120 protein-coding genes and 1 riboswitch (2 of these 121 cut by a window edge) are annotated in these 111,645 nt (G+C 64.7%); of the genes, 62 read left to right on the top strand and 58 right to left on the bottom strand.

Annotation, left to right across the window (positions count from 1 at the left end; genetic code table 11):
* Positions 1-507 carry the beginning of an acetaldehyde dehydrogenase ExaC gene (gene exaC, locus AU252_RS12650; protein ID WP_058931030.1) on the bottom strand. 1,017 nt of this gene lie to the left of the window's left edge, so 507 of the gene's 1,524 nt are visible here — the first part of the coding sequence; it begins with the start codon at positions 505-507; its stop codon lies beyond the left edge, outside the window.
* Positions 508-681: 174 nt separating this feature from the next.
* Positions 682-1,065: a MarR family winged helix-turn-helix transcriptional regulator gene (locus AU252_RS12645; protein WP_058931029.1), complete on the bottom strand. Its 384-nt coding sequence runs from the start codon at positions 1,063-1,065 to the stop codon at positions 682-684.
* Positions 1,066-1,149: 84 nt separating this feature from the next.
* Here AU252_RS12645 and AU252_RS12640 point away from each other — a divergent pair, with 84 nt between their 5' ends.
* Positions 1,150-2,649 (top strand): MFS transporter, encoded by a 1,500-nt coding sequence (locus AU252_RS12640; protein WP_058931028.1) that lies wholly within the window; start codon positions 1,150-1,152, stop codon positions 2,647-2,649.
* Positions 2,650-3,058: 409 nt separating this feature from the next.
* Positions 3,059-3,871 (top strand): IclR family transcriptional regulator, encoded by an 813-nt coding sequence (locus AU252_RS12635; protein WP_058931027.1) that lies wholly within the window; start codon positions 3,059-3,061, stop codon positions 3,869-3,871.
* A gap of 75 nt (positions 3,872-3,946) precedes the next feature.
* Here AU252_RS12635 and AU252_RS12630 read toward each other — a convergent pair whose 3' ends face one another.
* Both AU252_RS12630 and AU252_RS12625 read right to left on the bottom strand, forming a co-directional pair.
* Positions 3,947-4,150 (bottom strand): ferredoxin, encoded by a 204-nt coding sequence (locus AU252_RS12630; RefSeq protein ID WP_058931026.1) that lies wholly within the window; start codon positions 4,148-4,150, stop codon positions 3,947-3,949.
* Positions 4,144-5,313: a cytochrome P450 gene (locus AU252_RS12625; RefSeq protein WP_058931025.1), complete on the bottom strand. Its 1,170-nt coding sequence runs from the start codon at positions 5,311-5,313 to the stop codon at positions 4,144-4,146. Before AU252_RS12625 ends, AU252_RS12630 begins: the two co-directional genes overlap by 7 nt.
* A gap of 168 nt (positions 5,314-5,481) precedes the next feature.
* Between AU252_RS12625 and fdxA (AU252_RS12620) the strand changes: the two genes are divergently transcribed.
* Complete coding sequence (gene fdxA, locus AU252_RS12620) at positions 5,482-5,799, top strand: ferredoxin (RefSeq protein WP_058931024.1); 318 nt, start codon at positions 5,482-5,484, stop codon at positions 5,797-5,799.
* Between the two features lie 575 nt (positions 5,800-6,374).
* Here the strand turns inward: fdxA (AU252_RS12620) and AU252_RS12615 are convergent.
* From AU252_RS12615 to AU252_RS12565, 11 genes are all read right to left on the bottom strand, one after another.
* Positions 6,375-9,026, bottom strand: coding sequence for a trehalase-like domain-containing protein (locus tag AU252_RS12615; protein ID WP_058931023.1), 2,652 nt, complete (start codon positions 9,024-9,026; stop codon positions 6,375-6,377).
* 224 nt (positions 9,027-9,250) lie between these two features.
* Complete coding sequence (locus AU252_RS12610; protein WP_058931022.1) at positions 9,251-9,808, bottom strand: cysteine hydrolase family protein; 558 nt, start codon at positions 9,806-9,808, stop codon at positions 9,251-9,253.
* Between the two features lie 49 nt (positions 9,809-9,857).
* Complete coding sequence (locus tag AU252_RS12605) at positions 9,858-10,703, bottom strand: aldo/keto reductase (protein ID WP_058931021.1); 846 nt, start codon at positions 10,701-10,703, stop codon at positions 9,858-9,860.
* 2 nt (positions 10,704-10,705) lie between these two features.
* Positions 10,706-12,130, bottom strand: coding sequence for a Re/Si-specific NAD(P)(+) transhydrogenase subunit beta (gene pntB / locus AU252_RS12600; protein ID WP_058931020.1), 1,425 nt, complete (start codon positions 12,128-12,130; stop codon positions 10,706-10,708).
* A 5-nt stretch (positions 12,131-12,135) separates the two neighbouring features.
* Positions 12,136-13,674 (bottom strand): Re/Si-specific NAD(P)(+) transhydrogenase subunit alpha, encoded by a 1,539-nt coding sequence (locus AU252_RS12595; RefSeq protein WP_205630571.1) that lies wholly within the window; start codon positions 13,672-13,674, stop codon positions 12,136-12,138.
* A gap of 48 nt (positions 13,675-13,722) precedes the next feature.
* Positions 13,723-14,709, bottom strand: coding sequence for a cyclase family protein (locus AU252_RS12590; RefSeq protein WP_058931018.1), 987 nt, complete (start codon positions 14,707-14,709; stop codon positions 13,723-13,725).
* Between the two features lie 48 nt (positions 14,710-14,757).
* Positions 14,758-15,738, bottom strand: a complete 981-nt coding sequence (locus tag AU252_RS12585; RefSeq protein ID WP_058931017.1) for an ABC transporter ATP-binding protein — start codon at positions 15,736-15,738, stop codon at positions 14,758-14,760.
* Positions 15,728-16,726, bottom strand: a complete 999-nt coding sequence (locus AU252_RS12580) for an ABC transporter ATP-binding protein (RefSeq protein ID WP_058931016.1) — start codon at positions 16,724-16,726, stop codon at positions 15,728-15,730. Before AU252_RS12580 ends, AU252_RS12585 begins: the two co-directional genes overlap by 11 nt.
* A gap of 76 nt (positions 16,727-16,802) precedes the next feature.
* On the bottom strand, positions 16,803-18,341 hold the full coding sequence (locus AU252_RS12575; RefSeq protein ID WP_058931015.1) for an ABC transporter substrate-binding protein: 1,539 nt from the start codon (positions 18,339-18,341) through the stop codon (positions 16,803-16,805).
* A gap of 101 nt (positions 18,342-18,442) precedes the next feature.
* Complete coding sequence (locus AU252_RS12570; protein WP_058931014.1) at positions 18,443-19,345, bottom strand: ABC transporter permease; 903 nt, start codon at positions 19,343-19,345, stop codon at positions 18,443-18,445.
* The gene (locus AU252_RS12565) at positions 19,342-20,334 is read right to left on the bottom strand and encodes an ABC transporter permease (protein ID WP_083510366.1); all 993 of its coding nucleotides are present in this window, start codon (positions 20,332-20,334) and stop codon (positions 19,342-19,344) included. The genes AU252_RS12570 and AU252_RS12565 overlap by 4 nt, the downstream gene beginning before the upstream one ends.
* Before the next feature lie 456 nt (positions 20,335-20,790).
* On the opposite strand from AU252_RS12565, the gene AU252_RS12560 reads away from it, so the two are divergent.
* From AU252_RS12560 to AU252_RS12530, 7 genes are all read left to right on the top strand, one after another.
* Complete coding sequence (locus AU252_RS12560) at positions 20,791-21,666, top strand: SDR family oxidoreductase (protein ID WP_058931013.1); 876 nt, start codon at positions 20,791-20,793, stop codon at positions 21,664-21,666.
* Between the two features lie 80 nt (positions 21,667-21,746).
* Positions 21,747-23,240, top strand: coding sequence for an aldehyde dehydrogenase (locus tag AU252_RS12555; protein WP_058931012.1), 1,494 nt, complete (start codon positions 21,747-21,749; stop codon positions 23,238-23,240).
* 36 nt (positions 23,241-23,276) lie between these two features.
* Positions 23,277-24,569 (top strand): cytochrome P450, encoded by a 1,293-nt coding sequence (locus tag AU252_RS12550; protein ID WP_058931011.1) that lies wholly within the window; start codon positions 23,277-23,279, stop codon positions 24,567-24,569.
* Positions 24,569-24,778, top strand: a complete 210-nt coding sequence (locus AU252_RS12545) for a ferredoxin (protein WP_058931010.1) — start codon at positions 24,569-24,571, stop codon at positions 24,776-24,778. The genes AU252_RS12550 and AU252_RS12545 overlap by 1 nt, the downstream gene beginning before the upstream one ends.
* Complete coding sequence (locus tag AU252_RS12540; protein ID WP_058931009.1) at positions 24,775-25,188, top strand: Zn-ribbon domain-containing OB-fold protein; 414 nt, start codon at positions 24,775-24,777, stop codon at positions 25,186-25,188. The genes AU252_RS12545 and AU252_RS12540 overlap by 4 nt, the downstream gene beginning before the upstream one ends.
* On the top strand, positions 25,181-26,329 hold the full coding sequence (locus tag AU252_RS12535) for a thiolase family protein (protein ID WP_058931008.1): 1,149 nt from the start codon (positions 25,181-25,183) through the stop codon (positions 26,327-26,329). The genes AU252_RS12540 and AU252_RS12535 overlap by 8 nt, the downstream gene beginning before the upstream one ends.
* A gap of 5 nt (positions 26,330-26,334) precedes the next feature.
* The gene (locus AU252_RS12530; protein ID WP_205630570.1) at positions 26,335-27,558 is read left to right on the top strand and encodes a CaiB/BaiF CoA transferase family protein; all 1,224 of its coding nucleotides are present in this window, start codon (positions 26,335-26,337) and stop codon (positions 27,556-27,558) included.
* Positions 27,559-27,584: 26 nt separating this feature from the next.
* On the opposite strand, the gene AU252_RS12525 is transcribed toward AU252_RS12530, so the two are convergent.
* The 6 genes from AU252_RS12525 to AU252_RS12500 form a co-directional block, all read right to left on the bottom strand.
* A complete protein-coding gene (locus tag AU252_RS12525) occupies positions 27,585-28,058 on the bottom strand; it encodes a MarR family winged helix-turn-helix transcriptional regulator (protein WP_058931006.1) in 474 nt (157 codons plus the stop codon).
* A gap of 141 nt (positions 28,059-28,199) precedes the next feature.
* Positions 28,200-29,375 carry a P-loop NTPase gene (locus tag AU252_RS12520; RefSeq protein ID WP_058931005.1) on the bottom strand — a complete coding sequence of 392 codons (1,176 nt, stop codon included), beginning with the start codon at positions 29,373-29,375 and terminating at the stop codon, positions 28,200-28,202.
* Entirely contained in the window at positions 29,372-30,718 is a 1,347-nt protein-coding gene (locus tag AU252_RS12515; protein WP_058932909.1) for an FAD-dependent oxidoreductase, read from the bottom strand. The genes AU252_RS12520 and AU252_RS12515 overlap by 4 nt, the downstream gene beginning before the upstream one ends.
* A 2-nt stretch (positions 30,719-30,720) precedes the next feature.
* Positions 30,721-31,044: a ferredoxin gene (gene fdxA, locus AU252_RS12510; protein ID WP_058931004.1), complete on the bottom strand. Its 324-nt coding sequence runs from the start codon at positions 31,042-31,044 to the stop codon at positions 30,721-30,723.
* Positions 31,045-31,082: 38 nt separating this feature from the next.
* Positions 31,083-32,309: an NAD(P)/FAD-dependent oxidoreductase gene (locus tag AU252_RS12505; RefSeq protein ID WP_058931003.1), complete on the bottom strand. Its 1,227-nt coding sequence runs from the start codon at positions 32,307-32,309 to the stop codon at positions 31,083-31,085.
* A gap of 172 nt (positions 32,310-32,481) precedes the next feature.
* On the bottom strand, positions 32,482-33,315 hold the full coding sequence (locus AU252_RS12500; protein ID WP_058931002.1) for an IclR family transcriptional regulator: 834 nt from the start codon (positions 33,313-33,315) through the stop codon (positions 32,482-32,484).
* A 227-nt stretch (positions 33,316-33,542) separates the two neighbouring features.
* Between AU252_RS12500 and AU252_RS12495 the strand changes: the two genes are divergently transcribed.
* Genes AU252_RS12495 through AU252_RS12480 form a run of 4 tightly spaced genes read left to right on the top strand, consistent with a single transcriptional unit; the run spans position 33,543 to position 36,099 of the window.
* Complete coding sequence (locus AU252_RS12495; RefSeq protein ID WP_058931001.1) at positions 33,543-34,298, top strand: SDR family oxidoreductase; 756 nt, start codon at positions 33,543-33,545, stop codon at positions 34,296-34,298.
* Complete coding sequence (locus AU252_RS12490) at positions 34,295-34,903, top strand: carboxymuconolactone decarboxylase family protein (RefSeq protein ID WP_058931000.1); 609 nt, start codon at positions 34,295-34,297, stop codon at positions 34,901-34,903. Before AU252_RS12495 ends, AU252_RS12490 begins: the two co-directional genes overlap by 4 nt.
* A gap of 3 nt (positions 34,904-34,906) precedes the next feature.
* A complete protein-coding gene (locus AU252_RS12485) occupies positions 34,907-35,389 on the top strand; it encodes an HtaA domain-containing protein (RefSeq protein ID WP_058930999.1) in 483 nt (160 codons plus the stop codon).
* A 2-nt stretch (positions 35,390-35,391) separates the two neighbouring features.
* Positions 35,392-36,099 (top strand): TetR/AcrR family transcriptional regulator, encoded by a 708-nt coding sequence (locus AU252_RS12480; RefSeq protein WP_058930998.1) that lies wholly within the window; start codon positions 35,392-35,394, stop codon positions 36,097-36,099.
* 15 nt (positions 36,100-36,114) lie between these two features.
* On the opposite strand, the gene AU252_RS12475 is transcribed toward AU252_RS12480, so the two are convergent.
* Entirely contained in the window at positions 36,115-37,062 is a 948-nt protein-coding gene (locus AU252_RS12475; protein ID WP_205630569.1) for an SDR family NAD(P)-dependent oxidoreductase, read from the bottom strand.
* A gap of 178 nt (positions 37,063-37,240) precedes the next feature.
* Here AU252_RS12475 and AU252_RS12470 point away from each other — a divergent pair, with 178 nt between their 5' ends.
* Genes AU252_RS12470 through AU252_RS12460 form a run of 3 tightly spaced genes read left to right on the top strand, consistent with a single transcriptional unit; the run spans position 37,241 to position 41,668 of the window.
* Positions 37,241-38,872: a flavin-containing monooxygenase gene (locus AU252_RS12470; protein WP_205630568.1), complete on the top strand. Its 1,632-nt coding sequence runs from the start codon at positions 37,241-37,243 to the stop codon at positions 38,870-38,872.
* Positions 38,873-38,918: 46 nt separating this feature from the next.
* Complete coding sequence (locus AU252_RS12465) at positions 38,919-39,845, top strand: VOC family protein (protein WP_058930996.1); 927 nt, start codon at positions 38,919-38,921, stop codon at positions 39,843-39,845.
* Complete coding sequence (locus AU252_RS12460; protein WP_083510364.1) at positions 39,842-41,668, top strand: MFS transporter; 1,827 nt, start codon at positions 39,842-39,844, stop codon at positions 41,666-41,668. Before AU252_RS12465 ends, AU252_RS12460 begins: the two co-directional genes overlap by 4 nt.
* A gap of 417 nt (positions 41,669-42,085) precedes the next feature.
* On the opposite strand, the gene AU252_RS12450 is transcribed toward AU252_RS12460, so the two are convergent.
* The 6 genes from AU252_RS12450 to AU252_RS12425 all read right to left on the bottom strand — a co-directional run bounded on the left by AU252_RS12450 (position 42,086) and on the right by AU252_RS12425 (position 50,159).
* Positions 42,086-43,840: a thiamine pyrophosphate-dependent enzyme gene (locus AU252_RS12450; RefSeq protein ID WP_058930994.1), complete on the bottom strand. Its 1,755-nt coding sequence runs from the start codon at positions 43,838-43,840 to the stop codon at positions 42,086-42,088.
* 50 nt (positions 43,841-43,890) lie between these two features.
* Positions 43,891-45,411, bottom strand: coding sequence for an amino acid permease (locus AU252_RS12445; RefSeq protein ID WP_058930993.1), 1,521 nt, complete (start codon positions 45,409-45,411; stop codon positions 43,891-43,893).
* Positions 45,412-45,483: 72 nt separating this feature from the next.
* The gene (locus AU252_RS12440; RefSeq protein WP_058930992.1) at positions 45,484-46,416 is read right to left on the bottom strand and encodes a glutaminase; all 933 of its coding nucleotides are present in this window, start codon (positions 46,414-46,416) and stop codon (positions 45,484-45,486) included.
* Complete coding sequence (locus AU252_RS12435; protein WP_058930991.1) at positions 46,413-48,011, bottom strand: PucR family transcriptional regulator; 1,599 nt, start codon at positions 48,009-48,011, stop codon at positions 46,413-46,415. Before AU252_RS12435 ends, AU252_RS12440 begins: the two co-directional genes overlap by 4 nt.
* Before the next feature lie 422 nt (positions 48,012-48,433).
* Positions 48,434-49,177, bottom strand: coding sequence for a hypothetical protein (locus tag AU252_RS12430; RefSeq protein WP_058930990.1), 744 nt, complete (start codon positions 49,175-49,177; stop codon positions 48,434-48,436).
* A 130-nt stretch (positions 49,178-49,307) separates the two neighbouring features.
* Positions 49,308-50,159, bottom strand: a complete 852-nt coding sequence (locus AU252_RS12425) for a LysR family transcriptional regulator (protein ID WP_058930989.1) — start codon at positions 50,157-50,159, stop codon at positions 49,308-49,310.
* A gap of 85 nt (positions 50,160-50,244) precedes the next feature.
* Here AU252_RS12425 and AU252_RS12420 point away from each other — a divergent pair, with 85 nt between their 5' ends.
* Positions 50,245-51,198 (top strand): EamA family transporter, encoded by a 954-nt coding sequence (locus tag AU252_RS12420; protein WP_083510363.1) that lies wholly within the window; start codon positions 50,245-50,247, stop codon positions 51,196-51,198.
* On the opposite strand, the gene AU252_RS12415 is transcribed toward AU252_RS12420, so the two are convergent.
* Both AU252_RS12415 and AU252_RS12410 read right to left on the bottom strand, forming a co-directional pair.
* Positions 51,107-52,453, bottom strand: a complete 1,347-nt coding sequence (locus tag AU252_RS12415; RefSeq protein WP_058930988.1) for a formimidoylglutamate deiminase — start codon at positions 52,451-52,453, stop codon at positions 51,107-51,109. The two genes, AU252_RS12420 and AU252_RS12415, sit on opposite strands and share 92 nt — an antisense overlap.
* Positions 52,450-53,649, bottom strand: coding sequence for an allantoate amidohydrolase (locus AU252_RS12410; protein WP_058930987.1), 1,200 nt, complete (start codon positions 53,647-53,649; stop codon positions 52,450-52,452). Before AU252_RS12410 ends, AU252_RS12415 begins: the two co-directional genes overlap by 4 nt.
* A gap of 257 nt (positions 53,650-53,906) precedes the next feature.
* Between AU252_RS12410 and AU252_RS12405 the strand changes: the two genes are divergently transcribed.
* The 8 genes from AU252_RS12405 (at position 53,907) to AU252_RS12370 (ending at position 61,931) form a co-directional block, all read left to right on the top strand.
* The gene (locus AU252_RS12405; RefSeq protein WP_346425548.1) at positions 53,907-54,593 is read left to right on the top strand and encodes an IclR family transcriptional regulator; all 687 of its coding nucleotides are present in this window, start codon (positions 53,907-53,909) and stop codon (positions 54,591-54,593) included.
* Positions 54,590-55,696, top strand: coding sequence for an ABC transporter ATP-binding protein (locus AU252_RS12400; RefSeq protein ID WP_058930985.1), 1,107 nt, complete (start codon positions 54,590-54,592; stop codon positions 55,694-55,696). Before AU252_RS12405 ends, AU252_RS12400 begins: the two co-directional genes overlap by 4 nt.
* Positions 55,693-56,343: an ABC transporter permease gene (locus tag AU252_RS12395; RefSeq protein WP_058930984.1), complete on the top strand. Its 651-nt coding sequence runs from the start codon at positions 55,693-55,695 to the stop codon at positions 56,341-56,343. Before AU252_RS12400 ends, AU252_RS12395 begins: the two co-directional genes overlap by 4 nt.
* On the top strand, positions 56,340-57,056 hold the full coding sequence (locus AU252_RS12390; protein ID WP_205630567.1) for an ABC transporter permease: 717 nt from the start codon (positions 56,340-56,342) through the stop codon (positions 57,054-57,056). Before AU252_RS12395 ends, AU252_RS12390 begins: the two co-directional genes overlap by 4 nt.
* A 93-nt stretch (positions 57,057-57,149) precedes the next feature.
* Positions 57,150-58,055, top strand: coding sequence for an ABC transporter substrate-binding protein (locus AU252_RS12385; RefSeq protein ID WP_058930983.1), 906 nt, complete (start codon positions 57,150-57,152; stop codon positions 58,053-58,055).
* 29 nt (positions 58,056-58,084) lie between these two features.
* A complete protein-coding gene (locus tag AU252_RS12380; RefSeq protein WP_058930982.1) occupies positions 58,085-59,779 on the top strand; it encodes a urocanate hydratase in 1,695 nt (564 codons plus the stop codon).
* Positions 59,780-59,864: 85 nt separating this feature from the next.
* Complete coding sequence (locus tag AU252_RS12375) at positions 59,865-61,334, top strand: aromatic amino acid lyase (protein ID WP_058930981.1); 1,470 nt, start codon at positions 59,865-59,867, stop codon at positions 61,332-61,334.
* Between the two features lie 123 nt (positions 61,335-61,457).
* Positions 61,458-61,931 carry a sensor histidine kinase gene (locus AU252_RS12370; protein ID WP_058930980.1) on the top strand — a complete coding sequence of 158 codons (474 nt, stop codon included), beginning with the start codon at positions 61,458-61,460 and terminating at the stop codon, positions 61,929-61,931.
* A gap of 24 nt (positions 61,932-61,955) precedes the next feature.
* Here the strand turns inward: AU252_RS12370 and AU252_RS12365 are convergent, their stop codons facing one another.
* Entirely contained in the window at positions 61,956-62,567 is a 612-nt protein-coding gene (locus tag AU252_RS12365; protein WP_058930979.1) for an NADPH-dependent FMN reductase, read from the bottom strand.
* Positions 62,568-62,762: 195 nt separating this feature from the next.
* On the opposite strand from AU252_RS12365, the gene AU252_RS24795 reads away from it, so the two are divergent.
* Positions 62,763-62,897, top strand: a complete 135-nt coding sequence (locus AU252_RS24795; RefSeq protein ID WP_256468737.1) for a hypothetical protein — start codon at positions 62,763-62,765, stop codon at positions 62,895-62,897.
* Positions 62,898-63,043: 146 nt separating this feature from the next.
* On the top strand, positions 63,044-63,682 hold the full coding sequence (locus AU252_RS12360; protein WP_058930978.1) for an SRPBCC family protein: 639 nt from the start codon (positions 63,044-63,046) through the stop codon (positions 63,680-63,682).
* 153 nt (positions 63,683-63,835) lie between these two features.
* On the opposite strand, the gene AU252_RS12355 is transcribed toward AU252_RS12360, so the two are convergent.
* A complete protein-coding gene (locus tag AU252_RS12355; protein ID WP_058930977.1) occupies positions 63,836-64,780 on the bottom strand; it encodes an SMP-30/gluconolactonase/LRE family protein in 945 nt (314 codons plus the stop codon).
* A gap of 211 nt (positions 64,781-64,991) precedes the next feature.
* Between AU252_RS12355 and AU252_RS12350 the strand changes: the two genes are divergently transcribed.
* Together AU252_RS12350 and AU252_RS12345 are read left to right on the top strand one after the other, a co-directional pair.
* Positions 64,992-65,330: a hypothetical protein gene (locus tag AU252_RS12350; protein ID WP_058930976.1), complete on the top strand. Its 339-nt coding sequence runs from the start codon at positions 64,992-64,994 to the stop codon at positions 65,328-65,330.
* A 65-nt stretch (positions 65,331-65,395) separates the two neighbouring features.
* Positions 65,396-66,043, top strand: a complete 648-nt coding sequence (locus tag AU252_RS12345) for a LysE family translocator (protein WP_058930975.1) — start codon at positions 65,396-65,398, stop codon at positions 66,041-66,043.
* Between the two features lie 2 nt (positions 66,044-66,045).
* Here the strand turns inward: AU252_RS12345 and AU252_RS12340 are convergent, their stop codons facing one another.
* Complete coding sequence (locus tag AU252_RS12340) at positions 66,046-66,432, bottom strand: hypothetical protein (protein WP_058930974.1); 387 nt, start codon at positions 66,430-66,432, stop codon at positions 66,046-66,048.
* Between the two features lie 202 nt (positions 66,433-66,634).
* Here AU252_RS12340 and AU252_RS12335 point away from each other — a divergent pair, with 202 nt between their 5' ends.
* Positions 66,635-67,231 (top strand): dTMP kinase, encoded by a 597-nt coding sequence (locus AU252_RS12335; RefSeq protein ID WP_058930973.1) that lies wholly within the window; start codon positions 66,635-66,637, stop codon positions 67,229-67,231.
* A gap of 35 nt (positions 67,232-67,266) precedes the next feature.
* Here the strand turns inward: AU252_RS12335 and AU252_RS12330 are convergent, their stop codons facing one another.
* Positions 67,267-67,665 (bottom strand): cupin domain-containing protein, encoded by a 399-nt coding sequence (locus AU252_RS12330; RefSeq protein WP_058930972.1) that lies wholly within the window; start codon positions 67,663-67,665, stop codon positions 67,267-67,269.
* 316 nt (positions 67,666-67,981) lie between these two features.
* Between AU252_RS12330 and bcp the strand changes: the two genes are divergently transcribed.
* Both bcp and AU252_RS12320 read left to right on the top strand, forming a co-directional pair.
* On the top strand, positions 67,982-68,461 hold the full coding sequence (gene bcp / locus AU252_RS12325; protein ID WP_058930971.1) for a thioredoxin-dependent thiol peroxidase: 480 nt from the start codon (positions 67,982-67,984) through the stop codon (positions 68,459-68,461).
* Positions 68,462-68,501: 40 nt separating this feature from the next.
* A complete protein-coding gene (locus AU252_RS12320; RefSeq protein WP_058930970.1) occupies positions 68,502-69,074 on the top strand; it encodes a GNAT family N-acetyltransferase in 573 nt (190 codons plus the stop codon).
* A 243-nt stretch (positions 69,075-69,317) separates the two neighbouring features.
* Here the strand turns inward: AU252_RS12320 and AU252_RS12315 are convergent, their stop codons facing one another.
* Positions 69,318-69,611 carry a hypothetical protein gene (locus AU252_RS12315; RefSeq protein WP_058930969.1) on the bottom strand — a complete coding sequence of 98 codons (294 nt, stop codon included), beginning with the start codon at positions 69,609-69,611 and terminating at the stop codon, positions 69,318-69,320.
* 234 nt (positions 69,612-69,845) lie between these two features.
* On the opposite strand from AU252_RS12315, the gene AU252_RS12310 reads away from it, so the two are divergent.
* The 7 genes from AU252_RS12310 (at position 69,846) to purM (ending at position 77,006) form a co-directional block, all read left to right on the top strand.
* Positions 69,846-70,958, top strand: a complete 1,113-nt coding sequence (locus tag AU252_RS12310) for a PP2C family protein-serine/threonine phosphatase (RefSeq protein ID WP_058930968.1) — start codon at positions 69,846-69,848, stop codon at positions 70,956-70,958.
* Positions 70,955-72,925, top strand: coding sequence for a glycosyltransferase family 2 protein (locus tag AU252_RS12305; protein ID WP_058930967.1), 1,971 nt, complete (start codon positions 70,955-70,957; stop codon positions 72,923-72,925). Before AU252_RS12310 ends, AU252_RS12305 begins: the two co-directional genes overlap by 4 nt.
* Positions 72,915-73,247, top strand: coding sequence for an STAS domain-containing protein (locus AU252_RS12300; RefSeq protein WP_058930966.1), 333 nt, complete (start codon positions 72,915-72,917; stop codon positions 73,245-73,247). Before AU252_RS12305 ends, AU252_RS12300 begins: the two co-directional genes overlap by 11 nt.
* Positions 73,240-73,665 carry an ATP-binding protein gene (locus AU252_RS12295; protein ID WP_058930965.1) on the top strand — a complete coding sequence of 142 codons (426 nt, stop codon included), beginning with the start codon at positions 73,240-73,242 and terminating at the stop codon, positions 73,663-73,665. The genes AU252_RS12300 and AU252_RS12295 overlap by 8 nt, the downstream gene beginning before the upstream one ends.
* A 102-nt stretch (positions 73,666-73,767) precedes the next feature.
* The gene (locus AU252_RS12290) at positions 73,768-74,082 is read left to right on the top strand and encodes a hypothetical protein (RefSeq protein WP_058930964.1); all 315 of its coding nucleotides are present in this window, start codon (positions 73,768-73,770) and stop codon (positions 74,080-74,082) included.
* Between the two features lie 87 nt (positions 74,083-74,169).
* A complete protein-coding gene (purF, locus tag AU252_RS12285; protein WP_058930963.1) occupies positions 74,170-75,849 on the top strand; it encodes an amidophosphoribosyltransferase in 1,680 nt (559 codons plus the stop codon).
* Complete coding sequence (gene purM, locus AU252_RS12280; RefSeq protein ID WP_058930962.1) at positions 75,846-77,006, top strand: phosphoribosylformylglycinamidine cyclo-ligase; 1,161 nt, start codon at positions 75,846-75,848, stop codon at positions 77,004-77,006. Before purF ends, purM begins: the two co-directional genes overlap by 4 nt.
* A 55-nt stretch (positions 77,007-77,061) precedes the next feature.
* On the opposite strand, the gene AU252_RS12275 is transcribed toward purM, so the two are convergent.
* Positions 77,062-77,841, bottom strand: coding sequence for a VOC family protein (locus tag AU252_RS12275; protein WP_058930961.1), 780 nt, complete (start codon positions 77,839-77,841; stop codon positions 77,062-77,064).
* 230 nt (positions 77,842-78,071) lie between these two features.
* The gene (locus AU252_RS23190; protein WP_056341155.1) at positions 78,072-78,305 is read right to left on the bottom strand and encodes a DUF3073 domain-containing protein; all 234 of its coding nucleotides are present in this window, start codon (positions 78,303-78,305) and stop codon (positions 78,072-78,074) included.
* 275 nt (positions 78,306-78,580) lie between these two features.
* Here AU252_RS23190 and AU252_RS12270 point away from each other — a divergent pair, with 275 nt between their 5' ends.
* The gene (locus tag AU252_RS12270) at positions 78,581-79,222 is read left to right on the top strand and encodes a septum formation family protein (RefSeq protein ID WP_058930960.1); all 642 of its coding nucleotides are present in this window, start codon (positions 78,581-78,583) and stop codon (positions 79,220-79,222) included.
* A gap of 10 nt (positions 79,223-79,232) precedes the next feature.
* On the opposite strand, the gene catC is transcribed toward AU252_RS12270, so the two are convergent.
* Positions 79,233-79,511, bottom strand: coding sequence for a muconolactone Delta-isomerase (gene catC, locus AU252_RS12265; RefSeq protein ID WP_058930959.1), 279 nt, complete (start codon positions 79,509-79,511; stop codon positions 79,233-79,235).
* A 27-nt stretch (positions 79,512-79,538) separates the two neighbouring features.
* The gene (locus AU252_RS12260) at positions 79,539-80,927 is read right to left on the bottom strand and encodes a short-chain fatty acid transporter (RefSeq protein ID WP_205630566.1); all 1,389 of its coding nucleotides are present in this window, start codon (positions 80,925-80,927) and stop codon (positions 79,539-79,541) included.
* 220 nt (positions 80,928-81,147) lie between these two features.
* Between AU252_RS12260 and AU252_RS12255 the strand changes: the two genes are divergently transcribed.
* Positions 81,148-82,077, top strand: coding sequence for a LysR family transcriptional regulator (locus AU252_RS12255; protein ID WP_205630565.1), 930 nt, complete (start codon positions 81,148-81,150; stop codon positions 82,075-82,077).
* Between the two features lie 39 nt (positions 82,078-82,116).
* Here AU252_RS12255 and AU252_RS12250 read toward each other — a convergent pair whose 3' ends face one another.
* Positions 82,117-82,932, bottom strand: a complete 816-nt coding sequence (locus AU252_RS12250) for a hypothetical protein (protein WP_058932905.1) — start codon at positions 82,930-82,932, stop codon at positions 82,117-82,119.
* A gap of 4 nt (positions 82,933-82,936) precedes the next feature.
* Here AU252_RS12250 and AU252_RS23605 point away from each other — a divergent pair, with 4 nt between their 5' ends.
* The 4 genes from AU252_RS23605 (at position 82,937) to AU252_RS12230 (ending at position 86,333) form a co-directional block, all read left to right on the top strand.
* Positions 82,937-83,179, top strand: coding sequence for a winged helix-turn-helix transcriptional regulator (locus AU252_RS23605; protein WP_058930957.1), 243 nt, complete (start codon positions 82,937-82,939; stop codon positions 83,177-83,179).
* Between the two features lie 149 nt (positions 83,180-83,328).
* Positions 83,329-84,951, top strand: coding sequence for a phosphodiester glycosidase family protein (locus AU252_RS12240; RefSeq protein ID WP_058930956.1), 1,623 nt, complete (start codon positions 83,329-83,331; stop codon positions 84,949-84,951).
* Between the two features lie 226 nt (positions 84,952-85,177).
* The gene (locus AU252_RS12235; protein ID WP_058930955.1) at positions 85,178-85,864 is read left to right on the top strand and encodes an SDR family NAD(P)-dependent oxidoreductase; all 687 of its coding nucleotides are present in this window, start codon (positions 85,178-85,180) and stop codon (positions 85,862-85,864) included.
* Between the two features lie 13 nt (positions 85,865-85,877).
* Positions 85,878-86,333 carry a GNAT family N-acetyltransferase gene (locus tag AU252_RS12230; RefSeq protein ID WP_058930954.1) on the top strand — a complete coding sequence of 152 codons (456 nt, stop codon included), beginning with the start codon at positions 85,878-85,880 and terminating at the stop codon, positions 86,331-86,333.
* A 64-nt stretch (positions 86,334-86,397) separates the two neighbouring features.
* Here the strand turns inward: AU252_RS12230 and AU252_RS12225 are convergent, their stop codons facing one another.
* The 3 genes from AU252_RS12225 to AU252_RS24160 all read right to left on the bottom strand — a co-directional run bounded on the left by AU252_RS12225 (position 86,398) and on the right by AU252_RS24160 (position 87,598).
* Complete coding sequence (locus AU252_RS12225; protein WP_240484163.1) at positions 86,398-86,862, bottom strand: AAA family ATPase; 465 nt, start codon at positions 86,860-86,862, stop codon at positions 86,398-86,400.
* A gap of 122 nt (positions 86,863-86,984) precedes the next feature.
* Positions 86,985-87,458, bottom strand: coding sequence for a DUF1990 family protein (locus tag AU252_RS12220; RefSeq protein ID WP_058930953.1), 474 nt, complete (start codon positions 87,456-87,458; stop codon positions 86,985-86,987).
* Positions 87,455-87,598: a hypothetical protein gene (locus AU252_RS24160; protein ID WP_167349829.1), complete on the bottom strand. Its 144-nt coding sequence runs from the start codon at positions 87,596-87,598 to the stop codon at positions 87,455-87,457. Before AU252_RS24160 ends, AU252_RS12220 begins: the two co-directional genes overlap by 4 nt.
* 114 nt (positions 87,599-87,712) lie before the next feature.
* Between AU252_RS24160 and AU252_RS12215 the strand changes: the two genes are divergently transcribed.
* From AU252_RS12215 to AU252_RS12205, 3 genes are all read left to right on the top strand, one after another.
* On the top strand, positions 87,713-88,291 hold the full coding sequence (locus AU252_RS12215; RefSeq protein WP_058930952.1) for a DinB family protein: 579 nt from the start codon (positions 87,713-87,715) through the stop codon (positions 88,289-88,291).
* A gap of 44 nt (positions 88,292-88,335) precedes the next feature.
* Positions 88,336-88,725: a hypothetical protein gene (locus AU252_RS12210; protein ID WP_099093388.1), complete on the top strand. Its 390-nt coding sequence runs from the start codon at positions 88,336-88,338 to the stop codon at positions 88,723-88,725.
* An 829-nt stretch (positions 88,726-89,554) separates the two neighbouring features.
* Positions 89,555-90,238 (top strand): DUF4166 domain-containing protein, encoded by a 684-nt coding sequence (locus tag AU252_RS12205; RefSeq protein WP_058930950.1) that lies wholly within the window; start codon positions 89,555-89,557, stop codon positions 90,236-90,238.
* Positions 90,239-90,391: 153 nt separating this feature from the next.
* On the opposite strand, the gene AU252_RS12200 is transcribed toward AU252_RS12205, so the two are convergent.
* Positions 90,392-90,913: a GNAT family N-acetyltransferase gene (locus tag AU252_RS12200; RefSeq protein ID WP_058930949.1), complete on the bottom strand. Its 522-nt coding sequence runs from the start codon at positions 90,911-90,913 to the stop codon at positions 90,392-90,394.
* Between the two features lie 72 nt (positions 90,914-90,985).
* Between AU252_RS12200 and AU252_RS12195 the strand changes: the two genes are divergently transcribed.
* Both AU252_RS12195 and AU252_RS12190 read left to right on the top strand, forming a co-directional pair.
* Positions 90,986-91,135 (top strand): CopG family transcriptional regulator, encoded by a 150-nt coding sequence (locus AU252_RS12195; RefSeq protein WP_058930948.1) that lies wholly within the window; start codon positions 90,986-90,988, stop codon positions 91,133-91,135.
* Complete coding sequence (locus AU252_RS12190; RefSeq protein ID WP_058930947.1) at positions 91,132-91,527, top strand: VOC family protein; 396 nt, start codon at positions 91,132-91,134, stop codon at positions 91,525-91,527. Before AU252_RS12195 ends, AU252_RS12190 begins: the two co-directional genes overlap by 4 nt.
* 25 nt (positions 91,528-91,552) lie before the next feature.
* On the opposite strand, the gene clpB is transcribed toward AU252_RS12190, so the two are convergent.
* Positions 91,553-94,210: an ATP-dependent chaperone ClpB gene (gene clpB / locus AU252_RS12185; protein ID WP_058930946.1), complete on the bottom strand. Its 2,658-nt coding sequence runs from the start codon at positions 94,208-94,210 to the stop codon at positions 91,553-91,555.
* 261 nt (positions 94,211-94,471) lie between these two features.
* Here clpB and AU252_RS12180 point away from each other — a divergent pair, with 261 nt between their 5' ends.
* On the top strand, positions 94,472-94,867 hold the full coding sequence (locus AU252_RS12180; RefSeq protein ID WP_157768977.1) for a hypothetical protein: 396 nt from the start codon (positions 94,472-94,474) through the stop codon (positions 94,865-94,867).
* A 289-nt stretch (positions 94,868-95,156) separates the two neighbouring features.
* The gene (locus tag AU252_RS12175; protein WP_058930944.1) at positions 95,157-95,495 is read left to right on the top strand and encodes a YciI family protein; all 339 of its coding nucleotides are present in this window, start codon (positions 95,157-95,159) and stop codon (positions 95,493-95,495) included.
* A 19-nt stretch (positions 95,496-95,514) separates the two neighbouring features.
* Here AU252_RS12175 and AU252_RS12170 read toward each other — a convergent pair whose 3' ends face one another.
* From AU252_RS12170 to AU252_RS12150, 5 genes are all read right to left on the bottom strand, one after another.
* Positions 95,515-96,189, bottom strand: a complete 675-nt coding sequence (locus AU252_RS12170; RefSeq protein WP_058930943.1) for a hypothetical protein — start codon at positions 96,187-96,189, stop codon at positions 95,515-95,517.
* 68 nt (positions 96,190-96,257) lie between these two features.
* Complete coding sequence (locus AU252_RS12165) at positions 96,258-97,319, bottom strand: sulfate/molybdate ABC transporter ATP-binding protein (protein ID WP_058930942.1); 1,062 nt, start codon at positions 97,317-97,319, stop codon at positions 96,258-96,260.
* Positions 97,316-98,179 (bottom strand): ABC transporter permease, encoded by an 864-nt coding sequence (locus tag AU252_RS12160; protein ID WP_058930941.1) that lies wholly within the window; start codon positions 98,177-98,179, stop codon positions 97,316-97,318. The genes AU252_RS12165 and AU252_RS12160 overlap by 4 nt, the downstream gene beginning before the upstream one ends.
* A 22-nt stretch (positions 98,180-98,201) precedes the next feature.
* A complete protein-coding gene (modA, locus tag AU252_RS12155; protein WP_083510582.1) occupies positions 98,202-98,966 on the bottom strand; it encodes a molybdate ABC transporter substrate-binding protein in 765 nt (254 codons plus the stop codon).
* Positions 98,967-99,010: 44 nt separating this feature from the next.
* The gene (locus AU252_RS12150; protein ID WP_056341185.1) at positions 99,011-99,421 is read right to left on the bottom strand and encodes a TOBE domain-containing protein; all 411 of its coding nucleotides are present in this window, start codon (positions 99,419-99,421) and stop codon (positions 99,011-99,013) included.
* A gap of 181 nt (positions 99,422-99,602) precedes the next feature.
* Between AU252_RS12150 and AU252_RS12145 the strand changes: the two genes are divergently transcribed.
* From AU252_RS12145 to AU252_RS12135, 3 genes are read left to right on the top strand one after another with little or no spacing between them, the layout of a single operon-like run.
* Entirely contained in the window at positions 99,603-100,937 is a 1,335-nt protein-coding gene (locus tag AU252_RS12145) for an FAD-binding oxidoreductase (protein WP_058930939.1), read from the top strand.
* Positions 100,938-100,974: 37 nt separating this feature from the next.
* Positions 100,975-101,844 (top strand): DUF4031 domain-containing protein, encoded by an 870-nt coding sequence (locus AU252_RS12140; protein ID WP_058930938.1) that lies wholly within the window; start codon positions 100,975-100,977, stop codon positions 101,842-101,844.
* A gap of 59 nt (positions 101,845-101,903) precedes the next feature.
* Positions 101,904-102,338, top strand: a complete 435-nt coding sequence (locus AU252_RS12135) for a VOC family protein (RefSeq protein ID WP_058930937.1) — start codon at positions 101,904-101,906, stop codon at positions 102,336-102,338.
* Here the strand turns inward: AU252_RS12135 and AU252_RS12130 are convergent.
* The 3 genes from AU252_RS12130 to AU252_RS12120 all read right to left on the bottom strand — a co-directional run bounded on the left by AU252_RS12130 (position 102,335) and on the right by AU252_RS12120 (position 104,396).
* Positions 102,335-102,736 (bottom strand): YccF domain-containing protein, encoded by a 402-nt coding sequence (locus AU252_RS12130; protein WP_058930936.1) that lies wholly within the window; start codon positions 102,734-102,736, stop codon positions 102,335-102,337. The two genes, AU252_RS12135 and AU252_RS12130, sit on opposite strands and share 4 nt — an antisense overlap.
* 131 nt (positions 102,737-102,867) lie before the next feature.
* Positions 102,868-103,467, bottom strand: coding sequence for a phosphoribosylanthranilate isomerase (locus tag AU252_RS12125; protein ID WP_058930935.1), 600 nt, complete (start codon positions 103,465-103,467; stop codon positions 102,868-102,870).
* An 89-nt stretch (positions 103,468-103,556) separates the two neighbouring features.
* Positions 103,557-104,396 carry an aminoglycoside phosphotransferase family protein gene (locus AU252_RS12120; RefSeq protein WP_058930934.1) on the bottom strand — a complete coding sequence of 280 codons (840 nt, stop codon included), beginning with the start codon at positions 104,394-104,396 and terminating at the stop codon, positions 103,557-103,559.
* Positions 104,397-104,469: 73 nt separating this feature from the next.
* Between AU252_RS12120 and AU252_RS12115 the strand changes: the two genes are divergently transcribed.
* From AU252_RS12115 to AU252_RS12100, 4 genes are all read left to right on the top strand, one after another.
* Positions 104,470-105,135, top strand: coding sequence for a HutD/Ves family protein (locus AU252_RS12115; protein ID WP_058930933.1), 666 nt, complete (start codon positions 104,470-104,472; stop codon positions 105,133-105,135).
* Positions 105,136-105,219: 84 nt separating this feature from the next.
* Complete coding sequence (locus AU252_RS12110) at positions 105,220-105,750, top strand: ferritin (protein WP_058930932.1); 531 nt, start codon at positions 105,220-105,222, stop codon at positions 105,748-105,750.
* Positions 105,751-105,822: 72 nt separating this feature from the next.
* Positions 105,823-105,888, top strand: a riboswitch (guanidine-III (ykkC-III) riboswitch).
* A gap of 9 nt (positions 105,889-105,897) precedes the next feature.
* Positions 105,898-106,221: a DMT family transporter gene (locus AU252_RS12105; protein ID WP_058930931.1), complete on the top strand. Its 324-nt coding sequence runs from the start codon at positions 105,898-105,900 to the stop codon at positions 106,219-106,221.
* Positions 106,221-106,589 (top strand): DMT family transporter, encoded by a 369-nt coding sequence (locus AU252_RS12100; protein ID WP_058930930.1) that lies wholly within the window; start codon positions 106,221-106,223, stop codon positions 106,587-106,589. The genes AU252_RS12105 and AU252_RS12100 overlap by 1 nt, the downstream gene beginning before the upstream one ends.
* Here the strand turns inward: AU252_RS12100 and AU252_RS12095 are convergent.
* The 5 genes from AU252_RS12095 to AU252_RS12075 all read right to left on the bottom strand — a co-directional run bounded on the left by AU252_RS12095 (position 106,567) and on the right by AU252_RS12075 (position 109,839).
* Positions 106,567-107,349, bottom strand: coding sequence for an ABC transporter permease (locus tag AU252_RS12095; RefSeq protein WP_058930929.1), 783 nt, complete (start codon positions 107,347-107,349; stop codon positions 106,567-106,569). The genes AU252_RS12100 and AU252_RS12095 overlap by 23 nt on opposite strands.
* A complete protein-coding gene (locus AU252_RS12090; RefSeq protein WP_157768976.1) occupies positions 107,346-108,281 on the bottom strand; it encodes an ABC transporter ATP-binding protein in 936 nt (311 codons plus the stop codon). Before AU252_RS12090 ends, AU252_RS12095 begins: the two co-directional genes overlap by 4 nt.
* A complete protein-coding gene (locus AU252_RS12085; RefSeq protein ID WP_058930927.1) occupies positions 108,265-108,948 on the bottom strand; it encodes a CPBP family intramembrane glutamic endopeptidase in 684 nt (227 codons plus the stop codon). The genes AU252_RS12090 and AU252_RS12085 overlap by 17 nt, the downstream gene beginning before the upstream one ends.
* Before the next feature lie 2 nt (positions 108,949-108,950).
* Positions 108,951-109,277: a hypothetical protein gene (locus AU252_RS12080; RefSeq protein WP_058930926.1), complete on the bottom strand. Its 327-nt coding sequence runs from the start codon at positions 109,275-109,277 to the stop codon at positions 108,951-108,953.
* Between the two features lie 103 nt (positions 109,278-109,380).
* Positions 109,381-109,839, bottom strand: a complete 459-nt coding sequence (locus tag AU252_RS12075; RefSeq protein WP_157768975.1) for a hypothetical protein — start codon at positions 109,837-109,839, stop codon at positions 109,381-109,383.
* A gap of 190 nt (positions 109,840-110,029) precedes the next feature.
* Here AU252_RS12075 and AU252_RS12070 point away from each other — a divergent pair, with 190 nt between their 5' ends.
* Together AU252_RS12070 and AU252_RS12065 are read left to right on the top strand one after the other, a co-directional pair.
* Entirely contained in the window at positions 110,030-110,758 is a 729-nt protein-coding gene (locus AU252_RS12070; RefSeq protein WP_083510358.1) for a nucleoside/nucleotide kinase family protein, read from the top strand.
* Positions 110,755-111,645, top strand: partial view of an aldo/keto reductase gene (locus tag AU252_RS12065; protein ID WP_058930924.1) — the 5' portion only. 105 nt of this gene lie beyond the right edge of the window; 891 of the gene's 996 nt are visible here — the first part of the coding sequence; it begins with the start codon at positions 110,755-110,757; its stop codon lies beyond the right edge, outside the window. The genes AU252_RS12070 and AU252_RS12065 overlap by 4 nt, the downstream gene beginning before the upstream one ends.

Raw genomic sequence — 111,645 nt, 5'->3', positions numbered from 1 at the left:
GATGGGGAAATTCCACGGAATAATCTGGCCCACGACGCCGAGGGGTTCGTGGAAGTGGTAGGCCGTGGTGTCGTCGTCGAGCTGGGACAGCCGGCCTTCCTGGGCGCGGATGGCGGAGGCAAAGTAGCGGAAGTGGTCCGCAGCGAGCGGAATGTCCGCATTCAACGTTTCGCGGATGGGCTTGCCGTTGTCCCACGATTCGGCGACGGCGAGCATCTCAAGGTTCGCGTCGATCCGGTCGGCGATCTTGTTCAGCACGGCGGCGCGCTCTGTGGCCGAAGCCTTGCCCCACGCCGGTGCGGCCTTGTGCGCGGCATCGAGTGCGAGCTCAACGTCCGCGGCGGCGCCGCGTGCCACCTCGGTGAATTGCTTTCCGTTCACCGGGGAAACGTTCTCGATGTATTGGCCGGTCGTTGGAGCCACCCATTCTCCGCCGATCCAGTTCTCATAGCGGTCCTTGAACTGGACCTTGGATCCTGATTGGCCGGGCTGTACATAAACAGTCATGGTCACTCCTCTGGAAAACAGACGTCTTCGTCCTGGCCCCCATGCTAGAACTTCAAAGGTTGCGACCAGGCTGCGAAGGGTACCGCCAGCTACCGACCTCGGACCGGACGCGTCGTCCCCGTCACTTGACTCGACGGCCGCGACAACCTTGGCCCGTTCCCTACGGAAAGGTGGTTAGTCTTTGCCCAGGTTTTCCCTGAGCAGGGCGCGGTGTTCGATGGCGGCTTGCTTGTGGAGCGCGCGGCCAGCGTCGGTGAGTTCCAGGAACAGTGAGCGCCGGTCATCTTCGCAGGACTGGCGGGAAATCAGTCCGGCTTTGTCGAGCCGGTCCACCACCTTGGACATGGCGCTCTGGGTCATGGGCGTGCGCTCACCGAGTTGCTTCATGCGGCATGCCGCGTCGGCGCTTTCGGCCACGAGGTCCAGGATTTCAAACTCCGTCAGGCCGATGCTGAACTTCGACTCCAGCGCACGCTCCAGCGCCCCCGCCGTGTGGAAGTACGTGGTCTGGATGCTGCGCCATTGCTCAACCAACTGGCGGTCCTGCGGTTTTGCCATGCAGCGATTCTAGTTCATGACGAATTAAAAGTCCACGTCATAATATTCCTTGTCATTCAATGACGTGTCATATAAGTTGTTGCCATGACTTCAACTTCCACCCTTGAAAGATCAGCCGGAGGCCGGCTTACAGCTGTGCGCTGGACCCGTGCACAATGGATGCTCCTCCTGGTCCTGTGCACCGTCCTGGCACTCGACGCACTGGACGTATCAATGGTCGGTGTGGCCCTGCCCTCGATCGGCAACGAACTTCATCTCGGAACCGAATCCCTCCAGTGGATCGTCTCCGCCTACGTGCTCGGCTACGGAAGCCTGCTCCTGCTGGGCGGTCGCATGGCGGACCTGCTCGGCCGGCGGCGCATCTTCCTGATTGCGCTCAGCGTTTTCGCCGCAGCATCCCTGCTCGGCGGGCTGGTGGATGACCCCGCCCTGCTGATCGCCACCCGGTTCGTCAAGGGCCTGGCCGCCGCATTCACGGCTCCCGCTGCCTTCTCGATCATCACCACCAACTTCGCTGAAGGGCGCGAACGCAACCGTGCCTTGTCCATCTTCACCACGTTCGGCGCCAGCGGATTCTCCCTCGGCCTGGTTGTAGGTGGCCTCATGACCTCCCTGAGCTGGCGCTGGACCTTCCTGGTCTCCGTTCCGGTGGCAGTCGCCGTTGTGATCCTCGGCCTGAGGTACATCCCCCGGGACGGAGCCGCAGGCAAGGCCGCAGACGGGGAGCAAGAGAGCGGGCATGACGTCTGGGGCGCCATCACGCTCGCGGGCGGCATGCTGGGGCTGGTGTACACGCTGGTAGCGGCGCCGGGGAGCGGCTGGGGATCTGTGGCAACTATCGCCGGATTCGTGGCCTCCACCGCGGTGCTGGCAGCGTTCGCCGTGATCGAAAACCGCGTCAAACACCCCCTGATCCGGTTCAGCATCCTCAAGGAAGGCTGGGTTGCCCGGGCCAACCTCAGTGCCGTGGGGCTGTTCGGTTCATACCTGAGTTTCCAGTTCATCCTGACGCTCTACCTGCAGTCCGTGCTGGGATGGAGCCCCCTTGGCATGGCCCTGGCGCTGCTCCCGACCGGCCTGCTGGTTGCCTCGAGCGCACCCTTCGCGGACCGGCTCATCGAGAGATTCGGCGCCCCGCGGCTGATCCTGACGGGACTGGCGTCGTTGACCCTCGGATACGTGCTGTTCCTTCGCGTGGGCACCTCGCCCAATTACGTGACTGACATTCTGCCGTCCGTCCTGCTGCTGGGCGTCGGTTTCGCCCTGGCCTTCCCGTCCATCAACGTCCAGGCCACTGCTGGCATCCGGGATGCCGAGCAAGGCCTGGCCGCAGGCCTGATCCAGACCAGCACCCAAGTCGGCGCCGCCCTGGTGCTGGCGGTCACCACGGCAATGGTGAGCGGTCACGGCAACGCGCCCGACCCAGGTGCCGCCGTCGATGCGGCCGCGATGCTGGAACAGTACCGACCGGGCCTGATCCTGAGTGCCGCGGTGGCCGTGGCTGCCCTCCTCGTCGCCGCGACGCCCAAGTTCTCGCTGGGCAAAAGGCGACAGCCGGTCGTTGAAACCGACGGGCGTCCTTAGGAGCAGCCGAAGCCAGCGGTTACTCTTCGATCTCGCCGCCGAACGCATGCAGGTGCTGGCGGAAGATGATGCTGGGGTCCGCGTCCCGGGCTGAGAGGTACTCCCCCAGGCGCGCCTGAGTCCGGAATGTAGTGCCCATCTGCATCGTCGCGGCCTGGGAGTTCCATGTCGCGGATCGTGCCGGCCACGTCTGCGACGTTTGCGGTGACGCTATGCCGCTGCACGTTGCGGACGGGGCTTCTTCTGGCAGCGTGATGGACGCTGAGCAACCGGCGTCTGGGACCCGCTTTTCGGTCGGCGATGAATCATTCAACAGAAAATGCGTTCGGTTTTGTGGTGCGCTAGCATGACCCCTAAAGGCTTACGGGTGACTATCCCAGCCTGCAATTCTTGGAGGAGAAACACGAAGGTGGCAACCACACCAAAGAAGCAGCAGGAAAATTCCGGGACCGATCGGCAGAGGGATCCGCTGGCAAGAGGTTTCGAAATCCTAACCCTCATGGTGGAAACTGGCGAGCAGTCCTACGGCGTCCGCGAATTAGGAACGCAGCTGGGCGTCAGCCCTAGCACTGCCCATAGGCTCCTTGCGGACCTGGAGAAACTTGGCATGGTTCGCCGGACTCAAGAAGGCGGCTACCAGCTTGGGCTTGAATTCCTGCGGCTCTCGTGGAAGCTAATGACACGGTTTCCGCTGCGGGACATGGCGAACGACCTGCTCCAGGAGATGACAGACCGTAGCGGCGAGTCCTCCTTTCTTGGGATCTACAATGATCAACGGCACGAAATGATGTTCGCCCACACGATCGATTCTCCTCACCCCCTTCGATACATGATCCCGCTGCAAAAATGGCTCCCGTTGCACAGTGGAGCCAGCGGGCTTTCTATACTTGCGTTCCTCCCCGAGGAGACACGCCACGAAATCCTGCATGGCAACCTGACGAAGGTCACGGCGAACACGATCATCGATCCCGAGGTCCTTTCGAAACGCATCGAGGCCATCCGAAACCAGGGCTACGCGGTCTCTCTCGGTGAGCGGGTTACGGGTGCAATTGCGCTTGCAGCACCAGTGTTTGGCCCGGGACGGGAAGTAGTTGGAACGTCCGGTCTAATGATCCCTGAGTCTCGGTTTGACTCTGCTGTTGAATCAGAGCTGTCAGACATCGTTAAGCATTCTGCAGCAGTCCTCAGTGAACGTATGGGCGGCGGTCTCGGCGCAAGCTGAACAGCGGTGGGCACGGCTGTGTTCCTGGATGAAGGTCTCCTGCCCGGCCCTGTCAGTCAGAGTCCTCGACTCTGTTCAGGCGAGGAGGGTAATCGATCGGCTCGGACACACGTTCACCGCTTCCTTCGCACGCGCGAGCGCGTCCGGCGACGCAGGATCGGCCTGCAGCACGACCACCAAGCCGTTGTCGTCCTGGTCGAAGGCGTCCGGGTCGGCGAATACGCATTGGCCCGCACCAATGCACGTTTCGCGTTTCGCAACTATTTGCGCGCTCACCATGCCACCCGAAGCTCGTTGATGCCGTAGTTCGGCCCCCATTCCTTGAAAGCAATCGCGGAGAGCGGGTCGAGGAGCCGGAGGGTGGGTATGCGTTGAATGACCTGTTCGAGCACCACCACAAGCTCAAGCCGAGCGAGATTCTGTCCCAGACACTGGTGCGGGCCAAAACCGAAGGCCATGTGATTGCGGGCACCGCGTTTGAAGTCAATCGTATGCGGGTCAGGGAACACCTCGGGATCGCGGTTCGCGGTGTTCGCAAGCCCGAATACGGCATCGCCCGCGTGGATCTGTTTGCCGCCGATTTCAAGATCGGTAGTCGCGAGTCGCAGCCCGCCGACCTCCGCGATGGTGAAATAACGCAGCAACTCCTCGACAGCGCCAGGTATTAGCGAAGGGTCTTCGCGCAACTGCTGAAGCAGATCCGGCTTGTCGAGCAGGGTCATGATGCTCAAGGTGATCATATTCGCTGTCGTCTCGTGACCCGCGATGAGCAACAGGAAGCCGAGACCAACAGCCTCCTCGGCGTCCGCGCCGGCATCGAGTTGACGACTGATGATGTCGTTTCCACGCTCATTCACTCGTGCGTCGACGAGTTCGCTGATGTAGTCGCGGAGCTTCGCGATAGCTTCGCCCCGCTGCTTGGGGTCGATGTGTGCATCGGAGAAAAGAGAGGTGTTGTGCTGGAAGAAGTCGTGGTCCTCATAAGGCACTCCGAGCAACTCGGCAATCGCCATCGCGGGGACCGGAAGGGACAACTCCTCCACCAGTTCCGCCTCGGACTTCCCATCGAGCATCGCATCGAGGGCTTCGCTGACAATCTCCTCGATGCGCGGGCGCATAAGCGAGATCTTTTTCACCGTGAACTCGTTCATGACGCGCGAGCGGATTGCGGAATGCTCGGGCGGATCGATTGCAATGATCGCCCCCTTATGTGCACCGGGAACGTAGCCGCCATGCGCCGGGTGATCGGGGTTCGACCGGTCAGAGCTGAAGCGTACGTCGCTCAGCATCGTGCGGACATCGGCGTGCTTTGTGATCGCCCAGGCCTTGCGTCCGTCGCGCCAGTCGAGGAAGGCGACGGGCTCGTCGCTTTGCAACTCGAGGTGTTCGGTCGGGGGGCTGTACGGGTCTACTCGGCGGGTCTGGATGGCGTTAACCGTCATCGGGTCTCCTCAGGGTTTTAGCGAAAGGGTTTCAGCGAACTGCACTGGTCACGTAACCGTTCTGCGTGGTAGTTTTGAAATACAACGCTTAGGTTTCAGTGTACACATTGAAACCTCCGCGTCCACCCCCTATTACGCTCCGAACACCGACGTCCGGAAGGGCCTCAAATGACCTTTGTTGTAACCGAAGCTTGCGTTGATATCAAAGACAAAAGCTGCATCCAAGTATGTCCCGTTGACTGTCTTTTCGAGGGCAATCGGATGATGTACATCAACTCTGACCAGTGCATAAATTGCGGTGCTTGCGAGCCCGCCTGCCCGGTTTCAGCCATCCGCTTCGACGACGAGCTCGAAGGGGACGACGAAAAGTTCCTTGAGCTCAATGAGCTGTTCTTCGAAGAAGCGAAGCCACCAAAGGGCGGGCGCAAGCTCGGTCGCATCGATCACGACGTCGAGTACGTGGCGCAGCTTCCGAAAGCGACCTAATCGAACTCGAAACTAAGCATTACCGCTTATCTGTTGGTAACGTCAGGCACGAGGAAGACGCCGCAGTCCCCAGCGGGTGCTGTGCTGGTGCGAATGGGCGGCGTGGCAGTTCGTGCCCAAGCAGAGCCCACTGATGGGTCCTCCAGCGAGGGTCCATCACACAATGCCTGCTGACAGACTCCGATTCTGGTTCGCGCCGCCAGTCCTGATCACCTACCAAGACGAGGAGACAGCATGCTCAGACGTCGAGTTCCTCTCGATAGCACTACTCAGAGTGCGTTCGGATCAGGTGCGCCGGACTGGAAAACCCGCGCAGAAGAGGCACCAGCGCCGCTCCAGGTGATCAATATTGACGAATTTACTGAATCCCCTTGGATCGGCCTTCACTACAAGCATGAGTTCCTCCTGCACTACAGGCACGAGTTGTTATAACAGGCGTCAAATGCCGCCATGGCCAATCCCCTACAGAACCTTTAGGCTTCCACTGCCCGGACACTCCCGCACGCCCCAAAACCGGAACTCCGCAGCCAAATTCAACGCCGGGACGCCCAATAAGTAGGTTGGTGGATCAAGGCTTAGCCCTCCTGAACCTGATACCGGTCCAGCAGTTGCGCGCATCGGATCAGGCCCAGGTGCGAATAGGCCTGCGGATGGTTGCCTAGGTGCGTTTCTGTCACCGGGTCATACTCTTCGGGCAGCAGCCCGGTGGGTCCGATCAGGTTCACGAGCTGGCCGAACAGTACCTGGGCATCATCGGCGCGGCCGACTGCGAGATAGGCCTCGATCAGCCAGGTCGTGCAGATGTGGAAGCCGCCCTCCAGACCCGGCAGCCCGTCGTCGTACCTGTACCGGAAAACGGTGGGACCCACCCGCAGGACGCGTTCGACGGCGTTGACCGTTCCCAGGAATCGCGGGTCGTCCACGTCCAGCAGGCCGGAGAGGCCGATATGCAGGACCGCCGCGTCCAGATCCGGACTGCCGTAGGCCACCGTGTACGACGCCGAATCCTCGTTCCAGCCCTGACGCAGGACTTCGTCCCGGATGGTGTCTGCGGTGATGCGCCACAGCGGATCAGGCACCCGGCCGTGGCGCGCGGCGGTGCGCAGCGCCCGGTCCAGCGTGACCCAGCACATGACCTTCGTATAGACGTGGTGCCGTTGCGGGCGCCGGACTTCCCAGATCCCGTGGTCGGGTTCGTGCCAGCGGGCCATGACAGCCGCTGCCATCTGCTCCAGCAGTTCCCACTGAAAATCGGTCAGGAGATCGCGGTATTCACTCAGCCCGTGGATCAGCTCCGCGATCGGGCCGAAGACGTCCAGCTGCACCTGGTGGTCCGCGGCATTGCCGATCCGCACCGGTCGCGACCCTGCATAGCCTGGCAAACTCTCGATGGTGGCCTCTGTAACCATGGCTTTCCCGCTCACCGAATACAGCGGGTGCAGCCACTCGGGGCCTGGAGCCTCGTCCAGGATCCGGCCGAGCCACCGTAGGAAGCCCTCGGCCTCTTCCGTGGAACCCAGATCCACCAGTGCCTTCACGGTCATGGAACCGTCCCGCAGCCAGCAGTACCGGTAATCCCAGTTGCGGATTCCGCCGATTCCCTCGGGTAGCGAAGTGGTGGGCGCCGCAAGAACTCCGCCGGTCGGTTCGTGCACCATGGCCCGGAGGATGAGCGCGGAGCGCTTGACCAGGGCTGGACTGACCGCAGGCAGCTTCAGCTTCCGCACCCAGGCGCGGGATCCTGCGGCGACGTCGGCCCGGCGGGCCGGCTCGCCGTCGGGATCCAGCACAAAAGATTCGGTGTCTCCACAGCGGAGGTTTAGGACCACCGTCCCGTTGCCCAGGTCCACATCCGCCGTCGCTGTCGCATGGCGGCCGTCGGTGCTGACCATGAAGCCGACGCCCGGCGAATGCAGGACAATCGGATCGGAGACGCCCAGAACATGGAGCTCATGGCCGCGGACCTCCATGCTAAACGGGGCACTGGCGTAATCCGGCCGGGGCGCGAAAATGATCCTCGCCGTGCCGGTGCCGGAGAGCACCCGCACCAGGCTCGTGAGCCCGTCCGCCGACTGCTCCAGGTAATCCGTGACCGTGACATCCGCCCACCGGGTCTCGACGATCATCGTGTTGTCCACGTAGCGCTGCCCCAGCACCCGGGATGGTTTCACCGGCTCGACGCTGAAGTGACCGGCGGCGTCCCCGCCCAGGATTTGTGCGAACAGCGAGCCCGATTCCGGCATCGGGTGGGTCATCCAGCAGATCTTCGCAGCCGGGGTCACGAGCGCCGTGGAGGATCCGTTTCCCAAGAGGGTGTGCCGTTCCAGGCTGACGGCGTCTGCGCCAAACAGCCAGGCGCGGCGCAGCTCGAACAGCACGGCCAGGACCATCACGAAGGCATCCGGATCCCGCAGTCGGCGTCCGTCCTGCGGCCCCTCCCCCACCCTCAGCCCCAGGTCCGGACCTCGCAGTGTGGCCAATGCGTACTCGTCACTGGGGCCATCCCCGGCGTACAGGGCGGCAGTGATGCGCAGCTCGGATCGGAGGCGTTCGAGCGCGTGGCCCTTGGAAGGTTCCGCCAGAGACAGCTCCAGGACGGATCCGTCCACCATGAAGAACATCCCATGGTCCCGGGCGATCTGCTCTGCTTTGGCGGTCACCCTGGCTGCCACGTCCGGCGGCTTCCCGATCAGGTGAACGGACACCCCAACGGCTTTACTCGAAATTCTCTCGATCCTGAAGTCTTTTTCCAACCCCACCGCTTCAACTAGGGCGGCTCTTACTTCCTGCAGGACGGAAATGGTGCTCGGCGGCTGGCTGTAGAGAAAACCCATGTCGAACTCGGCACCGTGGGAACCCACCAGGTGGACTTCCGCAGGCAGCCGCGACGCGGAAGCCAGGTCTCGCAGTGAACGTCCGGAAATCACTGCCGCGTGCGTGTTGGGCAATGCCGCGATTGCACGCAGGGCAATCGAGGCACTGCCCACCGGGAGGGCCGCCACTGAGGTCCCCTCGGTGGTGAGTGTCCCGCCGTAGTTACAGGCCACCAGAAGGTTCGGAGTGCGTGCCAATATCTTCAGGTCGGATAGAAGCTGCGGCGACAGTGTTTCACCTGTAGCGTCCGACTGGAGCAGGGACCTGAGGAGGTCCTGCGGCAGCGAGTCGGAAAGCTGGGCAGAATTGGCCACCGACCGTCTGGCCGACCATCGGCTATCAGGAGTTGTCATCGCAGTTTCCTTACCGTCAGCCTCCGACTTGGGCTTTGACAGTTCCAGCGCGTCGGGACGGGTTTTCGTCTACGTCTGACGGGCATTTCACCCACGAACATGCACGGCGAACCATGAACCCATGGTGTTTCTCGGGAACGTCGGTGTCAAGAGTTCGCGTTGACTCAGACAGTTGGATGTTGGCGGTGACATGTCCGGGGACGGAAGGCTCTGAGAGCCAAAGCTCAGCGACTTTCAAGCAGGGCGATAATCTCCGACGCTGAACCAGTCTGCCCTAGAGCGGGAAAGACACGGCTGACACTGCTGAGGTGGGCATCCAGGTTCGGATCCGTCATGGCGTCGATCGCCAAGGTCACTGTATAGCCAAGGTCGTACGCGTCGCGGGCCGTCGACTCCACACCGAAACTGGTCGCCATCCCTGCGAGAACGACCTGGGTAACACGACGTTCCCTCAATAGCGATGAGAGATCGGTACCTGCGAACGCGCTCCAGGTCCGTCGGACGACGACGACGTCCTGGGGCTGCCGGTTGAGCTCGGGCAGGAGTTCGTTCCACTCGGGTGGGAACTGACGCGCACCTTCGCCGTAGTGGGTACGGCCTGCCGGCGTTCCGTCAACCGTAGCCAGCACCACGAGGAATTCGCGTTGACGGAAGGCTGACAGCAGTTCACCTGCCCGGGCAACGATCTGGCCGGTGGGATGCGCCGAAGGGTTGGCGACAGTTCCGGCCTGCAAGTCGATCACGATCAGGGCGATTTGTTGGTCAAGCACATTTATCGACATGGGCGCTCTCCTTTTGCATGGCGGTTGGTCCGGCGTGAGGGGTAACGGGTCAGCTGAAGCGAATTGATCCGAGCTTGGCGGTCATGCCAGGGTCGCGGTGGTCGAGGAACAGGGATGTTCCGGCGTCGAACTGTGCGATTTGGGCCATCTCGTTGTCGGTGAGGGTGAAGTCGAAGACCTGGATATTCTGCGCGATGCGTTCAGGTTTCGCGGATTTGGGGATCACGACGACGTCGCGCTGGTTGAGCCAACGGAGGACCACCTGCGCCACGGACTTGCCGTGCGCCTCGGCAATCGATGTGAGTCCAGGGTGGGTAAACAGGTCATTTTTCCCTCGGGCGAAGGGCCCCCAGGACATGATCTGCACGCCGTGTTCCTTCATGATGCGTTGGTCTTCGGTGCGCTGGTAGAACGGGTGGGTTTCGATCTGGTTGACGGCCGGGGTGATCTCGTTGTGCGTGATGAGGTCCACGAGGCGGTCCGGGTGGAAGTTGGACACGCCGATTGCCTTAGCGTGGCCGTCCTGATGGAGGTCCTGCATGGCCCGCCACTCGCTGTAGTAGTCACCGTAAGGCTGGTGAATCAGGTAAAGGTCCACGTAGTCGAGTCCCAGGCGCTGGAGCGAGCTGTTGAAGGACCGGACCGTGTTGTGCTCGCCCGAGTTCTGCACCCAGACCTTGGTGGTGACGAACAGCTCCTCCCGCGGGATCCCGCTCTTGGCGATGGCCCTGCCGACGGCCTCCTCATTCCGGTAGAGCGCGGCGGTATCGATCAGACGGTAGCCTGCTTGCAGGGCGGTCAGGACTGCTTTCTCGGTCTCGTCGTCGGGGATCTGCAGCACACCGAACCCGAGGACCGGCATTTCGACGCCATTATTCAGGGTCACGGCCTGCATGATCAGGAGACGCGTGCCCCACTCAGAGCGTGCACAATCTCCTCCACCCGTTCCTTCGCATCGCCGAACAGCATCCGAGTGTTGTCCCGGAAGAACAGCGGGTTCTGGACGCCGGCGTAGCCCGACGCCATGGACCGCTTGAACACGATGACCTCCTCGGCCTCCCATACCTTCAGCACCGGCATCCCGGCGATCGGGCTGCTCGGGTCTTCCGCCGCAGACGGATTCACCGTGTCGTTCGCGCCGATCACCAGCACAACGCTGGTCTCCGGGAAATCATCGTTCACCTCGTCCATCTCAAGCACGATGTCGTACGGCACCTTCGCCTCCGCGAGCAGCACGTTCATGTGTCCGGGGAGCCTGCCGGCAACCGGATGTATGCCAAATCTGACATCGACTCCACGTTCACGGAGTGAGCGCGCGAGTTCCGCGACGGGGTACTGCGCCTGCGCGACAGCCATACCGAAACCGGGTGTGATGATGACCGACTTGGCATCGGCCAGCAGCCGCGCCGTCTCTTCCGCGGTAATCTCGTGGTGCTCGCCTGTTTCCTCGCTGCCCTGGGTCGGAGCGGCAATGCCGAATCCGCCCGCGATCACCGAGATAAACGACCTGTTCATCGCCTTGCACATGATGAAGCTGAGGTAGGCGCCTGAGGATCCCACGAGCGCGCCGGTGACGATGAGCAGGTCGTTGTTCAGCAGGAAGCCGCTCGCCGCCGCTGCCCAGCCGGAATAGCTGTTCAGCATCGAGACGACGACGGGCATGTCGCCGCCACCGATCGACGCGACCAGGTGCCACCCGAGCAGCAGCGCAAGCGCGGTGACGGCCACGACCCACCAGGTTGACGGCGTGATGACGAACCATGCCGTTAGCGCGATGAAGACCACGAGCGCGCCAACGTTCAGCGCGTTGCGGCCCGGAAGCACGAGTGGAGCGGACTTGATGCGCGCCGACAACTTAAGGAAGGCGACGATCGAGCCCGTGAACGTTACGCCACCGATGAAAATGCCGACGAAGACCTCGCCGCGATGGATGCCGACCAGGTCGGAGGAGGTGTGGGCGCTGTCGAGGAAGCCACTCCAGCCGATGAGCACCGCTGCCAGCCCAACGAAGGAGTGTAAGAGGGCAATGAACTGGGGCATCCCGGTCATCTCGACCTTGGCCGCGCGCCACAGACCGACGGCGGCACCGATTGCCACGGCGCCGAGGAGAAGGATGATGCCGAGCTGATCTGCGCCCCGGATCACCAGACCAAACGTGGCACCCATCGCGATGACCATACCTGCGATGCCGTACGTGAGACCGCCGCGGGCGGTCTCGTGCTTCGAGAGACCGGCGAGGCTCAGGATGAAGAGCAGCGCGGCCACAATGTAGGCGGCGCCGGAAATTGCGAGCGTCACCGCGGAGAGGGAATCGGTAGTCATGGCGTTCAGTCCTTCGAGAACATGCGGAGCATGCGGCGGGAGACGGCGAAGCCGCCGAAGACATTGATGCTGGCGAGGAGCACGGCGGCGGCGGAGAGCACCTTCGTTACGGGGTCGTCGATCGCGAGCTGCAACATTGCCCCGACCACGACGATGCCGCTGATGGCGTTGGTCACCGACATGAGCGGGGTATGCAGCGCGTGGTGTACCTTGCCGATCACGTAGAACCCGATCACGACCGCAAGCACCAGCACTGTGATGTGCTGCGGCAACGGCGCCGGTGCGATGGCAATGGTCCCGAACAAGGCACCGATGCCGGCAATAGTGAGAGCGGCGCGTGCGGGCTTCGAAAGTTTCTTGGCCGCCTTCACCGGGGCTGCCGAAGCTTCGTCTGTGGTGGTCGCCTTGGGTGCGGCCGAGACGTGCACGGGGGGCGGCGGCCACAGTCTCTGGCCATTCTGCGCCACTGTGATCGCGCGCTGCACCACGTCGTCGTGATCGAGGACCAGTACGCCATCCTCCCCGGGAGTGAGCAGTTTCAGGAGGTTGACCAGGTTCTGCCCGTAGAGCTGCGACGCCTGCGCCGGCAGTCGACGCGCGAGGTCGGTGTAGCCGATGATCGTTACACCATTGGGGGTGACAACGAGCTCGCCGGGCACCGTACCCTCGACGTTCCCGCCGTTGGCGGCCGCGAGATCGACGATGACGCTACCTGACTTCATCGAAGCTACGTCGGCAGCGGTAAAGAGCTTCGGAGCCGCTCGACCGGGGATGTTGGCGGTGGTGATGATGATGTCGACATCCCGTGCCTGCTCCGAGTAGATCTCGGCAGCTCGCCGGTCGTAGGCCTCACTCGTAGCCTTGGCGTAGCCGTCGGTCGACTCCATCTTCTCGGCGACCTCAACGGCGAGGTAGCTGCCGCCGATCGATTTCACCTGCTCGGCTACTTCGGGGCGCGGGTCTGTCGCACGAACGATTGCCCCAAGGCTCGATGCGGTACCGATCGCGGCAAGGCCGGCGACGCCGGCGCCAGCGACAAGGACCTTCGCCGGCGGGACCTTGCCCGCCGCCGTGACCTGTCCGGTGAAGAACCGCCCGAATTGATTCGCCGCCTCGACGACGGCACGGTACCCGGCGATATTGCCGGTGGAGGAAAGGACATCCATCGATTGCGCCCGCGACAGACGCGGAACGGCATCTACAGCGAGTGCTGTGATAGGCAGCGCGACGAGCTTGTCTACGATGTCGGGGTTCAGGCCCGGACTCAGCCAGGACACCAGCGTGGCGCCTTCGGCCAGTAGCGCAAGGTGGTCATCGGACGGAGCATTCACTGTGAGCACGACGTCCGCGCTCCAAGCGGCGCTTTGATCGACGATCTCCGCTCCAGCGTTCGCATAGTCGCTGTCAGGGAAAGCAGATCCGGCCCCTGCACCGCGCTCGATCACGACCTCGTAGCCGAGCTTCATTAAGTGGGGGACGGTGGACGGGGTGCCGGCGACGCGTGTTTCGCCATCCGCACGTTCGGCGATAATTCCGATTCGCATCGGCATCTCCTCGGGTAGTGGTCAGATCAGGACTGTGGTGCTCAGCGCTTAGTAGATGAGGAGAGGGTTAATGATGACGCCCGTTGAGCGATGAATCGCTGTGGGAGCGGCGACCAGGAACCCGGTGGAGGTGCCTGCGGTCCTGAGCGCCGCTGCAGCAGGGCCGAGAAGGCTGTTGTCAATCAGGCAGAGACCTATGGCATAAATGAGTCCGTGCACTTCGAGCGCGTGCGGCGGGTCGAATCGTGCGTCATGGAAATCCCAAGACACCAGGCCCGGATCTTTCGACGCGATCCACTGCGCGCCCGACTTTCCGATTCCGGGCCGGGGCTGGAGTACGGCTCCCGGCGTGTAGCGGTGGCCCGCGGCCTCGAATCGATCCCGGCCCTGGTAGATGAGGAGCGCGTCGCCGGGCTCGAGCGTGACGCCCGTGGCGTCAAGGGCCTTATCTAGGTCCGCCGCAGTTACCGGTGACTCAGCGGTGACCCACTCAACGCCGCGCACGGCCGGGATGTCGAGCAGCACCGCCCGGGTGGCGATTCCGTGCTGAGCCCAGTTGACCATTGTGTCTTCGTCGGTCTCCGAGGACCGTGCCGGGATGGGACCATGCCAGCTCTCGTCGGCCCCCAGATGGGCTAGCCCGTCCATGTGCGTGTTGTGAATGCCGTGGGCGTCGTAGCGGATGAAGTCACCACCGTGTGCGGACCGGCCATGGATGCCGACCCTCACGTCGAGGTCCACGCTTCCGTGACCGTCGGGGAGCTCAGCAACGGCGAGTGCCTGCCACTGCAGCTTTTCCTCCTCGGCCACAACGGCGAGGGCTTCAAGCTGCTTGGCCCGGGTCTCGATCTCACGCTCTAGCGAAATCGCCTTGCCGAGGGACACCGCAGCGATTCCCCGGAGGCGGGCTGCCTCGTCGATGAGCGTCACCGAGCCGCGGCATTGCACTCCGTCGACATGGCGGGCTGCGTCGTGGGCTGCTCCGAGCTCACGCAGCCAGGGTGCGACCGGGTCGGGGGCGAGGTCAACAGACATATTTTGGGTACTCCAATTCTTTGAAACGAAACTTATGAGGCAGGGACGCTAAACGAGCGGGAAATGGCACGCCGCGAACTGGCCCGGGCGAACCTCGCGCATGGCCGGCTCTTCAACTGCGCACTTCTCCTGGCTGTTCGGGCACCGTGCGCGGAAACGGCAGCCCGACGGCGGGTTGAGCGGCGAGGGCAAATCGCCGTAGAGAGCGGGACCGACGAATCCGCCTTCCACTTCAGGCGACGGCACCGAGTCCAACAGACCTCGCGTGTAGGGGTGGGCCGGCCGCTCGTAAACCTCGACGGAATCACCGAACTCGCAGGTCTTGCCGAGGTACATCACGAGCACCTTGTCACTGAAGCTGCGCACCACGCCAAGGTCATGGGCGATAAAGACAATCGTGAGGTCGTACTTGCTCTTCAGGTCCTCCAGCAGGTTCAGAATCTGTGCCTGCACCGATACGTCGAGCGCGGATACCGGCTCATCGCAGATGAGCAGGCCGGGGCGGACGGCGAGCGCCCGGCCGATGGCGACACGTTGCGCCTGACCACCAGAGAGCTGGCGCGGCGACATCTCGGCGAACCGTTCCGTCGGCAGACCCACCTGTTCGAGCAGCTCGTCAACGACGGCCGCACGTTCCTTCGCGCCCTGCCCACCGATAGCAAGGCCTTCGGTGACGATGTCTTTCACCAGGCGCCGCGGGTTGAGCGAGCTCACCGGATCCTGAAAGATCATCTGCATGTCACGCCGGAGTTCCCGCATCCGCTTGTGGGTGGCGGTTTCGATCGTCTCGTCCCGGAACCGGACGTGCCCTCCGGCGATTGGATCGAGGCGCAGTACGGCCCGTCCCGTCGTCGACTTCCCGCATCCGGACTCACCGACGATGCCGAGCGTTTCACCGGGCAGGAGATCGAAGCTGACGCCGGCGACTGCTTTGAAACTCCCTCCCGACGTGTGATATTCGACCTCAAGATTTTCGACGGACAGAACTGCCGCGTCGCCGCGCAGGTGCGCGCTTCCGCTACCGGCCAACGAGCTCACCTTCTTTCGTGTTCACAGGGTGGGTGCACGCGGCTTCATGGTCATCGGCAAACGAGAGCATAGGAGGCTGCACTTCGATACAGTCCGGCGTTGATGCCGCGCACCGGGGCGCAAAGCGGCAACCCGCTGGAGGGGCGGTCGGAGAGGGCAGCGAACCGGGGATGACGTTGAGCGGCGCGTGGCGCTCATGATTGATCGTCGGAGTCGCCGAGAGCAGCGCATCGGTATAGCGATGGCGCGGGTCCTGGAACACGGTTCGGCTCGCACCGATTTCGGCGATGCGGCCCGCGTACATGACGGCGGTGCGGTCTGTGCTTCCCGCAACGACGTGCAGGTCGTGGGAGATGAGAATGAGCGACATCCGCCGCTGCACCTGTACCCGCCGCAGCAGATCCAGTACTTGGCGCTGGATGGTCACGTCGAGGGCGGTTGTGGGCTCGTCGGCGATCAGCAGGTCCGGCTCGCACGCCAGCGCAACGGCAATCATCACGCGCTGGCGCATTCCGCCGGACAATTCGTGCGGATAGGCGCGCAGCCGCCGCTCGGGGTCGGGCACACCGACTTCCCGGAGGAGGTCCAGCGCGCGGGAATTCGCTTCCGAACGGGAGATCCCGAGGTGTCGGCGCATCCCTTCGGTCAGCTGGCGCTCTACGCGGACCACTGGGCTGAGCGAGCGTCCGGGGTCCTGGAACACCATCGCGATCTGCTTGCCCCAAATACCCTGGAGCTCTTTTGGCTTCATGGTGAGCATTTCGCGCCCCTGGAAGAGGACCTGGCCTGTACGCCCCGATCGGGCCGGCATCAGGCCCATCACCGCCCGGGCCATCACGGACTTGCCCGAGCCGGATTCGCCGACGACGCCGAGCGCCTCGCCGTGCTGAAGGGTGAAGGACACGCCGTCCACTGCCTTGACGACTCCACGGGGGGAGCCGATGTAGGCATGGAGGTCGGTGACCTCGAGTAGTGCTCCGTCGCTCATGTCGCAGCTTTCACTAGTTCATATAAGGGAGAGGGGCCGGGGCACCACGAGGAGGACTCGCGATGCCCCGGTTGGCTCAGGGTTGGAGCCAGAGTTCGGCGGCCGACGGCGAGGTGTAGCCGAAGACAGTGGCTCCATGGACCTTGTCGGAAGTCAGCATGCCGTTGAGGTAGGACGTGTACAGGATGTACGGGTGCAGCTCGGCGAGCCGCTCCTGCACGATTTTGTACGCCTCTTTCTGCGCTTTGGGATCCTCCGTGAATCCGGCGTCAAGCGCGGCGCTCGTCTCGGCGTCTTTGAACCGGGCGTAGTTGGTGCGGTCGGCGGAGCCATGGAGCTGTCCCCAGAGCCGCGACCCGGGGTCGACGAATGCCATCGAGGAGGTCAGCGCCTGATAGTCGCCCGTGGTGCCGACGACGCCCTGCTGCGATGTGTCGCGCTGGTCGGGGGTGACGGTTACGTTCTTGTACTTCTGGAGCTGTGACTGCAGCGCGTCGAAGACGAGTTGTCCGCTGCCTGGGAAGACCGTGTAGGAAAAGTTCACCGGCTTGCCTTCAGCGGCGAGCTCGTCGAAGAGCTTCTGCGCCTTTTCAGGGTCGTGGGTAGTAAGCGGGATGTCCTCGTAGAGCGGTGAGTTTTCCGTGAACAGCGTCTTTGGTGCAGAGGGGTAGCCGCGCGTAATGGAATCCGACATTGCATTCAGGTCCAGTGCGTAGGCCAGTGCTTGACGCGCACGTACATCGTTGAAAGGCGCCTTCGCGTTATTCAGCATCAGCCCGACGCCGCCGTTGAACTGGTATTCGACTTTCTTGAATCCTGCGGCTTCACCCTCGGCGAAGATGGAGGCCTCGCTGTTGAGGATTGTGTCTGCCTGGCCGGAGATGAGCGCGTTGAGGCGCTGTGCGTTGTCAGCAACGCCCTGGATTTCGAGCGCATCCAGGTAGGGCTTCGGCGCGTCATAGTAGCCCGGGTTCTTCTTGAGCTTGAGCGTTCCGTTGGGGACCCAGCTGTCAAAGAGGAACGGACCGGCGCCGATCGGGTTCTTGTTGAACTCCGCCTGGCCTTTCTCCAGCGCTGTCGGCGACGCAATCCACTGGAGTGCGTAGATGGGCATCAGGCCCTCGAAACCGGGGTTTGGAACGGTCATTACGAGCTTTGCTGTTTCATTGTCGACCACCTCGATGTGGTCAATCTGGCTCGCGATGCCCGCACTCGCGGATCCGAACTTCGGATCCTTCATACGATCCCAGTTGTACTTGATGGCGGCGGCGTCGAACGGTGTGCCGTCCGAGAACGTCAGGCCCTTTCGAGTGACGACTTCCCATGTGGCCCCTTTGTCAGGGGTAGAGAACGACTCGCAGAGTCCGCAATCGTACTCGCCCGTTTCGGGGTTCGGGATCAGGAACTGACCGTACAGGGCCGTGTATGTGAGCGGCATCGACGTGGAGCTGAAGACCTGGACCGGGTCGAAGCCTTTCGGCTGCGAAAACTCGAGGGCTCGGAGCGTGCCTCCCGATACCGGGTCACCCGCGGGTGCGCCGGAGCTTCCGGCGGTTTCCCCGCCGGCGCATCCGGCCAGCAGGACTACAGTTGCCGTCGCGAGTGCGACGAACATGGATCTCCCCTTTGAAATCATGTTTCCTCTTTCTTGATGCTGTTAGGTGGAACGAAGCGCTCGGACCTCGGCATGAAGACCATGCCGGCGGTCCGCGGCGCTCAGTCCTGCAAAGTGCGGTCGAAACGGTGGCGGAGGTGTTCTCCGCCTTGGTTCAGGGCGAAGACGGTAAGGAACAGCACCGTGGCTGGAACGAACACCATGTAGGGCGCGGTGCGAAGGTCGACGGCTCCCGAGCTGATGAGCCCGCCCCAACTCGGAGTTGGCGGCGGGACACCGAGGCCAAGGAAGCTCAAGGACCCCTCGGCGACGATGAGTGCGGCGATGACGAGCGGCATGTAGGCAGCGAGTGACGGCACGACGTTCGGAAGGATCTCGCGGATAAGGATCCGGCCGCTCGAGGCACCCATGTTCCGCGCGGCACGCACGAACTCCCGGTTGGACCAGGCCATCGTGTTGGCCCGCGCAAGGCGCATAAAAGTGGGCGTGCCTGCGATGGCCAGACCCACCACCAGTACCGGAATGCTGGGCGAAAAGATGGCGGTGATCGCTAGGAGGAGAACGAGCACGGGGAACGACAGCAAGACGTCGGCGACCAGGGTGGTCACCCAGTCGGTCCCCTTGCGGAAGTATCCTGCGAGCAGCCCGAACACCGTGCCCAGGATGGCGCCGGACAAGCCTGCGACAACTCCGACAACCAGCGAGACCTGGGCCCCGTAGATGACACGGGACAGGAGGGACCTTCCAACTTGGTCAGTGCCGAGAAGGGTATTGAGTTCGCCGAGGCGCGGAGCCTGGCGTGGCGCTCCTATTGACTGGTCATACGCCGCGATTGGAAGTACCGGGGCAAACATGGCGAGCAGCACGATGAGCGCGATCCATACGTATGAAAACACCACCAGGATGGACAGTCGCTTGCGCGGCATCGAAACCCGGGGCGTTGCTACCGCCGTCCGCGAAGCGGTCTCGATGCCCCGTTCGCGCGGGATGGCTCTGGCAGTCATACGGCGGCCTCCTTCTTGATAGTCGCTTTCGGTTTTCTCTGGACCCGGGGGGCCCGCCGCACGCGTGGGTCGATAAGGCCGTACCCGACGTCGACGAGGGTATTGATGATCACGAACACGATGGCGATGAACGCCACGACCCCCTGCACGGTGATGACGTCTCGTTGGGCAATCGACTGCGTGATGAGTTGCCCGAGACCCGGGAGTACGAACAAGGCCTCAACGATGATGGTGCCGCCGATCAGCCGCGCGAGGCTCAGTCCGGAGACGGTCAGCAGCGAGAATGAGGACGGGCGGAACGCATGCCGGAACAGCACGTAGGCGCGCCCCATCCCCTTTGCCCTTGCGGCCGCGACGAAATCCTCGCGCAGCGTCCCAATAAGGTCCGCACGGAGCACGCGATGGAACGAGGCGATCTCCACCAGCCCTGCGGCCAGGGCAGGAAGGAACGCTGCGCGGAGGTTTGGCCCCAGGCCGGCCTCGATCGATGTCCAGCCGAGCGCGGGGAATCCCTTGAAGGTAATCGCGAACAGGAAGATCAGGAGCGGGCCTGCGACAAAGGTGGGTATCGACAGGATCACCGACGTGACAGCGTTGATTCCCCGGTCGAGAGCGCTGTTGGGTGCGGTCGCGGACAACACGGCGAGGACCACGGCGACCGACAGCGAGATGATAAGTGCCAGCGCGGCGATCTCCAGCGTGACCGGCAACCGCTCGGCAATGGACTGGGTTACGGAGCGGCCCGTGATGGGCGACGTTCCCAGGTCGCCCCGGACGGCATGCCAGAGCCAATCGAGGTACTGCACAAAGAACGGGCGATCAAGCCCGAGTTCCCGCTCAAGCGCCGCAATGTTTTCGGGGGTCGCCTCTTCGCCGAGCACGATCTGGGCAACGGAACCTGGCGAGAAATGCAGGAGCAGGCTCACCCCGAAGGTGACCAGCACGATCACGAGCGCCGCATAGCCGACTCGGCGCATTACATCAGTCATGAGACGGTCTACCGAAAGTACGTCCGCTTTCCAAGGCGGGCGCATCACCACCCTGGCGATCGGGTCGCGTATTGCTCATTTCGACTCCTTCGTCGTTTGCTCCATGAATCGCAGCACCGGACGCCCTTGGATCGGGTCTGGAGATAGTCCGTGCCGCTGGGACTGTGCCGCCGTTGCGAGTTTGTCGCCTTAGACGGAACAGTCGTTGCGTAATATGGTTTCGAGAGTGAGTCTGCACGTTTCACGGCACTGCTGTCAACCCTTTCCCGGATAGCTCCGGCACCAGGGCATGGCGAGGCGAAGGACGCATTGACGCAGCATCGTACTGATGGCAGACTCGAGCTAGCGTTTCGCAATACAGACTCTTCGTTCTCTTGTAGAGAACAGAACATCTCGAAGTAAGTACGACAGACAATGATGTCGACCTGGCTCGCACCAGAAGAAGGAGTACACACAGTGACCGACTACCTCGGATATTCCGGCAAGACCTGCGTTGTTACGGGAGCAGCATCGGGCATGGGCAAGGCCCTGGCTGAGATCCTCGTCGACCAGGGCGCCGAAGTGCACGCCCTCGACCGCGTCGAATCGCCCGTCGAAGGCTTGACTGCGTCGATCGTCACAAACCTCGGCGACAAGGACTCGATCGACGCAGCCTTCGCACAGCTCCCCAAATCCATCGACCGGTTCTTCGGCGTGGCGGGTGTGTCAGGCGTCCACACGGACTTCCTGGAGACCGTCACGATCAACTTCATCGCCAACAAGTACATCGCCGACACGTACCTCGTCGACCGCGTCGTCGCTGAGGGATCACTGACGTTCGTGACGTCGAACGGTGGCCTTCGGTGGGATCGCCCGGATGTACGCGAGGAGACAGCAGCACTCATCCACGGAACGAGCTGGGATGAGCTCCTCGGTCTCGCGAAGGGAATCGATGCCGAGCTCGGCGGCATTCCCGGATCGCTGGGGTACATCCTGTCCAAGCGCATGCTGAACCTCTGGGTCGCGGAAGAAGCCGTGAAGTTCGCGGACCTGCGGAAGATCCGCATCAATGCCCTGCTGCCCGCCATGACCATCTCCGGCATGTTCGACGAGTTCGCGGAGATGAAGGGCGGCCGGGAGGCAGTAGACGCCGATCTCGGGCCCGCCGGCCGCCTCGCGGAGTCGGTGGATATGGCGCGCGCACTCGTCTTTCTCGGTGGCGATCTCGCGAGCTACGTCTCGGGCGCCCACCTCTCAGTCGACTTCGGCATGAACTCAATGGCACTCGCCGGCCTCGCCCCGGACCGGACCACCTGGACTCTGCGAGGAGTCCTCTCCAAGCAGTCCGCGTGAGCATCTGAGCACCACACGCCCGCAGCACCCGAAACGTTTCGGTACAGAATTCACAACACTTTCAGAAACAGGAGACGTACATGACTGACGTACTCACCCAGCGCGGCGCCCCGGTCAACATCCGGCATGCCGATCGCCTCTACATCAACGGCGAGTGGATTCTTCCCACGAGCAAATCCGGCTTCGACATCATCGATGCCGGCACCGAAGAGACTTTCTTCCGCGTCGCCGAGGCCGGGCCCCATGACATGGACGCGGCGATCACCGCCGCCCGATATGCGTTCGACCACTCGCCATGGCCGTTCCTCGAACCGCAGGTGCGTGGTGAGTACCTCCGCAAACTCGGGGCGGGACTGCGCGCGCGTTCGTCGGAGACCGGGACGTTCTGGTCGCGGCAGGCCGGCGTGCTGTTCTCCATGTCGCAGATGGCAATCACCCGCGTATCGAACACCCTCGACTACCACGCAGACCTCGCAGCGACCTATCCGTTCGAAGCCCTGGCGACACCGGAGTTCGCCCCGTTCGGCGTCGTAGTGAAGGAACCGATCGGCGTCGTCGGCGCGATCGTGCCTTGGAACACGCCGCTGTCGCTCGCGATCCACAAGCTGGCCCCGGCCCTTCTCGCCGGCTGCACCGTTGTCCTGAAGGCACCTCCTGAGGCACCTGGCGAGTTGTACGTGCTTGCAGAGATCGCCGAAGAAATCGGCCTCCCAGCCGGCGTGCTCAACGTCGTGACTGCCGACCGCGAAGTTTCTGAGCAGCTCGTGCGAGACCCGCGCGTCGACAAAATTTCGTTTACGGGGTCCAGCGGCGTGGGACGGCGGATCGCCTCGTTGGCCGGCGAGCGGATGGCCCGGTACACCCTGGAGCTCGGCGGAAAGTCCGCGGCGGTCATCTTCGACGACTATGACATCGAAACCGCCGCCAAGACCCTTTCCGCCGCGGAATGCTCGCTCAATGGCCAGGTGTGCATGTCGCTGACCCGCGTGATCGTCACGAAGTCGCGCCACGACGAGATGGCGGAAGCACTCGGATCCATCTTCGGCTCGGTGCGGGTCGGAGACCCGTTCGAAGCCGACAGCCAGCTTGGCCCGCTGGCGCTGGGACGCCAGCAAGAGCGAGTGCTGGGCTATATCCAGAAGGGCATCGACGAGGGCGCGAACCTGGTCACCGGCGGCCGCCGTCCTGCGCACCTCGAGCGTGGGTTCTACGTTGAGCCGACCGTCTTCGCGAATGTTGACAACAACTCAACGATCGCCCAGGAGGAGATCTTCGGCCCGGTCCTATCGGTCATCGCTGCCGACAACGAAGAGCACGCGATTGAGCTCGCGAACGGGACCGTCTACGGACTGAACTCGGCCGTGTTCACCAACGACAATGACCGGGCGTATCACGCGGCCCGCCGGCTTCGTTCGGGAACGGTTGGCCACAACGGCTTCAAGACGGACCAACTGATGGGCGTCGGGGGGTTCAAGCAGTCCGGTGTGGGCCGCGAAGGCGGCTTGCAGGGCCTTCTCCCCTACCTGGAATCGAAGACGGTACTGCTCGACGGCGCCCCCTCACGTTTCCAGTGACCCACGCGCTGCCCGCACAGACAGAAAGACAGACCTATGACAACCACTGAGATCGACCCGACCGAGGTCGACTTTTTCACAGACCCCGACGTCGCATCCAAAGCCGAGCCGTACTTCGACCACATGCTCGCGAACCACCCGGTATTCCGGGAGCCGAAGTACGGCGTCGTCATCGTGACCGGCTACGAAGAGGCCCTGCAGGTCTACCACCAGCCCGAGGTGTACTCCTCGATCAACCGGGTGGGCGGTCCGGTCATTGACCTTCCGGTCGAACTCGTGGGCGACGACATCACCGAGATCCTGGAGAAACACCGCGAGTACTTCGGCGCCAGCGACCAGATCGTCACCTTCGATCCGCCCGTGCATACGGACCACCGCGCCATCCTCATGGGGCTCATCACCCCCAAGCGACTCAAGGAGAACGAGCAGTTCCTCAAGGAAACCGCAGACCGGTTCCTCGACGAGCTCATCCCCAGGGGGAACACGGAATTCATTTGGGACTACGCAAAGGGCTACACAATCCTTGCCGTCGCCGATCTCCTCGGCGTCCCCGTGGAAGACCACCAGATGCTGCTCGATCTGCTTGCCTCGTCACCGGGACCGGTGCTCGGAAATCTCGAGCTCCAGACGAACAACCACCAGACCGGCCTCGAGAAGATGTACGACTACTTCATCGCGAAGATCGTGGAGCGGCGCGAAGACCCGAAGGACGACATCCTGACCGGAATGGCCGTGGCGACCTTCCCTGACGGCTCGCTCCCCGAGCCCATCGAGGTCGCACGCATCGCCGCCAACCTCTTCTCCGCGGGCCAGGAAACGACCGTGCAGCTGCTTGGCATCTCGGTGGCTCGAATCGCAGACGACCCCGAGGTCCAGAACCTGCTGCGCAGCGAGCCCGCGCTCATCCCTAAGTTCCTTGAGGAGACGCTCCGCATCGAGGCACCGATTAAGGGATCGTTCCGCATCACCAAGACAGCGACGAGCCTCGGTGGGCTCGATCTTCCGCCCGGGACCAACGTCATGCTCCTGCATGGTGCCGCCGGCCGCGACCCGCGGGTTTTTGACAACCCCGAGGACTTCGACGTTCTGCGCGCCAACGCGCGCCAACATCTCGCTTTTGGACGGGGAATCCACACCTGTCCAGGTGCGCCGCTGGCACGGGCCGAGGCGGTCTTCTCTATCCAAAGGCTCCTTGAGCGCACGAGCAGCATCCAGGTGAGCGAAGAGCACCACGGACCGGCTGGAGCGCGGGAGTGGGACCTGATCCGCAGCTACAAATTCCGTGGGCACACCAAGCTCCACCTCACCTACACCCCGGCAGGGTCCTGATGTCCGCGAAGCTCAGCGTCGACCGGGACCGCTGCATGGGCTCAGGCCAGTGCACGTTCTACGCCCCGGCCACCTTCGATCTCGACGATGACAGCATTGCCATCGTCGTCGACGATCACGGCGATGGCGACGACAAGATCCTGATGGCGATAGAGGTCTGTCCGACGCGTGCTATCGCGCGGGCCGATGCGGAAGGCGATAACACGTGAAGACGGAGTCTGAAGCGAGGGTGTCAGTGGTCATCGCTGACATGGAGACCGACGAGCTGCTCAGCACGTTCCCCGAAGGGCCACGGCTCCTTGGCACGCGCTGCGGTGATTGCGGTCGGGAAATGATCGGCACGCGGGTCGTCTGCAGCACGTGCGTAAGTTCCAACGTCAGCACCATAGCTCTCCCCTCGACGGGAACTCTTTACTCATTCACCCGCTTGCACGTGGGGGGAGACGGAGTCCGCCCCCTGGGCTATGTCGACCTCGACAACGACGTGCGCACGCTCGCCGACATCCGCGAGGGCGACACACCCCTTGAGCCGGGCATCCGCGTCGAGCTCGGTGTGGAGGGCGACAACTGGTTCTTCGCACGCGCAGCCGGCGAGACGAAAGGGCAACACCATGACTGAAAAAGTTTTCGTAATCTCAGCCGCGATGATTCCGTTCGCGAAATACCGCACATCCTCGTACGTCGGGCTCGCTGTGCCGCCGCTCATCGACGCGCTGCGCAGCGCGGGCGTCGATAAGTCCGATGTCGATGCAGTCTACGTCGGACACTCCTACGGCGGCATGATGACCGGGCAGCGGATCTGCAAGGAAATCGGTCTCGGTGATGTGCCGACAGTAAACGTGGACAACGCCTGCTCGAGCGGTGCAACCGCGATCCACGAGGCCTCGACGGCGATCGCCCAGGGGCTTGTCGACATCGCTGTCGTCATCGGTGTGGAGAAGCTGACGCAGTTCGGCGGTGGTGCGTTGCCGCTCTCCCCGGAGGATCGCGAGGTAAAGCAGGGCATCATCATGCCTGCCGTCTACGCCATGCGAGCGACACGGTACCTCTATGAGACAGAGGCGACCGCCGAGGACCTTGCGCTCGTCAGCGTCAAGGCCCGCAAGCATGGGGCGCTCAACCCCTTCGCACAGTTCCGCAAGGAAGTAACAGTCGAAGAGGTGCTCGCTTCCCGGGCCGTGGCCGACCCGCTCACCCTGTTGATGTGCTGCCCGACCGGCGACGGCGCCGCCGTCGTCGTCCTCGCTTCCGAGCGCGCCCGGAAGCGGCTCGGCACGTCCGGCGGGATGCGCATCGCAGCCTCAGTCCTGCACTCCGGTCATGTTGAGGAAGGTTTCCGCGATATGACCAGACCCGACATCAGTTCCCGATCCGCCCAGGACGCGTACGAGCTTGCCGGCATCGAACCGAAGGATCTCGACATGATCGAGCTCCACGATGCGTTCTCCATTGCCGAGCTCGTGTACTACGAGGCGTTCGGGCTCGCGGAGCGTGGCCACGCGGCCGATCTGATTCGTGACGGCAAGACCACGTTCGGCGGTGATGTCGTGGTAAACCCGAGCGGTGGACTACTGTCCAAGGGCCACCCGGTAGGGGCAAGCGGCGTCGCCCAGGTTGCCGAAGCATTCTGGCAGCTCAACGGACAGGCTGGCGGCCGGCAGATTGACGATGCGCGCTGGGCGATGACCCACGTGACCGGCGGTGGCACCGCCGGCCTCGACCACGGTGCCTGCACAATCCACATCTTCGAAGCAGCATGAGCGCCATGACAGAACGTCCGCTCAAAGGAATCCGCGTCATAGACGTCACGACATTCCTGTCCGGCCCGTCGGCCACGCAGCTCCTGGGCGACCTCGGCGCGGAGATCATTAAGGTGGAGTCCCTCGAAGGTGACTCGAGCCGGGCGATCGCGGGCCCGAAACTGGGTGGTGAGAGTGCCTACTACCTGTCCAACAACCGCAATAAACGCAGCATCGCGATCGACCTCAAGTCGCCGCGGGGGCTGGATGTCATGCGCGCACTCATCGCGGATGCCGACGTCGTGATCGAGAACTTCCGGCCAGGAGTCACAAAGCGGCTGGGACTGGAGCCCGACGTCGTCCTTGAGAAACATCCCGCCTTGATCTGGGCCTCGATCAGCGGATTCGGCCAAGAGGGCGCTCTACGCGATCGACCCGCATACGACATGGTGGTGCAGGCTCTTAGCGGCGTCATGAGCCTCACCGGGCACCCAGGCTCCCCTGCCGCCCGCCTCGGCATCCCCGCAGGCGACGTGGTGGCGGGGCTGTACGCGGTCATCGGCATCCTCGCCGCACTCCATGCCCGGAGCGACACCGGTCGCGGCCGCATCGTCGACATCTCGATGCTGCGCGGCCAGCTCGCGATGCTCTCTTACCAGGCCCTGTATACATTCATCAATCAGGTAGCTCCAGAACCACAGGGCGCCGCGCACGACTCGATCGCGACCTACCGTTCGTTTCGCGGCGGAGACGACCGCGAATTCGTGGTCACAGCCAACACACCGCGTATGTGGGAGGGCCTCTGCCACGTCCTCGGACTCGACGATCTCATCGCCGACGAGCGCTTCGTCGATGCTGCCGGGAGGCTGCGGAACAAGGAGGCCCTATGGGCGATCCTGGAAGATCGAGTCTCGGAGAAGCCCGCGGCGGAGTGGGTGGACCTGCTGACTGCGGAGTCCGTTCCGGTCGCGCTCGTAAAGAACGTTCTTGAAGCGCTCACCGACGCACAGAATGCCGATGACGGCTCCCTCATCACTGTGAGCAATGGCCTCACCGAGTTCGAGAACGTCGCTACCCCTATCCGCTTCGTTGACACCGTCGACGTCGCGCCGACCTACCCGCCCGAGTTGGGCGCGGACACAATCGACATCCTGCGCAACGGTCTCAGGCTCAGCGAGGAGGTCATTGCTTCACTCGTGGCCGACGGAGTTGTCGGAGCCGCCGCAACCGTGGTCGAGCCGGTGAGCTAGTCCTACAGTCGCTTTCCTCGGCAGCATCAGGGTTCGCGTTGGGGTCTGCCCGTTTCAATCGTGCGCCCTGATGCGGCCAAGGTTTCATTGAGCGTCTGCAGGATTCTCGCGGTGTTGCCGGCGTCCTCCTCGCTCCAAGCGCCAAGGCACTCCATCAAGGCGGCTGCCCGCCGCTCATCGATGTGACGGAGCTTGTCGGCTCCTAAGGAAGTGAGGGCCACCAGCCGGGCCCGTCCATCGCTTGGATCTTTCCTGCGGAAAACGTAACCTTGCTCCTCCAATTCCGCGATGTACCGGCTGAGGACCGGGGCGCCGACTCCCAGCCGCTCGGCCAACCGGGCGGCACGGGAGTCCCCCTCGCTTACAAACCGAAGCACGAACTGAAGGGCAACGCCGGTTTCCTCCGCTCGCTGGCTGGCGGCTACGATGCGCCGCACGGCACGCTGGAGGCCGAAAATCTCGTGGCCCAAATTCGCTGCTGTATTTGACGTTAATTCCATGGCTCCACGGACTCCTCGCTTGGTTGCCTGGGTAATGTTCCAACGGGGCCGGGGGCGAGGCGGGCCTGGACCACTACAGAGGTGGTCAGAACAACGGCAAGTGCGGTTGTAGAGCTAACCGAGTCAACTGATCGGGTGCGCTCAGCCCACGGATACTGGCAGCCTGCGCCCAGCGAGCCCGCGCGGTCTCTTGGCAACAAGATCCGCCAACGCACGGAATGCGAGCGCGGCGGGATCGTCCTGTTGTTCGATGACCACCGGGATACCCTCGTCGCCGTGGGCTCGCAGGACCGTGCTGAAGGGGATGGATGCGATCCGTGTGACCGTCTCGTCCTCGGTGGACAGGGCTGCGGCAACGGCGTCGGCACCGCCGGCGCCGAACGGTTCGAACGTTGAGCCGTCGGCAAGGTCCATCGGGGACATCGTCTCGACGACGCCGATGATGCGCTGGCCGAGCTGGCGGGCGAGCTGGCCGCTGCGTACGGCCACTCCGGCGGCCGCCGACTGGGGGGTGGTCACCACAAGCACGTCGGCGTGCGGAAGCAGATGCCCAACGGAAATCGCGACGTCGCCCGTTCCCGGTGGCATGTCGACGAGCAGCACGTCGAGGTCTCCGAAGAACACATCCGTGAGGAACTGCTCGAGCGTTTTGTGCAGCATCGGACCCCGCCACGAGATGGCGGTGCCCTCGGCCCCTTCGCGGAGGAACATGCCGATCGACACTACCTTTACTCCGTGAGCGACCGGGGGCAGCACGAGCTCGCCGACGCGCGTGGGCCGTGCGATTCGGCCATCCGGCGCCACCAGACCCATAAGCCCCGGGATTGAGAAGCCGTAGACGTCGGCGTCGATGAGCCCAACGCGGAGGCCGCGGTCGGCCAGCGCGACGGCCAGGTTCGCGGTGACAGTGGACTTGCCCACCCCGCCCTTGCCGCTCGTGACGGCGATGACCCGGGTGAGGGAGTCGGCCGTGAATGTCGTGGTGGCGCGCGGCTTGCCGTCTCGAAGCCGTGTCACCATATCGGCTCGCTGCTCGTCCGTCATCACCCCGAGCTCGACCTTCGCATCATGGACTTCGGGGACTCCAAGCACGGCGGTGCGTACGTCGTGTTGGATCCTGTCAGCGGCCGGGCAGCCGACGATGGTGAGCAGGACGACGACGGATGCCACGCCGTCGTGCACGGCGACGGCGTCGATCATGCCAAGATCGGCGAGCGGCCTGCGCAGCTCCGGGTCGATGACGCCGCCGGCGGCGGCGCGGACGGCGACCTCGATCTGCCCGGCGGCACCGAGGCCGGGCTGGGGTTCTTGGGTCATCTGGCGTCCATGCCATTCCCACGGGCGACACGCAGCATCTCGTCGCGGTCGTGGAGCTTCACGCGCTCACGCCCTACCGATTCCCCTGCGGCGACCTCGGCGGCGTCGATCGTTTTCCACGCCGCCCAGTCAACAACGTGAACGCCGCGGGACTCGAGCAGATCGTCGACGTCGGCCGCTGTTGAAGCAGTTGAGACACGCCCAGGCGCGGAGACGTCTTCGAGGAGCGACGTCACGGTGTCCAGTGCGCAGCGCCGGTTGGTGCCGACGACGCCGGTGGGTCCACGCTTGATCCAGCCGGCAATGTACACCCCATCCACAACGCCGTCGCCGTCGTGGACGCGGGACTCGACATGGGGCACCGTGTGGGTCGTCTCGTTGAACGGCAAGCCGACGAGGGCCTTTCCGCGGTACCCGACCGAGCGCAGCACGAGTTGCGTCTCAAGGGTTTCGGTGACCGCTGGGTCGGTGGTCTGGGTGAGACGGATCGCCGTGACGGCGCCGTTTTCACCGAGAAGTTCCACCGGTGAACGGTCGAACACGAATCGCACGCGCCGATCGCGACCGAGCACTCCGCGGTCCACCGCCTTCTTGAACGAACTGAACAGGCGCTTCGCGGCGGGATCCGAATCGAGGTGCGCCTGCTCCTCGGCGCTGAGCTCAAGATCCGCAGGGTCGACGATGACGTCACAGCTCTCCACCTCGAGAAACTCCAGGAATTCCTTGTTGGTGAACTTGGCGAAGGCGGGGCCGCGGCGGCCGACGATGACGACCTCCCGGAAACTACTCGCGGCGAAAGCGTTGACGATGTGCTCGGGCACGTCGGTGGCCCGAAGCTCTTCGACGCTCAGCATCAGCATCCGCGCCGCATCGAGTGCGACGTTGCCGACGCCGATGACCACCGCGCGCTGGCCGGTGAGTGCGAACGACTGCGGGTCGCTGTCCGGGTGTCCGCCGTACCACGAGACGAATTCGCGCACGGCATGGACGCCCTCCAGGTCTTCTCCGGGGATGCCGAGGGACCGGTCGAGCGGGGCTCCGGTCGCGAAGACCACGGCGTCGTAGTGGGCGCGCATTTCGTCGAGCGTGATGTCCTTGCCCACCAGCACGTTTCCAAGAAATCGAACGCCAGGCGTCTCTTCGAAAACCTCGGCGAACGAGGTGGTGATGGATTTGATGCGCGGGTGATCCGGTGCCACTCCGTACCGCACGAGACCGAACGGCGCGGGGAGGCGCTCGAAGACGTCCACCTCGATAGGAGCCTCTGATTCCTCGGTGAGGAGCTGGGCGGAGTACGAGCCCGAAGGACCCGAGCCGATGACGGCGACCCTGAGAGCGGCCATGATCACTGCCCTCCGCGGCGCGAAAGCGCGAGGATCTCGTCAACGTCGAACGCGATCTTGCCGGCCTTACGGCCACTCTTCGGGGTCTGGACCCCGGCGAAGAAGCGCTCATTGAGTTCGATGTACTGCTCCTGATCGCTGGGGAGCTCGGCGTCGTAGTAAATCGCTTCGACAGGGCAAAGACTGACGCAGGCCCCGCAATCGATGCACAGGTCCGGATTGATGTAGGTCATGCGGCCGCCCTCGAAGATACAGTCGGCCGGGCATTCCTCCATACAGCTCTTGTCCTGGACGTCGACGCAAGCCTCGGTAACCACGTAGACCATAATGACTTCCTTTCTGTACTTCTCGTAGTGGCCGGGCGTCAGGCCCGTTGCTGCAGTTCTTCGACCAGTGCGGTGGCCGTTCCGCGGCCAGCGAGCAGCCGTCGAGCCTGGTTGAGTGCGCGCACCCAGTTGACGGTGACGGCACCGCAGGCGATGCCACCGGCGTCCGCGTGGATAACGGCGACGCGTCCGTCTTCGAGCAGGTCGCCGAGAACGATCGAGCTGCCCGCAGAGTCGCGCCAGCCAACCGAATGCACTTTCCAGTCGTACTGGTCGGACCACACGTAGTCGGTCGAGTTGTACGGTTGCATGTCGCCGCCCGTGATCGCCGTCGCAACGTACCGCGCCTGGTCGCTGGCATTGGTCCAGTGCTCGGCACGGTGATCCAGCCCCCGGCCGGGATGCGGCCACCGGGCTACGTCGCCGATCGCGTAAACGTCGTCCGCCCCGATCGCACGAAGAGACGAGTCGGTCAGAACCCCGTTGTCAATGGTGAGGCCCGAGCCGACCAGCCAAGTGGTTGATGGGATGGAACCGATACCGACCACGGCGGTGGAGGCCTGGAGCCGCGTGCCATCATCGAGGACAACAGTGAGCGCGCCTGCCTCACCCTGGATGTCGACGACGCCCACTCCGAATCGCGTCTCCGCGCCGTTACGCAGATGGAGGTCCACGAGGATGTCTGCAATCTCGGGGCCGACGAGGCGTGCCATGGGCTCCGCAACCGGATCGACGACCGTGACCGGGCAGCCGGCCTTGAGCGCCGCTGCGGCGATCTCAGTGCCGATGAATCCACCGCCGACGACGACGACGGGCTCCTTGAGCGCGAGACGCGCGGAGATAGCGCGCGAGTCGTCCAGGGTACGGAGCTGAAGCACGCCCGACGGCGGGTTCCACGGCGATGGCCGGGCGGCCGCTCCGGTTGCAATGATCAGCACGTCGTACTGCACACTCGAGCCGTCAGCGAGGGCCACTGTGCGGGTCGCCGTGTTGAGCGCGACGGCGGCGGTACCGAGCCGGATGTCGATGGCGAGCTCGTCGAGTTCGGCGCGAGTGATCAGGAGGTTGCCCTCGATCACCTCATCAGACCAGTCAGATGCCAGGAGGTGCTTCGATAGCGGCGGCCGGTCGTAGGGGAGATCCTTCTCGGCGCCGATCAGGGTGATCGGCCCGGTGTGGCCGAGCGTTCGGAGGCCCTGCGCGGAACGGGTTCCCGCGAGCGAGGCCCCGACAATAACGACGTGACGGTCAACTGTTGTGGCCATTTCCGAGTCCTTCTCCTCTTCATCGAGTTCGCGAGGCCGGGACGCCGGACACTTTCGCGAGGCGTAAACGACTCGATGTGTTACCGCTGAACGGAACACTCAGTCGCTATAACGCAACACCCCAAGTATTGATCCTGCGGGAGAGCAGTGTCAACCCAAGCACCGTCGGCGGTCAGCGGGCAATGGCTGAACGGGGCTTGATTGTGCCGCTGATGTAGCCCGTGAGCCGTTTTGCGGCCTCCCGTACAGACGCGGCCAGCGATGAGGAGTGTGCGGCATTGAATCGCGCCTCGGGGATGGTGATGCCAGTGGCGCCCACCACGGCCCCCGAAGGTCCGAACACCGGCGCCGCGATCGCGATCGCGCCCTCAATGCGCTCCCCGTGAGTGATGGCGTAACCCTCTTCGCGGATCTTCTCGAGGCGCACGAGGAGCGTTTCGGCGTCGACTACCGTGCGACTGGTGGCCGCACCGAGCGGGCCGCGAGCGATTTCATCCCGCACACCCTCCGGCAGGAACGCGAGAATCGCCAGCCCGCTCGCGCCGGCATGCAGGGAAAGCCAGATATTTTCCGGCAGCGTGTAGCGGAGCGGATGGGGCGATTCGACGGTAAGTGTGAACATCATTTCGCGCCGCCGCTCCCCGTAAACGCCAAAGAAGGACGATTCGCCGGACTCCTCCGCGAGTTCGCGCAGCGTGTCATTGGCAACCTCGTGCAGGGGAAACCGGGCCGTCGTCGTCCAGGCGATCCGGAGAAATTCGAGACCGAGCCGATACGACCCATGCGAAGTGCGACTCACCAGGCCGATGCGTTCGAGGTCGGTGACTAGCCGGTGCACGGTGCTCGGACTCACCCCGAGACGACCGGCCAGTTCGCGCACGCCGTGCACATCCTGGCCGCTGTCGACCATGAGCGTAAGTAGCTCGATGCCGCGCGCAAGGGGGTGGCGGAGCCGTGGCTCGTCTACGGCGACGCGCTGCTGGCCATCAGGCTGTGGGTTCATCATTCACTACTCCCGCTGGCGCCAGCCCGGCCGCTTGACTTTCCTCGGCGGTGCCAGCAATCTTGGGTTATATAACAGAACGACTGTTCCGTTGTGTACGACGGTAGTTCACCACCACCATAATGTCGACAGGGCCGGTAGCGACGCGACCGTCGCCGCCCCGTCGCAAAGAAACAGAGGACGCGGGTCATGATCACGGCGCAGCATAAATTGAACAGACGAGAAGCCAAATGACCGCGGCGAAGCGTGTCGCCGTCGTCAGTGGGGGCGGTGCAGGAATTGGGTTCGCGATCGCACAGCGACTTTCCGAGGCCGATTTCGCTGTGGTTATCCTCGACATCGGCGAGGGTTCGGCTGAGAGTGCCGCACAGTCGATCACCGAAGGGGGCGGAGTCGCCCGGGGATATCGCGCCGACGTGAGTGACCGCGGAGAGGTGGATGCGGCGATAGACGCTGCACGCGATGAGCTCGGGCCCATCTCAGCAGTTGTCGCCAACGCCGCGGTGGCGATCCAACAGCCGTTCCTCGACATGACACTGGAGCAGTGGAACCGCACCCTCGCTATCAATCTGACCGGCACGTTCAATGTCGTTCAGTCTGCGATCCCGGATCTCGTGGCGACCGGCTGGGGACGGATCGTGCTGATCTCCTCCTCGAGCGCGCAACGCGGGGCACCCAATATGGCTCACTACGCCGCATCGAAGGGTGGGCAGATGGCTCTCACCAAGGCGCTCGCGATGGAGTTCGCCAAGTCGGGTATCACTGTGAACACGGTCGCGCCATCGTCTATCGACACGCCAAGCGTGCAGAAGAAGCGCGACGCCGGGAAAATCCCTTCGGCGGCCGACATGGCGAAGTACATCCCGGTCGGTCGCGTCGGAACTGGTGAAGACATTGCGGCAGCCGTCGGGTATCTGGTGTCGGACGGCGCCTCGTACGTAACCGGTCAGACCATCAGCGTCAACGGCGGGTCGTTCATCGGATGACAACGAACCAGCCCCGAATCCCCCCGCGGCCCGTCGACGAGTGGGACGATGAGGTCGACCAGGCTTTGTCGATACTCTCCGTGCAGGGCCACGGCTCACCGTCCGGCCCCTCACAGCGGCCCGAGTCGCACATCATCGGGATCTATGCCTGGCATCCGGACCTCATCCGTGGGTGGATGCCATTTTCCAACCACTTGCGCCGCTCCTCGCTCAGCGACCGCGTTCGCGAGATCGCCATCATCCGAACAGCGTGGCTCAGCCATGGCGAGTACGAGTGGGCACAACATGTACGCATGAGTCGCACGAACGGCTGGCTTACAGAGGCCGAGCTCGAGGCGCTGTTCGTCGGTCCGGATGCGGAGGAATGGTCGCCAGAGGATGCCGCAGTGGTGCGGGCGATCGACGAAATGGTCCAAGCCAAGAACGTCTCGGAACCGGTGTGGGACGAGCTGGAGGCGCAGTTCACGCGGCCGCAGCTCATCGACCTGGTGTTTACCGTCGGAACCTACGATATGCACGCCATGGCATTCGCTACCCTGGGCCTGCAGCTGGAGCCAGGCATGCAAGGATTCCCCCCACGCCACAACGCGGAAAGCCAGGACTGATAAATGTCGAACCCGAACTCGATCGGCTCACTGACCTGGGCAGTGCGCGACTCCCTGATGCGTTATGTCACAGTGATCGCTGGCGGCTCGTACGAAATCGACGGGCCGGCGACAATCGACGACTCCGGCGTGTTCACGTTCCCGCTCGTCCGCGCGGTGGCCTCCGACGGCGGCTGGCGCCTGTTGTTCGCCGGCTCGCTCCATTTCACAGCACACCACGGCCTCCTCGACATCCGGATCATCGACCCCGAGATCGTCGTCGGGCCCACGAGCGGAGCCCTGCTCGCGCGCACCGAGGTGGACTCCACTGAACTTACCGCCATCGTTGAGCTGGGAACCGCGACGCCCGCGCAGGACGGTGATGTTCTGGTCTGGGATGCTGTGCCCTCGAAGCTGCTCGGGTCCGCCGTCGAAATGTTCGGCACGGTATATCCTGCCGGCACCGACATGGCACCCCTCGGCATCCGGATCACGATAGATTCGTAGTCATGTCCCGAAATGCGCCCGAGCCGCGGCCGATCCAAAGCGACCGTCGACCACCCACGGAGCGCAATAATGTGCGCGGAGAGGCGACCCGCCAGGTCATAATCGCGGCTGCCGAACGCCTGTTCGCCGAACGCGGCATATCAGCGGTGCCGCTCCGCGACATCGGCATTGCGGCCGGCCAGCGCAACCACGCAGCGGTCCAGTACCACTTTGGTGACCGCGACGAGCTGGTTAAGGCAATCATGGAGTCGCGGGGCGCCGAAAGCGAGGCACATCGAGCGCAGGTGGTAACGAGCCTGATGATGGGCAACCGAACGCCCACCATCTCGGATGTCGTCGACGCCTTCGTGCGCCCTCTCGCCATCCATATCAAGCCCAACAACCACTACCTGGCGTTCCTCTCCCTGCTGATCACGGGACAAGGCGGTTATGAGGGTCTGGATAACCGCGACATTCACGCGGGAGCTTCGGTACTCACCCTTGGAACGCTTCTCGGCCGCCTCGTGACAGAACTGCCGCCCGCCGTGCTGGACGAGCGCTGGTCGCTCGCCCGGACGAGCGCCGTGCACGCGCTCGCCCGGTACCAGTCTGCACAGCAGAAACGCGAGCACCTGCCCGCCAAGATCGAAGTACTGATCGACGACCTGGTGGCATTCCTGTCAGCGGGACTCATCGCCCCGCTTGCGAGCACCGACCCGCGTGCTCGCTGATTAGGCCCTCAGCGCTCAGGCGCTGAGGTGTCCCATGAAGTTCGAGGCCCAGTCGTGGAGACTGGCGGGTATGTAGTAGTCCGCGTCGTCATTGATCTCATCCCAGTGCTCGACGACGGCCTCCAGGGGCGCTACGCCGTCACCCTCGTGGACCCATCCCGGGGTAATACCGAGGAACCACCGCGCGAACCGGCCGCCTCCGGCGACGAGTATTTCGCCGTTCACCTGACACGACTCGTGCGCGAGGTAGGCGACCATGGGCGAGACGTGGGCGGTGTCCATCGCCTGCATGCGCGCCTTGTCCACAGCCGTTGCGGTGACGATGTTGGGCTTCGTCGCCGACTCGCTGGGTCTCGTTACCGCGTTCGGCGCGATGCAGTTGACGAGGATGCCCTTTGGCGCGGCCGCCACAGCGAGGCTGCGGGTAAAGCCAATAAGAGCTCCCTTCGCCGTCGCGTAGGCGAGGTTGTCGGCCAGGCCGAGCATGCCGGTGGACGTGGTGGTAATGACGCGCCCGTAGCCCTGTTCCTCCATATACGGCCACGCAGCGCGGGTGGTGTGCCACGTACCCCGAAGGTGCACATCGAGGGTGCGCTCAAGGTTGTCCGCATCTGCTTCCGGGAAAGTGGCCCACCGTGAAATACCGGCGTTGTTGACCACAATGTCGATGCGGCCGAACTCCTTTACCGCGGTCTCAACGATCGAGTGGCAGCCGTCTTCGCTGCCGACGTTATTCGTGTCGGCTACCGCTTCACCGCCCGCGGCAATGATTTCCTGAACGACGTCGTTGGCGGGGCCAGCGTCGTTTCCCTCACCCTCCTTGCTGCCGCCCAGGTCATTGACGACCACCTTTGCGCCGCGTTCAGCGAGCAGCAGCGCATGGGCTCGACCCAGGCCTCGACCTGCTCCGGTCACAATAGCGACCCGTCCGTCGTACCGAAGGTCATCGATAGCGTTCATCATTCTCCTTTGAAGTGATCTTGAGCCGATATCATCACATCAGCTCATATTCCGCAACCACGTAGAGTGCAGAAATTCCGCGCCAATATTGCTTGATGTTGTCTTTTTTCAGCACACGTGCTTATATATCGCACATAGCCCAAGAGTATCCTCATGATGGAGTGGGAGCAAGGAAATGACAGTGAAGTCAGACAACGAAGTCGATGTAGACGTACTGGTGATCGGCGCTGGAGTCGTCGGAATCTACGCCCTTTACCGGGCAATCGATGCGGGATTCACCGCACGCACGCTGGAAGCCGGCGACGGCGTCGGAGGTGTCTGGTACTGGAACCGCTACCCAGAGGCACGCTTCGACTCCGAGAGCTATACCTACGGATACATCTTCTCCAAGGAGCTGTTCCGCGAGTGGCGCTGGCGGGAGGAATTCGCGACGCAGCCCGAAATCGAGGACTACCTCAACTTTGTCGTCGATCGCTTCGACCTGCGTAAGAACATCAGCACGGGACAGCGGGTCGTGTCCGCGGTCTACGACGAAACAGACGCCATCTGGGTGGTCACAACCGAAGCGGGCGAGACCACCCGCGCACGCTGGGTCATCTCAGCGACCGGCGGACTCTCGGTGCCGCACCTCCCCGAGATCGAGGGCCTCGACGACTTCCAGGGGGAAGGGCACCACACCGGTGCGTGGCCGCACACGCCGATCGATTTCACCGGCAAGCGCGTCGCGATCATTGGCAACGGCCCCAGCGGCGCCCAGCTGCTGCCGGCAATTGTCGACGTCGTCGAATCAGTCGACCTCTACCAGCGCACCCCGACCTGGACCACACCCCTGAACAACGCACCAATCACCAGCGAACGGTACGAATGGCTCCACGATAACTTCGAGGACATCGTGACGGTACTCAGCACGTCGCCGTCGGGGTTTCTCCACGAACCTGCCGGGAAGTTCTCCACCGAGGACTCGGCAGAAGCCCGCCAGGAGTTCTACGAGAAGATCTGGACGAGCCCCGGCTTCGCGAAGCTGACCTCGAATTACTACGACATGACCACGAACCGGGACGTCAACCTCGAGTTCTGCGAGTTCCTCGCCAAAAAGATCCGCAGCATCGTCAAGGACCCTGTCACTGCCGACCGTCTCATTCCGAAGGACCACCTGTTCGGCGCGAAGCGTCCGCCCTTCGTGACAAATTACTTCGAGTCGTTCAACAAACCGAACGCCGGCCTCATCGCACTCAAGGAAACGCCGATCGTGCGCGTAGACGCGACCGGGATCGAGACCACGGAGGGACACCGGGACTACGACATCATCGTGTACGCCACCGGATTCGACTTCGGAACGGGCGCCCTCACCCGGATGGGCGTCAAGGGCCGCGAAGGACTCGATCTGAGCATCGACTGGGCGGACGGCCCGTCCGACTTCGGTGGGTTCAGCGCAAATCGCCTGCCGAACTTCTTTTTCCCCGGGGGTCCGCACGGAGCGGGCGGCGGCAACTACCCGCGGTACTCGCAGGACCAGGTTGATTGGATCCTCGACACGATCATTTATGCGCGCGAACAGGGCTACCACAGCTTCGAGCCGACGGCCGCGCAGGAGGCAATCTGGATGTCGATGATCGAGACCCTCGCTCCCCTTTCGATCTTCTCCGTCGAACACAGCCACTACTACGGCGCCAACGTCGAGGGTAAGCCGCGCAAGTTCCTGCTCAACCCGGGTGGCCGCGGAAAGTTGCACGAAATCCTGGACGGGGTCTCCTCGACTGAAAACTACGGGGGCGCGTTCACCTCGGCTCACGAGACAGTGGCAGCCGGCTGAGCCCGGCGGCAGCGCTGCAGGTATCATCCAGTTCAAGGAGAGCGGCATGACCGAAAATGACCAAGCCTTCCGCGTGAAGTCGGTGTTTCATCCGACCATGCACGTGCCAAGCCTCGACGCGTCGGAGGATTTCTTCACTCGCGTCTTTGGGCGGCCGAGTACAAACATCGGCACCGTAATGACGTCCCCGCCGGCTCCGGGCCATTCAACCGACTACTCGAATTACACGATGGTCGCAGACGTACTCATCGACAGCCTCGAGCCGAAGCGGTATTTCACGGGCGGAGTGCAGCGGTATCCCGATATCGACACCGGCCACCTGAACGCGGTGGGTTGGTACGTTGATGGTGCCAAAGACCTATACCAGGCGTTCCGGTCCGCTGGCGTCCGCCTCGTCGATGCGCGTGACGAGGCGCTCGACGACGAGGACTGGAGCGGCGGCCCGGCACCGTTCTACTCCTTGGCCGAGGACGCCGGGATGAGGTACCAGTTCTTCGAGACGTTCCCCTTCCCGCTCGACCCGCGGTTCGACCCCAGTTGGAGTCCATCCGCCGTTCACGACGGCGGCCCACTGGGTATCGCGCGCACCTCGCATCACACGATCCTCACCACGCGACCGGATCGAGCCCTCAAGGTCGCCGTCGACGTCCTGGGTGGTGAGATCATCCGGTCGGGTGGCGATAGCGTCCGGGGAGTATCCGGGCCCTACGTGCGTCTGGCCGATGCCGTGTTCCACTTTGCGACCCCCGACGCCGGCACTCCGGCTGCGGCTGATCATGCGCACGGCACGGTCGACGCCTACCATGCGATTACGTGGGAGGTTGAGGACTTGGACCGCGCCGCCAAGCACCTGACAGCGAACGGAGTCGGCATCGCGGCGCGCTCGGCCACCTCGCTGGTGACCGACCCGGCCACCAGCCTCGGCGTGCCCTGGGGATTCACCACTGAGCCAGCCCAGCACCGGCCTTCATGATCGTCAGCGACCCGCTGGCGGAGCACTCGCTTCCCTCCCGCGCGCGCCAGCGCCTCATCGTCGCGGTGCTCGCATTCGCAGGGGCAAGCGCTTCGTTCCAGCAGACCATCCTGATCCCCATCCAGGGAGCGCTCCCGGAGCTCCTCGATGCGAGTCCGGACGATACCGCGTGGGTGATTACGGTAACGCTCCTGGTCTCCGCGATCTGCACGCCGATCGCCGGTCGTCTCGGAGATATGTTCGGCAAACGCCGCATCGCTCTGGTGCTTCTCGGGTTGCTCATCGCCGGCTCGGTGGTGGCTGCGCTTGCGCCGACGGTCCTGCCCCTCATCATCGGCCGTGCCCTGCAGGGGACGGGACTGGGAGTCATCCCTCTCGGCATCGCCCTCCTCGGCGACTCGATCGCCCCGTCCCGCCTGGGATCGTCCATCGCGCTCGTCAGCGCGACCCTCGGCGTCGGGGCGTCACTTGGGCTGCCCATCAGCGCCTTCGTCACCGAGCATGCCGATTTCCGTGTGCTTTTCTGGGTAGCCGCGGGAATCGGCGTGATCACCCTCGTGCTCGTGTTCCTGATCGTCCCCGAACGCGGCAAACCGCCGGGAGGGGCGATCGACGCGGGCGGTATCGCGGGCCTTACGCTCGGGCTGGTCGCTCTGCTCCTGGCTGTCTCCTGCGGGAACACCTGGGGGTGGACGTCGCCGGTGACGCTGGCACTGCTCATCGGTGGCGTCGTTGTCTTTCTCGCTTGGGGAGCATACGAACTGCGGGTGCGGGATCCCCTCGTCGACCTGCGGGTCAACGCGCGTCCGGCAGTACTCCTCACCAATCTCGCGTCCGTCGCCATGGGCTTTGCCCTGTTCGCATCGAGCATCGCCTTTCCGCAGCTTCTCCAGTTCCCCGCCGAGGCGGGCGGCCTCGGCCTGCCACTGCTCACCGCGGGACTGGCGCTGATGCCCTCCGGTTTAGCCATGCTCGCTATGTCACCTATTGCCGGCCGTCTCGAACGGCGGTTTGGCGCCAAACCCTCGCTCGTCGCGGGATCTTTGATTATCGCCGGATGTTATGCCGCATCGATCAGTCTCAACCTGCAGCTGTGGCACATCCTCCTCATCAACGCGTTCACGGGTGTCGGCGTCGGGCTCGGCTACGCCGCCATGCCGACCCTCATCATGCAGGCGGTTCCGCGGAACGAGACCGCTGCCGCGAACGGGCTGAACGCCCTCATGCGCGGGCTCGGCACAGCGACCGCCGCGGCCGCCATCGCCGCGGTCCTGACGAGCTCCGGGATCTCCCCCGACGGATCCCCCGTCTCCCCGGGCGGACGGTTCGACGGCGCGTTCACGCTTGGGCTCGCTGCCGCACTTGCCTCGGCGGCGATCGCTGCCTTCATTCCGAGACGCAGTGACCCCATCTCACCCCCGGATGTGCACCCGCACGTCCATTCCCATGCCCAACCCCAACAGAAAGCGACCATCATGACCGATTCAACGAATGCCCCCCGCGAGATCCTGATCGCCCTCGTGAACGCCGTGGACGGAAAGGATGCCGAGTTCAACGCATGGTACTCCGACACGCACATCCCTGAGGTGGTTGCCCTACCGGGGTTCGTCAGCGCGCAGCGTTATGAATTTGCCAGCGACGCGCCGACGGCCTACCGGTACGCCACGGTGTACGAGATCGAAGGCTCCGCGGCCGACGCGCAGACAGTGCTGTTCGGTGCAGGACTCGGCGGCACCGACACGCAGGATCTGCCGCAAATGTTCTTCGGAGCATTCGCCCCCATCGGAGGCCCAACGAGCGACCCACGCGCGCTCGATGGATAATCACGACATCCTAAAGCCCGGGTACCACGTCAGCTTGCGAGTGGGGTCAGAAGTCCTGAGCGGCGTGGTGGACGCAGTGATGCCAGACAAGTCCTGCTTTTGGATCTGGGCTGACGGTGGCATGGGCCGACGCATGATTGACGCCGGCGATGTGGCTGCCGTCGGAGCGGAACCCAGTTACTGAACCAGCATCTGCGGTCCTTGGCTCGCAGCCCCGGATGGGCTCCAGGGATCTCGACTCTTACGGGCGCTTAGAGGCAGCCCCTGCATGCGATGCTGACGGGCTTCGCGGCACTGCGCATTGCTTCGCGTGCCGCCAAGGTGGCATGACTAAGCCGACGGGGGTGACCCGGGTCAGAGAGCAGCGGGCGACGGCGGGACCTCCCGCCGTCGCCCGCTGCTCTTTCAGCACGTGGCTCAGTACGCCTTAACGCGCTGTTCCACGATGAGATGGATGAGGGCGAAGACACCGTCCTCGTCGATGGCCGCCAAGGCGGCGTCCAGTGCGGCCGGAACGTCACAGTCCTCGGTGACAGTGATCCCGAAACCGCCGAAGGCCCGGGCCATCAGGCCGAAGTCCGGGTTCTTCAGCTGGGTTCCGGAGACGCGCGAGGGATAGTGACGCTCCTGGTGGGTGCGGATGGTGCCGTATTCCTGGTTGTCCATAACGATCACCAGCGGCGTGGCCCCGTACTGGGCCGCGGTGGCCAGCTCCTGGCCGTTCATGAGGAACTCGCCGTCCCCTGCGATGGTGACCACGCGGCGCCGGGGTTCGGCCAGCGATGCCGCGATGGCCGAGGGTACGGAGTAGCCCATGGAGCCGTTACGGGCACTGATCATGGAGGCGTAGCGGCGCGTAGGAAAGTAGCGGTGGGCCCAGTTGGTGTGCTCCCCCGCGCCGAACGTCACCAGTGAATCCTCGGGCAGCCTTGGCACCAGGTTCGCCATCAAAGTGTCCATCCTCGCCTGACCCGCTGCCGGCGCCGCCGGCGGAAGCGCGGCGAACCGCTCCTGCTCGCCCCGCATCCGGTCGGTCCACGCTTTCCACTCTTCCTTCGCCGGCAGGTCGATCCCCACAAGGTCGCGGACAAAGGCCTCGGGCTTGGCCAGGATCTGCCGCGAAACGGGTCCCGACCGGCCACGGAGTGAGGGGTCGGCCGTAACCAGGAAGTTCTTTTTGTTCCAGTCCTGCCGGCAGACGAATCCGTCCGTAATCACGTCGCCCGGCACCGTCCCCACAAACACCAGCAGGTCGGTTTCCTCAAACAGGTCGTACGTTGGGCGGGGGCGGCCGTAGCCAATGGGGCCCACGTAGGACGGGGAATCGAAGGAGACCGTTCCCTGCGTCCGCCATTCAGCTGCGGCCGGAATATGGTGCCGTTCCAGCCATTCGGTCAGCTGGTCAGCTGCTCCCTGCGTCCAGTCGTTGCCGCCGGTGACAAAGAGCGGCTTGCTGGATTCTGCCAGCGCAGCCTCCAGGGCGGCGGCGTCGGACGTGCTCATGCCGCCTGCCGCCACCGGAATGGCGGGGTGCAGCGCCGGGTCAATCTGCTGCCGGATAATGTCCTCCGGCAGGCCCACCACCACCGGGCCAGGCCGCCCGCTCATGGCCGCAAACATCGCCTCGGCCACGATCTCGGACGCCCGCTCCGCGTGGTCAAGGACCATCACGCGCTTCGCCCCCGTATCGAACCAGGCCTTGATGTCGAACTCCTGGAACGCCTCGCGGTCGCGATGTGCGAAGGGGATCAGGCCGACGAACAGCAGCATGGGGGTGGAGTCCTGCCACGCGGTGTGCAGGCCCACATGTGCGTTGGCCGCGCCGGGCCCCCGGGTCACCATCGCTATGCCCGGGCGCTGGTGCATCTTGCCGTCGGCCTCGGCCATGTAGGCGGCGCCGCCCTCGTGCCGGCAGACGATTGTTTCAATATCCGAGTTGTGCAGGCCGTCCAGGACGTCCAGGAAGCTCTCGCCGGGAACCACATAGGTGCGCTCCACACCATGGGCCACCAGCGAATCAACAATCACGTGCCCGGCTGATTTCAGGGCCTGGCCGGTGTCGGCGTGAGGCACCTCCGGATGGTGTGCCTCCCGGGAGACTTGCTCGGAATTCCCGACGGCGGCGGGCAGGGTGTGGGATGCGGTCAGGGTTGCTTCGGTTTCCGTTGTCATGGGCTTTCTTTGGCTGTTTGGACTGGTTTTTGTAGTGGATGGTGCGGGGTTTATCTGAAGGTCTCCGCGGGCGGGTTGGCGATGACGGGGGCGGTGCCGGTGAAGCCTTCGCGGGTTTCGGCGATTTCACGGATGCGGGCCCGGCAGGCGTACCAGCCGAACACCATCAGCACGGAGGCGATGGCCGTGACCAGCATGGTGAGGGGTGAGTCGATGAACACCATCACGAGGACGCTCGCGAGGAAGAGCAGCGAGAGGTAGCCGGTGTACGGGGCGCCGAACATCCGGAATGACGGGCGTTTGAGCCAGCCTTTGTTCGCCCAGCGTTGGAGCTGGATTTGGCAGAGCACAATGGTTGCCCAGGTCATGATGATGCCCACGGACGCGACGTTCAGCACGATTTCGAAGGCCTGTGCGGGCACCAGGTAGTTCAGCGGGACGCCGAGCAGGGACACTCCGGCGGTGATGGCGATGCCGCCGTAGGGGACGCCGGCCTTGTTCATCCGGCCCGCGAACTTCGGGGCGGAGCCGTTCACGGACATGGAGCGGAGTATGCGTCCGGTCGAATACAGGCCGGCGTTCAGCGAGGAGAGCGCGGCGGTGAGGACCACGAGGTTCATGATGACGTCTACGCCCTGGATGCCGATGGAACCGAAGAACGTCACGAACGGGCTGACGCCCTTTTCGTAGGACGTGTAGGGCAGCAGCAGGGCGAGCAGGATGACGGAGCCGACGTAGAAGACCGCGATGCGGAAGACCACGGAGTTGATGGCCTTGGGCATGATCTTTTCGGGGTTCTCGGTCTCGCCGGCGGCGGTGCCCACGAGTTCGATGGAGGCGTAGGCGAACAGGACGCCCTGCATCAGGATGATCATGGGGAGCAGGCCGTTGGGGAAGACCCCGCCGTTGTCCGAGAGGAGGCTGAGGCCCACCGGTTGGCCGTCCACGGGCGTGCCGAAGATGACGAAGTAGGTGCCCACCACGAGGAAGACCACCAGGGCCGCGACCTTGATCAGGGCAAACCAGAACTCCATTTCGCCGAAGACCTTCACAGAGACGAGGTTCAGGGCGAGGACCACCACGAGGGCGATCAGGGCCCAGGCCCACTGCGGGACAGCAGCCATCCACGGGATGTAGTTGCCGAAGAAGTTCATGTAAAGCGCTGCGGCGGTGATGTCCACGATGGTGGTGGTGGCCCAGTTGAGCCAGTAGAACCAGCCGGAGACAAACGCGGCCTTCTCGCCGAAGAATTCACGGGCGTAGGAAACAAACGAGCCCGACGACGGACGGTGCAGCACCAGCTCACCCAGCGCCCGCAGGATCAGGAACGCAAAGAAACCGCACACGGCGTACGCGATGACCAGCGACGGGCCCGCGGCGTTAAGCCGGCCACCGGCGCCCAGGAACAGGCCGGTGCCGATCGCCCCGCCGATCGCGATCATCTGGATCTGCCGCGGCTTGAGGCTCTTGTGATAGCCCTTGTCCTCCGCGTGCAGGGCAGACTCAGAGGCGTGCGCGTGGCCGCCGTCGGCCTGTTTCAGTACATCCTCGTCATTGGGGCTGATGGGCATGGTTGATCCTTTCGATACGGAGAAGATCCTGCTGGGTTGGGAAGAAGTTGTGGGGGTGTGCAACCTGGGGGTTTAGAAAACGGACCAGCCGGTGCGGTCGGAAAGGTCGGCGAGAGCGGCGGTGCCGGCCAGGGAGTTTCCTTTGGCGTCCAGCCGCGGGCTCCAGACGCAAATGGCACAAACACCTGGAACAATGACCAGGATCCCGCCGCCCACACCGCTTTTTCCGGGAAGGCCCACGCGGTAGGCGAACTCGCCAGCGGCGTCATACATCCCGCACGTCAGCATGATGGAGCCGATGCGTTTCGCGTCGCTGGGGGACACCACGGTTCCGAGCGATCCGTGGCCGTCCCGGGCGAGGAAGAGTCCCGCTTTGGCGAGTTCCACGCAGGTCATCATGATGGAGCATTGGCGGACGTAGTTTTGCACCACTGATTCCGCGGGCTGCTTCAGGTTGCCGAAGCCCTTCAGGAAGTGCGCCAGGGCCCGATTGCGGCTGCTGCTGGCGAGCTCGCTGGCTGCGGCGGCCTCATCGATGAATGGCCCAGTGCTGGCCGCCTGGGCGGTGAGGAACCGCAACACCTGGGCGGCGGCGTCGGACGTTTCTTCCATCAGGTGATCGGTGACCACCAGGGCGCCGGCGTTGATGAAAGGGTTCCGCGGGATGCCGTGCTCCAGTTCCAGCTGAACCAGGGAGTTAAACGAGGTGCCGGACGGTTCGCGCAGCACGCGGGACCACAGTATCCCTGAGCTGTCGCCTCGAAGCGCCATTGCGAGCGTGAACACCTTGGAGATGCTCTGGATGGAAAACGGGACGTCGGCATCGCCGGAACTGAACACCTCACCGGAAGTGGTGGCGACGGCGATCCCGAACCTGTCGAAAGGTACCGCTGCCAGGAGGGGGATGTTGGCCGGGACAGAACCGGTTTCCTGCTGTGGCCTGTGGCTGCGAACGATGTCGTCCAGTATTGGGTCCAACGGCGGTGCTTTGAGTGCTGTGGTCATTTCCTGCCCAGTTGTTCTTTAGGTGTGCCGGCCCATTCCTGGATGTGGAGCAGGGCCACCAGGGAGTCCCGCGGGTTGCCGAAGTTCAGCCCAGTCGCCCGGGATGCCTTGCTGATCCGGTAGTAGACGGTGTTCTTGTGCAGCCCCATCCTGCTGGCGCACTCGGCGACATCGAGCGAGGCTTCGAAGTACGCGTGCAGGGTTTCCGCAAGTTCGGCGTCCTGCCGCAGCAGGGCGGAAAGACTGCGGTGGCGGAATGTGGAGGACGTGAAATTCTGGACTGCCTCGCGGAAGAGGACCTCTCCCTCGAAGTCGTCCACGGTGGCAACGGCCGTATCCGGAGACGTGCCTACGCAACTCAACAGGGCCTCGGTGATACGGGTGGTTGAGTGGATGGACAGCAGGTCCGGGACTACCGGACCGACGGCTGCGAACGGGCTGATGCCGAGGTGCTTGCCGGCATCACGGACGATGGATTCGGCCAGGCTCCGCAGCCCGGGCTCCGCGACGGTTGACTGCAGGCCAGGGACAATCACGGCGGTGTCGCCCTTGAACTGGCCCACGACGGCGGACGCCTTGTAGGCGGCGGCGTGGATGGACGCCAGATTGGCGAGTTCGCCGTGCTTCAGTGCTGCGTCGTCGGCCTGAGCATCGGCATCGGACATTCCTATCAGGATCAATGCGGCCGGGCGCTCAGCGGAGATCTTCTCGCTGTGTGCACTGGCCGCGGCTTCCGCCGGACCTGACAAAATCCGGGCAATGCGGTCTTCGCGCATGTGTACGGACTGCTGGTTGCGGAAACGGATCAGCTCGGCGGAGGCCCGTGCAGCAGATCCGGTGAGCACGTGATCAACGTCCGTGCCGAAGCCCGCCCCCGTTTCCTGCAGCCAGATGTAGCCCATGATCCGGTCCCCGGCGAACAGAGTGACGGCCACCCGTTCCCGCAGCCCGTCCTGGGGCCGGGCCGGTACCCGCACCGGCAGCCGGGTCCTGTGCAGTTCACGGTAGGCGCCCAGGTCCTTCAGCAGCAGCTCGTATTTACGCGGACCGCGCCGGGCCAGGATGGAGGCCTTGCGCAGCTCGTCGATGTCGTTCGAAACAGTGGAGTATGCCAGGACCTTGTTGGCGGCGTCTTCGATGACCACGTGGCTGGATGTGAGCCTGGCGGTGGTCTGGGCGATGGCAAACAGGTCCTCTTCCAGCAGCGTCAGCACTTCGCTCTGGTAGCTGCGTGGCTGGATGCGGTCCTTGGCGATGGACAGCAGCCGGTCCCAGTCAGCCCCCGGATCCACCAGGAGCAGGCCCGTGCCGGCATCGCGGAGCAGCTCTTCAGCCTCGGCGAGCTCTTCACGCCTTCCCTTGACGGCGACCACCGGCGGAGGGTTCTTCAGGAGCCGCCGCAGCGCGGGCAAAGCCGAGCGGCCGCGGACGCCGATCAGCAGGACAAAGGCCGCGCCGCCGTCGGACGTTTCATCATCCGCATCCACTATCAGGAACCGTTCGATCACAGAGCCGGCCGGAGCAGGCCGGAGGATGAGGCTGGCGAAACCCAGAGGGAGGTCCGAGAGAATATCGTCCACCGTAACCGCGGCCATGGGCTTCCTTCTGCGTCGATCTGGCCGGACGACTCTGTCCGGTCACCTCATGCTATCGAGGCAGGCTCCCCCAAAATATGGAAAGGAACCCAAATGCAGTGGCAGCTTTTCGGTTAGCGGACCAAGTTTCTACGGTTCATGGCCCTGTATGGCCTAGGGCCGGCCTTTACAACGAAGCCGAGGAACGGATGACCAGCCTTTAGCTGCACCTCCAACCACCGGGCCCTGCACTTTGGTTGGAAGCCCCCACGCGAGTTGGACTCGAGCGCGGGGGCTTCCGGGGCTTCGGCGGGGGGACCGAAACCGAGATCAATCTACCGAATCCTTGCGGGCGCATAGGTCGAAAATGGCCGGCTCGCACAAATCTTGTGTGAACCTTGAGCCAGCCCGCCTCTAGCCCCTGGCAGCCCAACCCTCAGACGCTAACTCGCTGGCCGCAACGAGGTGATCATCCGCTTGATGTCCTGGTACTCCGGGGTCGCCGCGTACTTCTTGGCCTGCTCCAGGTACGGCAGAGACTCGGCCCCCGGCGTCACGTTGTTCCCGGGGTTGTAGAACGCGCCGAACATGGCAGCGGTGGGCGGCCACGTGAAGAAGTGGAAGATGGCGCAGGCCGAGTCGCCCGTGGGCGCCGCCCACGCGATGCCGTAGGCCGCGGCCGGCGTGTTGGCCGGACCCGGCGCAGCATCGTTGCCGCGGGTCTCAAAAACAAACCAGGGCGCCGCGCCGCCCTGCACCAGCAGCGGCAATTCTTCAGACTCCAGCACCTCGTACGGGAACCGCTCCAGGCACGTGGACCCGGTGGCCATGTTGGTCCGGAGTGTCGCCAGCGGCTTGCCCGCCTGGTTGGTCACCTCGGCGAAGGCACCGCCGCCCTCCGGCAGTTCGCCGGCCGGGTCCCGGACGCTCCACGCGGCCGGGTGTTCGAACGTCAGTTGGCCGTCCGCCGTGGTGTAGCTGGTCCAAGCGGCCGACGCCGGCGCGGTGCCGGTGGCGCTCGGCGAGACTGTCGCCGTCGGCACGGCAGTGGTGGTTCCGGTGGCCGCGGACGTGACGGTGGGGCTGGGACTTGCCGTCGGGCCCGGCTGCGGGCCGCACCCCGCCAGCAGCAGCGCCATCAGAATAGCTGTGGGAATTACCGCGCCTGATACGGCGGGACTGCGCATCACACCCTCCTTTGGGTCCGAGTTTGGTCCTTAAATTGTGGAGCTGGCGGGCGCATAAGGATCCCGCGGCGGCGCGATTGGCACCGAACCGTTGCGGGGATAACGAACGGATCCCGCAAAAATGCCCGGCTCAGGAATAGAGGGCCGCGAGCAGTTCGACGACGCCCTGCGTCCCCGCAGGCGGGTCGGACTTGGACCAGGCGACATAAACGGGAACCGGGGCGGCATCACGCACGTGCCGGTACACAACACCCTTGCGCCGGTACTGGTGCGCCGTTGATTCCGCAGTGATGCCCCGCGCCTTGCCGCTGCCGATCACCGTCAGCCAATCGTCGACGTCGTCCGTGGCGATAGTGCGCTGCGGCTGCTGGCCTTCCGGCCACAGGTCCAGGCGAGTACTTCCGGTGCGCCGGTCCAGGGCAATCGGTTTGGCCGCGGCTTCTGCAAGGGTGATGCTTCGCTTGCCGGCAAGGGCGTCATCCGCTGCCATGGCGCAGAAGCGGCTCTCCAGCCCGATAAGGACAAGGCTGATGGCCGCCGTGTCGGGGACCCGCCGCAGGATGGCGAAGTCGCTGGTTCCTTCCGCCAGTCCCGCCGTCGGGGTGTTGGTCCGGATGAGGTACAGCTCCGTGTTGGGAAACGCGTCAGCCCACCTGCGCTGGAATTCCGTGGTGTGCCGGCCCAGCGCGGACCAGGCGTAGCCGATCCGGACTGTGCCGCCGCCGTCGGCCGCCTCCTGCTGGATGGCCTCCAGAATCGAGAGAACACGGCGGGCATGCCGGACCGTCCGGTCGCCGGCGGCCGTGAACTCAATGCTCCTGGTGGTTCGGTGCATCAGGCGAACCCCCAAGGCGCGCTCCAGTGCAGCGATGTTGCGCGACACCGCCGCCTGCGACATGCCCAGCTCAATGGCGGCGTCAGTGAACGTGCCTGCTTCGGCCACCCCAACGAGGCAACGCAGGTGCCGCAGCTCCATGTCCATAAGCTCATTCTATTCATACGCTGGGCGCATAAGAGCGCCCGTCTATGCATTTTGGAGGAACCCGCTGCGGCCCCACACTCCAAGGATGGACAACACATTAACTGCCGGCCGAGGCCGGGCTGGCGCCATTCTGGTGGCGAGCGCGCTCTCCAACCAGCTGGGTGCTGCCAGCGGTTCACTGGCCTTCCCCGCAATAGGCCCGGTTGGCGTGGTCGCAGCGCGGCAGCTCATTGCCGCGGCGGTGCTGCTGCCACTTGTCCGGCCACGCATCTTCTCCTTCACCCGCCACCAGTGGTGGCCCGTTCTTCTGCTGGCGCTGGTGTTCGGGACGATGAACCTCTCCCTGTACGCGGCCGTGGAGCGCATCGGGCTGGGCCTCGCGGTCACGCTCGAATTCCTGGGCCCCCTGGCCCTCGCCCTGATCGGTTCACGGACCAAGGTGAGCGCCGCCTGCGCCCTCCTTGCCGCGGCCGGAGTTGTGGCCATCACGCAGCCGGAGGCGTCCACGGACTACGTGGGCATCGGCCTGGGACTGGTCGCCGCGTGCAGCTGGGCCGCCTACATTCTCCTGAACAGGACCGTGGGCAAGCGGATCCCGGGCATCCAGGGGACGGCGGCCGCAACCGGAGTGTCGGCCGCACTCTTCCTCCCCGTGGGGCTGGTGACGTTCCTCAACCACCAGCCGGACGCGTTCACCGTCCTCTGCGCAGCAGGCGCCGGCGTACTGGCGTCCGTGGTCCCGTACGTCGCGGACGTGATCACCCTGCGCCGCATCCCCACCAGCCTGTTCGGGGTTCTGATGAGCATCAACCCCGTCTTTGCGGCTTTGGTGGGGGCGCTGGCGCTTGGTGAAGCCCTGGGCATTGTGCAGTGGGCCGGCATTTTCCTGATCGCTGTGGCTAATGCGGCCCTCACCGCCGGGGCCGGGCGGCGCCCGCCAGTCTCGGTCAGGAGAAGTTCTTCAGGGCCGCCGTCAGCAGGTTCCCCGCCGCTCCCAGGCGGTGATGCACGCCGTCGGACGCCACCAACTCCCCGTTGATGACCACCGACGTGACGTCGGCGGCGGTGGCGCTCAACGGGAGCTGCTGCGGTTTCGATCCCGCGGTCCGTGCCGAGCCTGCGGCCACAGCCACCAGATCGCAGACAGCACCAACGCGCAAGGCCTCCGGCGCCACCGGCGTGGCCATGGAGCGGACTGCCCCCTCCGTGGCGGCGTGGAGCAGCTCCTCCGGCGAGAACCGGCCGCGTTCCCCAGAGCCAAGGCGCTCCCCGTACTCCAGGGCCCGCATCTCGATCCAGGGGTCGATCACGGCATGCTGGTCAGTCCCCAGCGCGATGGAGGCGCCGGCGTCGGACAGCGCCCGGGCGGGCCCGATGCCGTCGGCCAGGTCCGCCTCGGTGGTGGGACAGATGACCGCTGTTGCCCCGGCGTTTCCGAGCAAGGCGATGTCTTCAGCCGTCAGGTGCGTGCAGTGGACTGCAGACAGGCGCCGGCTGAGGAGGCCGTGCCGGGCCAGGAGTCCTGTGGGCGTCAGCCCGTGCGCTGCCAGGCACGCCGCGTTCTCGGCGGGCTGCTCGCTCAGGTGGATATGAAGCGGCAGGTCGTGCGGCAGCTGTTCGGCCACCACGGCCAGGTCCGCCTCCGGTACCCCGCGGACGGAGTGCAGCGCCGCCCCCACACTGACCATGCCCGGTGGGAAGGTCCCCGCGATGTGGGTCCGAAGGGAAGCCAGCCGGTCAAGCCAAGCATGCACGTCCCGGTCCCCGAACCGTGCCTGTTCCTGGCTCAGCGGCATGCCAATGCCGCCGGCCAGGTACAGCGTGTCCAGGAGCGTCAGCCGGATGCCGGCGGCAGCAGCAGCCCTCGCCAGGGCAAGCTCCATGGCATGCGGTTCCGCGTACGGTTTCCCGCGGGGCTGGTGGTGAACGTAATGGAACTCGGCCACGCTACTGAAGCCGGCCACCACCATTTCGACAAAAACCGCGGTAGCAAGCTGCTCGTAGGCTTCGGGCGTGAGCTCGGCTGCACTGCGGTACATGTGCTCCCGCCAGACCCAGAAGTCGCCGCGGTTGTGGTGCGTGCGGCCGCGCAGGATCCGGTGGAACGCGTGCGAGTGGGCGTTGGCCGCGGCGGGGAAAACAACGCCGGGCAGGAGATGCGCGCCGGGCGAGGCGTCTACAGACGGGGAGATGCGGGTGATCCGGCCGTCCTCGGCCTCGATCTCCACCCGTTCGGCAACTGTGGGACCGGCACCGCCGTCGACCATTCCCTGCTCGCACCAGTACCGCTTCACAGCAGGCCTGCCAGGACGTCCGCGAGGGCCGCAGCGCCCGCGCCGGCGTCCTCGTCCGTGACGTGCTCCTCCGGCGAGTGCGAAATTCCGCTGGGGTTCCGGACGAACAGCATGGCGGACGGCACAAACCCGGCCAGCACACCGGCGTCATGACCCGCCCCGGTGGCCAGCAGCGGCGCGTCCGGCAGCATCCCGCTGATGCTTCGGGTCAGGTCCGGATCAAAATGCACTGTCCCGCTGTAGGATTCCTCGGTCAGGGTCACGGTGCAGCCTTCCTCCGCTGACACCCGCTGGGCCCTCCCATGGATGGCTTCGATCAGCCGGGCCGTGACGGCGTCCTCCGGGTGGCGCGCATCCAGCCACATATCCACCCGGGAGGCGATGACGTTGGTGCCGCCCGGCACCGGGATAAGGCGCCCCACCGTGGCGCGCGCATCGGGCTGGCGGGCGGCGGCCTGCCGGATGGCCACGATGATCTGGGCGGCCGCCACCATCGGATCCGCCCGGTCCGCCATCAAGGTGGTCCCGGCGTGGTTGCCCTGGCCGCTGATGCTCAGCTTCCAGCGCCCGTGGCCCAGGATGGAACTGCCGACGGCGATGGCCGGGCCGCCCGCGCCGAGGCCCTTGCCCTGCTCCACATGCAGTTCAACGAAGTCACCGATCCGTGCCAGCGCCTGCGGATCCGGCCCGATGTGGCGCGGGTCCAGGCCATTGGCGCGGGCGACGTCGGCGAAGGTGTTACCGTCGCCGTCGCGCAGGTTCCGCGCTTTGTCGACGTCGATGGCTCCGGTCAGGAGTCGGGATCCGAGGCAGGCAACTCCAAAGCGGGAACCCTCCTCTTCCGGGAAGGCGGTAATGGCCAGGGAGCGGCGCGGCTGGACGCCCCGGGCCTTGAGGAGATCGACGGCGGCCAGCGCGGACGCGACCCCCAGGGGACCGTCGAAGGCCCCGCCGCCGGGGACGGAGTCGAGGTGGCTGCCGGTCACCAGGGCACCATCCTGGGGCTTGCCCCACCACGCCCAGATGATGCCGTTCCGGTCGGTCTCGACGTCCAGGCCACGCTGCGTTGCCTGCTCGATGAACCAGGACCTCAGGTCGAGTTCCGCCGTCGAGTAGACGGCCCGGGAATAGCCTCCGCGGACCGCATCGCGGCCCACGTCCTTGATGGAATCGAGGAGTTGGTTGACGGTTTCCACATGAACCTCCGATTGGTACGAACTGCCACCAAGTAAAAGCCACTTTCCACTCCATGGCAAGGCTTGGGGACAACTGCCCGTGACAATTAACGATCCTGCAACACGCCGGAAACGGGACTGTTGCACTGGCGGTGATCAACCCGGATTTTGTGAAGAACGAGTGAAAAGTAGGCGCCATCTATTGTCATCGAGTGAAAGTTGGTTTTTACTTAGTGGCAAGACATAGTGATTCACACCACTCGAAAGCGGGTCAACCAGTGGCTGCAGATTCTTCAACCCGGACGGTGGAACGGGCCCTGGCGCTGCTGAGTGCCGTCTGTACAGACGGTGCCATCAGCCTCAGCGACGCGGCCCGGCTGGTTGATTTGTCCGCCAGCACGGCCCTGCGTCTGCTCCGGACGCTGGAGGCCAGCGGGTTCGTATCACGGGATCCGGGCGGGAACTTCAGGCCCGGCGCCAGCGTCATCCAGCTGGGGGCACTGGCCCTGGGCCACGAATCCCTGGTATCCCTCTGCACCCCGGCCATGAAGGGACTCGTCGCAAAAACCGGGGAGTCCTGCTACCTCAGCATTCCCGGCACCGGCGACACCGGAATCTACATAGCAATCGTTGAAGGAACCCACTCGATCCGGCATGCCAGCTGGGTCGGCAGAAGTATCCCGCTGGAGGGATCGGCCGCAGGCAAAGTCCTCACCGGCGGCGAGTCCGAACGCGGCTTCGCAGTCATGCGCAGCGGCGTTGAAGATGACGTGACGGCTGTTGCCGCCCCCGTCATCATGGGCGGCCGGACCGTGGCCGCCCTGAGCATCGTGGCACCCAGCTACAGGCTGAACGAGCTGAAGGCAACGAAGATCGGCGAGGACCTGGCGAAGGTGGCCAAAACAATTCTCACCACGCCCTCCGAAAACCATGAAAAGCCCCTGGAAAGCATGGAAACAAAATGATCAGGTTTGAAAGTGTTACCAAGACCTACCCGGACGGGACAGTGGCCGTGGATGGGCTGGACCTCGAAGCCCCCACCGGCAAGCTGACCATCCTTGTGGGCCCGTCAGGCTGCGGGAAGACCACCTCGCTCCGGATGATCAACCGCCTCATCGAGCCCACCGCCGGAACCATTTACCTTGATGACCAGCCCACCTCCGGGATGGACGCAGCATTGCTCCGCCGCAGGATCGGCTACGTGATCCAGCACGCCGGGCTTTTCCCGCACCGCACCATCGTGGACAACGTGGCCACAATGCCGCTGCTCCTGGGCGAGAGCCGGCAGAAAGCCCGCATGAAGGCCCTTGAGCTCATGGAGCGCGTTGGCCTTCCGGCGAACTTCGCCAAGCGCTACCCCTGGCAGCTCTCGGGCGGCCAGCAGCAGCGTGTTGGCGTGGCCCGCGCCTTGGCATCGGACCCTGCGTTCATGCTTATGGACGAACCCTTCAGCGCCGTGGACCCCGTGGTCCGTGCGCAGCTCCAGGACGAATTCCTCCGCCTGCAGCGTGAAATCGGCAAGACCATCATCATGGTCACCCACGACATCGACGAAGCCCTCAAGCTCGGGGACCAGGTGGCCGTGATGCGCGTCGGCGGGAAGCTCGCCCAGATGGCCACACCGTCGGAGCTGCTTACCTCCCCGGCCGACGAATTCGTGGCCGACTTCGTGGGACGCGACCGGGGCTACCGTTCCCTCGGCTTCACCAATGTGGCCGGAACCGTGACGGTGAGCGAAGAGGCTGTGGTTCAGCTCGGAGACTCCGCCGCGGACGCACACGCCAGGGCCACCGGCGCGTGGGTCCTGGTGGTCGACGGCGGACGGAAGCCGCTTGGCTGGGCACAGCCCGAGCTGATCGTCGGCGAGCTCAAGCGGGAGCATCTGAACCTCAGCGGCACGTCAGCGACATCGGCCGGCACCATGCGCCAGCTGCTTGACGCAGCACTGTCCTCCCCCAGCCGGCGCGGCGTCGTCGTCAATGACACCGGTGAGCTCATCGGCACTGTCACTGCGTCCGACATCGTCAAGGCCATCGAAGCCGAACCGCACCTGGAGACGGCGCGATGAACATTGAATGGCTGGGCCGCCAGTTCGACAATATTGTGTTCCTGCTCGGCTGGCACGTCCTGCTTGCCGTCACCCCGTTGATCCTCGGCCTGCTGATTGCCCTGCCCCTGGGCTGGTGGGCACACCGCAGCCGCCGGATCTACCCCCTCTTGGTGGGCATCGCGGGCCTGCTGTACACCGTGCCCTCGCTGGCATTGTTCGTGCTGCTGCCGCTGGTGCTGGGCACCAAGATCCTGGACCCCCTCAACATCGTGGCCGCGCTGACCATCTACACTGTGGCCCTGCTGGTCCGAGTGGTTGCCGATGCCCTGGATTCCGTTCCTGAGGACACCGCCCAAGCGGCCAAGGCCATGGGCTACCGCGGCTACCAGAGCCTCCTCAAAGTTGAACTTCCCGTCGGCGTGCCGGTGATCTGCGCCGGTCTCCGCGTCGCAGCGGTCTCCAACGTCAGCCTGGTGTCAGTGGCCGCGCTGCTGGGTATCCCCCAGCTCGGTTCCCTCTTCACCCAAGGCTTCCAGCTGCGGTTCTTCACCCCGATCATCGCCGGCATCATCCTCTGCGTGGTCCTGGCCATGATCCTTGACGGCCTGATCATCCTCCTCAACCGGTGGCTGACACCGTGGACCCCCAAGGTGGTGGCATCATGAACTACTTGTTCGACCCCGCGCACTGGACCGGCGCCGACGGCATCCCGAACCTGATCGGCGAGCACCTCGTTTACTCGCTCATCGCCCTCGCCATCTCGGCCGTCATCGCAGTTCCGCTCGGCGTCTACATCGGTGTCACCGGCAAGGGCGTCTTCATGATCGCCGGCCTGGCCAATGCCCTCCGCGCCCTACCCAGCGTGGGACTGCTGATCCTGCTCGTGCTCCTGATCTCGCCGGCCTTCCCGTCCAAGATGGGCTACATCCTGCCGAGCCTCATCGTCCTGGTGCTGCTCGCGGTGCCGCCCATCCTGACCAACACCTATGCCGGCATCCGCGCAGTGGATGCGGCCGCCGTCGACGCTGCCAAGGGCATGGGCTTCCGCACCATGAAGATCCTCACGGATGTTCAGCTCCCCTGCTCGCTCCCGCTGGTGCTGTCCGGCGTCCGCAGCGCATTGCTGCAGATCATCTCGACGGCGACCATCGCGGCCTACATTTCGCTCGGTGGCCTCGGCCGCCTGCTGATCGACGGCAAGGCCCAGAACGACTACAGCCAGATGGTTGCCGGCGCCGTGCTGGTGGCCCTGATGGCCCTGGTCTTTGACCAGGTGCTCGCCTTCATCACGCGCCGGATCGTCTCACCAGGACTGACCCGGCGCACCGTCAATTCGGCCGCCGCGGCCGACACCGTGAAAATCCCCGTCACGCCCTGAATCACCGCCCCACGCATCATCCCACTCGCCGTCCGGCGAAAACCCCCAGCCTGGCCACTGCACACCCTGCGCCAGCCCCCAGAGAGAATTGACATGAAAAAGTACCTGACCGGCATCACCCTCGCGGCTGCTGCCGCCCTTGCCCTGACCGCCTGCGGCGGGGATCCCATGAGCAACTCCAACACCCAGGCAGGCTCCAGCGACAGCATCATTGTGGGCTCCGCGGACTTCCCGGAAAGCCAGCTCATCGCCAAGATCTACGCCGAGGCCCTCAAGTCGAAAGGCGTCCAGGTGACCGAAAAGCCCAGCATCGGCAGCCGCGAAGTCACCATCCCGGCCCTCAAGGACGGCTCCATCGATCTCATGCCCGAATACGGCGGAGCCCTCCTGCAGTACCTTGATTCCGCCACCAAGGCAGTCTCCTCCGAAGAGGTCGCCAAGGAACTGGCCACCAAGGTCCCCTCCGGGCTGACCATGCTGACGGCGTCCGAAGCCGAGGACAAGGACGTCCTGGCGGTCAAGAAGGAAACGGCCGAAAAGCACAACCTCAAGTCCATCAGCGACCTCCAGCCCGTGGCCAAGGAGCTCGTCCTGGGCGGCCCGCCGGAGTGGAAGACCCGCCTGAACGGTGTGGCCGGCCTCAAGTCGGTCTACGACCTGGAGTTCAAGGAATTCTCAGCGCTCGACGCCGGCGGTCCCCTGACGCTGAACGCCCTGCTTTCCGGCCAGGTACAGGTAGCCGACCTCTTCAGCACCGACCCCGCACTGGCCGCCAACAACCTGGTTGCCCTCGAAGACGACAAGAACCTCTTCCTGTCCGAGAACATCGTCCCGGTCATCAACGAGAAGAAGTCCACGGCCACCGTCAAGGAGGTCCTGGACAAGGTCTCGGCCGCGCTCACCACGGAAGACCTCATCGAGATGAACGGCCGCGTGGCGAAGTTCGAGGACATCGGCCAGATAGCCCAGGACTGGCTCAAGTCCAAGAACCTGGCCTAGGCCGGCCGCAGGATATTAGGAGAATTACATTGAAAGCCGATTTCACTACCGGTGCCCGCCCGGTCAAAGCTGCCCGCGGCACCGTGCTCACCGCCAAGAGCTGGCAGACCGAAGCCCCGCTGCGGATGCTGATGAACAACCTGGACCCCGAGGTCGCCGAGCGCCCGGATGATCTGGTGGTTTACGGCGGGACCGGCCGTGCCGTCCGCAGTTGGGCGGCGTTCGATGCGATCACCCGCACCCTGGAGACCATGGAGAAGGACGAGACCCTCCTGGTCCAGTCCGGCAAGCCGGTCGGTGTGTTCCGGACCAACGAATGGGCGCCGCGGGTGCTGCTGGCGAACTCCAACCTCGTGGGCGACTGGGCGAACTGGCCCGAGTTCCGCCGGCTCGAGGCCGAGGGCCTGATGATGTACGGCCAGATGACTGCCGGGTCCTGGATCTACATCGGCACCCAGGGCATCCTGCAGGGCACCTTTGAGACCTTCGCCGCGATCGCCCGCAAACTCACCGGGGACCAGGACGGCACCCTCGCAGGGACCCTGACCCTCACGGGCGGGTGCGGCGGCATGGGCGGTGCCCAGCCGCTCGCGGTCACCCTGAACGAGGGCGCCTGCCTGATTGTCGACGTCGACGAAAGCCACCTGCGCCGCCGCGCTGGCAAACGCTACCTCGACGAGGTCGAAACCGACCTCGACACGGCGATCGCGAAGGTCCTGGCGGCCAAGGAAGATCGCCGCGGCTGGTCCGTGGGCTACGTCGGGAACGCCGCCGAGGTTTTCCCCGAGATACTGCGCCGCCACCGTGCGGGGGAGCTGACCGTCGATATCGTCACGGACCAGACCTCCGCCCACGACCCGCTGTCCTACCTGCCCGAAGGCATCACGGTCCAGGAATGGCACACCGAGGCCGCCGCCGACCCGGAGGGCTTCACCAAGAAGGCCCAGGCCTCCATGGCGAAGCACGTCCAGGCCATGGTGGAGTTCCAGGACGCCGGCGCCGAGGTCTTCGACTATGGCAACTCCATCCGCGACGAGGCCCGCACGGGCGGCTACGCCCGCGCCTTCGAATTCCCCGGCTTCGTCCCGGCCTACATCCGCCCGCTCTTCTGCGAGGGTCTGGGCCCGTTCCGCTGGGTCGCGCTCTCCGGAGACCCGGAGGACATCGCGGTCACGGACAAGGCCATCAAGGAACTCTTCCCCGAGAACAAGCACCTGCACCGCTGGATCGACGCGGCACAGGAACGGGTGGAGTTCGAAGGCCTGCCGGCCCGGATCTGCTGGCTCGGCTACGGCGACCGCGCCAAGGCCGGCCTGCTGTTCAACCAGCTCGTCAAGGACGGCAAGGTCAAAGCGCCCATCGTGATCGGCCGCGACCACCTCGACTCCGGCTCCGTCGCCTCCCCGTACCGGGAGACCGAGGCCATGGCCGACGGCTCCGACGCGATTGCGGACTGGCCGCTGCTCAACGCCCTGCTCAACACCGCCTCCGGCGCCACCTGGGTCTCGATCCACCACGGCGGCGGCGTCGGCATCGGCCGCTCCATCCACGCCGGCCAGGTCTCCGTCGCCGACGGCACCGACCTCGCCGCGCAGAAACTCGAACGCCTCCTCACCAACGACCCCGGCATGGGCGTCATCCGCCACGCCGACGCCGGCTACAACCGCGCCACCGACGTCGCCAAAGAACGCGGCGTCCGCATCCCCATGCAAGAAACCCGGTAACCGACCCCTTCGGTGGTCGGGCTGGCGGGGAGCGAGACCTGGATCTTGACAAGCTCGATCACCGGCCCAGAGAAAGAATCAGTCCATGATTGAAATCGACGGCACATGGCTGCGTCTGGCCGATATCACCAAGGTGGCTGCCGGGGGCACCCGGGTGACGCTGGCGCCGTCGGCCGTTGAACGGATGGCGGCATCCCAGCGGTCGGCGCGGGCAACCGCCCGAGCCCGGCCCGTTTATGGGCGTTCCACCGGGGTCGGCGCCAACCGCTCCGTCACGCTGGATCCAACGGATACAGGGATGGACCTGCATGGGCTGAATCTCCTGCGCAGCCATGCGGTGGATGCCGGGCGGGCCCTCGACCGTGAAACCGTGCGGGCGATGCTTGTGATCAGGCTCTCCCAGCTGTCGGCAGGTGCCTCCGGCATCAACCCGGCCATAGCAGAAGCGCTCGTGGAGATGTTGAACCGTGATGCTTTGCCGGAGGTGCGGGAATTCGGCGGGATCGGGACGGCCGACCTGCCGGCTTTGGCCGGGACCGCACTCACACTCCTGGGCGAGCGGCCAACCATGGGCGGCGGCATCATCCCCGAAGCGCTGGACGGCTGGGGCACGGAGGACGCCCTGCCATTCATCAGTTCCAGCGCGCTCACCGTTGCCCAGGCTGTGCTGGGCCATCAGAAACTTGCCGTCCTGGTGGAGAACCTCACGCTGGTGAGTGCTCTGTCCTTCACCGCAATGTCAGGCAATCCGGAAGCGTTCAGCCCTGAGGTGGCCCGGGCGTCCGATTCGCCTGCCGTGGGGGAAATGGCGGCGACACTTCACGGGCTGGTGGCTGGGACCGGTGTGGCCGCCCGGATCCAGGATCCGTACTGTCTGCGCACTTTGCCGCAGGTCCTCGGGGCGGTCACGGAGGAGCTTGCCTCGCTTGAATTGCTCCTGAACCGGCTTGTTGTTGCCGGCCACGAGAACCCGATGGTCTTCGGCTCTGAGACCGACGGGACCAACGGGGTGGCCCATCACGGCCTTTTCCAGATGACAACCCTTGCCAGGCGGATAGACGCCTTGCACCTGGCCCTGGGTACGGCCTGCGCCACCAACCTCCGCCGGATAGACCTGCTCTGCGACCCCGCGTTCACGGGTCTCAACCGGTTCCTGGCAGCCGACGATTCCGGCCAATCCGGCGTCATGATGCTGGAATACGTAGCTGCTGCCGCCGCGGGGCTTGTCCGCGCCAACGCCCAGCCCGTGAGCCTGCAGACAGTGGTCCTGTCCCTCGGCGCCGAGGAAGACGCCAGCTTCGCCAGCCTGGCGGCATCCCGGCTGGACTCCACCGTCCAGGCGCTGGCGACCATGACGGCTGTTGAATTGGTGTGTTCAGCGCGGACACTGCGGATGCAGGGACGGAAAACGTCCGAGTTCAGCAATCCACTGCTCAGGAGAACCCTCGAAACCGGATTCACGCTGCCGGCTGCCAGCCAGGACCGCGACCTCCGCCCCGACGTCGATATGGCGTTGAAACTCGTCCGGCTGCCGGCCTTGGGACGACACCCGTAAAACAACACGGAATCTTCCCCGAAAAATTGATCCAACCTTGAGCCAACCCTTGGCAACTCATGCAGTTGGCGGTCCACGCTGGATTTATCACCACAAGAATACGGCGGGGAAGCAGGAAGATTCATGGGGAAGGAATCAGCTCTGGACGAGGTCGTCGCGGTGGGAGGACTGATCACTGATCACCACCCGCTCGACTTCCACACCTTGGGGCTGGCCGGTTGCATTGACCGGCTGACCGGCCCCCTCCGTCAGCAAGGAACGGCAGTCCGCTGGGATACTCCGCACTGGGGCATCGAGATCCCGGCGGACTGCGCGTCCCTCCTCTACCAATCGGCCCGCGAAGCGCTGAGCAACGCCTTCAAGTACTCCGACGCCGCCGAGCTCACCGTCCAGTTGTCCGCCGTTGACCACGGCATCCGCCTTGTGGTGTCCGACGACGGCACGGGCTTTGACTGCCACCTCGCGTTAAGCGGCAAGAACCACGGCTACGGGTTGCGGCTGATGTCCGTGGCAGTACATGAGGCCGGCGGCACCGTCAGCGTCTGTTCGAAGCCAGGGGAGGGCACCACCGTGACGGTCACCCTTCCCCTGGACTGAGCCTGTGGGCTTGGGAAGGCTGGACTACCGTGAAAGCTTGTCCGGATCCGGCTCCGGATCGCCGATGTGGCCCGGCGCATTGGCGGCCAGTACCCGCTGGACGAACGCGCTGTATTCCTCCATGTAGTGCCGCAGGAACTTGGCTGTGCCCTCATCCCGGACCTCGCCGTCGTCGCCAAAGACGCCGGGCTTGAAGTGAATGTACACTTCCGGGGCGTTCAATTGGGGGGCGTCCAGGAAGCTCAGCACACTCCGCATGGAGGACTGCATCACGGCCGTGCCGATGCTGCCCGGCGAGGCGCCGATGATCCCGGTGGGCTTGCGCGCGAAGGAGTTGGTGCCCCAGGGCCGCGACGCCCAGTCGATGGCATTCTTGAGCGCTCCCGGAATGGAGCGGTTGTATTCGGGGGACACAAACAGGATGCCGTCCGAGGCCTCGATCGCTTCCTTGAGGGCGCGGCCTGCCGGCGGGAAATCGGCGTCGTAGTCGTAGCTGTAGAGGGGCAGGTCCTTAATAGGGATCTCGGTGAATTCAAGGTCCGCCGGGGCCAGCTTGATGAGGGCCTTGGCGAGTGTGCGGTTGATGGAGCCGGTGGCCAGGCTCCCCACGAAGTATCCAATTTTCTGCGTTGCCATGAGATTGTTCCTTCCCAACAGCCGGAAGAGCCGGCTGGCCGTAGAGCTTTACAGGATGAAGCGGGCACAGTGCGCCCCCAGTCCAGCACAGAACACGTGCCGCCGCCAGAGCTCTGGAAGGGTTCTTGACACCCCGCTTCGGGAGGCGCTGAATGATGGTTGAGGCACATTCCACACACCATAGGAGCGGTTGAGATGAAGGAAAAACCAGTCGTGGCGCAGCGCATCCACAGCGAGGCTCCGGCCGAAGGGGACGAGTTGGCGGACCCCACCGACATTCGAGTGCACTCCCAGGAACCCGCCGAAGGCGCCGACACCGACGACGACTAACCGCCGTCTCCCTCCCCTCTGGCCCACGCGCCCCTGAAGCCTTGCCACTGACGCCCTGCCTCTGACGCCTTGCCCGCAACGGCGATAGGTAAGCATACTGACTGTATTCAGTTTGTCATCAGACCGTTCCAGTCAAAGGAGACGTTGTGAGCAGCAAAGTCGAGAAGCGGATTGTGGTTGACGTGCCGGTCAGCACCGCCTACAACCAGTGGACCCAGTTCGAGGATTTTCCGCAGTTCATGGGTGGCGTGGAGAGCGTGACCCAGCTCAGTGCCGACCGCCTGAAGTGGGTGGCCCATATCGCCGGGATCCGCCGTCAGTGGGAAGCCACCATCGTGGAGCAGATCCCGGACCGCAGGATCGAGTGGGCGTCCACCGAAGGGGCCACGAACTCCGGCGTTGTGGAATTCTCCGACGCCGGCGGCAACAAGACCGAGCTCTCCCTCACCCTGGAGTACCAGCCGGAGGGCATGGTAGAGAAGGTGGGCGACCTCCTCCACGTCGTGGCCCGCCAGGCGGAGCACGACCTGAAGAAGTTTAAGGAATTCATCGAACACGAGGGCCATGCCACGGGCGCCTGGCGGGAATCCGTCCCCGAGGGCGAGCCGTCGGCGTACAACCGGTACACGCACCCGTTCGACCAGACCGGCGGGATGGTCGATCTTGAGGGCGAGTCGGACGGCTCGGCAGAGGGCGAGATCCGCAGCGCGGCCCAACGCAAGGTCAAGAAACCGGACGACGACGGCACCCTCCCGCCGCTCGGCGGCAGCCTGGGCGACCGCTGACTGGCGGAGTCGCAGACTGGCTGAGTCGAACCTAAGGTGCCGCCCGCCGTCGTACTTTGCAACAGCAGTACGCGGCATCAGCTGCCCGGCCCCGCACGAGCGGTGCTGCCCCGCACCGCTCAAGCGGGGCAACACCGTCCCTACGTAAGCGGCCTAATCGCGGGCCGGCACCAGCACTACTTCGTGGGGGCTGGCCGGCCGCATGAACTGCGCATTCACGGCAGCCAGGGTGTTCCCGAACCGCGCAACCGTGGTGGGAACATCGAAGTGGGGACTGGTGATGGTGTCTTCGATCTCGCCGGAGGAGAGATCGTTGGAGAGGTCAATCCGGACGATCTGGTTCAGGAAGTTCTGCACCGCCCAGACGGTATGGCCCCGGACCAGGATGCCGTCAACATTCGGCACATCCACACCCTCGATCAAGGCACTATCGCCGGTCTCCGGGTCGACGGTGTACAGGGCCCTGTTGTTCGAATGAGCCACGATCAGGACCCGGCCGCCCTTGGCGGCGGCAATGCCGTTGAGGTCGAAGCCCGGAGTCAGCTCGGCAGCCGGCCCGCACAGCGGCAGGATCTCAACAGTGCCCAGCTCGCCGTGCCTGCCCACGGGGAGGAAGTAGAGCTCGCCAGCGGCCGAGTTCGTGAACCAGGCGCCGTCCCGCGTCAGGGCGACGTCATTAATGAACCCCGGAGCCAGCGTGAAGTCATCCACCGGCTCGCCTGATTCAGTGTCATAGACGAACGCCTTGCCCGTGCCGCCGCCCGCTACAAACAGCAGGTTGTTTCGCGTATCGGCCTTCATCCCGACGGCGGCCCTCGGCTGCGTATCAAATTCGGATACGTCGATGAACAACCGCGCTTTGCCTTCACGGATGTCGCCGCGGTAAATGTCCCCAAGTGCCAGGTCTCCGGCGTAGAACGTGGTTCCGCTGCCGGCGGCTATCCCCTCGGCGGAGGTGGCGCCCTTGAGCACAATGACTGAGTCTTCCGGCGGCGACGCCGAGGCCGGGAGGACAGGTGCCAACAACCCCATGAGTGCAATGAACCCAATGGCGGTACGTCGCTGTACTTTTCCTGAATTCTGGGTTGTGCGGGCCATGATTCTTCCTTGAATTTAGGTGATCCGCACGGGCCAACCTGCGGCAGGCCCGCACGATTGTCCTGCCAGTCTATGCACCCCGAGAACCGCCCCGCCAGAGTCCGGAGCCCCCTCCTTGTGCGGTCACACTCCGCCGTCCGGAGCCCCCGGAGCGGCAAGGCGCCGCGGTCTCTGCTTACAATCGAAACCTCAATCAACTACTGAGGGACCCATGAAGAAACTCGCCACCGCCCTGATCGCTGCCGGCCTCGTGCTTTCCGCTTCTGCGTGCACCACGCCCACCAAACTTTCCACCCCCGAAACCTGCGACCGCGTCAAAGCTGTCCTGGCGAACCCCGCGAACAACGTGGGCAAGACCGGCCTGGTGCGTCTCGCCAACCAGATCCGGCCCATCGAAGTTGTGGCATCGGATGACCTCAAGCCTGCGCTCGGATCCATCATCGCGTTCACGGACGAGTCCGCCAAGGAAGCCCCGGACGAGGCCAAGCTCGCCGAGCTGGAGGCCCAGTACCAGGAAGCCGGCGCCGCCTTCACTAAGCACTGCAGCTAAGACGCCTCCTGCGTTAACGTTCGACGGCGGCCGGTTGGCCGCCGTCGTTGGCTTATCCTTGGCTCGTGGATCTCTATCAGTCACTGCTCTCGTTCGGCCTTGTGGCCGGACTCCTGACGCTGGTTCCGGGCATCGACACGGCGCTGGTGCTCCGTTCGTCCCTCGCCAGGACCCGCGGTTTCGCCTTCGCCACGGCCTTGGGCATCTCCACCGGACTGATGGTGTGGGGAATCGCGGCAGCTGTGGGCGTCTCGGCGCTGCTGGCAGCATCTGAACTGGCCTACCGGGCACTCACCATCGCCGGTGCCGCCTACATGGTTTGGCTTGGCGCTTCCCTGCTGTGGAAGAGCCGGGCCAAGGACCCGTCATCCGCCTCGCCCGAGATTGGAGTGCCCGCGGCCTCCCGCCATCAGCTGTTCCAGGGCTGGCTGACCGGGACAGGCACTAATCTGCTTAATCCGAAGGTGGGGGTGTTCTACATCGCCACGATTCCCCAGTTCATCCCGCCGGGGACACCTCCGCTGCTGATGGGAATCTTGCTGGCCGGCGTCCACTGCGTCCTGGGCCTTGCGTGGCTGACCTTCCTGATTTTCGGAGCAGGTTTCGCCTCCAAGTGGCTGAAAGACGCCCGCAGCCTCCGGACCATCGACCGCATCACGGGCACCGTCCTGATCGGTTTCGGGCTGCGGCTCGCCCTCGAACCACAGCACTGACGCTAGTTCAGGGACAGGACCAGGTAGAGGGCTGTCAGGATCACTACTGTGGGTGTCATGACCAGGCGCTCCGGTTTGCTGCGGGAGATTCCGTTCAGCACGATGCCCACCGCGAAATAGGCCGTCAGCACCCAACAGAAGACGTCCGTGAAACCTTGGTTCACCAGCGGGGCCGCCATGCCAGCCTTGGCCAGCCCAACATAGGCGAAGACGACGTAAAGGATGATCGAGGTGGCGCTGCCGATCCGCAGCTTGGTGGGAAGGACGTTGTGCTGGCCTCCCCACGCGAACCGTCCCAGTGGTGCTCCTGCGATCAGGGCGGCCTGAAAAACCGCGAGCGCTGCCAAAAGTACACACGCAACAATCGCGGCTAGCTGGGCTAACTGCATCGAAGATCCCCATTCTGCGGGAGTTTTTGTCCAGATAACGTGCCAAAAACGCCGGTTTGGGCACGTTATCTGGACAAAAACTCTTGGTGCGGCAGCCGGCCTGTTGCAGGCACCGTCCGGACGTAAGCTTAATGTGACCTCCACCTCATGATGGGACGATCACACTGTCCCTTCCGTTAAACCATTGGCGAAAGGAGGCCAAGTGCTTATTGTCTTAACCGGAATCGACGGCTCGGGAAAATCCACGGCCGCCCGCGCCTTGGTAGATGCGGCCCAGGCTGACGGCGAAAACGCCCTGCTGCTCAGCAACCATGCCGGCAGGCGGAGCATGTCCGTGCTGGCTGAACGGCTGGGCATCCGCTGGCCCCGCCACCTGGCCGACGCCGTGGAAACCACCCTCCGCGTGGTCAACGTGCTTATGTCCCATGCCCGGGCCAGCCGTGTCGACGGACTGGTGGTGATGGACCGGCACCTCCACTGCCAGCTGGCCCTGCGCGCGGCCAAAGGTCTCCGGCGTGGCCGCCTGCTCCCCTGGCTGATCGCGTCCCTGCCGGCACCTGACGCTGTGGTGCACCTGGACGTGGAGCCTGCGTTGGCACACGAGCGCATCATGGCCCGCGGCACCGATTCGGAGACGCTGGCTGACCTGGAGGACCTGCGCGACGCCTACAGCTCCATGCCGGAATACCCGGGTTTCGTACAGCTCGACGCCGACTGCCCGCCGGCCGAGGTTGTGGCCAAGCTCAAGCGGATTGTGAACAAGCGGATCTTGCGCGCGGAAACGGCCGTGGCTGTTTAGCCCCGGCAGACCAGCTCCGGCTCAAACCAGCGCGCTCAAATCAGCGCGTGCAGTCCCCTGCTCCGCGGCCGTCCGAAGGACGCCGTACCCAGGAATTCAATAGCAACGAACGGCTCCGAGCCAACCACCCACTCATCATGCCCGGGAGGCAACGCATAGGTGTCATGGGCGCGGATGGTGGACCTCACGCCGTCGGACGTTTGAATCTCCAGACTGCCGGAGACACAGTAGCCGAGGTGACTGTGCTCGCAGAAGTCCGTCAGTTCCATAGGCTTGGCCGACTCGGACCAGCGCCAGCCGGGAGCGAGGATAAGGCGGGCCACGGAGTAGTCATCGACCGTGACGAGATCGAACTCGGCCTTATCCGGACACCGCTTTTTGTCCGGAATATCAAAGGATTTAACGGCCAGAGCTCTGATGAAATTTGCGGTCATGGGGACACAGCCTAGGGATCATTTTCGGCGGGCGCTTAGGGCTGGGACCAAGCGGTTGTGAGTGGATGCCGGCAGGCGGCTACGGAGTGCGGCGACGAAGTGCGGAGACCAACAAGGTGTATCTCTAACCGTATCCATCCGGCGCCTCAAGTCAATGGACCGCCGGACATTCGCGGAACGGGGAACTGACCCCCGCACAGGTCCCGGCCCCGGACCAGCCGGAATACTTCAAATGACGCCGGAGTTGTTGTTTAAACTGGAAAGCCGATTCACTGGTTTCCTGTCTTTTGCCATCAGAGTCTCCCGAAGGAACGCCATGAGCCCCCAACTGACCATCAAACTTCAGCCAGGTACCCAGGCCCCCGAGTTCACGCTGCAGGACGCCGAGGGCAAGGAAACCTCCCTGGCCAACTACCGCGGCAAGAACGTCATCGTGTACTTCTACCCGGAGGCGGCAACCCCCGGGTGCACCACCGAGGCCTGCGATTTCCGCGACAGCCTCTCATCCCTGCAGGGCTCCGGTTATGAAGTCCTGGGCATCTCCCCCGACGCCCCGGAGAAGCTGGCTAACTTCACCGGCGACTTCAACCTGACGTTCCCGCTGCTCTCCGACGAGGACCACGCAGTTGCCCTGGCCTACGGCGCGTGGGGCGAGAAGCTGGTCGACGGCGAGATCGTCGAAGGCCTCGTCCGCTCCACCGTGGTGGTGGACCCCGACGGCAACGTGTCGCTGGCCCAGTACCAGGTCAAGGCGCAGGGCCACGTGGCAGCCCTCCGGGAGTCCCTGGGGGTCTAGTCTGGCAGGGCACAGGTAGCCCACCAACCGGGAGTCAGGCATGGCGATCGAAGTCCGTCCGGGAACGCTGTTCGAAGACGTCAGAACGCTGGTTGGACCCAAGCGGCCCGATGCCAACGTGTGCTGGTGCCTGAGCTACCGCATCCCGTCCAAGCAGAACCTTGCGCTGCGCGGAACGGCCCGCGGCGACCTGGTGAAGGAGCTGGTGGCGCAGGATCCGCCGCCAGGGGTTCTGGCGTACGACGGCGACGAAGTAGTCGGGTGGGCAGCTGTCCATCCGCGCGCCGACACCAGCTTTGCCCGCAACCGCAGGATTCCGCACGTGGACGACCTCGATGTTTGGTCTGTGTGGTGCATCCGGGTCCGGCCCGGTTACCGCGGCAAAGGGATCTCCCATCATCTGCTCAAAGGTGCCGTGGAGCTGGCCCGCAGTTACGGCGCGCCCGCCATTGAGGGGTACCCGGTGGATAACGGCGGCAGCAAAGTGGACATCACCATGGCGTACGTGGGCACGCGCAAGCTCTTCGAGAAGGCCGGGTTCGTCAAGGCCGCTGATACGGATTCGGTGCTCAACGGATTCCCGCGCGTCCTGATGCGCCTGAACCTGCGCTAATTCCGCGCGAACTGACGCGGGACCAACTGACGCAGACTGCGCTAAATCAGGGTTTCTTCCGCCAGCTATCCGGCCAGTCGTTGTCTATGAACCACAAGGCCAGCAGCACCGCGTCCATGGTCATAAGCCCAGCTAAGAGGTAAGCCCAACCTGTATACCAATGCACGGTAATCTCCTGACCTGGTTTCCCCCAGCCACTCGATTGTCACCAAGTGTGGCACGGAAAGGGTCAAGAGGGAACGGCTACTTTGCGAGCGCCGCCAGGCGGCCGTGAACTTCGGTTTCGCGGTTGAGGAGGCGGGTGAGCTGTTCGACTTTTTCCGAGAGCTCCACGCCGACGGCCAGCCGGTCCCCCGGCCAGCTCGAGGCCTCCCATGACTCCCCCAGGGCCTGGGCCAGCGAGCGGGACAGCGAGCGGAGCTTCCAGGAATGGCTCAGGTAGTGAACGGTGCTGCGCGGGCGGCGGCCCTGCTTCAAGAGCCGCCGCCACGAGCGCCCCAGCCTGCCCGGCAGTCTGACGGATTCCGTTGGTTCCATAAGTCCTGCACCGTCCTCCGGCAATCCGCACATTCCTTCAAAGCTGGTCCTTCGAGTGTGGCCAAGGAGCCTCAAGGTCCAATCAAGGGCAGGTAAGTATTCCGGCAAGACCGGGCAACACCAAGGCCAACACAAGGCCGCCCGCCCCGGAATGCCCGGTACTGCCACGACTTCGACCGTCGATGTCAGGTCCATGACATGCTTCACCGGCCCTAATACGGTAGAAGTAGAGGCATGCCTTCCATGCCCGAACCGCGCCGTGCCGTTGTGATTGAGGACGATCCGGACATCCGAGGCCTCCTTGTCCGGATCCTGGCCAAGCAGGGTTTCGAGGTCACCCACGCTGAAGCCGGCCTGCCAGGCGTGGAGGAGGTCCGCCGCGCCAAGCCGGATCTCATCACACTGGACGTGAACCTCCCGGACGTGGACGGGCTGGAAGTCTGCAAACTCCTCCGTGAATTCTCCGATGCCTTCATCGTGATGCTCACCGCCCGTGCCGACGAACTGGACAAGCTCACGGGCCTGGACAACGGCGCCGATGACTACATCAGCAAGCCATTCAGCCCGCGCGAACTCCAATCCAGGATCAACGCCCTGTTCCGCCGCCGGCAGCCGTCCGCCGCGGACACAGCCGTGGCGAGCGAACTGGAGCGCGCCACCGAGGTCCAGCAGAGCCTGCTGCCCCAGGAGGACGTCCGGGTGGACGGGTACGACGTCGCCGGCGTCTTCCGCCCCTCCCGCAGCGTCGGCGGTGACTTCTACGATTGGTACCGCACGCCGGAGGGCCTCCACCTGACGTTCGCCGATGCCATGGGCAAGGGCATGGGCGCCGCCCTCATCGCGGCCACCGTCCGGGCCGTCATGCGGTCCACGGGACAGCGCCAGGACCTGGACGCCGCCTTCGCCTCCGCCAGCACTACCATCGCGGCGGACCTGGATTCCTCCAACTCATTTGTCACCCTCTTCCACGCCCGCCTGGACGCCGCTTCCGGCGTCGTCAGCTATGTCGACGCCGGCCACGGACTGGCACTGCATGTCACCGCCGAGGGGTCGGCGCACCGTCTTCCCAGCGGCGGTCCGCCCGTGGGCGCCTGGGCCGGATCCGCCTGGCCGCAGTCCGCCGTCGGCCTGGCCCCGGGAGACTCCCTGGTGGTGGCCAGCGACGGCGTGCTGGACGTTTTTGACTCGGTGGAGCAATTCACCGAGGCGGTGCTCGCCGCAGCCCATGGCCAGGTTTCTGCGCAGTCCGCCAGCGACGCCATCATGGCACTGGCCCCTGCCGAAACCGCCGAGGATGACGTCACCGTAGTGGTGGTCCGCCGCCTGCCTGAGCCAGCCCCGGCATGACGCGCTTCTGCACCCGCCTGGTTGTGGTCCTGACGGTCATCTTCGGCCTGAACTATGTGGGCTGGCGCTGGACGTCGTCGCTGAACTGGGATGCCTGGTGGATCGCCGTGCCCCTGGTGCTGGCTGAGACCTACAGCCTGATCGACGTGATGCTGTTCGGGATGACCGTGTGGCAGCTCAAGATCCGCAAGGGAGCCCCCGCGCCGCCCCACGATGCCACGGTGGACGTCTTCATCACCACATACAACGAAGACCTGGACATGGTGATGACCACTGCCCTGGCGGCCCAGAAGATCCGGCACCCGCACAGCACCTGGATTCTCGACGACGGCGCCCGCCTCGAGCTGAAGGCCCTCGCCGAACAGCACGGGCTGGGTTATGTGACGCGGAGCGACGACTGGACCACCAACGTGCCGCGCCACGCCAAGGCCGGCAACCTGAACAACGCCCTGATGGTCACGCACGGCGAATTCCTGCTGATCCTGGACGCGGACCAGATCCCCGAACCGGACATCCTGGACAAGACCCTCGGCTATTTCAACAACCGCCGCGTGGCCCTGGTCCAGACCCCGCAGTACTTCAGCAACGTGCCCGCCCACGATCCCCTGGGAAGCCAGGCACCCCTGTTCTACGGCCCCATCCAGCAGGGCAAGGACGGCTGGAACGCGGCGTTCTTCTGCGGCTCCAATGCCATCCTGCGCCGCGAAGCACTGATGCAGCTGGGCCTGGTGGGCTACGTCAAGGAGACTGAAAAGAGCATCCGCCGCGCCCTCACGGCTTCCCGGTCCGCCATCCGCCAGGCGCGGAAATCCGCTGACATGGACACCCCGCTCGTAGCTGAAGTGCTGGACGCGGTGGAGGCCGCCACCCGCGAAGCACAGGAGCAGCTGGCGGCCGGACAGCCGTTGAGCGAGATCACGTACCGGGTCCGCCGGCGCGTGGACGCGGCCGTGCAGACGCTGGTCCAGGCTGACATGTCCGCGCTGCAGGCCGACCTCGAAGAGATCGCCGCCATGGAACTCGCCCATGTGGGTGATGCAGGCGTCCCCGTGGTGGCCGACGACGCCGTCCAGCGCATGTCGGCCCGTGACTGGTCGCCGCTCGGCGCGCTGGAATCCGTGCAGGCCGTCCTGGATGCCCTGAGCGTTGAGCGCAACGACGAAGCCCAGCCGGTCATGCCGCTGGCCACCATCTCCGTCACCGAGGACATGGCCACGGCAATGCGCATGCACGCCATGGGCTGGGAAAGCGTCTACCACCACGAGATCCTGGCCTATGGACTGGCGCCCGAGGACCTCAAGACCATGCTCACCCAGCGCCTCCGCTGGGCGCAGGGGACCATCCAGGTGCTGCTCCGCGAGAACCCGCTGGCCCAGAAGGGCCTGAAGATCGGCCAGCGGCTGATGTACTTCGCCACCATGTGGACCTACCTCAGCGGCTACGCGGCGATCATCTACTTCGCCGCCCCCATCATCTACCTGCTGCTGGGCGTCCTGCCCGTGGCCAGCCTCAGCTGGGACTTCTTCATCCGGTTCATCCCGTTCATGGTTGCAAACCAGCTGCTGTTCGTCGTCGCCGGCCGCGGTATTCCCACCTGGCGCGGCCAGCAGTACAGCCTCGCGCTGTTCCCCACTTGGATCAAGGCCTGTTCGACGGCGGCCCGGAACGTCTGGTTCGGCCGTCCCCTCGCGTTCGCCGTCACCCCGAAGTCCCGCCAGAGCGGCGGCCCCAGCTGGAGCCTCATCCGCCCCCAGATCGTGGTGACCGTGCTGCTGGCGGTGGCCGCCGTCGTCGGGATTATCCGCCTGACCGCGGGACTGGCGGAGCCGCTTGGCACGCTGGTGAACGTGGCCTGGGTTATTTTTGACCTGCTGATCATGAGCGTCCTGGTCCGGGCTGTTTTGTACAAGGGGTACGTACCCGCTGGGGACGTCGAGGCTGGAGAGAGGAAACCGGATGGAGTTTAGTTATGAGGTCAAGGATTCGTATGCGGAGGTCAAGGCGGACGGGCGGCTGAACATGGTGTCGGCGCCCAAGCTGCGCGAATTCGTCACCGATGTGATCGCCGGCGGTTCCTCGCGGATCGTGGTGAACCTGGAGAACACGGCGTTTATGGATTCCTCCGGCCTCGGCGCGCTGATCGGCTGCCTCAAGGCCGCCCGTCAGGCCGGCGGGGACCTGCGCATCGCCGCCGTCCAGCCGCAGGTCAAAATGGTTCTTGAGCTGACCAGCATGGACCGGGTGTTGACTGCCTACGCCTCCGCCGACGAGGCGTTCAGCAATGACTGAGGTCCTGGCCCGGCGGACGTTCCGGGGACTGTCCGCTGCTGAGTCCATCGACTCGGTCCACAACGAACTGGACAAACTCTGGGAGGACGCCCCGTTCGTCCAGGCCATGGACCAGATGACCTTCACCACGGCGGTGATCGAGTCCGCGTCCAACATCGTCCAGCACGCGCGGCCGGCCAAGGCGCAGAAACCCGTGGAGCTGGGAGTGGACATCAGCGTCCAGCCCACGCTCCTGCAGGCCCGGGTCAGTGCGTTCTTCGCCAAGCCGCCGTTCGGCCCCCTGGTACCGGGAGCCCCGGACGACGATTCCGAGTCCGGCCGCGGCCTGGCGCTCATCGAGGCGCTCGTCACCACCGTGACCTTCGAACGGCAGGACGGCACCAACACCTGGATCCTGTCCCGGACGTCACAGCCCTGACCCCTCCTCCCCCTCCGTTGCTCTATCACCTACGGTTCCCATTCCGCTGTTTTGGCAGCTGTACGTGATAGAGCAACGGCAATGGTGAGTAGGCTAGAGGGCATGGCTTTTGAAGAAACCCCCGCTGAACGCCGCGAGGTCACCGTCCGCCGGGCACCGAAATATGTGCCGTTCCTCATCCTCGGCGCCCTGGTGGGCGCAGCGGTGGCTGCCGCCGTCGCATACGGTCTCCCCGGTGACGAATCCTTCGAGCGCGGCTCGGTGTTCGGTTTCTTCCTGGTGATGTTCGGCGCCGGCGGCGCGGTGCTGGGCGCCGTAGTGGCCCTGCTGCTGGACCGGCGGAGCGTCAAGCGCCAGAAACGCGCCATCGTGGAAGCCGTCCCTGATTCAGAGCCCGACGACGGCGCGCAGCCCTAGGTTCCAAACACCGTCGTCCGGCCTCCGGGCACAGTCACAATGGCCGCAGCGGAAAAGTCTTACCCCATCTCGTGAGATAATCGACCAGTGGCACGCGGCGATGGAAAACTTTCTCATGATCTTCTCCCTGGCGAAAAGGGACCTCAGGACGCTTGTGGCGTTTTCGGGGTCTGGGCACCAGGTGAAGAAGTAGCAAAACTAACCTATTACGGGCTGTATGCATTGCAGCACCGCGGTCAGGAGTCGGCTGGTATAGCTACCAGTGACGGCAAGCGGATCAACGTCTACAAGGACATGGGCCTCGTATCCCAGGTCTTCGACGAGACCACGCTGAACACCCTGACCGGGCACCTGGCGGTGGGACACTGCCGCTACTCCACCACCGGAGCCAGCCACTGGGCCAACGCCCAGCCCACCCTCGGCGCCACCAGCACCGGCACGGTTGCCCTGGCGCACAACGGCAACCTGACCAACACGGCCGAGCTCAACGCCATGATCATGGAACGCAACGGCGGCCAGCTCAGCGGCGAAATGAAGCAGGGCAACACCTCGGACACCGCCCTGGTCACGGCATTGCTTGAAGGCGAGGAGGGCAAGACCCTCGAACAGACCGCCATGGAGCTGCTGCCGAAGATCAAGGGCGGCTTCTGTTTCGTGTTTATGGACGAAGGCACCCTCTACGCAGCTCGCGACACCTACGGAATCCGCCCGCTGGTCCTCGGCCGGCTGGAGCGCGGCTGGGTGGTTGCCTCCGAGCAGTCAGCCCTGGCCACCGTGGGCGCCAGCTTCATCCGTGAAATCGAGCCGGGCGAATTCATCGCCATCGATGAGGACGGCGTTCGTTCCAAGCGCTTCGCGGAGGCGACGCCGGCCGGCTGCGTTTTCGAATACGTTTACCTCGCCCGTCCGGACGCCGCCATCGCGGGACGCTCCGTGTACGAGTCCCGCGTGGAGATGGGCCGCCAGCTGGCCCGCGAAAACACCCAGGACGCGGACATCGTCATCCCGGTCCCGGAGTCCGGCACCCCCGCGGCCGTGGGCTACGCCGAGGAATCCGGCATCCCGTTTGCGCATGGCTTCGTCAAGAACTCCTACGTGGGCCGCACGTTCATCCAGCCCTCGCAGACCCTGCGCCAGCTGGGCATCCGGCTCAAGCTGAACGCCCTTGAGTCCGTGATCCGTGGCAAGCGCGTCGTGGTGGTGGATGACTCGATAGTCCGCGGCAACACCCAGCGTGCCATCGTGCGGATGCTCCGCGAGGCCGGCGCCGCGTCCGTCCACATCAAAATCTCCTCCCCGCCGGTCAAATGGCCGTGCTTCTACGGCATCGACTTCGCTTCCCGCGCGGAACTGATTGCCAACGGCGCCACCATCGAGGAAATCTCCCAGGCCATCGGCGCCGATTCCCTGGCGTACATTTCCGAAGACGGCATGATCAACGCCACCAGGCAGCCGCGCGAGCGTCTCTGCACCGCCTGCTTCACCGGCACGTACCCCATCGAGCTCCCGGGCGCGGACAAACTGGGCAAGAACCTGCTGGAGCGTACCGACCTCGGCGGCCTCACGCCGTCGCCCTCTGCCCTCCCCGGCGCAACGGCGGCTCTTGCGATCGACGCCGAGGAGGACCCGGCGGAGAAGGCCGGCGCCACCGGCTGCGATCCGGGACCGGACGCCGAGTTCGAGAACCTGCTCACCGAAGAAGACCACGTGCCCGCGATCCGCCACGAAGCCACCACCCCCGGCGCTGAAAAGAAAGAGTCCGTATGACTTCCGCAACCCCCGCCGCCGGCAACAGCCCACTGAGCCCCGCAGGCATCACGTACGCCTCCGCCGGTGTTGACGTTGAAGCCGGCGACCGCGCCGTGGAGCTGATGAAGGGTGCCGTGAAGGCCACCCACAATTCCTCCGTCATCGGCGGTGTGGGCGGCTTCGCCGGCCTGTACGACGTCTCGCGCCTGCTGACCTTCAAGCGCCCGCTGCTGGCCACGTCCACCGACGGCGTGGGCACCAAGGTTGCCATCGCCCAGGCCATGGACATCCACGACACCATCGGCTTTGACCTGGTGGGCATGGTGGTTGACGACATCGTTGTAGTGGGCGCCGAGCCGCTCTTTATGACCGACTACATCGCCTGCGGCAAGGTTGTCCCGGAGCGTATCGCGGACATCGTCCGTGGCATCGCCGCGGCCTGCTCCGTGGCCGGCACCGCCCTGGTGGGCGGCGAAACCGCCGAGCACCCCGGCCTGCTGGGCGAGCACGAATACGATGTTGCCGGTGCCGCCACCGGTGTTGTCGAGGCCTCCGACCTGCTGGGCCCGGACCGCGTCCGCGCCGGCGACGTTGTGATCGGCATGGCCTCCTCCGGCCTGCATTCCAACGGCTACTCCCTGGTCCGCCGCGTCATCAACCACGCCGGCTGGGCACTGGACCGCCAGGTCTCCGAACTCGGCCGCACGCTGGGCGAGGAACTGCTGGAACCCACCCGCGTCTACGCTGCAGACTGTCTGGACCTTGCCCGCGCCTTCCCGGTGAACAGCGCCAACGCCGTGCACGGCTTCAGCCACGTCACCGGCGGCGGCCTGGCCGCCAACCTGGCCCGCGTGCTGCCGCAGGGCCTCGTGGCCACCGTGGACCGCGCCACCTGGGAGCTGCCGGCCATCTTCAAGCTGGTCTCCGAGCTGGGCAACGTCCCGCTGGCCGACCTGGAGCGCACGCTGAACCTCGGCGTGGGCATGGTGGCCATCGTGTCCGCCGAAGCCGCCGACGCCGCCGTGGCCCGCCTCAACGACCGCGGTGTGCCGTCCTGGATCATGGGCACCGTCACCGCGGACTCGGATTCCATCCTCAAGACCGGTCCGGACTACGTCCAGGGCGCCAAGGGTGTGGACGGCGGCGCCGTCCGCCTGGTCAACGCCTACGCATAAAACCAATCCCCGGTTGCCCTGCACCGCCAATCGGCGGCTGTAGGGCATCCGTGTTTTAAACCTCCAGCAGGCTGAACTCACCGCCCTGCGGGTCCCGGAGGGTGGCCGTGGCGCCGGGCGTATCGTCGTCATCCGGCTCCGGCGCGATCAGCACTTCCGCCCCCGCCGCCACGGCCTTCCGCACGGCCTCGGCCACGTCGGTGACGCCGAAGTAGATCTGCCACCTGGCAGGCGCCTCGGCCGCGACGATCCCGGCCACCTCCGCGCCGTTCACCATCAGCGTGCTGTACGTCCCGCCGTCGTCCTGGGGATACTCGGTCACCTCGTGGCCGAACAGCTGCTGGAAGAACCCGACGGCGGCCCGCGGCTCGGGCGTCAGCAGTTCCGTCCAGGACAGCGCACCGGCCTCGTTGTACCGGCCGGAGCCCGTGTGCGTTCCGGGCTGCCACACGCCGGTGGTCCCGCCGCCTGGAGGATCCACAAACACCATCACGCCGGTGTCCGCCACTTCCTCGGGGCCGAACTGCACTTCGCCGCCGGCGTGGGGAACTTCCTCGGCCAGCGCACCGGCGTCCTCGGCCGCGAAGTAGATGTTCCATTGGGCGTGGGTGCCGAGAGATTCCTGATGCGGGTTCTGCGGCGCCACCACGGCCACCAGGTCCTCCCCCACGAACGCCTGGGCATAGCTGCGGCCATCGGGCGTGGGGAGGTCCTTGAAGGTCCACCCGAACACCGCCGCGTAGAAGGCCTTGGCTGCTTCCACGTCCCGGGTCTGGACGTCAGCCCAGCACGGTTCACCGTGGCGGTAGCTGGGGGATGAGGAGTTTCCTGGCATGGGAGGTCCTTTCGCGGGCGGCACACGCATCAACGCCTCCAGTCAACACCAAAAAGCCCGCCGCCGGCACCGGGTTCCGGCGCAGGCAACGGGCCTGATAACTGAGGCCAGCACCGAGGGTCCGCTGGGATCCGGGGTGCTGAAAAGAAGCGCTGTACTAACGAACGGCGTCCGAACGTACTGCAGCGTCGCGGGGCCGGGCGCCTTGCGGCGGGGCCGGCGTGCAACAACTAGCCGATCCGACGGGTGTGTACCTCGTCGTCGTCTTCTTCCAAATCGTCCGCGTACTTATCCACATAAGCCGAATAGTCCGGTTCAACCGGGTCATTCGCGAAATGGCTCGTGGCACGACCTTCAGGACCTTTGAGCTCTCGCTGAAGGGCCGAATAGTCAGTGTTCGGGGAATAGTACTTAATATCCCGAGCCTGCTTGGTAGCTTTTGCCTTTTGACGGCCGCGCCCCATGGCGTGACCCCCTTTTGTACTCGGACCGGAGGTGGTCACCTTGGCTATCGGTGAGGCCCCGGAATGTTTGGTCAATTTGTCGTAACACCTAGATTACATGCTTTCCGCGCAGGGTGCGCCCCGGCCCGTGCGCGCGGACGCCATGTCGGGTACCCTTTCCGCCGCGACGCGCACGGTTCCCGGCTTTTTTGTTGGATAGAGTCTCTTCATCAGCTGCCGATCCGGGTGCCCGGAGAATCCAGCATCCCGAGGCGAAACCCAGGAGGGGTATCCGGATGGACAACCAGGAACCGCGCCCCGTCCCGCCCAAACCTGCCGCTCAGCCCACCGCCGGATTGCCGCAGGTGGCTGTTCCGGCAACTGCGGTGGAGCCCCCGGCGCGGAAGCCGCGGCGGGTCGCATCCACGCTCCTGAAGACTGTCTTCGTGGTGGTTCTGCTCGGTGTGGTGGGAGGCCTGGTGTGGCTCGCCGTGTGGCTGGATTCCAGGGCACCGGAAACGACCGGCGACGGCGGCTCCGTGATCGTGGAAACCTCACCCACTCCCCTGGCCACGCCGCTCCCCCTCCCCCGTGAGGGTGTGGAGCCGCCGGGCTACCGGCTGGGCGACTGCTTCAAGGATTTTGACGCCGAGGCTTTGCGGTCAACGGTGGTGGCCTGCGATACAGGCCACTCAGCCCAGCTTGTGGCCGTTTTCCGCTACCCCGCCGTCGGCTCCTATCCGGGCCGGGAGGCCCTCGCCGCCAAGGCCCTGGAGGCCTGCCAGGCGGCGAAGCTGGGACCGGCAGCGAACGAGTACACGCTGAACTTCCAGCGGGCCTACCCCAGCAGCACCAGTTGGGAATCAGGCGACCGGCGCGTGGACTGCTACGTCACGGCCGACGGCGGGAACGTCATCAACGCCAGCGCACTGCCCTAAACACGCTGCGTCAGTTGATGTCTGACGGGTGCTTGGCCAGGGGCGTGACCGAAATGTCCATGTACGGGAACAGCGGCAGGCCCGAGAGCATGGTGTGCAGTTCGTCGTTGCTTTCGGCATCAAAGACCGAGTAGTTGGAGTACTCGCCTACAACCCGCCAGATGTGACGCCATTTGCCCTGCTGCTGCAGGTCCTGGGAATAGTCCTTTTCCACCGCCTTAATGGCGGCCGCCTCCTCAGAAGGCATGACAGCGGGAAGGTTGACGTCCATGCGTACCAGGAACAGCATTGTTTCTCTTTTCTTGTTGGAAGGGCTTTAGCCCAGGTAGCCCCAGAGCAGGATGGCAGCGATGTAGATGATGCCGACCCAGAACATCATGATCACGGTGTAACCCATAATGTCCTTGAGCTTGAGCTTTGACAGGGCCAGGGCGGGAAGGATCCAGAAGGGTTGGACCAGGTCGTTCCACGCGTTGCCCAGCATGACGGACATGGCCGTCTGGGCCTGCGAGGCGCCGATGGCGTTCGCCGCGTCGATCATAAAGGGCCCCTGGATCATCCAGTGGCCGCCGCCGGACGGGGCGAAGAAGTTGATCAGGAAGGAACTGATCAGTCCCCAGAACGGCAGGGTCTCAGGGGTGGAGATGCTGGTGAAGACGCCGGAGATGGTGACCACCAGGCCCGACGCGGCCATGATCGCCATGATGCCCGCGTAGAAGGGGAACTGCAGGATGATGCCGGAGATCGTCTTGATGCCCTCGTTGAGCTGCCGGAGGTAGGCGTTGGGGGTGCCCAGCAGCAGGATGCCGAGGAACAGGATGAAGAAGTTGATGAGGTTCAGGTCAACGCCGCCGCCCCGGACGAAGTGCACCACCACGTAGGCCATGCCCAGCGCGCCGATTGCCATGGCAAGGATCCGGCTGTTGTTGAGCTTGGAGGCGAAGGTGTCGGCGTCCACGTCCACCGCAGCGGCTTTGGTGGGTTCGGAGAAGTGGAGCGAGCGGTCGATTTCCCTGACCGGCTGGCCGGGCTTGGGGTGGAGCATGGCGTTCAGCAGCGGCAAGGTCACCAGGACCACGACGGCGGTGATCACCATGGGGAGCGAGAAGATGGTCTCGGCCAGCGGGATAAGGCCCATCTGCTTTTCCATGGGGTGGCCCGGCGTCGAAATGACCATGGGAATGGTGGCGGAGAGCCCCAGTCCGTACATGGTGAATCCGCTGTAGGCGGCGGCAATGATCAGCGGGTAGTGGACGCCCTTGACGTGCAGGGCGAGCTTCTTGGCGATGATTCCACCGATGACCAGGCCGAATCCCCAGTTGAGGTAGGACCCCACCGAGCCCACGAGTGTCGCCACGATGACAGCCGTCCGCGGGGTTTCCACGTGGCTGACGATCGCGTTGAGGAGACGCTCCACCACCGGGGCGTTGGCCAGGACGTAGCCCATGGCCAGGATGACGGCCATCTGGGTGGTGAAGGCGAGCAGGGACCAGAATCCGGTGCCCCATGCTGCCGTGACGTCGTCGATGCTCTGGCCTTCGATCACAACGGCGAGGATGACCGTCAGGATGGTCAGGATGATGGCGAAGACAAAGGGGTCCGGCAGGTAGCGCCGCATCAGCTCGGTGAAAAAGCCGGTCACCTTTTGCATGCCGACGGCGCGCTTGGCGACTGGGAGTTCGGCCCTGTCCATAGTTTTGGTCATGATGTTCCTCATTGAATTGAACGAAATTTCGTGGCGCTCGGCAGGTTCACTGGAGTGCCTGCAAGCCGGCCGCGGGAGGGTGCGAAGGAGCTTGCGGCGGAGTGGCCACCATGGGCCGCATCACACCCTGGAGTTACCTGGCGCACACTCAAGATCGCAGAATGGGCCGATAAGTGTCCAATAAACTTTCCTTAAGGAACCGATCACGAAACCCTTATGAATGGCTGGCCAAATGCACCTGAAGTACCTCCGCGCGTTTGCAGTCCTCGCCGAGGAACTGCACTTCGGCCGCGCCGCGGAGCGGCTGGCCGTGGCTCAACCGCAGCTCAGCGTGTGGATCCGCAGGCTGGAACAGGATCTCGGCGTCGTACTTTTTGACCGCACTTCCCGGACGGTCCGCCTGACCGATGCGGGGCACGCAGTCCATGGGCCCATCCTGAAGACGCTCGAAAGTGCCAGCCTCATCGAGCGCGCTGCGATGCTGGGCAGCTCCGCCGTGGTGGGGCAGGTGGTGGTGGGTTATGCGGGCGCCAGCAGCCGGGACGTGATCCCGCCGCTGGCCAAGGCCGTGCGGGCTGCCGAGCCGGGCATCGAGCTGAAGCTCAAGTCGCTGGTGTACGGCGGCCTGGCGCCGGCCCAGGTGTCCACCGGTGCCATCGACATCGGGTTCGCGCGCCTGCCGGTGCGGGACAAGGACGTTCTGGCGCGGGTGTTCGCCTACGAACGCATCCTGGTTGCCCTGCCCGAGGACCACCCGCTGGCGGGTGCAGAGACTGTGGCACTGAAGGATCTCGCCAAGGAGCCCTTTGTGGCGTTCCCGGCAACCGTCGGCTCGAACCTCCGGGACGCCACCACGCGGCTGGCCCTCGAAGCGGGATTCTCACCGCGGGTGATGCAGGAGGCGCCCGACTCCTACGCCGTCCTGAGCCTCGTGGCCGCGGGGGTGGGCGTTTCGCTCACACTGTCTTCGGTCACGCACATCAATCCGCCGGGACTGGTCTACCGGGAGCTGGCCGGGCCGCCGACCTACTTGGCCGTGGCGGTGGTGTGGCGGGACCAGGGCGTTGGCCGCGCCACCCAGGCAGTGCTGGACATCTTCGAGCAGATCATGCCGACGCCGGCCTACCCGCCGGGGCGCATCCTCAGCTGACGCTGCGCGTATAACCGCCGGCCGGCACCGTCCGGGAAATTACGAACTGACCTGGGATGATGCGGCGGCCGCGGCTACGTGGAGTGGGTTTTGGGGTTCCCGTCCAAGGATGCCGGTGATGTCAGTGCCTGTCTCCTCAAGGAATCCGTGGCTTGCGGCGGAATGGATGGAGAGCAGCATCGGAGGCTGGAAGGGCAGCAGCGCCGTCGAGTCCAGGGCCTGCCGCAGTCCAGTGAGTGTGCCCGGCCGGTACTCCGCGCCCAACGTGTCAGCGAGGTCCTGCGCTGTGATGGCACAGCTGCCGACAAGATTGTAGATTTTCCCTTGGTGCTTTTCGGGGGTCCCGGCGATGATTGCCGCTGCTTCTGCAAGATCAATGCGGGCCACCGCCGCGACGCTGCCCTGCCCGAACGGGGCCGAGATAACCCCGTCCCGCGGAGTGAGAAGCTGGCCGATCAGTTCGGCGTAGAGTCCGTTCCTCAAAATGGTCCATTGCACCGTTCCGTTTTGCAGACGGCGCTCTGTCCAGCGATGAGCCAGCGCGAATCCCAGATGGTCGCCGGCGTCGGTGAGGCTGGTGTACACGATGCTGCTCACCCCATCGCGTTCGGCCGCCGTGATGGCGTTCTCATGACGCCTAATGACGACGTCGTCTTCTTCAGTTCCAGCCGACACCAGGACAAGTGTCTCCACACCATCGAAGGAAATCGTCTCAGGGACGTCGAAGTCCAGGGCCCGGAACGGCCCACTGCCGGTGGGATTGCGCGTTGCTCCGGTGGCGGACGCACCCGCCTCCGCGAGGTGTCCAAGGATCGCGGTGGCAAGGTGGCCGGAGGCTCCGGTAACAAGAATCATGGACATGCTCATTTCACTGGTACGCATGTTGACCCTCACGGTGAGGCGCCTCGAACCGGACGGCCTTCTCACACGGACGGTTTATCCGACTGTCCCTGCACAGGTCACGTATGAACTGACCGAACGCGGAAGCAGCCTCACGCTGCTGGTCAAACAGCTCGCAGATTGGTCCTTGGACCACAAAGACGCCATCGGAGCGTCACGCAATCTTTACGACCTGCAGAACCCTGACCAGCAGATCCGCTAAGTAGTGCCGTTCCGGACCTCACCGAAAACGTGCCAAGGACCTGTTCGAAGTGCGCTCAGCCGGCGACCCGAATGTCCACCCGGTGAACGCTGTCCTAAACCTCGGCGACCTGGGTAAAGGGAGGGTCATTCCGCACATACGCTGTAGCCGTGAATACGCGATCCAGACCCCGTCAGCACCGTTCCACCGCCCTGCTCACCCTCGCAGGCCTGGCACTTACCGCGTCGTTAGTCTCCGGTCCGGCTGCCCTGGCGGCTCCGGCCGGTTCCGGCTCGGCGATCAGCGCCGGGCCCCGTGTCGGCGCGGGCGAGGACACGACGCATGAGCTGGCCCCGGGCCTGACGCACACCATCTTGAAGCTGGGCGACCGCTCGGCGGTCTACCCCTGGACCGTCCAGCTCACGCTGCCGTCGGGGGACCCGGGGGTCAAAGATTCCAACGTCTCCACCCAGGAAATCGCCGAGGGGGTCAACGCGCAGCTGCGCGAGACGGGCCTGGACGCGCGCACCGAAAGGGTCGACTCCCTGATTCTGGCCGACGCCGGCGGGTACCTCGGCCACCGGGTGCGCGTAGGCGCGTTCGCGGCCCAAAAAGATGCGACGTCGGTACTGGCCGCTGTCAAGACGGCAGGCTATGGAGCGGGCACCTGGTACACGGGCTGGGATGGGGACTCTGCCCGCGTCGACCAGGCCGACGGGCCACTCGACGTCCAGGTCCTGACCGTGGACCCCCGGACCTTCCGCGGCGAGGTGGAAGCTACCTTCGGGCAGGACATCGAGTCCACCGAGACGACCTCCGCCATGGCCCAGGATTCCCTGGCTGGGGTGAACGCCGGCTTCTTCGTCTTTGGCCCCGAGCATGGCGCCCCAGGCGATCCGGCCGGCGCCGGGGCCTACGACGGGCGGATTCTTAGCGAGACGGTCGGGCAGCGCCCGGCCCTGGTCATCGACCACCGCTACGGCCGCGCGAGGGTGGAGCGCTTGACCTGGGACGGATCGATCTCCAGCGGCGCCTTGGAAATCGGGCTCGACGGACTCAACCGGGTGCCCGGGTTGATCCGCAACTGTGGCGGGGTGGGCGATTCCCCCACCGACGCCCCGATGCACGACGTCACGTGCAACGACGCCGACGAGACGATCGCTTTCACCGCCGACTTCGGCCCCGCCACGCCGTCGGGGTCCGGCAGGGAACTCGTGCTCGATCCCCTGGGCAAGATTTTGGAGGTCAAGACGTCCCGAGGCACTGTCCTGGCAGAGGGCCAGACCTCCGTCCAGGCCACCGGGTCCAATGCCGAGGAGCTTTCACAGTTCGCGGCTTCAACCCGGTACGTGGACGTCACCAACCGCTACCTCGACGAGGACGGGCACGTCCTGCGGATGACGCCCCACACGCAGGTGCTCAACGGCGGGCCGATGCTGGTCCAGGACGGGCAGGTTCACGTGAGCGCCGCCCGCGACGGGATGGTGCATCAGGACAACCCTGGCATGTTCTACGGCTGGGTCCACCAGCGCAACCCCCGCACCCTCGCCGGCATCGATGACCAGGGCCGGCTGGTGCTGATCACCGCCGACGGCCGCCAGACGGGATCCGTGGGGCTGAGCATCGCCGAAACGGCCCAGCTGGCCACCGAGTTGGGCCTGCGAGATGCCATCAACCTCGACGGCGGCGGATCTACCGCCATGGTGGTCGGCGGCCAGCTAACGAATTCCCCGTCCGGCGGCACGGAACGGGCCGTCGGAGATGCCATTGTGATCCGTAAGCGCGTGGCGTGAAAGCAGAACTCCCCGGAAAAGTCTGAGGGAATCCTCCTATTTCCTTCGATCCAAACGCAGCAATGTATTCAGCCGCGGACTCGGACAAACGCGCCCCGACCTCTGTATCCATCATGCCGCCACCCTATGCAGGAGTACTTGAGGCTTTGGGGGCCTGAACGGAACGCCAGGACACCAATCACAGAGCACAGAGCACAGAGCATCGCTCTGCGGCTAGCCTGATCGGATGAAGAAGCTGGCTGTCGTCACTGGCGCTAACCGAGGGCTGGGCCTGTCCCTCGTGAATGAATTCTCGGAGGGCGGCTGGAGCGTCATCGCCCTCACGCGTTCACGGGAGCCAGACGCCGTAGCCGCTCCGTCCGACGTCGTAACCGTGCGGCACGATGTTCGATCCAACGATGCCTCAGAGCTTCTGGACGTCCTGGATGGCCGCCCCGTCGATCTGCTGATCAACAACGCGGCCCAAGGAGCGCCCCACGGTGAACTGGGATCGATTCCAGCCGAGGGGGTTCTGAACGCGGTCGATGTAAATGCCGCGGGTCCGTTGCGACTGGTGCAGTTCCTGTTGCCAAACCTGCTGGCGGCGCCTGATCCGATCGTCGTCAACGTGACCTCACGCCTGGGCTCCCTGTCGGCCCAGGCCAGCGGTACGTTCGCGGACCTGTCAACAAGTTATGCCTACAAGATGTCCAAGGCGGCGCAGAACATGCTGACCATCGCGTTGGCTCAGGACCTTCAGGGGCGGGTCCGCTGCTGGGCAGTGCACCCTGGGAAACTGGCCACGGACATGGGACAGGCTGACGCATCCAAGGATCCTCGCACTGCTGCTGCGCAACTGAGAGAACTCGTCGACTCTGGCGACCGCACCTCGCCCCGGTTCTGTTCGCTCGGGGAACGGGACCTCCCTTGGTAGCTAAAGTAGGCGGATGCTCATCATTCGACAGGCAAACACCGCTGATACGCCCAGCCTCATCCGTCTGCGGGCCGCGTGGGTTGCAGAGCAAATAGGGGAATCGACCGAGGATCCGGACTTCGAGAGTGACTACCGAGCCTGGCAGGAAAATAACGCGCGCACCATGTTCGTCGCAGATCTGGACGGCACGCTTATCGGAATGCTGAATCTCATGGTCTTTGAGCGGATGCCTAAACCCGGCAAGAAGTCGACCTGTTGGGTGTATCTCGGGAACGCCTTCGTCGCTGCCGACTATCGCAACTGCGGAGTGGGAGGCCAGCTATTGGAGGCGGCGATTCAGTTCTCACAGAGCATTAAGGCAGCACGGATCGTCCTGTCCCCCTCAGCCGAATCAAAGACCTTCTATGCCAAGTACGGGTTTGCTCCGGCCGAGGAACTGCTCGTCAAACGCTTCGAGTACGAGAGTTAGAAACGCCTTGCCGGTGTAGATACCTGATGTCGCATCTGCGCACATCAACGCCATCATTGGGCCACTACGTAATGACCGTGAGTGGACCTTCCTCTGCTGTGGGGACTTCGAAGTGGTCGAAATATTCGGCAGCCAGTTCAGCAGCGCTCAACTGGAAATCGTCCGCGTGGCCCGCCATGCGGGCGCGGACGCGGGCAAGTGCAACTTCGCGGGTCGTGGCCAGGTAGATGGTCTCGGGCTCGACACCCAGCGGCGTTAACAGGAGACGGTAATCCTCCCTCATGCTCCTAGACCAGAATGAAAAGTCGAGAACAACATCTGCACCTGACGCGACCAGATCTAGGAGGCGGGCCTTAAGCGCCGCCGCGATCTGACGCTGGATGCCCTCCTCAACGGGCATGATGCGGAGTCCCATCTGCCACGCCACTTCGTCAAAGGACAGCCGGACCATACCTTCGGCCGCCAAGCGACCGGCAACAGCGGATTTGCCGGAGCCCGCCGGCCCGCACATTAAGATAACTCGACTCACACTCACGATCGTACGCAGGGCAATCTCGCACCGACGGGGATCTTGACCCCGATACTGTTTGTTTTCTGCGGATGAGGCGACGACGGTAACCGTCAACCTCCAGGGCGATCAGTTAACCCAATTCATCGGAGAGCCCGCAGGTATCGCCTCCGCACGATTCGCTGTGCCACCAGGAGGATTGGGTAAAGCACCCGCCACGGTTGCCGTACGGCCGCCCGGGTCAGGGAGCGGATAGTGAGGTGCACGTCGTCGCCACGGCGGTGGACGATGAAGGCTTCTTCGCCGTCCACAGGGTGCCCTGGCAGCGTCCGGTACGAGAACCCGCTTCGGCCGGGCCCCTGCACGACAGCTACAACTTCGACCGGTTCTACAACAGTGAAGCCCAACGCGCGGGCCGTCACGACCACGCGGTCGCCTGGCGACACCGGACCCGTGGCGTCCACGTCAAACCCGCTCGCGGTTTTTACCCTCCAACGGAGCACGTCTGTTGCGGCGCGCTGCCAAACCCGGTCGCCGCTTCCGACTATGGCTGTGACTTCTGATCGACGGTATTTACGATCACTGGGAGGCCACCGCCGTAAGTCCGGGCTGGTCACACGGAGCCGTCAGTTCGAGTTGCGTCAGCCTTTTCAACCTTTCGGGCCGCAATGATTCCGTCCCGCCTCGCCGCCCGGATGACCCCATAGAGGACGTAAAAGAAACTGGCCGCAAAAACGGCCGGCAGGACAATTTCCATGTGTTGTTCTCCCCCAAGAAGTTTTGCAGCCCCGTTCGGACGTTGAAAGCCTACGTCAGGTGGCCACCATGTTGTTTGCGGCAATAGGCGCCGCCCTAGGGCAGAGTGAGGGATATGGATCAAAAGGCTGACTTACTTGGGTACCTTCGCATTCGAAGGGCAGATCTTCTCTCGAAACTCGACGACGTCAGCGAGTACGACATTCGCCGTCCGATGACGCCCACAGCTACCAACCTCCTGGGGCTGGTCAAGCACGTCGGTGGCGTGCAATTGGAATACTTCAGCGACGTCTTCGGCAGACCGCACGGCCGGGAAGTGCCCTGGTTGTCCGAAGCTGGGGAGGTTGACGATGATATGTGGGCAACGGCCGACGAGAGCCGGGCAGACATCATTGACTTCTACCATTTCTCCGCTCGACAAAGCGACGCGACGATAGAGTCACTCAGCCTCGACTCTGCAGGTGAAGTACCTTGGTGGACGCCCGAGCGCCGACGTGTGACCCTCCATCAGATCCTGGTTCACGTGTGCGTCGAGACAGCCCGGCATGCAGGGCATGCCGACATTTTGCGCGAGCTGATCGACGGCACAGCGGGCAACGGACCGCAAGATCCGAACATGCCAAGCCGCACATCGGAAGAATGGGCTGCCTATCGGTCCCGGATTGAAGCCGCTGCACGCGAAGCCGGACGATAAAGTCAGCGCCTACGAAAATTCGGACAGGTGATCAGTTGGGAACCATGGACTCGAAGTATGTGCGCTACCAGGCAGGCATCGCCAATGGCCGTGGACGCTACCCGGGCCTCTTTAATCTCGCCAACGGTTTAGCAAACGGCGGCAGACTCAGCACCCAGGACTGGGCTTCCTGGCGGCGCTCAAATGACCACTACGACGCCGCATACTTGAACCCGTCGACGGTGGACAGATCGATTTACGACCATGCAATAAACCCGACAGCGGAGGCTTGGTTCAAGTGCACAGCTGTGCATTTGCTCGTCCGCGTTGAGTTCTACACGGACCTTCTAAGCCGGTATGACGTTGAGTGGCAGGTGCTCCATTCAAACGATCCAGGACGGCTGTTGTATGAGGACGACGTCCAGATAATTGTCGCGCCCCATGAACGGGAGTGACCTCAAGTTGCACCTTATGATGCTGGAATGGGGAAAACTTTGGCGGGAATGAGCCTGCGAAACACAAGCCGATCTACGTTGAGACCAGCATCCGCGCCCCTATGGAACGCGTGTGGACTCTTAGCCAGGACCCCGCACTGCACGCCCGGTGGGATCTGCGATTCTCCCGAATAGTCCCCACCGGAGGAGATGATCAGGGACTTCTGCATTTTCGTTACGAGTTCCGCCTTCCTCTACACATCATCCGGGGGAACGGAACATCGCTGGGGCATAAGCATCGATCCGATGGGCAGGCCACATCGGTGCTGAAATTCGATTCTGCCGACCCCTTGTCTCCTATTGGGTCTGGTTCGGGGTATTGGCGGTATGTGCCGACAGAGGATGGTCTTCGGTTTATCACGGGGTACAACTATCAGCCGGGAATGGGCGCTCTCGGCAAAGTCCTGGACTCGCACGTGGTCCGGCCCGCTATGGGTTGGGCAACAGCAATAAGCTTCGACCGTCTGAGACTGTGGGCGGAGGCAGATCTGGATCCCAGAGACTGCCGCAACCGGTGGTTTGTCGACGCCGCAGCGAGAGCAGGCGGCATTCTGGCAGCCGGCGCACTGCTCCGCAGGGCTCTCGCCAGTCGAACCGCTGGCCTGGCAGCCCTAGGAGTGACGGTGGCTCTGACCACCTGGATGTTCCCGTCCCATTGGACTGTGCCGAGGGCAGGGCGCTGCCTGCGGGGTGCTCCGGACGCGCGCTCAGGCCGTGCCCCCTCTGCCCTGGCCGGGTTGGCTGCACCCACAGGTGATCTCCCCTCTCAGACTGAAAGAGGCGAATAGCCGTGGCTTCGATCTTTGAGGTGGCATTGGGGCAAGACTTCCAAAGGCTGCACCCCATGCTGCAGAAGCGCTTCGGCGTTGACACCGAAGCGGGCTACGGATGCGTCGGGCACGGGGTCTTCTCCGAAGTCCGCCGGGGTGCGTGGTGGACGGTACCGTTTCTGCGACTGGGTGCCTACCGCAATATTCTCTTCCCGGACCAGGGCAATGACATCCCGTTCACGATCGAGAACTATCCCTACATTGACGGGTTTGGCCGCCCTACCGTCACGTTCGTCAGGACTTTGGAACTGCCCTCGTCCAAGAGACGCCGCTTCGACGCCACTATGGTGCACAGCGAACGAAGAGGTGGGATTGTCGACTACCTCGGCACCCACCAGCATCTGGCCACCGACCTCGAACTGGAGGTCTTGGCCGATGGATCGCTGCACCTGCAATCGGGGGCGCAGCGGTTCTACGAAGGCTTCGCAGGATTCACGTTTCCGGCCTTCTGCACAGGTACCGCAGACCTGTACGAGAGCTTCGATGACATTCGCGGGATGTTCACGATTCAGATGCAGGTGCGGAACCCCGTCGTCGGATTTCTCTTCGGATACCGGGGCGAGTTCACGTTCACGTATCCGTCTCTTTCCGGCACAACGATCCCGGCGCACCTCAAGCCGCTAAGGGAGGAAAGCCGCGAATAACAGCCTGCTGCCCGCGAAAATAGTTGAGCGGCGCTAACCGTCGGAGACGAGGATGTTGTCGTGAATTCTTGTCCAGCCGGATGCTTCTAGCTCTCTGGTGTCATATCTCAGGCTCTTGTGTAAGCACGATGCTACTTCCCCGCAGCCCAGCGTTCATGCGGGACCCCTACCGGACGCCAGCTGAACTCCGAGAACCATCCGCGTCGCGATGGTGCCGCCATGATCGTTCTCGATGTAGCTCATGCCAATTTTCTCCGCCACCCGACGAGAAGCCACATTTTCTGGATGGATAATGGCGACGAGCTGCTTAACAGCGAGCTCGTCGCGTGCGAATTCCATGCACGCCGCGGCCGCTTCGGTCGCATATCCCCGGCCCCACGCCTCCGCGCGGATGTGAAATCCGACCTCCAACTCGCTGCGACCATTGACCTGCTGACAGGTAAGTCCGCAGTCACCCAGAAACTCGCCATCGAGAGTTTCCACAATCCAAAGGCCGTAACCATGCGTGGCGTAGTTCGCTTCATTCCAGGCGATCCACTGCGCGGCCTCTTCCCGCGTCTTGGGTGCGGGGTAATACGCCATGACAGCAGGATCACCCAGAAGCGCAGTCATGTTGTCCAGGTCTGCTGACGCCATCTGCCGGAATCGAAGCCGGGACGTCTTTCCGGGAATCACCTACGAAGCCTACAGGCGCCCCCAGCACGCTCGCCCTTGTACATCGAATGCTATTTTGCTAGCATTCTAGCCATGGCCGACAAGACACAGTTCAACATCTACCTGCCAACAGACCTAGTCAAGCAGGTCAAACACGCAGCAATCGAACGCGGACTATCACTGTCGTCGTTCGTCGAAGAAACGCTGACCCAGGCCCTCAACAAGGAAGGTTCAACCAAATGAGAGTTACTCCGATCCGCTTCGTGCGGAACATCGAGCTCGCCAACAAGTTTTATTCCACCCTTGGGTTGAACGAGAACGCTGCAGCAACAAGCGGAACCTGGGCGGACCTGCACGGCAACGGCGGGCAACTTGGGCTCCACATTGCCCAAGCGGGAACCACACACTCAGATGCCGGAGCGGTAGCGCTGCACTTCTCCACCGACGAAAGGCTGGAGCTCACCGCAGAGCGACTAAGAGCTGCCGGATATGCCCCGTCGGACATCATGGACGAAACGTTCGGCCGTTTCATCACTGTCAATGACCCCGACGGATACCGCATCCAAGTCAACGAAATGGATGCGGACCACCAAAACCTCAGCTATGAAATACGGGAATCTGCTGCCCTGAAATAGGCTTCGCCCGAGCCTTGCAGGACCGCTATTCCTTCCGCCGCACCACCAGGCCCGTGCCAGCGGGAGCATCGCCGTCGGGTCCCGCAAGCGCCTCCAGCCCTTCGATCGTGAGTTCGTCGACGTCGGCCGCGGTGTCCACCAGCACCGTGTCACCGTCGGCGATGTCGCCGGACAGGATGGCCTTGGCCAGGCGGTCGCCGATCTCCCGCTGCACTAGCCGGCGCAGTGGCCGGGCACCGTACGCGGAGTCGAAGCCGGACATGGCCAGCCAGGCGCGGGCGCCGTCGGACACGTCCAGGGAGAGCCGGCGATCGCGCAGCCTCCTGCCGAGCTCGGCCACCTGCAGTTCCACAATCTCCGCCAGCTCGTCAACGGTCAGGGCTTCAAACAGCACAATCTCGTCCAGCCGGTTCAGGAACTCCGGCTTGAAGGAGGCGTTGACCATGGTCATGACCGCGGTCCGCTTGGCCTGCGCGTCCAGTGACTGGTCCACCAGGAACTGGCTGCCCAGGTTGGACGTCAGCACCAGGATGGCGTTGCGGAAGTCCACGGTGCGGCCCTGGCCATCGGTGAGGCGGCCGTCGTCGAGCACCTGCAGGAGGATGTCGAAAACCTCCGGATGGGCCTTTTCCACCTCGTCCAGCAGAACCACCGAGTACGGCCGACGGCGGACGGCTTCCGTCAGCTGGCCGCCCTCCTCGTAGCCGACGTACCCCGGAGGGGCACCCACCAGCCGCGCCACCGAGTGCTTCTCGCCGTACTCGGACATGTCCAGCCGCACCATGGCGCGTTCGTCGTCGAACAGGAAATCCGCGAGCGCCTTGGCCAGCTCGGTCTTGCCCACGCCCGTGGGCCCCAGGAATAGGAACGAACCCGTGGGCCGGTTGGGATCGCTGATGCCGGCCCGCGCACGGCGGACGGCGTCGGACACCGCGGCCACCGCCTTGGCCTGGCCGATCAGGCGTTTGCCGATCTCCTCCTCCATGTGGAGCAGTTTCTGGCTTTCGCCCTGCAGCATGCGCCCGGCGGGGATGCCGGTCCACGCGGAAATGACGTCCGCAATGTCGTCCGCCGTGACCTCGTCAGCCACCATCGGGGCAGGTTTGTCCGTTACCGCCTCTTCGGCTGCAGCGGCGGCGTTCAGTTCACGTTCCAGCGCAGGAATCTCGCCATACATGATGCGCGAGGCTGTTTCCAGATCGCCTTCCCGTTCGGCCTTTTCCTGCTGGGAGCGAAGTTCGTCCAGCTTCGCCTTCAGGTCACCCACCCGGTTCAACCCGGCTTTCTCGGCAGCCCAGCGGGCGTTCAATGCGTCCAGCTCTTCAGTCTTGTCGGCTTTGTCCGCTTGGATCGCGGCGAGGCGTTCCACGGACGCGGGATCCTTCTCACCGGCAAGAGCCAGTTCCTCCATGGTGAGCCGGTCCACCGCCCTCTGCAGCTGGTCGATCTCCTCCGGCGCGGAGTCGATCTCCATCCGCAGCCGCGAAGCTGCCTCATCCACCAGGTCAATGGCCTTGTCCGGCAGCTGGCGGCCGGAAATGTAGCGGTTGGACAGGGTTGCGGCGGCCACCAGCGCGGAGTCGGCGATGGTGACCTTGTGGTGCGCCTCGTAGCGCTCCTTGAGGCCGCGGAGAATACCGATGGTGTCCTCCACACTGGGCTCGCCCACGTACACCTGCTGGAACCTCCGCTCCAGCGCGGGGTCCTTCTCGATGTTCTCGCGGTACTCATCCAAGGTGGTGGCACCGATCAGCCGCAGCTCACCGCGGGCCAACATGGGCTTAAGCATGTTGCCGGCATCCATCGATGACTCCCCCGTGGCACCGGCGCCCACCACCGTGTGGATCTCGTCGATGAACGTGACAATCTGGCCGTCCGAATTCTTGATCTCCTCCAGGACGGCCTTGAGCCGCTCCTCGAACTCGCCGCGGTACTTGGCGCCGGCCACCATTGAGGCGAGGTCCAGGGCGATAAGGGTTTTGCCCCGCAGGCTTTCCGGGACATCGCGGGCCACGATCCGCTGGGCGAGCCCTTCGACGACGGCAGTCTTGCCCACACCAGGCTCGCCGATGATGACGGGGTTGTTCTTGGTGCGGCGGCTCAGCACCTGGATGATGCGCCGGATCTCGGTGTCGCGGCCGATCACCGGGTCCAGCTTGCCCGCACGCGCCATCGCGGTGAGGTCAGTGCCGAACCGCTCCAGCGACTGGAACGTGTTTTCCGGGTCCGGCGTGGTGACCTTGCGGTCGCCGCGGACACCCGGCAGGGCGGCGAGCAGCGCTTCATGGGAGGCACCGGCGTCGCGCATTAACCGCCCGACGGCGTCACTCCCGGCTGAGAGCCCCAACAACAGCACTTCGGTGGAGACATACGTGTCACCCAGCCGGTCGGCCTCGTTTTTGGCGTTCTGGATGGCCAGCAGCGCGGGCCGGGACAGCTGGGCCTGCTGCGTGGAGCCGCCCGACGTTGCCGGCAGCGCCTTGATGGCGCCGCTCGCCTGCACGCTGACGGCATCCGGGTCTGCGCCCGTGGCGCGGAGAAGCGCGACGGCGACGCCCTCCCGCTGATCCATCAGCGCCTTGAGCAGGTGGGCAGGTTCCACCTGGGGATTCCCTGCCGTGGAGGCGTTCATGGCTGCTGCCGAAAGAGCCTCCTGGCTCTTGGTGGTGAATTTGACGTCCAAAGAGAGCTCCTTCCGGGATATGCATTTTTCGCTAAGTTGAGTCTACAACGCTCAACTTTGAGGAAATGCCCACTACGCCCCATGTTTGCCGACGGCGAACTGCCTGTCCAGAGCCGCACCACGCCTATGTGGAAATCCGTGTCCACGGACTGGCGTAGCGACAAGATGCTCGCGAAAGTGTTGTGCGGAGCTAAAGGCAATGGTCAGAATCCACTCACTGCGGTTGGGGCCGCCCGACAAAGAAGCGGAAGGACCCTAACAATGAACCGTTTGACCCGCTTGGTCGTCGCCTCCGGCGCTGGCCTGGCTCTCGCCCTCACTGCCTCGCCGGCGCTGGCCGCGCCGCCGTCCGACCCCGGCAGCAACCGCGCCCAGGTGGAACACACCGAAACCAGCAACCCCGATGGGTCATACACCTATGAGTACCGCGGCGCGACTCGAAACGTCGACGGCCACTACACGACCAACACCCGCGATCAGACGACTGACGGCCAGTCGTCGTTCGACTATAAAACGCATTACACCCTAACGGACAACCTGACAAAGTTGAGTAGCCAGAACACGTTTACCGAGGATGGCGTGACGTGCCGCGCCAACTCCCAGGTTGTCGTCACGAACGGTGAGACGCGCAGGGAGAAGACGCATTCGAGCTGCTAGCACCCGGGGAGGCGAACGCCGGACATGGCCCAAATTTTCAAGAATTGGTCAGCCCGCCCCAGCGCTGGATCGGAGGGCTTCACGCGGACTCCGGAGATCGCGGGCGAAATCAAGCCCGTCGAAGTCACTCGTTAAGAGCTCAGGAATCCGTTGACAACGTCATTGTGATTCCTCGGGGCCCCTCCTCCGTCGGGGTCCGTCGCCCCCTGCCGCAGCGGCACGCGAAGCCCTAGGATCATCCTGTGACCGGCGGGACGATCCCTTCGGCGCACGAAGACAAGGACGTACCGTGAAGAAATTTGTGGTTCTGTACAAATCGCCCAAGCCAGCCGAAGAAGCCATGGCGGAAGCGAGCCCCGAAGAGGCCGAGGCCGGCATGAAAATGTGGATGGACTGGGCTGCCAGAGCCGGTGACGGCATCGTTGACCTCGGAACGCCGCTGGGCGCCGCCAAGGTCCTGGACGGTTCGGCAGTCACAGACGCCGAGGCAACGCTGGGCGGCTACAGCGTCATCCAGGCCGAGGATCTGGACGCCGCTGTTGCGCTGATGGACGGCCACCCGCACTTCATGTCCGGCGAAGGCGCCACCATCCAGATCCACGAAACACTCGACATCCCGGGGATGTAGCCAGCGGTCTGCGGCCGGTTTAGGGCATTGCCGGATAGCCGGCCGCAGGCTTGGTTTCGATGTAGTTGATCACCAGGAACTCCCCCGCCGGGACGAGTTCCACGTACCAGCGGGTCGGCTTGTCCAGGTCCTCCCAGCTGCCCTGCCCGGCAACGGTGGGCCGGTAGACGGCGTCGAACTTCAGGAACGTGCCGCTGTCCGTGGCGCTCGAATCGATCTCCTGCAGCAGCGCAAACGTGCCGCGCACACCCGTCTCCGGCCCGGCAACGCGGACCGCCGCCAGGTTCTGCTGGTTCATCACCTTCACCGCCGCAAAGTATTCCTGCCACGCGACGTCGCTGTGCGTGGTGAACAGCGTGCTCGAATAGGCTTCGGCGTTTTTTGCAGCGAGGTCTGCGACGCAGTTTACCGGGACGGCCTTGCCCGGGCTCCAGGCCGTGACCAGCTCGGAGCCGGCGTTAATCCAGCCGCTGTAGGCGTTCAGGACGCTGCCGACGGTTTCGCGCGGCGTGCCCTTGGGGATCCGGACCGGCGACACGTCGTCCCTGCCCACAAACGGGCAATCCGGCGGAAGCACGGACGCGGGCGTTGCCGGGGCGATGTCCGGCAGCGGCGTCGGCGACGGGAACAGGCCGCACCCGGACAGGCCCGCCAGCAGCGCCAGGACGGCAGCCGCCGTCGTAATTTTCTTCATGGTTCTCCCCCAATACCGCCGCCGCGTCCGGACGACGCTGACCAGCCTACCCGCGCATTCCCGCCCGTTCAGCCCGGGTAGATGGCCACGGCACCGGCCTTGATCACGAAATACACCTGCATGCCCGGCGCCAACCCGAGATCTACAGAGGCAGCCGGAGTGATGTCCGCGCTCAGCTGCCCGCCCTCCCCGGCGCGGACCCGGATCCCGTCCCCGTGGGGCTCCAGGTCAGTAATGGTCACGGCGAAGGAGTTCCGCGGACTGCCATGCGCTTCGGTGAGGAAAACGGAAACGGCCGACGGCGGGAAGACAGCCACGCCCGGCCGCCCGGTGGGGAGCGGGGCGGCTACGTCGTGGTGGCCATAGAGGTTGAGGGCGCCGGACCGCAGACCGTGTTCGGTCAGGTGGCCGGCCACAAAGTTGAGTCCGGCGAGTCCGGCCGCGAACCGGCTGCGCGGGCGCTGAAGGATGTCGCGGGTGGGGCCTTCCTCGCTGATCCGCCCGTTTTCGAGGATGACCACCCGGTCGGCCAGAAACAGGGCATCGAGGACGTCATGCGTGATGATGATGGCCCGCCGGCCGGCCAGCACGCGCTTGAGCAGGCGCCGGAGCAGCGGCGCGGCATGGATATCCAGCGCGGCCATCGGCTCGTCCAGGAGGAGGAGCCCGGGGTCGGCGGCGAGCGCCCGCGCCACCGCAACGCGCTGCGCCTGGCCGCCGGAGAGCCCGGCCGGGCGGCGGGACTGCAGCTCCGTCGCCTCGACTTCCGCGAGCCACCGCAGGGCGGACTCCCGCGCGGCCGGCTTCGAAGCCCCCGCACTCCGGGGCCCGAAGGCCACGTTCTCCAGCACGCTCAGGTGCGGAAAAAGCAGCGGTTCCTGGGCCAGGAGCGCCGTACCGCGCCGGTGCGGAGCCGTCCATTCGCCGCGCCCGGCGGTGAGGTCGAACAGGGTCCTGCCGTCCAGTAGGGCCGTGCCCGAGTCCGGGTGCAGCAGGCCCGCGATGACGTTCAGCAGGGTCGATTTGCCCGCGCCGTTGGCTCCCATTACGGCCACCGTTTCGGCCGGCCCCACCGCGAGGGAGACGTCAAACCCGCGGCCAGCCACGGCGGCCTGAACCGAGAACGTCACCGGACCGCACCTCCCTGGGCCGGCGCCGTCGTCGTGCCTTCCCCGCTAAGCGCGGGGGCCCGTTCGGCGGCGCGGGGACTGCGGTACGCGAGCGCTACCACCACCAAGGCCACCGCCACGAGGACCAGGGAAAGCGCGACGGCGGCATCGGCGTCCGTTTCCCGCTGCAGGTAGATTTCCAGCGGCAGGGTCCGGGTCACCCCCTGCAGGCTGCCCGCGAACGTGAGGGTGGCGCCGAATTCGCCCAGGCTGCGGGCGAAGGACAGCACCGCGCCGGACGCCAGTCCCGGCAGCACGAGCGGGAGGGTGACCCTGCGAAGCACCGTGGTGGGCCCGGCGCCGAGCGTCGCCGCCACCGCTTCGTACCGGTTCCCGGCGGTCCGCAGGGCACCCTCGAGGCTGACCACCAGGAACGGAAGGGCCACAAACGTCTGGGCCAGGATGACCGCCGTCGTCGAAAAGGCGATCTGCAGGCCAGCCACTTCCAGCGTCCGGCCCAGCAGCCCCTGCCGCCCGAACGTGTACAGGAGCGCGATGCCGCCCACCACCGGCGGAAGCACCAGCGGCAGCAGGACCAGTGAGCGGAGGACGCGCTGGCCGGGGAAGCTGCCGCGGGCCAGGACCAGGGCGAGCGGCACACCCAGCACGATGCAGAGGACGGTGCTGGCCGCGGATGTGCGCAGGCTCAACCCAAGGGCCTGCAGCGACTCTTCCGAGGTGATCAGCGGGATGAACTGGGTCCAGTTGACCTTGCCCACCATGGCCGCCAGCGGCAGCACCACGAACAGTCCGCCGGCAGCCGCGAGGACGTAAATCCAGCGTGGGACGCCGCCGTACCCGCCGTTCCTGGCCTGTCTCATGGTCTCCTTGGGGGCCGCGTGCTTACGGTGCGCCGAAGCCGGCCTCGCCGAGGGTTTTCTGCCCGTCGGCGCCGGTCACCATGGCGATGAAGGCTGCCGCCAGTTCCTTGTTCCGGCTCGAGCCTACTGCGGCGATGGGATAGGTATTGACTGCCTTGCCGGATTCGTCGAACGGGATTCCCTTGACCTTGCCGCCGGCGCCTTTGACGTCGGTGACGTAGACCAGGCCGGCGTCGGCCTCGCCCGAGGTGACCTTGCCCAGGACGTCCGTCACCGATGACTCCTCGCTGACCGGCGAGAGGGTCACGCCCGCGGCCTTTTCCACCGTGTCCGCGGCCGCCCCGCACGGAACCTGGCTGGCACAGACAACCACCTTGACGCCTGGCTTGGCCAGGTCGGCGAAGGACGCGATCGACGCCGGGTTGGACGGCGGGACGGCGATCTCCAGGACGTTGGTGGCGAAGTTCTTCGCGGTCCCGTCCAGGAGCTTGGCGTCGGCGAGCTTCGTCATGTTCTTGGTGTCGGCGGAGGCAAAGACATCAGCCGGTGCGCCCTGCGTGATCTGGGTGACCAGGTCCGAGGAGCCGGCGAAGCTCAATACGATCTTGGTGCCCGGGTTCTTCGCCTCGAAGTCGCTGGCCAGCTGGGTGAACGTGGCCTTGAGCGACGCGGCTGCGAAGACCGTGATCGTCCCGGAGACCTGACCGGCGGCGTCCGGGGACTGCGACGCGGCGGGCTGCGTGGCCGCGGGCGTCGTAGCCGGTGCGCACGCGGCGAGGCCCAGCATGAGGGCGGCCGTGATGATGGTGGCGCCGGCGTGTTTGCGGGTGCTCAAATGATGCTCTTTCCATGCGGGGTTTCGATGATGACTGTGGTTGCTTTGACCACCGCTGTGGCCACGGACCCGAGTTCCAAGCCCAGGTCCCGGACGGCTTCGCTGCTCATCAGCGACACCACCCGGAACGGCCCGCACTGGAGTTCCACCTGGGCCATGACCTTGTCCGCAGTGATGCCCGTGACCAGGCCCACGAACCTGTTGCGCGCCGAACTCCCTGAGCGGTGCGGGTCCTCGGGAAGCTGCGCGAGCTTCTGGGCGTGCCTGGCCAGCTCCAGGCCGTCCACGGCCAGCCGGCCGGCGTCGTCCTTGACGGGGGTAAGGCTGCCGTTCTCAGTCCAGCGCCGGACGGTGTCGTCACTGACGCCAAGGAACCGCGCGGCTTCGGATACGCGAATAGTGGGCATTTCATGATCCTAGTCCGCATTTGCGGGTTTTCTTAGTAGTTTTCGCCGCGTATCAGAATATGACTTTGCCGCTTCTTTCGCTCCCGCTCGTGGCATCAGTTGGGCTGCCTCTGGAAGGTGGTGGGCCGAAGTCCTACGCTATGTGGAGGGGAGGGGCCGCAGTCGCTGAGGAGCGTTTGTGATGAAGTGGATCAGGCCTGACAGCCCCGACTATGACCCGGCCCGGAAAGTCTTCAACGCCATGATTGACCGGCGTCCGGCGGTCATTGCCCAGTGTTCCAATGATGCGGACGTGGCCGAAGCCCTACGCTATGGCCGGGAGAATTCCCTCGCCATTGCCGTCCGCGCCGGCGGCCACTCAGTGGCCGGCATGTCCATGAACAACGACGGCCTGGTGATCGATGTCCGGCCCATGAAGTCAATCGACGTGGACCCCGAATCCGGCATCGTCACCGTGGGGGCCGGCGTGACCTGGGGCGAGTTCGATCACGCCACCCAGGAACATGCCCTGGCCGTGACGGGCGGGCGGGCCTCCACCACCGGAGTGGCCGGTTTCACCCTGGGCGGCGGCTCCGGGTGGCTGGAGCGGTCCTTCGGGTTCGCGTGCGACAGCCTCGTCTCGGTGGACCTGGTGACGGCCGACGGCGAGCGCGTCACCGCGAGTGCGCGGGAAAACCCGGAACTCTTCTGGGCCCTCCATGGCGGCGGCGGCAATTTCGGCGTGGCCACGTCCTTCACGTTCCAGGCGCACCGGCTCGGCCCGGTGGTCCACGCCGGGTTTTGGCTGTGGCCCGGGGAGGCGGCCACTGATGTTTCCCGGGCGTTCCGGGACCTGGCTCTGGCCGCCCCTGATGGCGTGGGCCTGGGGCTCCTGTATTTCACTGCGCCGCCGGAGCCGTTTGTTCCGGAGCACCTGGTGGGAAAGATGGCCACCCTCATCGTGTACGTCTACGCCGGTGAGCCCGAGGAGGGCTCCGAACATGCCCGGCCGTTCCGCGAGCTCGGGCCGGCCGTTGACCTGGTGGGCGACACTCCCTACTCAGAGTTCAACGGCTCCCTGGACGATCCACCAGACCACTACAACTACTGGAGTGCGGACTATCACGACGAACTTCCCGATGCCGCCCTGGACCTGTTTGTGGAGTCGGCCCGGAACCTGCCCGACGCCACGTCCCAGCAGCTCATCGCCCGCTGGGGCGGTGCCGTCGGCGGTAACGCGGGGGCGGCCACGCCCTTGAACAACCGGAATGCGGCCTGGGTGAGCCACCCGTACGGCATCTCGCCGACACCCGAGGAAGGCCAGCTGGCCAAGGCCTGGGTGAAGGACTTCCGCGGCAAGATTGCGCCGTATGCCACGGGCGGGGTGTGGCTCAACTTCATCGGCAACGAGGGCCAGGAGCGCATCCGCGCCGCGTTCGGCAACGGGAACTACGCCCGGCTGGCCAGGGTCAAGCGGGACTTCGATCCGCGGAACGTCTTCCAGGGCAACCAGAACATCCTGCCGGCCGGCTCCTGACCGGCCCAGCGGAGAGCTGCCGCACTAGACTTCCCCCATGGCGATTTACCTGGATCCGCCGCTGTGGCCCGCCCACGGCACACACTTTTCGCACCTCATCTCGGACACGTCGCTGGCGGAACTGCACGCCTTCGCCGCCGCGGCCGGCATCCCGGACCGGGCGTTCGACGGCGACCACTACGACGTCGCCGAGCGCCGGTTCGACGATCTGGTCGCCGCGGGTGCCATCCCGGTGGAAGCCCGGATCCTGGTCCGCAAGCTGATCGCCAGCGGGCTGCGCATCCCGGCCCGGCAGCGCAACAAGTCCCTCAAAGTGCCGCTGCTGAACCGCTGGGAAGCCATCATGCCGGGTCATGACGCCCTCTTCCTTGACCTGCTGGACCGCTGGAGCGAGGAACACCGCCGGTATCACGGCTGCACGCACCTGCTGGCAGTACTCGAGGCCATGGACCTGCTCACTGACCCCGCCGATCCGCCGCGGACCGTGCTGCTCGCAGCCTGGTTCCACGATGCCGTGTACCGCGGGGTTGCCGGCCAGGACGAGGAGGAATCGGCCCGTCTCGCCGAGGAGCGTCTGGCGGACGCAGGTCTTCCGGCCGACGATATAGACGAGGTGGCGCGGCTGGTGCGGCTGACATCGGACCACCGTCCGGAGCCGGGGGACGACGACGGCGCCCTCCTCTGCGACGCGGACCTGTCAGTCCTCGGCGGCGAACCTGAGCCCTACGCCCGGTATGTGGCCGCCGTCCGGGAAGACTACGCGCACATCGGCGACGCCGACTTCGCGGCCGGGCGGGCCGCCGTCGTCCGTCATCTGCTGGAACTGGACCCGCTCTTCCATAGCGACCGCGCGCGGGAACTGTGGCTCGATGCCGCCCGCCGGAACCTGCGGGGCGAACTGTCCTGACTCTTCGCGCAGCCGCCGGAAGCCTTTACGGGCGCCCCGGCCGGTGCAAGACTGCTCGGATGAACCTGCGCATCCAATCCGTCAGCGTCGACTCCACCGACCCCAAAGTGCCCGCCGATTTCTGGGAGAAGGCCCTGGGCTGGCGCCGCACCTACGAGGTGGAGGACGAAATCGTACTGGAGCCGCCCGCAGGCAGCCCGGCCGACGGCGTCAGCCCGGACCTGCTGTTCGTGAAAGTCCCCGAGCGGAAAGAGCTCAAGAACAGGCTGCACCTGGACCTGCGTCCGGATGACCAGGCCGAGGAAGTGCAGCGCCTGGAAGCCCTTGGCGCGTCACGCATTTCCGTCGGACAGGGCCCGGAGGTCACCTGGGTGGTCATGGCTGACCCGGACGGCAACGAGTTCTGTGTGCTGCGGGCGCTCCGGTCAGAAGAGCTGGAAGCCCAGGGACTGGTCCCCGGATTCAGAGAAACCCCCGGGAACGCCGCTGGCTAACGGTACGCAGTAACGAACGGGCTGTTGGTGGGCACGATCTGCTTGCCCAGCGGCATCAGGCTCACCGGGATGAGTTTGAGGTTGGCGATGGCCAGCGGGATGCCGATGATGGTGACCGCCATGGCAATGGCCGTGACCACGTGGCCGATCGCGATCCAAATGCCGGCCACCACCAGCCAGATGACATTCCCCAGGAGCGAGAACACGCCCGTTCCGCCCGGCTTGTCCACCACCATGCGCCCGAACGGCCAGAGCGTGTACGCCGCAATACGGAACGACGCGATGCCCCACGGAATGGTGACGATCAGCAGGCAGCAGATGATGCCGGCCAGGAAATAGCCCAGGGCAAGCCAAAGTCCGCCGAATACCAGCCAGATGATGTTGAGCAGAGTCTTCATCTGTCCATTGTGCCCCGCGGGGTCTGACAAAAACGTAGGGGTCTGCCCTGATTGACCCCTGAACTTGGACCTGGAACCTGGACCCTAAAACCTGGACCCTAAAACCTGGACCCTAAAACCTGGACCGGGCCTCAGCCCTTGGCGGCCTTCACGAAGGCCCGGATCTTCTCCAGGTCCTTCACGCCACGGGAAACCTCGACGCCGGAGCTGACGTCCACGCCCCAGGCGCCTGAGGCTGCGGTGGCGTGCGCCACGGTGTCCGGATCCAATCCGCCAGCCAGCAGCCACTTGCGGTCCTGGAGCGCCGTCACGTCCACCATGGAGGCGTAGTCCCAGGCTTCTCCGGAGCCGGGCACGGCGGCATCAATCAACAGGATTTCCTCGCCCCAGTCGGCGAACGCCTCCGCAGTGGCTGCCATGGTGACCGCCCTGATCAGCTTCATGCCGGCGTTGTGCACTGTTGTGACGTCCTGCAGGGTGAGGTCCGTATGGAGTTGGACCCACTCGAGTCCGGCGGCACGGGCGATGGCAATGGCATCGGCGACAGGTTCATGCCGGAAAACGCCGATGGCAAGCACCCCTTCCGGCACGTCCGCCAGCAGCGCGGAAACCTGCGACGGCGAGACCACCCGCGGGCTGGCCGTCAGGACAAAGCCGACGGCGTCCGCCCCGGCCTTCACGGCCTCACGGACGGATTCGGGCGTACTGAGACCACAGACTTTGACGAACATTTCCGGCTCCTTCAGGCTGTCTTGGTGACGTCCCCCGGGAGGAGATTAGCAGGGAAGTGCCCCCTGCGCCGATGTGGGCCGGTTCCATTTCAGGCGCCGGACAGCAAACGCTCCACCATGATGCGGCCTGTCTGTTCAAACGCGGCGTCGCCCACCTGGTTGGCCCACACCACCGTGCCGATGGCCTGGTTCAGGTTCTCCAGCCGCCAAACGTCTAATTCCGCCGGTCCCACCGTTTTGCCCAGGCCGGCATGGAACGCGTCCGCCAGGTCGGGCCGGTGGACGAACTGCTGGGGGCTGATGCGCACCAGATCGTGCACCCACGGACGCAGTTCGGCTCGGCCAAAGTCGATCACCTTGATCTGACCGTTGTCCTGCAGCCAGTTCCTTGGCTGGTAATCGCCGTGCGTTGCCACGAGCTGCACCACGCCCGGCTGCAGTGCCTCCAGCTCCCGTTCAAAGCTTTCCAGATACGTTTCGGGCAGCAGTCCGTGGGCGCGGTCCATCCACGCCCGGGTCTTTGCCGTGAGGGCTTCTGCATAAGTGGACGATTCCCCGGCGGGCCGGTGAATCCTCGCCAGCAGCTCCCCCGCCTGGCGGTACGTTTCCGGCTCATCCTCGGCCGGTGTCCCCTCAACCAGGATCCCCGGCAGGAATTCCGTCACCAGGATCCCGGCCTTCGCCGAGGCAAACCGCAACGCCGGCACGCGGCCGTTGAGCCCTTCGAAACCGCCGGCATGCGCGGAGATCTCGCGGTGGATATGGTGGCTTGTGGTGCTCGCTTTGACGATGAATTCTTCGCCCGGCGGCGTGGCAGCGTGGAGGACATTGGTGTCCTGCAGGGGCCAGGAGTAATCCCGCACCACACTGAATTCCCCAAGCCAGGACGTCAGCAGCCGGCTCTGTTCCTCGGTGATCCCCTGGCGCATTTGCCCAGCATGCCACGCGTGGCGGGGTCGCCCAAACACTGGAGAGGACGCCCAAACAAACTAGGCTGGTCCGATGGAGATCATCCGCTTCGCAGAACTCAGGTCTGAACCGTGGCGCAACGGCGGCGGGGTGACCCGGGAGCTTGCCAGCCACCCGAAGGCCGCCTCGGCGCAGGACGGCGCCTGGGATTGGCGCGTCAGCATCGCCGACGTCAGCAAGGCCGGGGATTTCTCGGCGTTCCCGGGCATGGAACGCGTGCTGACCGTGATCGACGGGGAACTCCTCCTGCTCACCGTGGACGGCGACGAACACCCGCTGGAGAAGTACCGGCCGTTCAGGTTCTCCGGCGAAGCTGCCGCGCACGGGGCCCTGCCCACCGGGGACATCCGCGACCTGAATGTCATCGCCCGGACGGGTTCGTTCAAGGGCTTCACGTCCATCATCGAGCTCTCCAAAAAGCGCGCACACCCGGTTTTTGAGGGCCAGCTCGCAGTGCTGCTGCAGGGCCAGGCCACCGTCAGCGCTGGCAACCTCAGCGTCAGCGTCAGCGCGGAAGCCGCGGACGCCGCGGGAGCCGCTGCCGCCGCAGAAGCCGACGCCGAGGAAGCTGCCCCCAGCCCCACGGAACCCGAGGCACTCAACAGGTATGACGCCGTCGTCGGCTCCGATACCGGGACCCCCGAAATCCTGGGCCGCGGCTTCCTGGCCGTGGTTTCAATCGACCGCGTGACTGCCTGATCCAGCGCTGCAGGCTAGCCTCGCCTTCGTTATCTGAGCCTTTCCACACTGGTCAGCGGCGCGGGGCGCTCCTAGACTCTGGCTATGACCTCCACGCCCTTTAATTCACTCCTGTCCACCCAGATCGGCAACGAGTTCGCGGCCTCGCAGCAGTACATTGCCGTGGCCACCTGGTTCGCCAACCAGGACCTCCCGCAGCTGGCCCGCTACTTCTACCGGCAGTCGGTGGAAGAGCGGAACCACGCCATGATGATGGTGCAGTACATGCTGGACCGCGACATTGAGTTCACCATTCCGGGCGTGACCACCGTGCGCAACGACTTCTCGTCCGTGACCGAGCCGCTGGCCCTGGCACTGGAGCAGGAGAAGGAAGTGACGGCCGCGATCGAGGCGCTGTTCCGTGCGGCCCGTAGCGAGGACGACGCCCTGGGCGAGCAGTTCATGCTGTGGTTCCTCAAGGAGCAGGTGGAGGAGGTCGCCGCCATGACCACCCTCCTGAACATTGCCGAGCGCGCGGACAACCTGTTCGACATCGAGAACTTCATCGCCCGCGAAACCGTGGGCAACGGGGGCCGAGACTCCTCCGCGCCTGAGACTGCCGGCGGCGCTCTCTAAGGTCCTGCCCCGCCCGGCGGTGAGGTTGGCCACCAACCCGGCCACCCGCCGTCGGGCGTTGCTATGCTGGAAACAAGGCTCCGCACAGGACCCTCCGGACGACGGTTCAGTACCCGGCACGCGACAAGACTGGCCAAAGGATCTGTCATGTCGTGGTTAATTCTCATTCTTTCCGGGGCGCTGGAGGCCGTCTGGGCCGCAGCTCTGCACCGGACATTCCAGGCCTCCGGCCGACGACGGCTCGCGCCTGCCCTCCTCTTCCTGGTCTCCGTCCTCGCCAGCATGGCCGGCCTCGCCATCGCCATGCAGTCCATCCCCACCGGCACCGCGTACGCCGTGTGGGTGGGCGTGGGCGTGGTGCTGACGTCCGCCTACGCGATCACCACCAGGGCGGAACGTCCGACGACGGCGCGCCTGCTGCTGCTCACCGGCATCGCCGCGTGCGTGGTTGGCCTGAAGGTGGTGGCGTAATGAATAAGCGTTCCGCTGCGTGGCTGATGCTGCTGGCCTCCGCCGTGCTGGAAGCCGTCTGGGCCAGCGCCCTGGGCCTGTCCGACGGTTTCACCCGGCCCCTTCCCACCGTTCTCTTCGCCGTGACGGCCACCCTGAGCATGATCGGCCTCGGCCTGGCCATCCGCAGCATCCCGCTCGGGACGGCCTACGCCGTCTGGGTGGGGATCGGCGCTGCCCTGACGGTGGGCTGGGCGATGGCCACCGGCGTCGAACCCTTCAGTGTCCTGAAGGTGCTGTTCATCGGGGGGATTGTGGCCTGCGCGGCCGGGTTGAAATCCCTGCCGGCTGGGAAATCCGCGAACGCTACGCCTCGCTCTTCTCCGTAATCCACCAGCCGATGCCGAGGGGAATCAGGTACCAGAGGGTTAGGGACGACGCCACTTCCAGCGCCGTGGGTGTATCCGGTCCACCGATCAGCGCACCCAGCGCCGTAATGGTGCTGAGGTAGCCGCTGGCATCCGGCAGGAGGGTGAGGATGAGTCCGTTGCCCACAAGGCTGACCAGGATGACGGCGACGATTGCCAGCGCGGTCCGGCGGATCGCCGCGGCGAGGGCCACACCGAACATGGTGCTCAGCAAGCAGGAGGCCAGGCCGGTTGCCAGTTCCTGCCCTACACCGTCGAATGCACCAGCGGCACCTGGTCCGGCACCGGCCAGGGCGGCAGCCACAACAGCGGACAGCAGGAACACAAAAACCTGGAGGGCAAGGGCCAGGACGGCGGCAGCGAGGACCTTGGCCCAGAACTGCGCGGTCCTGCCCCGCAGCAGCGGGTAGTAAACCAGCGTTGTCCGGTACGCGGTATCGGACGTCATCCCCAGGATGCCGATGAGCGGCATCGCCAGCGCCGTGAAAAGCCCGATGCTCCCGGCCAGGCTGGCGAAGGTGACGGGGGTGCCTTGTCCGGATCCGACAACTGCCAGCCCGACCACCAGCGCCACGGCAATGACAGCGAGCACTGCGAAGATCGCCAGCGAACTGCGTGTGTCCACCAGCTTGCGGACTTCGAAAGCAACCAGACGCGCAAACCCGACTTGCCGGTCCCTGCCGTTCCGGACGGGCGTTTGCTGGAGGGTGTGCTGGCTCATCGGATCTGCTCCAGGTTGTTGTTGCGGCTGCTGAATTCCCCGGACGTCAAGGCAAGGAATTTCTCCTCGAGCGCTGACTCCGTGATGTTGGACAGATGCGTCAGCACCACCCCGTACTCAAGGCATGCCCGGCCAATGTCCTCGGGCGTGGCGTCCACCAGAAATTCCCGCCCGGAAAGGTCAAAGCCCCACCCACGCCTCCTGCAGACTTCCGTGAGGCGCTCCGGTTCGACGGCGGTGGCCTTGGTCCTGGAGCTGACGCTGAACTCTGCGGCGGTGCCGGAGGCGACGATCCGCCCGCGGTCGATCATGACAATGTGGTCCGCCACTGCCTGCATGTCGCGGAGAAGGTGGCTGGAGAGCAGCACGGTGCCGCCCTGGGCGCTGAAATGCTTCAGGAAGTTCCGGACCCAAAGCGCACCATCGGCGTCGAGTCCGTTGGTGGGCTCATCCATGACCAGGAACTGGGGTCCGGCGAGCAGGGCCATGCCGAGGACCAGCCGCTGCCGCATCCCCAGGGACAGCGAGCCCACCCGCTTTCTCCGCACTGACTCAAGGCCGGCAACGCTGAGGGCATTTTCGACGGCGGAGCGCGGCGCGCCCAGCAGCATTGCGTTCAGCTTCAGGGTCTCCTGCAACGAGCGGCCCGGGTGCAATGCCGTGGGGTCCAGGACGAAGCCGATGGTGCGTCCCGGGTTTTCCAGGTCCTGGCGCCGGTGTCCGTTGAAAAGGACTTCGCCGGCGTCAGCGCGGGTCAGGCCGGCCGCAACGCGCAGCGTGGTTGACTTGCCCGCTCCGTTCGGCCCGAGGAATCCGGTGATGGATCCCCGCGGGCAGTCAAAGCTGACGGAGTCCACCACGTTCCGCCCGGCGTATGCCTTGGTGACCCCCGCGAAGGAAATCCCTGAAACGGCCTCAGACGCTAACCCCAATGGACAATTCCTTCCGTACACGTAAGCGCAGCGCCAGTAACAACGCCGCCAGGACCAGGACAAGGTCCGCCATGAAGTAGGCCATGTGGCCCTGCTGACCGATGACCACCATGGCGTGCCACAGCAGATTGGATAAAACGTGGAGGGCAACTGCCAGCCAGATCCCGCCGGAAGCCATCACCAAAGCTGTGGCGGCTATCGCAAAACACAGCTTGTCGATCAGCAGGATATCCAGTGATGGCATATGGGCGGCAACAAAAACAATAATACCAAATATGGCAGTTGTCATATTGCGCCATTTTTTCTGGAAATGCGCCAATAACACAAAAGGTGCAAAGCGGAAAACCAATTCTTCGCCCAGCGCCACGAGAATTATCCCGGCGAAAAGGGAAACTCCTGCCACTCCGCGGCTATTAATAAGGTGGCTGATTATTAGACAGGCGGCGGCTACGGCGGGAATCACCCACACGGAACGGTGCCGCCCGGCTGACGGCCCACAGTCGTTCCCGTAAAGCCACCACACGCCGGCGAACAGCACCGTCGCCGCCATCCAGGCCCAGGCCTCCGGCGCCACCGGCGATGCTGGGTCCAGGAACCCTGCGACGGCCCCGGCAACGAGGATGGTGCCGCCATGGAACGCGACGAGGTACAGGGCCTTCGGGCGCACGGTCAGGCCGCTGCCCCCGTGAGCCGCCCAATGAAGCGCAGTGTCCCAAAAACAAGCGTCCCGAAGCTGGACAAGGCAACGGCAAGGCCAATCCAGTGCGAATACTGCCTGTATCCGTGGCTGGCGACAATACCAACTATGGCCGCGATGAACCCTGCGAAGTAGATCAGGTCGAAGAACTCAAAGCGGATGAGGCAGGTCAGGGCCCCCGAAACGGCCAGCACCGTGAAAGCCAGGAACCGTCGAAGGGAAGTTTTCTTGGCGACCGTGGCGCCATTGACCTGCATGGTGTCGCTCTGGCCGCGCCAGTTGTTCTGTTCCAATTTCATAGCGCTTTCGTTCGAAGCTGTTGTTGGGGGCAAGCTGGCACGGCGGCGTGGATCCCCGCCGCCGTGCCGGCTTTACCTCAGTCCTGCAGGGAATCCCTGCAGGCTACCAACCGAAGAGGTAATGCCGCAGGGCCTCGAAGATCGCTCCGACACCTGCTCCGGCGACCTGTTCGATCGACCAGCGGATCCAGCCCGCGAGGCTGTTCCACCAGTTCAGGAAGGCACCCCAGCCGGCTTTAACAGCGTTGACGAGACTGTTCCAGAGCCAGCCCACGTTGTTCTTGATCCAGCTGACAACCGGACCGATGTTGATCCGCTTTTCACCTGATGCCGTGGTGCCCGGAGCCACATCCGTGGCGCCTGTCAGTGCCGAGGCAGTGCCTGACGGCAACCTGAGTTCCCGCGTTTCGGCCACAGCGGCGACCGAGGTCGCGCTGTAGGACGACGTGGCCGGCGCAGCCTGCGCCGCCGAAACAGATACAACCCCGCCGAGCAGAATGCCCGGGATCAGTGCAGCGCCAATGATTGCCTTGCGGGCAAACGGCAACTTTCTCTTCAACATGTAATTCCCCCAAATATTCACATTTAATCAATTAGTCGGCCGCGACCTCGTTGAAGATATCACTAAAGACGTTTGATTAAACACAGTTCTTGTGACTTGCGATTCGCTCGATTCTTTTGATATTGGGCAAAGGACGCATTCATCCCTCACTTCATTGGGCCAATTCCGGCCTCCGGTTTAGGCTTTTGCCATGGACTCCCCCGAAGTACAGCAGGCACTCGACGCCCTGCAGCACAGGCTCGATGGCGGCCGGCGGCTACTCCTGGGCATCACGGGCGCACCCGGCTCCGGCAAGTCCACCTTTGCGGCCCGGCTGCAGCGGGAGTTCGGCCCTGATACCGCCGTCGTGGTGCCGATGGACGGCTTCCACCTGGGCAACGCGATCATCAACGGCACACCGCTGCGGCAGCGCAAGGGCGCAATGGACACGTTCGACGTCGGCGGCTATCTCTCGCTGTTGCAGCGGCTCGTGCGGCGGGATGAGGCGGTGGTGTACGCGCCCGAGTTCCGGCGGACTTTGGACGAACCGGTGGCCGCGTCCATCGCAGTCCCCGCGTCCGTGCCGCTGGTGATCACCGAGGGAAACTATCTGCTGGCGGAGACACCTGAGTGGAAGGATGTCCGGGCGCAGCTGGATGAGGTCTGGTTCATGGATTCCCCTCCCGCGCTGCGGCTTGCCCGGCTGGTGGACCGGCACGTGGAGTTCGGTATGGAGCGGACCGCAGCGGAGGCATGGGCGGCGGGCCCGGATGAGGCCAACGCGGTGATGATCGAGGCCACGCGCCGGGGCGCCGACCGGATCATCCCGTGGGGCCAGGCCACCGGCCAGGAATACAGGACACCCTCTAGGAATACCGGGGCAAGGGCCGGGGTTCTTGGCTGGGACGAGAATCCACAAACGAATGGAGAGCACTCATGACTGCACCATTGGTACACCTCGGCGACGGCCTCAACGTCAGCCCCCTGGGTTTCGGCGGCATGGCCCTCACCCCGGTCTACGGCGAAGTTGACCCGCACGAGGCCCTCAAAACCCTGCACCATGCGGTGGATGCCGGCGTCAGCTTCATTGACACCGCGGACATCTACGGCGGAGGCAGCAACGAGCAACTCATCGCGCAGCTGCTCGAGGACCGGCGGGGTGAAGTGCAGCTCGCCACCAAGTTTTCCCTGGTGGGCTCGCCGGCTGATGGCTACACGGATGTCCGGGGAGATGCCGCCTACGTCCGGCAGGCTGTCGACGCCAGCCTAAAGCGGCTTGGCACGGACGTGATCGACCTCTACTACATGCACCGCCGTGACCTCCGCGTTCCGATTGTGGAAACCGTGGAGGCCATGGCGGGGCTGGTGCAGCAGGGCAAGGTCAAACACCTCGGCCTGTCAGAGGTGACCGCGCAGGAGCTGGCCGAAGCCCACTCCGTGCACCCCATCGCCGCGGTCCAAAGCGAATGGTCCATCTGGAGCCGCGACGTCGAACGCAACGTAGTTCCGGCCGCGGCCAGCCTGGGCGTGGGCTTTGTGCCGTATTCGCCACTGGGCCGGGGATTCCTCACCGGCACGGTGGACGCTTCCAGCCTGGGAGCCAACGACTTCCGACGCCGGATCCCGCGGTTCGCCGCGGACGCCTTTGACGCGAACCAGGGAGTCGTGGCCGCCGTGCGGTCGGTCGCGGCCGAGCTGTCCGCAACGCCCGCCCAGGTTGCACTCGCGTGGCTGCTGGAGCAGGGCAAACGGCGGGGACTGGCCGTGGTCCCCATCCCCGGCACCCGCAAGACGCACCGGATCGACGAAAACCTGGGCGCACTGTCC

The sequence above is a fragment of the Pseudarthrobacter sulfonivorans genome, assembly GCF_001484605.1.
GTDB lineage: Bacteria > Actinomycetota > Actinomycetes > Actinomycetales > Micrococcaceae > Arthrobacter > Arthrobacter sulfonivorans_A.
Note: the sequence above shows the minus strand (reverse complement) of the source record. Positions and strands in the feature narration are given on the sequence as shown.

Coding starts and splice junctions, on each gene's coding strand:
- AU252_RS12475 (WP_205630569.1), bottom strand. CDS start 37,062: ATGATGAACGCTATCGATGACCTTCGGTACGACGGACGGGTCGCTATT.
- AU252_RS12565 (WP_083510366.1), bottom strand. CDS start 20,334: ATGACTGATGTAATGCGCCGAGTCGGCTATGCGGCGCTCGTGATCGTG.
- AU252_RS12295 (WP_058930965.1), top strand. CDS start 73,240: ATGACTGAGGTCCTGGCCCGGCGGACGTTCCGGGGACTGTCCGCTGCT.
- AU252_RS12505 (WP_058931003.1), bottom strand. CDS start 32,309: ATGGCCACAACAGTTGACCGTCACGTCGTTATTGTCGGGGCCTCGCTC.
- AU252_RS12150 (WP_056341185.1), bottom strand. CDS start 99,421: ATGCCCACTATTCGCGTATCCGAAGCCGCGCGGTTCCTTGGCGTCAGT.
- AU252_RS12390 (WP_205630567.1), top strand. CDS start 56,340: ATGAACTACTTGTTCGACCCCGCGCACTGGACCGGCGCCGACGGCATC.
- AU252_RS12520 (WP_058931005.1), bottom strand. CDS start 29,375: ATGACCCAAGAACCCCAGCCCGGCCTCGGTGCCGCCGGGCAGATCGAG.
- AU252_RS12160 (WP_058930941.1), bottom strand. CDS start 98,179: ATGAGACAGGCCAGGAACGGCGGGTACGGCGGCGTCCCACGCTGGATT.
- AU252_RS12640 (WP_058931028.1), top strand. CDS start 1,150: ATGACTTCAACTTCCACCCTTGAAAGATCAGCCGGAGGCCGGCTTACA.
- AU252_RS12385 (WP_058930983.1), top strand. CDS start 57,150: ATGAAAAAGTACCTGACCGGCATCACCCTCGCGGCTGCTGCCGCCCTT.
- AU252_RS12400 (WP_058930985.1), top strand. CDS start 54,590: ATGATCAGGTTTGAAAGTGTTACCAAGACCTACCCGGACGGGACAGTG.
- AU252_RS12350 (WP_058930976.1), top strand. CDS start 64,992: ATGAAGAAACTCGCCACCGCCCTGATCGCTGCCGGCCTCGTGCTTTCC.
- AU252_RS12190 (WP_058930947.1), top strand. CDS start 91,132: ATGAGAGTTACTCCGATCCGCTTCGTGCGGAACATCGAGCTCGCCAAC.
- AU252_RS12445 (WP_058930993.1), bottom strand. CDS start 45,411: ATGCCCATCAGCCCCAATGACGAGGATGTACTGAAACAGGCCGACGGC.
- AU252_RS12545 (WP_058931010.1), top strand. CDS start 24,569: ATGTCCGCGAAGCTCAGCGTCGACCGGGACCGCTGCATGGGCTCAGGC.
- AU252_RS24160 (WP_167349829.1), bottom strand. CDS start 87,598: ATGGAAATTGTCCTGCCGGCCGTTTTTGCGGCCAGTTTCTTTTACGTC.
- AU252_RS12425 (WP_058930989.1), bottom strand. CDS start 50,159: ATGGACATGGAGCTGCGGCACCTGCGTTGCCTCGTTGGGGTGGCCGAA.
- AU252_RS12080 (WP_058930926.1), bottom strand. CDS start 109,277: ATGAAATTGGAACAGAACAACTGGCGCGGCCAGAGCGACACCATGCAG.
- AU252_RS12195 (WP_058930948.1), top strand. CDS start 90,986: ATGGCCGACAAGACACAGTTCAACATCTACCTGCCAACAGACCTAGTC.
- AU252_RS12575 (WP_058931015.1), bottom strand. CDS start 18,341: ATGTTCGTCGCACTCGCGACGGCAACTGTAGTCCTGCTGGCCGGATGC.
- AU252_RS12605 (WP_058931021.1), bottom strand. CDS start 10,703: ATGCAGGCCGTGACCCTGAATAATGGCGTCGAAATGCCGGTCCTCGGG.
- AU252_RS23190 (WP_056341155.1), bottom strand. CDS start 78,305: ATGGGGCGCGGCCGTCAAAAGGCAAAAGCTACCAAGCAGGCTCGGGAT.
- AU252_RS12615 (WP_058931023.1), bottom strand. CDS start 9,026: ATGACAACTCCTGATAGCCGATGGTCGGCCAGACGGTCGGTGGCCAAT.
- AU252_RS12420 (WP_083510363.1), top strand. CDS start 50,245: ATGGACAACACATTAACTGCCGGCCGAGGCCGGGCTGGCGCCATTCTG.
- AU252_RS12095 (WP_058930929.1), bottom strand. CDS start 107,349: ATGAGCCAGCACACCCTCCAGCAAACGCCCGTCCGGAACGGCAGGGAC.
- AU252_RS12125 (WP_058930935.1), bottom strand. CDS start 103,467: ATGTTCGTCAAAGTCTGTGGTCTCAGTACGCCCGAATCCGTCCGTGAG.
- AU252_RS12460 (WP_083510364.1), top strand. CDS start 39,842: ATGATCGTCAGCGACCCGCTGGCGGAGCACTCGCTTCCCTCCCGCGCG.
- AU252_RS12495 (WP_058931001.1), top strand. CDS start 33,543: ATGACCGCGGCGAAGCGTGTCGCCGTCGTCAGTGGGGGCGGTGCAGGA.
- AU252_RS12645 (WP_058931029.1), bottom strand. CDS start 1,065: ATGGCAAAACCGCAGGACCGCCAGTTGGTTGAGCAATGGCGCAGCATC.
- AU252_RS12530 (WP_205630570.1), top strand. CDS start 26,335: ATGACAGAACGTCCGCTCAAAGGAATCCGCGTCATAGACGTCACGACA.
- AU252_RS12230 (WP_058930954.1), top strand. CDS start 85,878: ATGCTCATCATTCGACAGGCAAACACCGCTGATACGCCCAGCCTCATC.
- AU252_RS12430 (WP_058930990.1), bottom strand. CDS start 49,177: ATGCGCAGTCCCGCCGTATCAGGCGCGGTAATTCCCACAGCTATTCTG.
- catC (WP_058930959.1), bottom strand. CDS start 79,511: ATGCTGTTCCTGGTACGCATGGACGTCAACCTTCCCGCTGTCATGCCT.
- AU252_RS12145 (WP_058930939.1), top strand. CDS start 99,603: ATGAAGTGGATCAGGCCTGACAGCCCCGACTATGACCCGGCCCGGAAA.
- pntB (WP_058931020.1), bottom strand. CDS start 12,130: ATGACTACCGATTCCCTCTCCGCGGTGACGCTCGCAATTTCCGGCGCC.
- AU252_RS12355 (WP_058930977.1), bottom strand. CDS start 64,780: ATGGCCCGCACAACCCAGAATTCAGGAAAAGTACAGCGACGTACCGCC.
- AU252_RS12180 (WP_157768977.1), top strand. CDS start 94,472: ATGAACCGTTTGACCCGCTTGGTCGTCGCCTCCGGCGCTGGCCTGGCT.
- AU252_RS12500 (WP_058931002.1), bottom strand. CDS start 33,315: ATGATGAACCCACAGCCTGATGGCCAGCAGCGCGTCGCCGTAGACGAG.
- fdxA (WP_058931024.1), top strand. CDS start 5,482: ATGACCTTTGTTGTAACCGAAGCTTGCGTTGATATCAAAGACAAAAGC.
- AU252_RS12625 (WP_058931025.1), bottom strand. CDS start 5,313: ATGACGGTTAACGCCATCCAGACCCGCCGAGTAGACCCGTACAGCCCC.
- AU252_RS12130 (WP_058930936.1), bottom strand. CDS start 102,736: ATGAAGACTCTGCTCAACATCATCTGGCTGGTATTCGGCGGACTTTGG.
- AU252_RS12330 (WP_058930972.1), bottom strand. CDS start 67,665: ATGACCGCAAATTTCATCAGAGCTCTGGCCGTTAAATCCTTTGATATT.
- AU252_RS12105 (WP_058930931.1), top strand. CDS start 105,898: ATGTCGTGGTTAATTCTCATTCTTTCCGGGGCGCTGGAGGCCGTCTGG.
- AU252_RS12250 (WP_058932905.1), bottom strand. CDS start 82,932: ATGATTCTTGTTACCGGAGCCTCCGGCCACCTTGCCACCGCGATCCTT.
- AU252_RS12365 (WP_058930979.1), bottom strand. CDS start 62,567: ATGGCAACGCAGAAAATTGGATACTTCGTGGGGAGCCTGGCCACCGGC.
- AU252_RS12075 (WP_157768975.1), bottom strand. CDS start 109,839: ATGTTGAAGAGAAAGTTGCCGTTTGCCCGCAAGGCAATCATTGGCGCT.
- AU252_RS12210 (WP_099093388.1), top strand. CDS start 88,336: ATGGACTCGAAGTATGTGCGCTACCAGGCAGGCATCGCCAATGGCCGT.
- AU252_RS12255 (WP_205630565.1), top strand. CDS start 81,148: ATGGCTGGCCAAATGCACCTGAAGTACCTCCGCGCGTTTGCAGTCCTC.
- AU252_RS12580 (WP_058931016.1), bottom strand. CDS start 16,726: ATGAGCGACGGAGCACTACTCGAGGTCACCGACCTCCATGCCTACATC.
- AU252_RS12215 (WP_058930952.1), top strand. CDS start 87,713: ATGGATCAAAAGGCTGACTTACTTGGGTACCTTCGCATTCGAAGGGCA.
- AU252_RS12535 (WP_058931008.1), top strand. CDS start 25,181: ATGACTGAAAAAGTTTTCGTAATCTCAGCCGCGATGATTCCGTTCGCG.
- AU252_RS12610 (WP_058931022.1), bottom strand. CDS start 9,808: ATGTCGATAAATGTGCTTGACCAACAAATCGCCCTGATCGTGATCGAC.
- AU252_RS12590 (WP_058931018.1), bottom strand. CDS start 14,709: ATGTCTGTTGACCTCGCCCCCGACCCGGTCGCACCCTGGCTGCGTGAG.
- AU252_RS12310 (WP_058930968.1), top strand. CDS start 69,846: ATGCCTTCCATGCCCGAACCGCGCCGTGCCGTTGTGATTGAGGACGAT.
- AU252_RS12235 (WP_058930955.1), top strand. CDS start 85,178: ATGAAGAAGCTGGCTGTCGTCACTGGCGCTAACCGAGGGCTGGGCCTG.
- AU252_RS12120 (WP_058930934.1), bottom strand. CDS start 104,396: ATGCGCCAGGGGATCACCGAGGAACAGAGCCGGCTGCTGACGTCCTGG.
- AU252_RS12450 (WP_058930994.1), bottom strand. CDS start 43,840: ATGACAACGGAAACCGAAGCAACCCTGACCGCATCCCACACCCTGCCC.
- AU252_RS12395 (WP_058930984.1), top strand. CDS start 55,693: ATGAACATTGAATGGCTGGGCCGCCAGTTCGACAATATTGTGTTCCTG.
- AU252_RS12315 (WP_058930969.1), bottom strand. CDS start 69,611: ATGGAACCAACGGAATCCGTCAGACTGCCGGGCAGGCTGGGGCGCTCG.
- modA (WP_083510582.1), bottom strand. CDS start 98,966: ATGCTGGGCCTCGCCGCGTGCGCACCGGCTACGACGCCCGCGGCCACG.
- AU252_RS12525 (WP_058931006.1), bottom strand. CDS start 28,058: ATGGAATTAACGTCAAATACAGCAGCGAATTTGGGCCACGAGATTTTC.
- AU252_RS12465 (WP_058930996.1), top strand. CDS start 38,919: ATGACCGAAAATGACCAAGCCTTCCGCGTGAAGTCGGTGTTTCATCCG.
- AU252_RS12340 (WP_058930974.1), bottom strand. CDS start 66,432: ATGCAGTTAGCCCAGCTAGCCGCGATTGTTGCGTGTGTACTTTTGGCA.
- AU252_RS12480 (WP_058930998.1), top strand. CDS start 35,392: ATGTCCCGAAATGCGCCCGAGCCGCGGCCGATCCAAAGCGACCGTCGA.
- AU252_RS12435 (WP_058930991.1), bottom strand. CDS start 48,011: ATGGCCGCGGTTACGGTGGACGATATTCTCTCGGACCTCCCTCTGGGT.
- AU252_RS12115 (WP_058930933.1), top strand. CDS start 104,470: ATGGAGATCATCCGCTTCGCAGAACTCAGGTCTGAACCGTGGCGCAAC.
- AU252_RS12490 (WP_058931000.1), top strand. CDS start 34,295: ATGACAACGAACCAGCCCCGAATCCCCCCGCGGCCCGTCGACGAGTGG.
- AU252_RS12170 (WP_058930943.1), bottom strand. CDS start 96,189: ATGAAGAAAATTACGACGGCGGCTGCCGTCCTGGCGCTGCTGGCGGGC.
- AU252_RS12485 (WP_058930999.1), top strand. CDS start 34,907: ATGTCGAACCCGAACTCGATCGGCTCACTGACCTGGGCAGTGCGCGAC.
- AU252_RS12595 (WP_205630571.1), bottom strand. CDS start 13,674: ATGCGAATCGGAATTATCGCCGAACGTGCGGATGGCGAAACACGCGTC.
- AU252_RS12370 (WP_058930980.1), top strand. CDS start 61,458: ATGGGGAAGGAATCAGCTCTGGACGAGGTCGTCGCGGTGGGAGGACTG.
- AU252_RS24795 (WP_256468737.1), top strand. CDS start 62,763: ATGAAGGAAAAACCAGTCGTGGCGCAGCGCATCCACAGCGAGGCTCCG.
- AU252_RS12140 (WP_058930938.1), top strand. CDS start 100,975: ATGGCGATTTACCTGGATCCGCCGCTGTGGCCCGCCCACGGCACACAC.
- AU252_RS12100 (WP_058930930.1), top strand. CDS start 106,221: ATGAATAAGCGTTCCGCTGCGTGGCTGATGCTGCTGGCCTCCGCCGTG.
- AU252_RS12375 (WP_058930981.1), top strand. CDS start 59,865: ATGATTGAAATCGACGGCACATGGCTGCGTCTGGCCGATATCACCAAG.
- AU252_RS12305 (WP_058930967.1), top strand. CDS start 70,955: ATGACGCGCTTCTGCACCCGCCTGGTTGTGGTCCTGACGGTCATCTTC.
- AU252_RS12260 (WP_205630566.1), bottom strand. CDS start 80,927: ATGACCAAAACTATGGACAGGGCCGAACTCCCAGTCGCCAAGCGCGCC.
- AU252_RS23605 (WP_058930957.1), top strand. CDS start 82,937: ATGCTCATTTCACTGGTACGCATGTTGACCCTCACGGTGAGGCGCCTC.
- AU252_RS12630 (WP_058931026.1), bottom strand. CDS start 4,150: ATGGTGAGCGCGCAAATAGTTGCGAAACGCGAAACGTGCATTGGTGCG.
- bcp (WP_058930971.1), top strand. CDS start 67,982: ATGAGCCCCCAACTGACCATCAAACTTCAGCCAGGTACCCAGGCCCCC.
- AU252_RS12515 (WP_058932909.1), bottom strand. CDS start 30,718: ATGGCCGCTCTCAGGGTCGCCGTCATCGGCTCGGGTCCTTCGGGCTCG.
- AU252_RS12275 (WP_058930961.1), bottom strand. CDS start 77,841: ATGCCAGGAAACTCCTCATCCCCCAGCTACCGCCACGGTGAACCGTGC.
- AU252_RS12290 (WP_058930964.1), top strand. CDS start 73,768: ATGGCTTTTGAAGAAACCCCCGCTGAACGCCGCGAGGTCACCGTCCGC.
- AU252_RS12135 (WP_058930937.1), top strand. CDS start 101,904: ATGAACCTGCGCATCCAATCCGTCAGCGTCGACTCCACCGACCCCAAA.
- AU252_RS12550 (WP_058931011.1), top strand. CDS start 23,277: ATGACAACCACTGAGATCGACCCGACCGAGGTCGACTTTTTCACAGAC.
- AU252_RS12270 (WP_058930960.1), top strand. CDS start 78,581: ATGGACAACCAGGAACCGCGCCCCGTCCCGCCCAAACCTGCCGCTCAG.
- fdxA (WP_058931004.1), bottom strand. CDS start 31,044: ATGGTCTACGTGGTTACCGAGGCTTGCGTCGACGTCCAGGACAAGAGC.
- AU252_RS12570 (WP_058931014.1), bottom strand. CDS start 19,345: ATGACTGCCAGAGCCATCCCGCGCGAACGGGGCATCGAGACCGCTTCG.
- AU252_RS12070 (WP_083510358.1), top strand. CDS start 110,030: ATGGACTCCCCCGAAGTACAGCAGGCACTCGACGCCCTGCAGCACAGG.
- AU252_RS12555 (WP_058931012.1), top strand. CDS start 21,747: ATGACTGACGTACTCACCCAGCGCGGCGCCCCGGTCAACATCCGGCAT.
- purM (WP_058930962.1), top strand. CDS start 75,846: ATGACTTCCGCAACCCCCGCCGCCGGCAACAGCCCACTGAGCCCCGCA.
- AU252_RS12110 (WP_058930932.1), top strand. CDS start 105,220: ATGACCTCCACGCCCTTTAATTCACTCCTGTCCACCCAGATCGGCAAC.
- AU252_RS12300 (WP_058930966.1), top strand. CDS start 72,915: ATGGAGTTTAGTTATGAGGTCAAGGATTCGTATGCGGAGGTCAAGGCG.
- AU252_RS12440 (WP_058930992.1), bottom strand. CDS start 46,416: ATGACCACAGCACTCAAAGCACCGCCGTTGGACCCAATACTGGACGAC.
- AU252_RS12320 (WP_058930970.1), top strand. CDS start 68,502: ATGGCGATCGAAGTCCGTCCGGGAACGCTGTTCGAAGACGTCAGAACG.